We start from the raw sequence: 115,343 nt of genomic DNA, 5'->3' as shown, positions 1-115,343 counted from the left end.
AATTTCGCAATCAATCGTACGATGGGGTTCTTTGAGTTGGCCAACCTTAACCAAAAGGTGTACTTAAAGGAACGATTATTATTTAGCAAATTTTTAATTATTAGCACTAGGCTTACTTTTCCTGTGTGTCGAAATAGATCTGCTTTGATTAAACTTAAGGGTTTCACTTTAAATACACCTAAAAAAAATAACTTAAATAACACCGCGCGTATCAATCACGACTTTAGTTGCAAACTGTATTTTGTCTGCCGCTTTAAACTGTTTATGATCAACCAGTACAACAATGATATTGGCTCTTTCCAAAGCGGCATCGAGTGTCATTTGCTCTACGCCTGCATGCACTAACGCCTCTGGTAAAGAGTGAACGTTTGGCTCTACCGCTAAAACCTGACCAATGTTTTTTCTAGCCAATTCTTCGACGATTTGCAGCGCAGGGCTTTCACGTAGGTCATCAATATCGGCTTTAAATGCTAAACCTAAGCAAGCAATGACAGGACGTTTAAACTCGTCTGCTGCTTTTTCTATTTGATCAATGACATAATGAGGTTTAGCGTCATTGGTTAAACGTGCTTGGCGAATGATTTTGGCCTCTTCTGGACAACTGTCTACAATAAACCAAGGGTCAACTGCAATGCAGTGGCCGCCTACGCCTGGGCCTGGGTTAAGAATATTTACCCTTGGATGGCGGTTCGCCAGTTTAATTAGTTCCCATACGTTGATTTTTAGCTTGTCACTGATAACGGATAGCTCATTGGCAAACGCGATGTTGACATCGCGGAATGAGTTTTCTGTTAGTTTTGCCATTTCTGCTGTGCGAGCATTGGTGATAATGCATTCACCACGAACAAATGTGCTGTATAGCTCAACCGCTCTTTCACTACAGGCTTTTGACAGACCACCAATTACTCGATCATTTGCTACCAGTTCTTGCAATACATAGCCAGGCAGTACGCGTTCCGGGCAATGTGCCACTTTGATATCTGCGCTGTCGCCCGCATCTTGCGGGAAGCTCAAATCGGGACGAGCTTGTTTCAACCATGCAGAGAGCTTTTCGGTGGCACCAACAGGAGACGTTGACTCCAGAATGATCAGGTTTCCTTTTTCTAATACTGGCGCAATCGCGTTTGCTGCTGCTTCAATGTATGTGAGGTCTGGAGCATTGCCTTCTTTGAAAGGAGTAGGGACGGCAATCATAAAGGCTTCTGCCGGTTCAGGAATGGTCGTCGCTCGTAAGTTACCAGTGCTGACTACACCACGAACGACAATATCTAGATCCGGTTCTACGATGTGAATGTTCCCTTGGTTGATCGTATCAACCGCTTGCTGGTTTACATCGACACCAACGACTTCAATACCACGAGAGGCGACGACGGCTGCAGTAGGTAGGCCGATGTAACCAAGGCCAATGACGGATACTTTTTTAAACGACATGGTTGTTCCTTAACAATGTTGATGCTTGTTAGACACCGTTAATTTAGTAATTTGAAGTGATTGCTTAACGGGCTAGCGGTATTGCATTCCTGCTATTTATGCATGCCCCACAAGCAAGGTAATCTTAAGAGAAATGCTGTTTGATTTTCTCAATGATGCGTTTACACGCTTTGCCGTCTCCATACGGATTGTGTGCACGGCTCATGCTTTCATAGTCAGCTTGATTAGTGAGCAAGTTTTCCACGGCATCGATTATGGCTTGCTTATCTGTCCCGACGAGTTTGACGGTACTAGCTTCAACCGCTTCTGGCCGTTCTGTCGTATCACGCATGACCAATACGGGTTTACCTAGTGAAGGCGCCTCTTCTTGAATCCCACCTGAATCGGTCAGGATAATGTGCGCTCGGTTCATTAAGTAAACAAAAGGCAAGTAATCTTGAGGCTCAATCAGGTGAACATTATTCACGCCTTTAAGGATGCGATTCACTGGCTCACGTACATTAGGGTTGAGGTGTACCGGGTAAAGCACTTGTGTGTCAGGGTGTTTATTCGCTATCTCAACTAATGCTTCACATATACGTTCAAAACCACCACCAAAGCTTTCACGGCGATGCCCAGTGACAAGAATCAGTTTTTTGTTCGCGTCAATCTCAGGAAAGACAGCCGACAATGTTGCATTTAAGTCTTCATCTGTCTCTAGCTTTTCTTTAACTAAAAACAACGCATCAATGACAGTATTACCGGTAGTGGCAATATGTTTTACTTCAATACCTTCTTTGATTAAGTTTTGCTCTGATGTGCTTGTTGGTGCAAAGTGAAGCGCAGCTATTGAACTAGTGAGTTTTCGGTTGCCTTCTTCCGGCCACGGAGAGTAGATATTTCCAGTTCGTAGCCCCGCTTCTACGTGACCAACGGCAATTTGTTGGTAGTAAGCCGCTAAACTGGTCGATAGCGTCGTTGATGTATCCCCGTGAACAAGGACAACATTGGGTTGGAACTCTTCTAGAACGGGTTTTAAGCCAGTGAGTATATTGGAAGTGACATCATATAGAGACTGTCCTGGCTTCATGATGTTCAAATCATAATCGGGCTTTATTTCGAATAGGCTTAATACTTGATCTAGCATTTCACGGTGTTGAGCCGTCACGCAAACCTTAGCATCGATACCTTCTGCTTCATTTAATTCGTGTACTAATGGGGCCATTTTTATGGCTTCTGGACGCGTGCCAAAAACAGAAAGTACTTTAATTGGGTTGTTCATTGGTCTTCCTTAACCTTGATTATTGCCATAGGCGTATTGTGAATACTCTGAATACGTATGCGCCCCTTTTTTCGGCGGCAACACTTGGTTTAGCACCACACCATCGATGGTGATCTGGTGCTTTGTGAACAGTGTCATAGTGTGTTTGTAAACCGATTTGCTCGTACTGTTTGCTTTAACGACTAATAAAATCCCTTGAGTAAACTTGCCGATAATGAAGGCGTCCTTCACCGGTAGGATAGGGGGGGTATCCAAAATGATGCGGTCGTATTTACTGGCAAAATAGGTTAAGAGCTTTTCAAACGCATTACTGCTCAACAGTTCTTGAGGGTTCGGTGCTAGCATGCCCGCGCTTAAGACATCTAAGTTGGTATTATCCATCGTCGTGATGCACTCTTGCAGCGGCGTATTCATTAATAAAATATTGGTTAGCCCTGGCTGACTTTTTGATAATCCGAAACGATTGCCCACCGATGGCTTTCTTAAATCACAGTCTATGACCAGCACTTTTTCTAGGCGTGCAAAAGATTGGGCAAGGGTTATTACGGTGGTGGTCTTGCCTTCTCCTGGTACGGATGACGAAATGGCCAATAATTTTCTCTCTGTATTCGGCAAACTCAAGTACAACGAAGTACGAATGGAATCCACTGATTCTTGAAAGACGGAAAATTTTCGGTTGCTGAACACTTGGGCGTCTATTGGCGTCTTTTTGTACAGCTTGTCTTTTACCATTGGAATGGATCCTGTTGGTAACAAGCCAAGTTTGCTCTCAAAATCACGTGCAGTGGCAATGGTGTTGTTGAATGCATCCAGGCAAATGACAAGTACTACGGCAAAACCAAGACTTGCAACCAAAGTTAATACCACGATAAGTTTGCGATTAGGCTTACTTGGGTATTCAGGGACTAACGCGTAATCACTAAAACGGGCATTAGCAGCACTAAAGTCGCTAGTTGCAGAGGTTTCTTTTTGACGAGTTAAGAACAAGTCATATAATTTTGCATTGCTGTCGACTTCTCGTTTTAGCGCGTCGTATTCACTTTTTACAACGCTTAAGGCTTGGAACTCGTCCTTTTTGCTTAATAACTCGTTTTTCAGCACACGCTCTTGTTCTTTCGCACTAGCAAGTTCTTTCTCGATGCCATTAACCAGTTTACGAACGAGTTTGTCTGCACGGTTTTGAATCGATCTTAATTGTGCATTCGCCTGAATCATTTTGTCGTGTTTAGGTCCGTAGCGCTTAGAAAGCTCGCTGACTTCTTTTTCTGCTTTGGATTCGGCCAAGCGAATGTCACGAATTTGAGGATGGTTGGAGATCATCGAGTTAGCGCCAAGAGAGGCTAGATCTGCTTTGTTGTTTTTTAGTGCGTTGTATAGCGCTTGGGCTTCAATACGCTCATCCGTCGCTTTTGCTATTCGGTTGGTGAGATTGGTCAATTCTGTGCTAGTTAGTGCTGCAATACCACTGTTATCAATCAACTCTTGTTGCTGTAAAAATTGAAGTAATGCCTGCTCGGAGGTGTCCAGTTTATCTTTTAGCTCGTTAAGCCTTTGGTTGATCCAACCCGTTGCTTGCTCGGTTGCAAGTAGCTTGGAATCTAAATTGTTTTCAATAAACGCAAGTCCAACGGCATTAGCAATCTCTGCCGCGAGTTTTGGGTCTTGTGACTCGAAGGAAATATTAACCAGTTGTGTTTTACGGATCGGTGAAATCGTCAAACGGGATTTAAATGCTTTTAGAACGCTACGTTTAAGGGCCTCTTGTTTGACGATTGAGTCTTGGTTGTCGTCACTGTCTTTCGCAAAATAGGGATCCAATAGAGGGTGTGATTGTAACTCCGATTTTATCGCGTCGAGAAAGCCTGCCTTTTTAACGATAAGGTTTGGATTAAACTCTGCCACTTGGTTTAATTGCAATTTGTCAATCACGCGTTGGGCAACTTGGTTTGATTTCAGTATCTCAAACTGAGTTAGGTAATACTCTTTAGCGCGCGTGTCGATGCCTACCACTTCTTCGATGGAAATGGCTTTCTGGGGGGAGGCTTCAATTAAAAGAGTGGCCGTCGCACGGTAGGTTGGGGTAATAGAAAGTGCAACCAATACCGCAATTGCAGTACACAATAGAGTAAAAAGAGAAATGGAAAACCAACGCTTTTTAATTAGATGGAAATAGTATCCCAAATCAAGCAGTTGCTCTTGTTGTGAGGAATCGTTTTTAGGGGTAGCCAACATCGTTCAATCCGTTGTTTATTTGAAGAGTTCGGTATTAAAAAAAGCTCTGCTCGATAACAATGATGTCACCAGGAGACACGGTTGCAGATAGCTTAACTTTATCTTTAAGTTCGTCTTTACCCGCTTGTGCGATGTAAACTTTGCTTCGAGAGGCTCTGTCAGTAAAGCCTCCGGCGAGTGCAATGGCCTTGTCTACTGTCAGCCCAGGTTGGTACTCATAACCGCCAGGTTTTTTTACCTCGCCATTTACGTAGATGCTTCTGAAACCAATAATACTGACACGAACTTTTGGCGAGATAAGGAAATCGCCTTTTAGTCCGATAATGATTTCGTCTTTCAATTGTTCGGTCGTTTTATTTAGCGCGCTTAATTGACCAAGGTATGGGTAGTCAAATTTGCCACTGTTGTCGATATAGAGTTCATCAATAGAAAGGTCCTGTTCTCCATAGACGGAAATTTGGATTTTATCGCCAGCACCAATGGTGTAGTCGCTATTAAAAGCGAAGGAATGAAATGAAACTGTGAACAGTAACATCAGTAAAGTCGTAAATGTAGAAATTCGCGCCATGTCATATCCGGGTATTGATAGGGTTAAAAAATTAAATTGGTAGCGATATACCAGACGTTTTGCTTATAACTATTCGTTGCGATAGAGGAGTCATTATTCTCGTTGCGCAAACCTGTGGTAATTTCAGCGTAGTCTCTTAACTGATAAACAAAGGCGAATGATGATTCTAATAATTCGTCTTTACGGCTACTTTCTGAGTAATCATCCTTGATAAAACTAAAGCTGACGTTACTGTAAAAGTTTGTCAGCCAGTAATGCTGCCATGCCGTATCAAAACTGGTTTCTTTGATGTAATTGGTGCCTTGTTGTGGATCCTCTGCGCGTTGTGCGGTCGATACATCAACGGTCGAGTAATCCAATGGTTGCCAAGTCAGGTCTAAATCCCAGCTAAACCCGTTAAAGTCCGTTCTTGCGCTACTTTCATATTGTTTGTTTTGTAAACCTAACCGTAGTTTACCGGATGTTTTTCCGGTGATATCCCATTCGCTGCCAACCAAATAGTAAGTATTTAAGTTATCTTGTGATTCACCAGTCGAAGGAGAAGCAAGCTTGTAACGACGATCCGCTAGGTCTACCTCAATGATCAAATCGGTTGCTGGTAGCACATCGTAATAAAATGCTACGCCGCCGGCGATTTCGTCGAAATCTTTATACTTCGTACTTAGTGCTGCATACCCTGGTGCGGTTAGGTCCCTGTAATTTTTATAGGTTTTGTGCTCGTATCGCAGGTTAGACTCGATACGACCTTTGGCCTTTTCAGCGCCATAAACATGCGTGGCATTCACGTTATGAAGGGCGTATTTAACCGGCTCCTTTGCAATGGTCGATAACTCATCACCCGCTAAAAGGCCGGTACCGCGATCTTCGTGAGATTGGAGATATGTGTAGTTAAGCCCTAAACCACTGCGTCGACTGATTTGCACAAAGTTGTTGGTGGTGAAAGTGTGATCTAAGTAGTCATCGTCGTCGCTATCAAAATAATGGCCCGAGGAGAGTTGGTACGCGGCTTGATACTGGTTTCCGTTTCTATCTGACTCCAGAACAACACCAGGCGTTACGATTAATGCGTTTGATGTTTCTGGTTGCTCCGATGAAGAATAGCGCCCAACGTTGTCATTGTTCTCAAATTTGGCTTCGAAAAGTGGGGTAACTTTAATGCCTGATTCAGTGATGTAGCCTTTACTTTCTGCTGCCATTACCCAGCTGCTGGTGCCCAATACTGCTGTGGCAATAAGCGTTTTCTTAAAAGTGTTCATTACTGTTCCTTTCAGTAGGCAGTTTTACCGGTAAAGCCTTTGAAAATGGTCATAAAAATAATTTTGATGTCCAACCATGTTGACCATGACTGAATGTATTTAAGATCAAACTCAACGCGTTTTTGCATTTTGTCTAGCGTATCGGTCTCACCTCGGTAGCCTTTTACTTGAGCAAGCCCTGTGATTCCGGGTTTAACCTTGTGGCGTAGCATGTAGCGTTCGACGATAGTTCGGTATTCTTCATTGTGAGCGACGGCGTGGGGACGAGGCCCGACAATGGACATACGACCTTGCAGCACATTGAAAAATTGTGGAAGTTCATCAAGTGAGGTTTTGCGTATGAATGCGCCAAAAGGCGTGATTCTTGGATCGTTCTTTGTCGCTTGTTTGACGATTGCGCCGTTATCCATCGCGCTCATGGAGCGAAACTTCCAGACTTTGATTTGGCGGCCATCAAGCCCATATCGATATTGCTTAAAAATGACCGGGCCAGGGGACGAGAGCTTCACGCCAATGGCTACGCCAATTAATACCGGGCTGATGAGTAAAAGAATACAAGTTGAGACGACGATATCCTGGGCTCTTTTTAACCAGCCATTGGTTCCATAAAAAGGCGTATCATGAATGCTGATCGTGGGTATATTGCCAATCGCGCTCAAGCGTGACTGCATTAGGTTATAAACAAAAAAATCTGGGATGAGATAAGTATTTGCTGTTGTATCTGTAAAGGCATTCAAATATTGCTTGATGCGTTCATTCGCTTTCATTGGCATTGAAATATAAATGTGTTGAATCGCCCCTTTCTTAGTAAGTTTTAAGGCAGAAGGTACGTTACCTTTAAAAGGAGCTGGAAGATTATTTACATTTAATCGTTCTTTTTTTCGATCATCATAAAAGCCAATGACATTAATACCGAGTTCAGGGTGGTTTTTAAGCTGGTTTGCAAGTTTAATTCCGTTTTCGGTTACACCAACTATGATGGCTTCTTTTCGGCTGTATCCATGATCACGTAACGTTTTTAATATTTGCTTTGCAACATATCGCCAAATAACTAATAGTATTGGAGTCAATATTAACCATGAAGTTGCGACAACTCTCGAATAATTCGCACTTGATTTTGTAAAAAATGCGAGTAATACAAGCACGATAAAAGTGAATAACCAAGCGCGACATATACTGAGCGCTTCATCTTTGAATCTGTAAACGCGCCATGAACGATACAGTTCGTTTCTTTCGCCTATTAACAAATAGATTAATATGGAGTAGCTAACAGAAAGTAAGCTTTGCTGTTCGAATGAGTTTGTGTAAATCATTGAAATAAAATAGAGGGTTGAGAATATGATTATGGAGTCAATGGTTCTGTAGAGAACATGCAATGCGCCATAGTTGCTATGTAATTTTAGAGTACTTTCCATGTATTCCTAGCTCGAGATAATATGTCCATGACAAGTGGTGCATATTTTTTACGCTACCGCCCTTGAGTTTTCGGCCCCCAAACTGCCATCGTTTCTATCTCTTAATATCTGCTGCTGAGATTTTTAGTTTTATATAACTTCGCATTGTTGTTTAATTATAATTTTAACAATTGGTATAAACTAAAGTTTTATTGCGAATTTTGATTTGTAGTCTAATGGCTAAATATTACAATTCAATAGGTTTGCTATTGGTGGTTTTTGATTTTCAGAGATAAACTCGACGTACGTCACCTATTCTTATTATTAAGAATAACTTATATCTTATATTTAAGATTTTTTAAATTCTCAATTTTAATAAATCATGCAATTACGGTTTGGTTGTTATTTGATTGGCTTGAATTTAAGAAATAAATTTAGGTCGGTTTTCAGGTTTTATAGCTTATTACATAAGTTATAAAACTCTTATACCCAAGTGACAACGCTCTGAATCCTGCATCTTGAAGTCACTTGGGTATAGAGTTAGTCGTAAAGAGGCATTGACGATGAGAAGTGCTATAGAGCTTTTTGCTGCTTCGGTGATTGAGATGGAGGTAATGCATTTTTAGGTATATTGTCAATTCTCACATTAATGCCTATTTCTCAAATAATACTTCTCCAATTCGACTAAGAACAGTACCGAAGATGCGACGAGGCATATTCGTAGCCATACCTCTAATTCGAGTCCACTGGTACCAAATAGTCTCTGCATCGTTGGCAAATAGGTGAAACATGCCTGAAAAACCGTGAGAAAGCCTATCGCGACGAGTACGTAAACATTGCCCAATAAACCTTGGCGGCAGAAAACGGAACTGAGGATAAATCGTGCGTTGAATAGGTAAAATACCTCGAACATTACCAACGTGTTGACAGCAATCGTCCTTGCTCTGGCAATGTTGTCTTGTTGACCCATTTCCCAAACAAACATCCCTAGTGTTCCTAACATAAGAATGAGAGAAACAAAGATAACTCGCCAAATAAGGTGGGAGGTTAAAAGTGGGGATCCGGGTGGTCGTGGTGGACGTTGCATCAGCTTGGGTTCTTTGGGCTCGAAAGCTAGCGATAACGCAAGCGTGACGGCGGTGACCATATTGACCCAGAGAATTTGAATCGGTGTGAGGGGGAGTTCTTGAAAACCAAACATCACAGCTGCCAAGATGATCAGTGCTTCACCGCCATTGGTTGGCAGAATAAATAAAATGGCTTTCTTTAGATTGTCATATACCGCTCGTCCTTCTTCAATTGCTGCCGTAATGGACGCAAAATTATCATCAGTCAGTACCATTTCTGCGGCTTCTTTGGCTGAGTCGGTGCCATTGACTCCCATTGCGGTGCCGATATCTGATCGCTTTAATGCGGGGGCGTCATTGACGCCATCTCCGGTCATCGCCACGATTTGGTTATGTTTTTGTAGCGTGTTGACCAGTCGCATTTTGTGCTCGGGGCTAACTCGAGCATAGATATCGACTTGTGCAGCAAGGGCGAATAGTTCGTCATCAGTAAACGAATCGATTTGCTGGCCAGTGAGGGTATCTTGGCTATTGATAAGCCCAATCTGTTGGCCGATCGCTTGTGCAGTCAGCACATGGTCGCCGGTCATGATTTTTACACGGATTCCGGCATTGTTGCACTCACTCACCGCTTGAATGGCTTCCTTTCTCGGTGGGTCGATAAGGCCAAAGAGCCCTAGCATGATGAGATTGTCTTTGACATCATCAAACGTCAGTTCGAGATGGTTGAGTTCGGTAGGTCGATAGGCAAGCGCTAAAACCCGCATACCTCGTTGAGCCATTGTATTGATTTGTTGCTGCCAATAAGCGCGGTCTATGGCGGCCGTTACGGTACGGTCATTACTATCATTATTACTATTGTCATAGATTAGTTGCTGGTTACACATGTCCAGAACCCGCTCTGGTGCGCCTTTAAGAAAAATAAAAGCCTCTCCTTCGTGGCTGTGGTGTAGTGTGGCCATGAAACGGTGCTCTGATTCAAATGGAATCAGGTCGGTTCTTGGACAAAGCTTGTTTTCAATCTCAGCATCAACCCCGGTTTTGATTCCAGCAATAAGCAGTGCTCCTTCCATTGGATCGCCTTGAACTTGCCACTGTTGTCCATGCTGAATGAGTGTCGCATCGTTACACAATACTGCGGCACGAATGGTCTGGTTAAGTAGAGGTTGTTGTTCGGGGTAGGTCGCTTGCTGATTAATACTCACCACGCCATGAGGATCGTAGCCGGTACCGCTGAGCTCAAATTGATGATCACTGGTGATGATATTTCGCACGGTCATTTCATTTCGCGTCAGAGTCCCAGTTTTATCGGTGCATATAACCGTTACTGCCCCTAGTGTCTCTACTGCGGGAAGCTTGCGAATGATGGTGTTCCGCTTGGCCATTCGCTCGACCCCTATCGCGAGCGTGATGGTCATAATGGCAGGTAAACCTTCTGGAATCGCAGCAACGGCCAAGCTGATGGCCGCTAGCAGCATATCAGTGATTGGGTAACCGCGAACCAGTAAACCAAAGGCAAAAGTGGCGATGGCAATGATCAAGATGAATGCGGTCAGCCATCGACTAAATTGAGCGATTTGTTTTAGTAATGGTGTCGTAGCAGGTTCAACCTGAGAAACCAATGCGCTTATTTTTCCTAGCTCAGTATTTATCCCTGTGGCCACAACCACTCCTGACCCTTGACCGTGGGTAACGATGGTCCCTGAATACGCCATGCAGCGCCGCTCTGCCAGTTCACTGTCAGCGCTGACGGGAGTCGTGGCCTTTTCAATCGTCACGGATTCGCCCGTTAATACCGCTTCGGCAATCTGGAAGCCTTTGGTACGAAACAAACGAAGATCGGCGGGTACGCGATCCCCTGATTGTAGGATAACCACATCACCTATCACTAATTGTTCGGCTTTGATAGTTTGTTGATGACCGCCTCGTAATACTAATGCTGTTGGCGCGAGCATTGCTTGAATCGCATTTAGTGCGCTTTCGGCTCGACCTTCTTGTACAAAACCAATGATGGCATTGATAAAGACAACGCCAGCAATCACGCCGGCATCGATCCAATGACCAATAAGTACCGTGATCAGGATGACGATCAGCAGTACATGAATGAGCACATTGTGAAACTGGGCAAGCAAACGCTTGATTACGGAACGACGTTGAGAGGTTGGTAGTTTATTGGCACCGAATTTAGCAAGACGTAGTCCAGCTTCGCGTGAACTCAGCCCTTGTGGCTGGGTAGAGAGCTCAGAAAAGGTATCTTCGGTTGACTTGTGGTGCCAGCCGTTAGTGATTTCTTCCATGCGAAAGCCTCCTGCTTTTTGCACGCTGGAGAACATCTTTATTGATTGATAATTATACGATATGAACTAGGTTATGGGTATGGCGTGGGCGAAACTGGAGGTTCGCATGGCTGACATTTATGGTTTTGATGCGTTTTCACCCAAGCAAATTGCCGAGAAAGTCGATTCGATTGGTGTGACGAAAGCTCGCTTACCATTGTTGTCGATGGTGATGCTCGGGATTTTGGCGGGTGCCTTTATTGGTCTTGGGGGATTGTATTTCACCATCGTTAAGTCGGATGCCTCATTGGGTTTTGCCACGCAGCAAGTGTTGGGAGGGTTCACATTCTCCTTGGGATTGATTCTGGTGATTGTTGCGGGCGCAGAATTATTTACTGGCAATAACTTATTGGCTATGGCATGGGCCGACAGAAAAATCACCACCGCTGAACTTTTGCGAAACTGGTTGGTCGTCTGTTTGGCGAACTTTGTCGGCGCGGTTGGGGTGGCGCTCTTGGTCTTTCTTTCTGGGCACCCAGAGATGAATCAGGGGGCGATTGCGCTAACCTACGCCAAGATAGCCGCAGCGAAATGTGAGATGCCGTTCTGGACGGCTTTCTTTCGTGGTGTGTTGTGTAATGTACTGGTGTGTATGGCGGTATGGATGGCGCTTGCGGGACGCAGTGTGGTAGATAAAGTGGCCGCGATCGTTTTTCCTATCTCCGCTTTTGTGGCGGCAGGCTTTGAACACAGTATTGCCAATATGTACTTTATTCCACTGGCGATGATGCTGCAAAGCTCAGGTACCGTTGAAGTCGCTGATTCGGTCAGCACTTTGGGGTTTCTTGGTAATCTGTTACCTGTGATTCTAGGTAACTTAGTTGGTGGCAGCGTGTTCGTCGGGTTGGTTTATCACGTTATCTACTTACGCGGGCCAACACATCATCGCGAATAGTTTATTCATCGGCCATCACGCCCAAAAGAAAGGCTAATAGGCCTTCGGGCGAAGGGGGTAGGCGACTGCTATAATCTAGCTAGTTTCAAGTGGCAAGGTTATAGCGATGCGAAAAAACAAACATAGGCCGTCTAAAACCCCACGACCCACTCAGACCGTCTGCCCATTTTGTGGTGTTGGGTGCGGAATGCTTCTTTCTTGTGACGACGGTGGGCAAGTACGTAGTGCAAGCCCCTTGCGTCACCATCCTATTAGCCAAGGCCAGTTGTGTGATAAGGGTTGGAGTAGTGTTTATGCTATTTCTCCTGACAATCGAATTACTCAGCCTTTAAAACGCATCCGTGATCAGTTTATCCCAGTGAGTTGGGAGGAAGCGCTCGATGGTATCAGCACCACGCTGAACGATATCATTAACGAGTTTGGGCCTAACGCGACAGGGGTGATCAGTAGCGCCCGTGCAACCAATGAAGACAATTACGCGGCGCAGAAATTTGCCCGAGCCGTATTAGGCACGAATAATATTGATCATTGCGCGCGTATTTGCCACAGCCCGACGGTAGCCGGGCTGAAACAGGTACTCGGATCTGGCGCGATGACCAACAGCACCAAAGATTTGTTTGAAGCGGAGGTCATTGTGGTTATCGGCGCTGACCCAACCGAGAACCATAGCGTGCTTGGTGGGCAGGTGATACGCGCCCAACAGTCAGGGGCGAAGTTGATTGTCATTGATCCAAGGACAACGCGTTTAGCTAAGTTGGCCGATCTACATTTACAGTTAAATCCGGGCACGAACATCGCGTTAATTAACGCCATGATTCAGGTAATTTTAAGTAACCAATGGCATGATAAGACGTTTATTAACGATCGCTGTGAAGGGTTTGATGCGTTGGCGAAACAGGTCGAAGAGGTCACGCCGGAGTCGGTAGAGCAAATCACAGGCCTTAATGCCCATTCGATCCGTGAAGCGGCGGAGTATTATAGCCAAGCTGATCGTGCGATGATTTTATACGGAATGGGAATCACACAATTTGTTAGTGGTACTTCAAATGTGATTGCTTTAGCGGATCTGGCATTGGTTTGCGGGCACATTGGTAGGCCCGGAACGGGAATCAATCCGTTACGTGGGCAAAATAATGTCCAGGGTGCCTGCGACATGGGTTGTCTGCCGAATGTCTATCCCGGCTATCAATCCGTTGATGATGCAGATACCCAACAGCGATTTACTGAGCATTGGGGCTGTGAAGTGGCAGCGACGCCAGGGCTGACTTCATTAGGGATGACAAAAGCGGCGTTGGAAGGAGAGTTTCGCGCGCAAATCTTATTTGGTGAAGATCCTGTTGTTACGGACCCAGATCAAAACCACGTTCGTGAAGCGTATAAGTCGTTAGAGCTGCTGGTGGTGGCGGAATTGACCATGACAGAAACGGCTAAATTGGCTGACTATATTCTTCCTGCGGCTTCTTTTGCCGAAAAAGCGGGCACATTTACCAATTGTGAGCGCCGCGTTCAACGTATTAACCCTGCGATGTCACCGATTGGAGAATCGATGGGGGACTGGCAGTGGTTACAAGCCCTCGCACAAAGGATGGGCAGTCAGGCACTCAATTGGCGTGATAGTGAAGAGGTCTTTGATGAAATGGCCTCTGTGACACCATCTTATCAAGGCATGAGTTACGCAAAGCTAGCGGAGAACCATGGCTTACAATGGCCTTGCAATGATGACGCGCCTGAGGGAACGACGGTGCTTCATCAAAATACATTTCCTATTGGGCGAGCACGCTTAACGCCGGTGCACTATGTACCTATTGCAGAACCCGCAGATGAACAGTATCCACTGTTATTGACCACCAATCGTCTTCATTTCCATTATGGTTGTGGCTCCATGACCCGTAAATCCCCGCTGCTTGAACGAGAAATTCCGCCCGGAATATTATTTATTAATCCCCAGGACGCCAGTGGGTTAGGCATTTCACTATATAGTCCTGTTGGTGTTCGTTCTCGTCGCGGATACATAGAAACTCGTGCAATGATTACGGACGATGTACCACCTGGTTTGGTGAGTATGCCTTATCATTTTAAAGAAGCACCTTCAAATCAGTTAACCAATACCGCGCAAGATCCAATTACTAAAATGCCGGAGCTGAAAGCGTGTGCAGTGGCGGTCGAACCTCTAGCTGTAGATCATCAGCCTAGTGCGGTTTGGCAACGACAGGAGGGGACAAAATGAATAAGACGTATCTGTTAGATTCATTAGACGCGATGAGAACACACCTATTGCGTCAGCGAGCATTGTATCAGGTTGTCGAGCACAGTGAAAAAAAGCAAGGGGATAGCTACTGGCAACAAGTAGACAGCAGTGATTTACCCCCGCTGGTGGACAGTAAACCGACGCATTCTGCCAAAGCATTTTTCTTCGCAGAGCAAGAACCTCTGTATGTGTTTGATGGGCAGTTTTTTAAGGAAACGCTACCCGACGTAGAGCCCTTTGTTTTGTTTGGTGTGCAAAGTTGTGATTTGATGGCGATTCACTACCAAGATCTGTTTTTTGAAAACGATCCTTATTACCAGGCTCGCCGTCAACAAGCATTATTGATTGGTGTTGATTGTATTCAGCCGTGTGAACATGGTTTTTGCCCAACGGTAAATGCTGGCCCAAGCGTGCGAGATGAGACCGCAGACTTAGTACTGCATCCACTTGATGGTGAGCGTTGGTTATTAGTGGTGCTGTCTGAGCGAGGGGAACTGTCATTGCAGGGACTAGAGCTGGAGCTCGCTACGTCCCACGATATGAGTCTGCGCTGGGAAAATATAGCACACTGCGAGCAGGCTTTTCCTGATGATCAGTACTTACTGGATGGCATCAGCAAAGTGACGGAGGGCAGAATATCACCGGAGTTTTGGCAGCAGATTGGCATACAGTGCCTTGGCTGCTCTGGGTGTACAACGCTTTGCCCGACCTGTTCTTGCTTTGGTACTCGCTCAATAACGACCTCGGATACTGCGGCTCAGGTTGACACTTCTCAAGTGAGGTTCTGGGATTCCTGTTTGTATGAAGGCTTTCAACGTGAAGCAAGTTTCCACAATCCGTCTAAAGAAGCAGGGACAAGGGTTGAGCGATTTTGGTATCACAAGTTTAGTCTGGACTTTGTGCCTGAATTTGGTCGTTATGGCTGCGTGGGTTGCGGTCGGTGTGAACAGACGTGCCCAGGCGTCATTGGAGTACATTCATTAATGAAAAGGATGGCTGATGATGTATAGCCTAACACCAGTTCGTATTGAAATTATTGATTTTTATGACGATGGGGAAAATACCCGCCATTATCATTTTCGATTACTTGAGGTGACATCTACGTGGCTGAAAGCGCAAAGCGGGCAGTTTTTTATGCTGTGTGTGCCCGGCGTTGGTGAAGCGCCATTTACCTTCACGGCGTTACCCGATGAAAAGGGAAACTTTCGCGCACTTGTCCGTATGATGGGGGGCGTGACACAAGCACTGTTTGAGCAAAAAATCGGTGATGTGTTAGGCGCACGAGGCCCGTTTGGTCAGGGGTGGCCTGTTAATGAACTGGCAGATAAAAAGGTTCTTATCATTGGAGGAGGGTGCGGAATGGCTCCTTTGGTGAGCATCACAGAGCAGCTTATTGAGCAGGGTAATTTTGATCAGTTAGCGGTGGTGTATGCGACTCGCAGTAAAAACACCTTGATGCTAACGCCTGAACGGGATCGCTGGCAGCACCTTATACCTATCTTTAATGTGGTTGAAGATGCTTCTGATTTAGAACCGCTTGACTATTACCCAGGGACTGCGGTGAGCATTTTGCCCAAGGTATTAGAGACCTTTGCTGAATTGCCAGAACGCGTGTTGATTTCTGGGCCAGAATTGATGATGTGTGCGGTCATCGAGTATTTAGTCGCTTGTGGCATTGATACCCACTCGATTTATTTGTCATTGGAGCGTCGGATGCATTGTGCGGTGGGTTTGTGCGGGCATTGTTATGTGAAAAACCAATATGTGTGCACTCGCGGCCCAACGTTCAGCTGGACCGATGCAAGAGCGCTCCTATCCCCGTTAGAATAAAGAAACAGAGTTAACTCAAGAACCACTCAGTGGGAGGTTATGGCTTGGTATCATTTGTTAGCGATCCTTCTGCTTTCGCAATCACCTCACACCCTTTGGCAAATGAGTCCGGATTGAGTGAGATTGAGTCGATACCACATGAAACGAGAAACTCAGCAAATTCAGGATGATCCGATGGTGCTTGGCCACAAATTCCGACCTTTCTGCCTTTGCGGTGAGCGACCTGAATGACCTGTTCAATGAGACTTTTAACTGCATCGTCTCGGGCATCAAACATCGGTTTTAGCTCCGCAGAGTCACGGTCAATGCCTAACACTAACTGAGTTAAATCGTTACTCCCAATTGAAAAACCGTCAAACCTTTCGGAAAAACGGTCGGCGAGAATGACATTGGAAGGGATCTCACACATGACGTAGACTTCAAGCCCGTTTTCTCCTCGTTTGAGTCCGGCTTGCGCCATAACATCCAGGACTTTATCCGCTTCACTGACGGTTCGACAAAATGGGATCATGACGATGATATTATCAAAGCCCATTTCTTCTCTGGCTTTCTTGATTGCCTTACATTCAAGTTGGAATGCTTCACGATAGCGAGGGTGGTAATAGCGTGATGCCCCTCTTAGCCCGAGCATTGGGTTTTCTTCATTAAGCTCAAAATATTGGCCACCTAACAGACCTCGATATTCGTTTGATTTGAAATCGGACATGCGGACGATGACAGGTTTTGGATATTGGCTGGCGGCAATTTTACTGACTCCGAGCGCGAGGTTGTCAGTGAAATAATCCGCCAGAGTGGTAAACCCTTGGCATCGTTGTTTAATGTCGTTATTCACTTCTGGGTCGGTAACCTGCTCTGGATAAAGCAGCGCCATAGGGTGCAATCCAATTTGGCTTGAGATTATGAACTCAATGCGAGTTAACCCGATCCCAGCCGTGGGCAGTTGCCACCAATGAAAAATGCCATCCGGCATTGCTGCGTTAATCATGATTTGAGTTTGGGTCGACGGTAAAGAAGTCAGGTCAATTTGTTGAGTATGGTAGTTGACGACACCGTCATAAACTTGACCAGTGGCCCCCTTGGCACAGCTTAATGTTACGGTCTGCCCTGTGGTGAGCTTTTGTGTCGCGTGTTCCGTCCCCACGATCGCCGGAACTTTAAGCTCACGGCTGACAATGGCGGCATGGCTTGTTGGTCCCCCAGAGTCGGTAATGATCCCCGCCGCTTTTCGCATAAGAGGAACCCAATCAGGGTCGGTTCGCTCGGTCACAAGAATCGCGCCCTCAGGGAAGGCGTCAATATCGTCTGGTGACATGATGGTATACGTTTCTCCTACGGCAACAGCGCCGCCCACACTGGCTCCTTCAAGAAGAATAGGTGCGGTGGTTTTCTCCAGTTGATAATTGACGATCACGGCTCGGTTTTTATGGGTTTCCACGGTTTCTGGCCGAGCTTGAAGCATAAACAATTGTTGGCTATGGCTGTCTTTGGCCCACTCCATATCCATGGCGCAGCCATAATGTTGTTCGATAATCATCGCCCAATGACTAAGCTTTAAAACCTCATCATCATTGAGCACTAACTGGTTACGTTCCACTTCATCGGTCGGTAGAGTCATCGTGGGTTGTTCGGTGTTTCCTGGTTCACTGAACACCATTTTTTCTCGTTTATTACCGAGCTGTTTTTCAATAATCGGTCGTTTGTTTTCCTGTTTGAGTAGAGGTTTGAAGACCATGAATCGATCTGGCGTGACGGAGCCTTTGACTATCGTTTCGCCCAACCCCCAACTGCCATTAATCAATACCACATCTGGGAAGCCGCTTTCCGTATCAAGGCTGAACATAACACCGGCGCATTGCGATTCGACCATTTGCTGTATACCCACGGACAACGCGACTTGCTGATGTTCAAACCCTTGCTCCTGGCGATAAACAATTGCACGATCAGTATACAGTGAAGCAAAACACTGTTTGCAGGCGGTGAGTACGGCCTCATCACCACAAATGTTGAGGTAGCTTTCTTGTTGGCCTGCGAAACTGGCCTCAGGTAAGTCCTCGGCGGTGGCCGAACTGCGTACCGCTACGGAAGCCAAGGGTACACCGATGTGCTCACTTAACAGATGGTAAGCCTCGAGAATGTGTTGTTCTTGTGCTTGGGTAAAGCTACCTTGGAAAATTAGGGTGCGGATTTCTTGTCCTGCATCAGCAAGGCTTAACTCTCCGTTATCCATTGCATTTAAGAGGGTCGCTATTGGTAAATCGAGTTCATTTTGATGAAGAAAGTCACGGTAGAGTTGTGCGCTAGTGGCAAACCCGTCTGGCACACGGATACCTGACTGACCGAGCTGATTGAACATTTCACCTAGGCTCGCATTCTTGCCACCAACAAGAGCAACATCACTAGCACGGAGCTGGCAATAGTGATAAATCAACGGTTGTGTGGTGTCTGCTTGCATGGCGAATCTCCTTATCTTGGCTGACTAAATTAGGATGGGTATTTAAGAGTGAGTTCTGTTTTACTGAATATGCATCTGCAAATATTGTTGTAATTGGTTGTAACTGCGTACCTTGGCGTAATCGCTTTCCGGGATGCTCACCCCCGTGCTTTGCTTAATTGAAGTAAGCAGGTTTAGGAAGTCCATGGAGTCGAGATCACACTCCTCACGCAGATCTTCATTAATGTCGATGTCATCAATTTCTATTTCTGGCGCGATGCGGGAAAGCGCTTGTGCAATGCTGGCTGTGATAGTGTCGTTATTCATAATGCCTCTGGATGTTGGAGTTGTTTGGCGAGTGCGTGCAGAAAACGAGCTCCACTGATCCCATCACTTACACGATGATCCGCTGCAAGAGTAACGGTCATCACTTCACCAATTTCAAGTTTATCGTTGTTTATAATTGGGGCTTTTCTTAGCCGGCCTAAACCGATGATTGCGACTTGAGGTGGGTAAATCACACCAGTTAGCATATCGGCACCGCGCTCACCAATACTGGTGACGGTAATGCTGCCTTGGCTGATTTCGGAACTGCGTAATCGGCCATGCCTACCGCGCTCAGTGATATCCCGTAGTGAATCCATGACTTGCTGGATGCTGAGTTGATCGGCTTTAAGAATGGCTGGAGTGACAAGACCACCTTCACGAAGGCTGATGGTGTTTGCGATGTTGATATTGGTGGAGGGAGTAAAGCACCCGTTATGATAAAAACCGTTGAGTTGAGGAAAACGGACCAGTTGACGCGCTATCGCGGTGAGCAATAAGGCAGGGAGCAATAAACGTTGTTCAGGTTCGCGTTGTTGATTCTGTTGCGTGAGCCATTTCTGTGCGTGAGTGAGGTTGATTTCCTGCGCAAGGTAATAGTGAGGGATCTCTTGTTTCGAACGTGTCATTGCGTCGCTGATCGCTTGGCGCATGGTTGAAGCGGCTGACGCTGCGTTTTTCGTTTCGGATTTACGCAGAGGTTTTACTTCACTTGAGTCTAAATGAGAGAGTAGGTCTCGAAGCACAATAGCGCCTTTTGGTCCACTTCCCGTTAAGGAAGAGAGAGCGATCCCTAAGCGAAAAGCCGTTTTTCGAACAATGGGGGAAGCGAACACTCTTTGCTTTTGCTTTTGGTGAGGTTGAGGTTCAGGTCTACTTCGCTCTTGTTCGTTCGTTGTGGGAACTAGACTATCTAAATTGCTGTGAGTCGCGCGAAGTTTTCTCGGGGGAATGTAAGGAGGGAATGGTGTCTCATTGGGTTCTATTTCTGGAGAATTTAGAGTGTTGTTGGTAGTGTTCGATACGCGCTCTTGTATTGGCAGCGCCTCATGTGCTGGCTCTTCATAGGTAAATGGGGAATCAGATACCTTGTCTTCTTGAGTGGGTGCTCTCAGTGCGTGTTCGTTTAATGCTTCACTTGTGGGACTGTCGCTTTCCATACGTGCCATGACACTACCGACGGGCAGCTTGATTTCTGGCTCTACCAATAATTCAGAGATCGTACCATTGTGGTAGGTCTCCATATCAATCGCGCCTTTGCTGGTTTCGATGACCGCAATAATATCGCCCTTTTCTACATTGTCACCGGGCTTGATGAGCCATTCAAGCAGAGTGCCGTCCCGCATATCGGCACCTAATGCAGGCATGGTGATGTCAATCAAAGAAGGGCTAGGGGCATGGTTATCCATTGTCGGATTTCCCTCCATCGGTTTGCCAGTCCGGCGCTATCAACGTAGCCTTGGCCGCGGCGATGATGTTGTCGCTTTGCGGAATTGCGGCTTGTTCTAGATGGTGAGGATAAGGAATCGGCACTTCTTCGGTACACACTCGCTCGACGGGAGCATCAAGTTGCCAAAACGCTTTTTCCATAATGATTGCGCTGATTTCTCCGGCATGGCTCCCGGTAAACCAACCTTCATCAATGATGACCGCTCGGTGAGTTTTATTTACGCTGGCAATTATGGTGTCGGTATCGAGAGGTCTCAGTGTGCGAAGATCCACCACTTCGGCATCAATGCCTTCTGCCTCAAGCTGTTTCGCGGCCTGTAACGTTTTACCTAAGCTACCCCCATAGGTAATAAGAGTGACATCGTTACCGGCTCGGCGAACAAGCGCTTGGTTCATCGGTGCATCGGGTTTGTCACTGACCATCCCTTCTTCATTTAGCAGCATGACATGCTCGAAAATTAACACCGGATCCGGGTCAATCATGGCCTGACTGAGCATGTAGCGAGCATCATTCAGTGTGGCTGGGCTGAGTACCTTTAGCCCCGGAACATGAGCGTAGAAGTTTTCCCAACTGTGTGAGTGCTGGGCCGCCAGTTGCTTGCCCGCGCCACAAGCCATACGAATCACAATAGGAACATTGAACTGACCACCGGACATATGTAATAAGGTGGCGGCGGTATTAATAATTTGATCCATCGCGAGTAGACTAAAATTGACCGTCATAACTTCGACGATAGGGCGCATTCCTCCAAGAGCCGCGCCAATCCCTACACCAACGAAGCCCGATTCGCAAAGGGGCGTATCAATGATCCGTTCAGAGCCAAATTGCTCAAGTAAGCCTTTGCTGACCGCGTAGCAACCGCCATAACGCCCGACATCTTCCCCCATTAGGAAGGTGCGTGAATCATGCATTAGCGCATCTTTCATGCCTTCGCGTAAGGCCTCTCGATAGGTGAGCGTAGTCGGTGTTTGGCTCGACGGTATGGGTGTCGGTGGCGGTTGGCTTAGCGGGCTATGTACAAAACGAGTAAGCTGCGCTATTGGTTCCAACTCTCCGTCTTCGGCGAAGGCGATAGCATCGCTGATCTCTTGAGCAATTTTCGCTTCAATATCTGAGAGCTCTTGGTTCTGGAAGTGACTGTTTTCTTGTAACCATTGGATCAATTGTTTGACTGGGCCTTTTTCTTCCCAAAGTAAAATTTCACTTTTATCTCGATACAACTGGTTATCAAAACTGGAATGGCCACGAAAGCGGTAGGTCTGGCATTCGATGAAATATGGGCGCTGTTGCTGACGGATAAAATCAACGGCGGTAGAGGCGGCCGCTTCTACATCAACCACATTCATGCCATCGACCTGACAAGCCTCTATACCATAACCACTGGCTTTCTGAGCGATGTTGGTTTCCGACTCTGATAAGGCGAGTGCAGTGCCCATCGCATAGCGGTTATTTTCACAGATAAATAGTACAGGAAGTTGCCACAGCGCAGCTAAATTAAGGCTTTCATGGAATTCACCTTCGGCAACGGCACCCTCACCAAAAAAGCAAACCGCGATAGCATCCCGTTGCATTTTTTTATTGGCCATTGCGAGCCCTGTCGCCAACGGTAGTCCGCCTCCCACAATGGCATTCCCACCGTAGAAGTGCAGATTCTTATCAAATAAATGCATTGAGCCACCACGACCACGACTGCAACCGTTACTTCGGCCATACATCTCTGCCAATATGCTCCCCATATCCATGCCTCGTGCGAGCGCATGACCATGCTCGCGATAGGTTGCGACAATTTGATCGTTTTGAGTCAGAGCAGACATAACGCCGACGGCGATGGCTTCTTCACCGATGTAAAGATGAAGAAAGCCGCGAATTTTCTCTTGCGCGTAGAGCTCGGCACATTTTTCTTCAAAGCGGCGAATACGAAGCATTTTCTCAAGCTGTTCGAGCAAATGCTGACGATTGATATGCAGTCTCTTATTCATTGTTCATCGCTCTCCAAGGTCGAAATATCTCCTTCGGGAAGACCAAGCTCGCGGGCTTTTAATAACCGGCGCATGATTTTTCCACTGCGGGTTTTGGGTAAGTTGCGACGAAATTCGATTTCTTTTGGTGCGACGGCTGCGCCAAGTCGTTTTCTTGCCAAACCAAGCAATGACTGTTGTAGTGCTTCATCTGCAGTGATATCGGGTTTGAGAGCAACAAACGCTTTGACGATTTGTCCGGCTACTGGGTCAGGTACTCCGATGACGCCAGCCTCAGCCACACAAGGGTGCTCCATTAACACGCTTTCTACTTCGAAAGGACCGATCAAATGACCGGAGGATTTGATCAGGTCATCTTTGCGGCCGACGAACCACACATAACCATCTTCATCTTGCATGGCTAAATCACCGCTGAGATACCATTGTCCGGTAAAGCAAGATTGATATTTTTCTTCTTGATTGAGGTAGCCTCGAAACATTGAAGGCCATCCCGTTTTTAGTGCCAGTTCACCCACCTGCATCGGCTGTGTTTCGATTTGGAACTCTCCACTGCTGCTTGAGTTAATGATTGCCGCCTCAATGCCGGGGAGCGGTTTGCCCATTGAACCGGGTTTGATTGGTTGACTTGGAAGGTTCGCGATCATGATGCCGCCAGTTTCGGTTTGCCACCAATTGTCATGAAACGGCATGCCAAAAACGTTTTCTCCCCATTCGACCGCTTCAGGATTCAATGGCTCACCGACACTTGCCATAAAGCGTAAGCGAGAAAGATCGAATTGCTTGGGCAATTTATCACCAACCTTCATTAGCATGCGGATAGCGGTTGGGGCGGTGTACCATACCGTTACGTGCTGGTCTTGTAAGATCTGATACCAGCGCTGTGCATCAAATTCGGCTTCATCAACGATCATTGTCACACCAAGGCACAATGGGGCGATAATGCCGTAAGTTGTGCCAGTTACCCATCCCGGATCGGCGGTACACCAATAGATGTCATTAGGTTTAAGATCTAATGCGTAATACGCTGAGGAAATGTGATGTTTTACCGCTTCATGAACATGAATGACGCCTTTAGGTTTGCCTGTTGTGCCGCTGGTGAAATGCAGCAGTGCCATCTCTTCCGCTTGGGTGGATTCACAGTGTTTCTCAACGCTAGCACTTGCCATCAATGTTTGGTAATCGTAGCAACCGGGCTCATCGTCAGGATTTCCATCAATGAGTAATACTGCTTTGAGATGGGGTAGGTCACGCCACCAACTTTTGAGTTTTTTTCGGTATAAACTGCGGGTGGTGACGATCAGATTTGCGCTACCAATTTCCATACGAGAACGGATAGGCTCAGGGCCAAAAGCAGAAAAGAGCGGCGTAAAAATACAACCGGCTTTGAGCGTACCGAGTGCGGCAATGTAAAGCTCTGGCCGGCGACCCGCGAGAGTGAACACTCGGCTTCCGCGAGGTAAACCCAATTGCGCAAGCACGTCTGAAAAGCAATTGGTTTGTTGGCACAGTTCGAGGTAACTGAAATCAATGATACGATCATCTTTGCTGATCCAGCGAAGCGCCAATTTGTTTTGTATTGAGTGCCCAAGGTGGCTATCTAATGATTCATAACCCATGTTCAACCCCCCTTCTATCAACCCTTTTGGCGAAGGGGGAGGGAGCACTGGCGAATCAATGTGGAAGTTCGCATTGTCGGCGAGCTCTTGATGAAAGATTGTCTTGACCATATGTGGCGTCCTGCCCAAAGTAATGAATACCCAGAAAGGGGCATACCCTTGGTCAAAGTATGGTTTATAGGCGTGACTTTTCCATAGTGAAATTAAGTTAGTGAGCATATTTAGCCCTTGGTATCGGCGAGTTACTCACGCTTTGCTTGTTCTAAGGTGGGAATTTCTTGCAGGGAGGTGGCCAATAAGTGAAGATCACCTTTTTTATTGTATTAGGCCTATCATGAGTTTTTCTTCTTTTGAGTCCATTGTGCATACTCGTCGTTCAGTAAGAAAGTACGATGCGAATGCTGAGTTTAATCACGACGACGTTGCCGCTGCGCTTGAGCTTGCAACGTTGAGCCCAAACAGCAGTAACATGCAGATGTGGGAATTTCATCGTGTTATTTCACCTGAAAAGCGAACCAAACTTGCGAAGTACTGTATGGGACAGAATGCCGCAACAACAGCAAATGAACTGGTTGTATTTGTTGTGACGACTCATAACTGGGAAGAGCGAGCCCAGCGCAACGCAGAGATTGTACGTCAGGCTTTCACTGGCCGTAACGACGCTGCGGCTAAGCGCGCTCTTAAATACTACGAAAAATTGATCCCAATGGTTTATAACAACGACAGGTTGGGTTTACGTGGTGTGGTGCGTAAGATCTACAGCTGGTGGTTGGGCCGGGCCAAACCCATGGTGAGAGAAGTCAGTAAAACGGATGTTCGAGTCTGTTTACATAAAAGCGTCTCTTTGGCAGCCATGACTTTCATGTATGCCATGCGTGATAAAGGTTATGACACGTGTCCAATGGAAGGTTTTGACTCAAAACGCGTTAAAACGTTATTAGGATTGCGTGATAGTGACCAGATTACCATGGTGATCAGTTGTGGTATAAGAGGTGAAGAAGGGGTCTATGGTAAGCGTAACCGTGTCGATAATGAAACCATAATAAAAAAACACTAATTGCGGCTAAACTATTTGCCTTTGTTGCCGTTAAAAGTACTGAGCTAGCTTACACGCTGAGTGTTCGAGCATATTTTGTTCAAATGTTAGACTGAGTTTCAGCATTTGATATAGAAATGTGTGGTTAGTATCCTTTTGATTATTTACAAATTATGTCTCAGTGACTACAAAAGGACTCTTGGATTTTTTGCCTGTGAAGTGATTCTCTGTGGCATTGCATTAAGTTAAATCTTGATGCGTATTTTGGATAATTGGGTTTATGAGTAACGTAACCAGCAGTATTTTGACTGAAAGTGGCACCAATGAGCTTGAAATCATTGAGTTTCACCTAGAAAAACACTTGCCAGATGGCAGCACTAAAACATGTTATTACGGGATTAACGTCGCGAAAGTGCGCGAAGTGATTCGTGTACCAGAAACCACTGATTATCCGAATGCACAGCCTCATATGGTTGGTGTTTTTTCTTCTCGTGAAGTACTGACGCCGTTAGTGGATCTTGCGGGTTGGTTAGGTGTGCCGACACGCCGCGATTTAGAGCGGAAATTTGTTATCGTTACTGACTTTAATAAGATGACTAATGGTTTCTTAATTGACAGTATTTCGCGTATTCACCGTATCTCGTGGAATGATGTTGAATCACCAAGCCAATTCCTAGAGGCAGGTGAGCAAGACTGTGTGGTTGCCGTGGTTCGTAAAGATGGCAATTTGATCATGATTCTCGACTTTGAAAAAATCATTGCTGACATTAACCCTGAACTGAGTATGGAAAAATACGACGTCACAGGCGATAAGTCGGTTGATTTGAACCAACGTATGGTTGGAAAGCGTAATGCGAAGACGATAATGGTCGTGGATGACTCTGCTTTCATTCGCTCTTTGATTCAGGATACTCTGGCTTCGGCAGGTTATAACGTGATCACCTGTAAAGATGGTGGTGAAGCTTACGAGAAACTGATGAATCTGATTGAAGTGGCGAAAGACGAAAACTTACCTGTTCATGAGTTGCTTGATGCGGTCGTAACGGATGTGGAAATGCCGCGTATGGATGGTATGCACCTAGTGAAAAGACTCCGCGATACAGAAGCATACAAACAAACACCGATTGTGATGTTCTCCTCACTGATGAGTGAAGACAACCGAGAAAAAGCACTGTCGCTTGGCGCGAATGATACCATCACCAAGCCGGAGATTGGCCGTATGGTGAACATGATGGATAAGTACGTGTTTAAATTTGCGTAATAGATTTCATAGCATTGAAGAAGGCTGCCGATCGGCAGCCTTCTTGTTTATTCTGGGCAAGGAAGGATTTCTAACGTGTAACTCTCATTCGCGTTTTGAGGTGGTCCATAAAGGATACCGCATTGCGTTAGACTTGCTCTTGTTTCGTCCGCAGCGGCGATGACCATTTCTCGGGTTGTAGAACCCTCAGGGTGGTAGATTGTTTTCCAATCTGAACCATTTTCATTCAGTCCTTGCACAACAAGTTTCATTGATTCGCTATCTGAATCTGGGTAGCCATACAGAAAAACACACTTTTTTGGGCCGTCGATCTGACAACCATCAAATGGTAGGTCAGCTTCAGGGTAATCCGTCTTAAAATTTGCTACATAACTTCTATCTTCTAACCTAGCAATTGCCATTTTCCCATACCCCATTGCTAAGCCAGACTCAATTGCTCCCTTCATTCCTTCCAAACGCGCTTCACGAACATCATCTTGAATATTTAGAAAACGTGGTGCAGCCACGATAGCCAAAATGCCGAGTATGACAATAACCACAACAAGCTCTATTAAGGTGAAACCTGATTTTCTGTTCATATATTTCCTACACGGTGGTTGCAATATTAGTCTGTCATCGTTGCGATTTTTGGTTCGACAGATTGATCTAGCTTACAAAAGGGCGAGGAATGATACCTTGCGATACATACATGGATTTATACTGCAGCATATCTCATTGAGATAGCGTAAAGATTGTTAATGCATGGTTTCAGTTTTGTATAAATTTAAAAGTAGCAGAGAATGAACCCGAGAAGCTTAATTCTTGGCATATTTTGATTGTGTTTTTCACCGCATTGGTCAATCCTACGCGGGGCCATAAATGATGCGTCCTACCTATATAATTTTCTTACTTCTACACTAACGATAAGAATCATATTGATGGAATTCGATTCGACACAATTGCTCGCGATGGGGCTGATATTTCTTGGGTCTTATGTACAAACGGCAATTGGCTTTGGGCTAGCGATCGTTGCTGCTCCTTTACTGATACTTTGGGCGCCTGAGTACGTCCCAGCTCCGATCTGTTTGGTGGCGCTGTTTATCTCTTTAATGAATGCGATGAAACATCGAAGCAGTGTCGAGATTGGCGGTTTGAAAATGGCATTGATAGGCCGGGTTCCAGGCTCAATTGCGGGTGGGGTACTGCTGTTTTTTGTTTCTACAGAAGCGTTGACGTTATGGATCGGTTTTCTTGTATTGTTCGCAGTTACGGTAAGTGTGCTGCCGTTTCGTATTGAGCCGACACCCGGACGGATGACGGTTGCGGGCTTTTTTTCAGGATTGTTCGGTACGAGCTCTGCGATAGGCGGGCCTCCGATGGCGCTGCTTCTTCAGCATCAAGAAGCCAATCAGTTACGTGGTAACCTTTCGGCGTTTTTTGTATTCAGCTCTATCATCTCCTTGGTGATTCAAATACCGGCAGGTTTTTTCAATCTGCACCATTTGCTTATCACTCTTCCGTTGTTGCCAAGTGCAGCGTTCGGGTATTGGCTGGCGATAAAAACGACACAGTCTTTACCGAAGGAGAAAATTCGTTTTGGCGCGCTTACTCTGTGTTTTGTTAGTGGCTTGACGGCGGTCATTCAAGGGTTTGCTGTGTAGTTATAAGGTTGCGTTGTAAAAGCACTTTACAAAACAAATGCGCCCTATAGAATCGCGTCACTTTTTATGTGCTGAGTTAGTTATGAACAACAGTCGTTACGGCAATTTTATGGCGGCGCTATCTTTCGTTATTTGGGGATTACTGCCGATTTATTATCGTTATTTACCGAATGCGGCAATGGATGAGCTGTTAGCGTTAAGAATTATTGGCTCTGTGCCAGTAGGCCTTCTTCTAGTGTTGATGATGACTCGACATTGGCCAAACTGGGCTGAAATTTGGCAAGACAAAAAGTCACTTGGGTATGCTTTCGTGGCAAGTAGCTTGATGTGTATCTCTTGGGTCGCATTTACATGGGCGCTGACAAATCACAGAGTGATCGATGCAAGCTTAGGTTTTTTCATTGGCCCTTTGATTTCTGTTGCGTTAGGTGTTTTCGTTCTTGGTGATAAGCTATCGAAAGGCAAGTTTCTTGGGATTCTATTGGCAGCCATCGGCGTCTTGTACCAAGTGATCCACTATGGTGAGCTACCAATGGTTGCGTTGACCATGGGTTTGTTTTTTTCTCTATATGGGCTTTTTAAAAAGAAGATTAACTATAGCTGGAGCACGACGCTGTTTATTGAGGCGTTCGTATTAATGCCATTCGCTTGTGGTTATCTATTTGTTAAGCAATGGACGGTTGGAGAGCTCGCTTCAACGGTCGATGCTGCTACCTTTATGTTGTATTTGGGTAGTGCTCCGGTGACCATTTTGCCGCTGATTTTTTACTCCATTGCAATTCGTATCACCAGCTTATCGACGGTAGGTTTAATGCAATACATTGAACCAAGCCTGCAGTTTGTATTGGCGGTTGTTTTCTTTGGTGAGCTGTTTGATGGTGTGAAAGCTGTGACCTTTGCTTTCATCTGGGTTGGTCTGCTATTCACCGTTGTCGAAGGTGTTGCGATACGAGCCAAGCGTAAAAAACTCACTTCTCAGCCAATTTGATTTAGAACCACTAGATCTTCAAATTGTTGCCTCGCCTTCAAACCAAGTCATTCTCGCTGAACCTAGCGCGTGATTTAGCGAACAAACCATAGTAAATCGTTGTGCTTAACCAGTCATCTCAACTCTTCATCACTCACTGCTGTTTATATGTATTTCTGCATTAACTCACGTCTATTCACAGTCGCTTCACACTTAAATTGTTACAGTTCTCATTCGAACAAACGCGATAGCTGTGATAGCTTTCATGCGCATTTGTCATCTAGTTGGTTGTATTAATGAAGAAAATTGTACGTTTGGTTGGTGTGATATCTTTGTTTGGTTCTCATTCCGTGCATGCGATGAGTGAAAAAGATTGGGACGTACTTACCGATATCGGAGCTTATGGCTTGGTTGCAACGGCGGCCGCGGTACCTGCATATAAAAGTGATTGGGAAGGCTTTTGGCAAGCGGGATTTAGTATCGGTACTGCATCGGGAATAGGCTTAATCGGTAAGGTGTCAATTGATGCGGAGCGACCTGACAAAAGTGGTAACGACAGTTTTCCTTCTAACCATACAGCCAATGCTTTCGCTTCGGCAACAAATTTATACTTACGCTATGGTTGGGAGGCGGGCTTGCCAGCTTATGGCGTTGCAGCACTGGTGGGTGTAGGGCGTGTGGAAGCGAAAAAACACTATTGGCGTGACGTTCTTGCTGGTGCAGCTTTAGGTACGCTGAGCGCCTATGTCCTCACCGATGCTTATGATGAAAATGTTCAGCTTTTACCGTGGGTAAGCAGTGAAGATGTGGGTGTATCATTGACCTATCGCTGGTAATCGTAGCTTATATGAAATAAAGCCTCGGTAGTTATCGAGGCTTTGTTGTTTGAGATGTTTATTCCGTCATGATAGGTGATTACACATCGAGGCTGCACCAATTTATCCTTTCTTAAGGATCATCTTGAGGTGTTGGCCAAATACATTTGTGAGTGCGCCAAGTACAATGAGTAACCCACCTAAATACGTCCACAGAGATGGCTGCTCACCAAAGAACGCAATACCCAGAACGACTGAAAATATGATCTGTACATACGAGTAAGCAGATGCTTTGCCGGCTTCTTGAGTCTGCATTGCTTTGGTTAACCCAAGTTGACCAATTTGAGTGAACACGCCAACGAGCACAAGCATCATAGTAAGATACAGATTCGGAATGACAAATTGACCACCCATTAAAACAATGGACGCAGGCAATGCTACCAGCGGGAAATAGAAAATAATCACCGAACTGTCTTCAGTTTGACTCAACTTTCGGACAATAACGTACGCGATTGAGCTACCAAACGCACCTAATAGCGCGATCATTACGCTAAACATAGGGAGCACATGTTCAGTGCTGGCACTTGTTTCAGGTTTCACGATCACATATACCCCTAACACACAAAGGACGATGCATACTAGTGTAGAAAACTGGATGCGCTCTTTAAGAAAGAACATCGCAAGCACAGCGGTAAAAACAGGGTGGATATATTGAAAAATGGTTGCTTCTGCCAAAGGTAAGGTCGTTACAGAGTAATAGACACACATCAGGGCCATAGTGCCAACCGCACCACGAGCAAACAATAGTGCTTTGTTGTTCCCCCACACTGAAATGCGTTTTCTCTTTACATCTAGGTAGCTGATGACTAATGAAACCAGCGCCCTAGCTGCAACAATTTCAAAAACGGGGATACCGTGTAAACTAACGTGTTTGACAGTCGCAGACATAAGCGCAAAGCCAAAGGCTGATAGCACCATAAAGCGTACGCCAATGGGAATCATAGAGTTCAGTGAATTAGGCATCGTACAGTTCGTTTATGGCGGAAGATCGGACTTTAGCATACAAAATGGTCAAATAGATCAGCATGTTGTAAATATGGTTATTTCTCTAATTTATACAAGATACACTGACAACGTCCTAGGGATAAAGAATTGCATAAGGAGAAGTGTATGATACCTATACAAGCCACGCACGTGTCTGGCGTCGTAATTTCCGAATTTGATGGTGTAAAAAAGATGCTGTTACTTAAGCGTGTCAAAGGAGGGTATTGGTGTCATGTTGCTGGTGGTATTGAAGAAGGGGAAACGGGTTGGCAAACACTCATTCGAGAATTGAAAGAGGAAACGAAAATCGAAGGGGTAGAGCTTCATAGTGCTGATTTTTTGGAGCAGTTTTATGAGGCGCACAAAAATCGAATCATGGTTATTCCTTGCTTTGTCATTTTTTGTAAACCAGAACAACATGTTACGCTTAATCACGAACACACTGATTACCGATGGTGTACGCTAGCAGAAGCCAAACAGCTTACGCCTTTTGCAAACCAACATCATCTCTATGAACATGTATGGAAATATTATGTTGAAAGCGTTCCGACACAATTTACGCTTATCAGTCAGATATAATTTTACTCGGTTGCTGTTAGGTTCATGCATTAATGGAATAAGATCCGAGCTGCAACTCTAACTTCATCGATACGATAATAGTAAGCGTGTTGCATTTATGTTAACGTTAAGGCGAAAGCACGGCATTAACGGTATTCAGGTGCATGAGGAGAATGATCATGAATGCGATAGTAGACGTCGAAGTTGGCTACTCATTACGTAAGACACTGGATAAGCTTAAGGCAGCCTACAATGTTGAGCCTTACCCAAGTATTGACGTGAGAAAGCAAAAGCTTGCTCTCCTCAAGCAAACTATTCTGGATAATCAGCAAGCGCTCGTCGATGCATTGAGCGCTGATTTTGGTTATCGCTCAGAATTTGATACGGCAATGACCGATGTTCTACCAACGATTTCTCAAATCAACTACACCTTAAAACGCCTAAACAGATGGTGTAAGCCAAGCCGTCGCCATGCCGGTTTACTCATGGCGCCGTCCAAAGTCTCGGTTGAGTATCAGCCAGTGGGGGTAGTTGGTATTATTTCACCGTGGAACTTCCCGGTTATTTTGAGCTTATCGCCATTAGTCACGGCACTTGCTGCGGGTAACCGTGTGATGATGAAGTTAAGTGAGTTCACGCCAGAGACCAATAAGGTTATCGCAGAGATTTGCCGTTCATTGCCTGAAGATGTCGAGGTGGTGGAAGGTGAAGCCGACGTGGCTCAAGCGTTCAGTAAATTGCCGTTTGATCATTTATTGTTTACTGGTTCGACGAACGTGGGTCGAGCGGTCGCCAAAGCCGCCGCTGAAAACTTAACCCCTGTGACGTTAGAACTTGGCGGCAAGTCCCCAGTTATTGTGGCGGATGATGCAAACTTGAATAAAGCCGTCGATGCAATTTTATTTGGTAAGTGCATTAACGCAGGGCAAATATGTGTCGCGCCAGATTACGCCTTTGTGCCACAACACAAAGTGGATGAGTTTGTGTCGTTGTTTCTTAAGCGTTTTGAAGCGTTGTACATCAATGGTGAGCAAGAGCAGGGCTTCTCTCATATCATTAATCAGCGTCAATACGATCGCCTGAAAGCGGTATTAGAAGATGCGAAAGCAAAAGGGGCCGATGTTCATTCCGTGGCGGAGCCAACGGTGCAAGGCCGTTGTCTGTATCCTCATTTGTTAACCAATGTGTCGTCAGACATGGTCGTGATGCAAGAGGAGATTTTTGGTCCACTGATGCCAATTAAGCCTTATAACGACATGGCTGAGGTGCTTGAATACATCAATCGGAATCAACGCCCTCTGGCGCTCTACATTATGACAGAGGACAAAGGTACGATTGAGCATATCGTACATAACACCCACAGTGGGGGCGTTGGTATTAATGACACGATTTTGCATGTTGGTGCCGAAGATGCACCATTTGGTGGTATTGGTGAATCGGGACTGGGGCATTATCATGGTGAAGAGGGCTTTAGAACCTTTAGTCATGCAAAGACGGTGTTTCATACGCCAACTTGGCTACCACGTGTTAGCTTGCTTATGGAACGTCGCGGTATAGCGATTAAAGCGTTACAAAAGTTTTTCATTCGTTAGATAACGCACTATTTCAAAAAAGGAAACCGCCTAATCAGGCGGTTTTTTTAGTCGAGCGAACGGTCACCATCTACGCGAGTGACCGTCGATTGACTTATTCTACACAGCTCCAGCCAGTGGTATCGATGGAGTTAATCCAGTCAGCGATGAGCTGAACCCCTTCATCATGCACCACGTGGCGTCCAAGCTCTGCCACCACCTACGCTGAAGTTGTCATTGATACGGTAGGCAATGGCAGGATTAAAAATGACGCTCTCTAAACTGGTTTCCCCACCAATCGGCCCTGCAAGGTAATCATCCGGGTATTCGGTCGCTAATCCAAAATCGGTAAATATGCCTAAGCCCCATGACCAAGAATCATTAATTGGTGCAGCAATATAAAACGAAGGGACGATGACGTTATCGACTACGTCGTTGTTAGTGAGTAGGTTATTAAACGAATCTGACTCACCATTACCCGTCACTCGTACTTCCGGCATGATATAGGATGCGCCAACAGATAACTCATAAGATTGAAACATCGTGATGGCAGCAGCGTTATGAGCAACCACTGACGCTCCATCGGCAATAGCGGCTTCACCTGCGTTGGCTCGACCTAAACCAGCTGCGGAGTGTTCAGATAACTGAAATCCTGCGGCATATAAGTTAGGTGAGCTTAGTACTATAGATATCGCAAGAACGATTTTTGCATTCCTTGTCTTCATATCACTCTAAACTCCATGTGTTTTTTTAGGATGCGTTCTTTATTAAAGTGCTCACAAAACTAGATCGAACTTAAATGATTTAGGAAAGGGCACCACCTAAAACATAAATCCATTTAACAATTGTGTAATGTTGATTTTTTGAAATTGTCACACCAGTCTCATATACAGCATGACTAATATTAATGCTGATAAGTATATGTAATGATTATGAATATGATGTTTTCTTATGTTCGGAATAGGTCGAGGAACCTTAGTGGCTGTTTGAGGGAGAAGGTTGGGTTGGTGGCTACATGTTAATAGAACGTGACTTTGAGGAAGCTAGAAGTTAGTACGTATGTTTAAAACGGATGTTTAATAATTGTTCGCGTTGATCGTTCGCTAGTGTGTTGAAATGTGCTTACCCTAGGTGAAACCGCGCTAAAATAATTTTTCAATTAGAGTTTTTACTTAAGATTAATTGCATCTACGGCGATATATTGAATGGTTGTTCAACAATGATGTTACAACTGCGCAATATGCGGTGTGGGCTGAATGACGAGGCTTGAACTTGAGGAAGGATAAAGGCTCTTGTTCTGTTGTCATACCCAAGCATCTCAAGGTGACTTGAGTGGATAAACAAGAGCCTAAGCTTGATTAATGGAACACTTCACTACTAAAGCGTAAATAACGGCTTTCCCCCATCAACTCTTTAAAGGCCTCTTTATCGAGTTTGATTAAGGTTTCGTGGTCACCCGCTTCGAGGTAAACATAATCTAAGTTGCCTAATACCTCATCACAAACCGTTAATATATGATAAGCGCTACCCACAGGCGGAATGGCTCCGTTTTCGCAATCAGTGAACATACGGTAAACCTCGCGCTCCTTCACGAGATGAAATGTCGCATTAAATTCATCATTGAGTCGAGATAAACTGATTTTATTGTTGGCAGGCAATACTGCCATTACATGACGACCTTGATGATCTTCTAAAATCACCCCTTTGGCCAAATTGTTAAGTGGGACACCTGCAGCAACGCCACTTTGCAGTGAACTGTGACTGTGGCTGTGATTAACGGTCTGAAAATGAATATGGTGTTCAGTCAAATAGTGGTCGAGTCGGTTAGAAATAGGCATAGTCGCCTCCATCGGTTTGAGCCCCATAACATAGTATAGGTGACTCTAAGGAATACTGGCGTAACAAAGATACTGTTCTACGATTACTGAAAGCTCGTGAAGAACAGGATGTGATATGAGGAAACCAATATGCGTAAGCCAGTGATTGCGGATAACAAACCGATAAAAGTTGAGTTAAAACAAGGTGAGGAGTATTCCTACTGCCGATGTGGAAAATCAAAAACACAGCCTTTCTGTGACGGGTCTCATGTTGGAACCGGATTTAAACCCATGGACTTTATTGCCGAAAAAGACGAAGAAGCGTGGCTGTGTCAGTGTAAATATACGGCCGACGCTCCATTTTGTGATGGTAGCCACAAGCAATTTTCGACGGATCAAGTTGGTCAGGAAGGGCCTGAAATAAAATCAGGTGACCATTCGAGCCCAATTGCAATCGCGACTCAAGAAGAACCCACTGTTGAGTTTATCCACCAATTAGCAAGAGAAGGGTTGTCTAAATTGGGGCATCATGGCCCAATGACGTCAATGGGCGTTCCAAGACATTTATTACCACATTGGGATGACTTACAAGTCATGGTCGCTCAAATGGCGACAAAACCCTTGATGGAAGAGGTACCTGTAGCGACGGAGCTTGTTATTGGCCCAAAAGCGAAAAAGCCATTGGTACTGAACATTCCTTTATTTGTGTCTGACATGAGCTTTGGCTCACTCTCCGAAGAAGCGAAAGTGTCACTCGCAAAAGGCGCGGAATTAGCCGGAACGGGTATTTGTTCCGGTGAAGGAGGGATGTTACCTGAAGAGCAACAAGCCAATTCGCGTTATTTCTATGAACTTGCGAGTGCTCAGTTTGGCTACGATGAATCCAAGCTCGTCAATGTGCAAGCGTTCCACTTCAAAGGTGGGCAAGGGGCGAAAACAGGGACAGGTGGCCATCTTCCAGGCAACAAAAACGTAGGGAGAATTTCTCAGGTACGGGGTATACCTGAAGGGCAGTCCGCCATCTCTCCCCCGACATTTAAAGATCTCCACACCGCGCAAGATTTCAAAAAGTTTGCTGACCGAGTACGTGAAATCACGGGCGGTATTCCCATCGGTTTTAAATTGAGTGCGAACCATATTGAAGAAGACATTCAGTTTGCGCTTGACGCGAGTGCGGATTACATCATTCTTGATGGCAGAGGCGGTGGTACGGGAGCGGCTCCTGCAATGTTCCGTGATCATATTAGTGTTCCAACGATACCGGCACTTGCAAGAGCGAGACGGTATCTCGATGCACAAGGTGTAGGTGACCGTGTCACGTTAATTGTCACTGGGGGCTTACGTGTGCCGATGGATTTTGTCAAAGCCATGGCATTAGGAGCTGACGGTGTGGCGATTTCTAACAGCGCGATGCAATCCATAGGGTGTGTCGCTGCTAGGATTTGTAATACCAACAATTGTCCTGCCGGTATTGCCACGCAGAAAGCCGATTTAAGGCAGCGTTTAAACGTCGATAAAGCTTCTCATCAGCTAAACAACTTCTTTGCTGCATCCGTTGAGATGATGCAAGTGATGGCAAGAGCGTGTGGTCATCACTCATTGAGTCAATTTAACCTGAATGATTTATCTACCTGGAATCGGGATATGGCGAAGCTATCGGGCGTTAAATATTCGGGGGTAAACGAGTGATGCGCGCGCAGACCCTTTACGAGATCGATATGACATTTGTGTTCGAATTGCTCACCCAGTAACTGGTATACAAGTAACTCGCTTTGATAGGTGCGATGTCAAAGAAGGTAGGGCGCATTGATATTAAAATGACTGAAAATTTGTCGCTGTTGTTTTTATATGACCACCAATGATATCCAAGCCAAAATTGCGAGTTTTTCTTGCATAGAGGAAGCTTTAGATTATTTCGACATGAGTTTTGATAGCCGCTTTATTAACACGCATCGTGTTGAACTTGTTAAGCGCTTTAATGGCTATTTGATTTTGACTAAGCCGGATGATTGGTTTTCAGCGCGGCGTGCGTTGAAAAATGCCTACTGTAAAGTGCAGCGAAATCAATTAGATAAAATTACTCGCTCTGCCTGCCGGGGCTGTACCTCGTGTCAGAGACGCTAACCTAAGATGCAGAACACCGTTTAACGTAGTGAAGCTTCTTAGTATACCCATGGGACTAACCGATAGCGCACACGTTGTACATAGTCACGATACCCCGGCAACTCTTCTTGTAGAGTTTGATCTTCAAGTGTGGTTCTGATCACAGTGATGATGGATGCCACTATTGCTGGAATCAGAGTCCATACAGAACTTAGGGCAAGAACAATACCGAACAGTGCAACGAGATTCCCTGCATAACCCGGATGCCGCACAAAGCGGTATGGGCCGCTGTCACACACCGTATGCCCTCGATCAGTCTGGATACGTACCACGCTGGAGAAAAAGCGATTCTCTGCCAATGCCCATGCGGCGAAAGCATAACCGAGCGAGATCAGAGTGAAGCCAGTCGCGATGAGCCATAGTGGAAATTCAGAAGACCAGTTATAACGGTGGTCTAGCCCTGCCACAATGGTCATAGGAAATGTGATACTCACCGCCATCAGCGGTGCAAGTACTTTGTCCCAAGCTTTTGCATTTTGGATGTTTTCAATATTCTGTCTTTCAGCTGTTAATCCGGGATGTCGTTGCTCTGCCCACATACGACTAGCAACTCCCTCAGCTAAGAACAGCATTAAAAATAACCATGCCTGCAACCAGCCGATGTCGCCACCACAGATAAATAGGATCAGTGGGATCAAGAGATACACCGTAATTAACCTGAGCCACTGGCGCAGGGAAACGGTTTGGGTTGCTTGTTCATTAACCGTCTTTGATGACATTCCACATTCCCTTCCTTAAAATAAAATCGATTTGCGTGCGCGCTTAACTATCAGTTCAGGGGGGCTGAAAGAAGTGGTGCTTATCTGATCCTAGCCTCCTCCTTCTAACAGGTTAGATCGTTCATTACCGAAACACACAGTGAAGCATTAGATGACTTAAGGCACTTCATAGACAGTGTCAGTGTAAGGGGGGACTAGACATTTGCGGAAGGCAGGACGGTGTTGATACAACGTATAAGATGATGTCGTCAGTGAGGAGTGGAGATAGCCGATTTGAATGATCGGCCTATCATGTTCTGCCTAGTCAGATGAGGTAGCAATGGACAACTTATTTTGTATGGATCTCAGGGGGAGGTTGTAGCAATGCATCTAACTCTTCTCTGGTCAGTATCTCATTAGGACTCATGTTGTTAGGTTCATCCTCAAGCGCCAATTTCGTTTGGTTAATTAGGTATCTCTTTTGTGTTGGCGTTAAATCTTGCAGAGTGCTGAGCAAGTTTTTAAATCTACTGGGCTTCATCGTAAAATCCCTATACAAGCGAAAGCAAAGGTGTTGGTTGCTAATTTATTTTATTGATTAATAAGGCTAAGTTTTGGATTGTTTGTGATATTAGCCTTAACTGAAATAGTATCCAAACTACGCAGGGTCGGACAATTTAGATTAAAAATAGTAATCAAATTGCATAATTGCAAGTCTGTCGTTGCATATATTGAGTATAGGGGCGAGATGCCCCTTATTTGTTAACCGTCTTTGTTAACCGTCGCAAAATTTGTTTAGACACCTGTTCTGCTCGCTTAAACAGTTCATTGACCTTTTTCATTGCTCGTCCTTACTTGTGCGATTAGTAACATAAACCACATGAAAAGCTTACGAACTCACGATATCCTAGGGGAATAATAAGACAGCGCCATGTAGATGGCAGAAAGTGAATTCGAATGAAGTTTATCCATACCTCAGATTGGCACCTTGGCCGACAGTTTCATAACGTCTCTTTGCTTGACGATCAGCAAGCGGCTCTTGAACAGTTAATCCAATATATCGAAAGCAATCCTGTAGATGCGGTGGTGGTTGCCGGCGATATCTACGATCGCTCAGTTCCACCGACTATTGCCATTGAGCTACTAAACCGCGTGGTGAAGCGAATCTGCGGTGAGTTAAACACGCCCATGATTTTGATCTCCGGTAACCATGATGGTGCTGAGCGATTGGGCTTTGGTTCAGAGCAAATGAAAACAGCGGGGTTGCATATCATTAGTAACTTTGAAGATATGCTGACGCCAGTCGTTATCGAAACGAAATCGGCTGGAAAGGTGGCTTTTTACGGCATGCCTTATAACGATCCTGAGCAAGTTCGTTTTGCTTACCAAGAACCAATTTCGACGCACGACCAAGCACATAAACTTCTCGCCGAGAAAATCACAGAACAATTCAACCCAGAGCAACACAACGTGTTAGTGAGCCACTGTTTTGTGGATGGCGCAATGGAGTCAGACTCTGAGCGTCCACTGTCGATTGGTGGTTCCGACCGCGTCAGTCACGAGCACTTCCTTAACTTCGATTATGTGGCGTTGGGGCACTTGCATCAGCCACAGAAAAAAGGCGAAGAGTACATTCGTTATTCTGGTTCATTGATGAAATACAGCTTTGGTGAGCAGAACCAAAAGAAAGGTTTCACGCTGGTGGAAATCGACCAAAACGGTTTTGTCTCGGCAGAACATGTCGAACTCACTGCGCCTCATGAAATGCGAATCATTGAAGGTGAACTTGAACAAGTGATAGAGCAAGGTAAAACGGATCCGAAAAACGAAGACTACTTGCTGGTGCGCTTAATGGATAAGCATGCGATTTTAAATCCCATGGAAAAGCTACGTGCTGTTTACCCAAATGTTTTGCACCTAGAAAAGCCTGGGATGTTGATTGGTGTTGAACAAGAGATGGCGCAAGCGAAATTGGCGAGAAGTGAGATAGATATGTTCCGAGACTTTTTTACGGAAGCGCAAGACAGCCAATTATCGCAAGAACAAGATCAAGCGATCAGCGACATCATCAAACAACTTTCTCAGCAAGCTCAGTAAGGACCAAACATGAAACCGATTAAACTGACAATGCAGGCTTTTGGTCCGTTTGCTCAAGCAGAGACCATCGAGTTCGACAAGCTTGGTACTAACCCTCTGTTTCTGATCAATGGTCCTACTGGTTCCGGTAAAACCTCGATTCTCGATGCCATTTGTTTTGCTCTTTATGGTGAAACGACGGGTAATGAGCGGCAAGGCATTCAAATGCGTTGTGATATGGCTGCGCCTACGTTACTGACCGAAGTGACACTAGAATTCTCTTTGCACGGTAAATCTTATCGAGTGATTCGCTCACCAGAACAAGAAGCACCAAAGGCACGCGGTGAGGGCATGACAGTACGTAAGCATACCGCAGCTTTGTATGAGATTACGGACGAAGAAAAGCTCATCACTAGCAAAACAACGCAAGTAAAGACGGAAGTGACCAATATTATTGGCTTAAACGAAACTCAGTTCCGCCAAGTGATGGTGCTGCCACAAGGTAAGTTTCGAGAGTTGTTACTTGCGACGTCCAAAGAACGTGAAGAGATCTTTGGACAGCTATTCCAAACGGACATTTACAAGAAGATTGAATATGCGCTGAAAGACAAAGCGAGTGCCATTAGTAAAGCCAAAGACGAGTTTGATAACCAAATTCGAGGCGCACTGCAGGTAGCTGGTGTTTCTTCTGAAGCGGAGTTAACAGAGCAGCGTGAAGCGTTATCTGTTCAATTTGAAACCGTGCAAAAGCAAGAGCAAGAATCTCTGGCGCAATTAAACACGGTAAAAACTGACCTGCAAAAAGCAGAAGCATTGAGCAATGAGTTTAAAAAGCGCGAGCAAGCCGAAATTGCATTGAAGCAACATTTGCAGCAGAGTGATGCTATTTCCTTTCGTCAATTGCAGTTAGACAATGCGAAGAAGGCAAGCAAGATTGAGTTGCCTTATGTCACGTTACAAAACGCCTCAAAACAAACGCATGAGCTTGAGCAAAAGGTGGCTAAGCTTTCTCAAGATCTCACTGTCGCAGATGAAGCGGTAAAAGCCAAAGAAGGCGCATTGCAAACCGCGAAAGAACAAGCGGCGCAATTGCCAAAACTGACTGAGCATCAATACCAACTTGAAAGCATGAAAGGGAAGTTGGTTGAAAAATCAGAGCTAGAAAAAGCCATAAATGCGGGTTTGACGCAAAAGTCTGAGTTTGAAGCAACGCTGAAGAAATATATCGCTTTGAAAGAGCAGTTAACGCTAGAGGCGCAACAAGGTCAGAAGTCACTGGATCAAGCTCGAGTCGATGTTGCAAGTATTGGCAGCGTAGAGGCGGAGATAAAACAGCAACAACGTTTGATGCAAGACCTACAGAAGCTTAATGGCTTAAACCAAGACCTGGCGAAACTGGATGCGCTGACGCCGAGCAAACAAGCTTCGGTTGACCAAGCAAAAGCAAGATACATAGAACTTCAACGCTCAGCAGATACCCTTGAGCTAAGCTGGCACAATGCTCAAGCTGCGGTTTTGGCTCAGCGCTTACAAGCCGGTGAAATGTGTCCGGTGTGCGGTAGTGTAGAACATCCTCACCCCGCTCAATTTGTTGGCGAAGAGGTAACAAAAGAGCAAGTTCAAAACGCTCGGAACACAGAGCGAGAAGGGCAAGTTGCTCTGAACCAATTGAACAATCAGTTGGAGCAGCACAATATCGCAATCGGACAATACAAGCAGCAAATTGAGCAACTATCTGATGAACTCGGTCAAAACGCAGCATTGGATTTAGGCATGTTACAAGCGTCCATGCAGCAGTTCAACGAACGTTTACAGCAACTGTCTTCGATTAACTTGGTTCATTTGGAACAAAGCGTCAATGAGTTAAACCAGCGTTGCATCACTGGTGAAAGTAAGATCAATGATCTGCAAAACCAGATGGCAGCGAATGAATCGACGATAAAAGTGAATCAAGAGCAATTGGTTAAACTGTCTGCTTCGTTAGATGCCAAGTACTCGTCACTTGAAGTGCTTGAACAAGATATTGCTGCGATTCAAAAACAGATTGCGGCGTTAAATTCAGCCTTAGAGACTGCACAAAATCATTTGCAACAAGCGGTGCTGACAAAGACCAATATTGAAAGCCAACTGACAACCCATCAACAGTGGTTGAATGAGGCACTAGAGCGTTTGAACACAGCCAAAGCTGATTGGGAGCAAGCGTTGCAGGCGAGCGCATTCGAGGATGAAGCGCAATTCCTAGTAAGTAAAGTTGATGAAGCCGAGATGCAGGTTTGGCAGCAAGAAATTGATGCGTTCAAACAGACTCAAATCAAGCTAGAACAAACTTTGGCAGACTTGAGTTCAGAGTTGAAAGAGTTGGCGTTGCCTGATTTAGAAGGGCTTAACGTTAAGTTAAACAGTGTTCAGCAAGGTTACGTTGAAGCGCGCAATCAGCTTGATAGCACGCGCTCTTTGTTTGAACGTCTAGAGAAAGTCCGCAATGACATCGTGATGTTACATGACAAGAACACTAAGTTAGAAGACGAATACAAAGTGTTTGGTACCCTGTATGACGTTGCTAGCGGTAAAACGGGCAGTCGTATCAGTCTGCACCGATTTGTCCTTGGTGTGTTATTAGACGATGTGTTGATACAAGCGTCACAGCGTTTAAACCTGATGAGTAAAGGCCGTTATATCTTGGCTCGTAAAACGGAAGGTTTTAAAGGTGCCGCTGGACGAGGATTGGATTTGGTGGTTGAAGATAGCTACACAGGTAAAACACGTGATGTCGCGACGTTATCAGGTGGCGAATCTTTCATGGCAGCGTTAGCGTTAGCACTCGGTCTGTCTGACGTTGTTCAGTCATACAGTGGCGGTATTCGTTTAGATACGCTATTTATTGATGAAGGTTTTGGCAGCTTAGATCCGGAGTCTTTGGATCTTGCGATTCAAACGTTGGTTGACTTGCAACAAACGGGTCGTATGATTGGTGTGATTTCTCACGTATCTGAACTGAAAGAGCAAATGGCGCAGCGCATTGACGTTGAACCATCACGACTAGGATCCAAGGTTTCTGTAAAGTCTCAGATGGAGTTTGATTCTTAATCGGTGTCGCAGATACCAAAAATCCCGCTAAATTATCGTATAAAATGGCGGGGATTTTGGGTGCTCAGTTTCGGAAGCTCTTACTGTTCGCAGAAGCGACCTTCATTCGGTGATTGCGTAATTGCATATTCACCATCTAGGTTTCGGTAGATAACCGTGTTCCAAACTGAGCCGTCATTCAATTCAAACTCTATCGCGTAGTTCACACCACTGACAATTTGTGCATGAACGGACAAGATCTGTTTAAACGAAGCGAGAGTTTTTATTTTTTTTAGGACAAAGGCCATAGCCTTTTGAGCGTCTGGGGTAGCATCGAACTCGTTCCACCCACCTGGCATATTTCCTTGTCTATCACATACATCTGCCGAGGTTGTTGGCTGTGTAGTTTCATCCTGAGTGTTTTGTTGGCATCCGACGAGCAAAACCAAGATTGCGAAAGCTGACACTGTTTTTAATTTCATTCAAGAACCTCTATTCTGCAAGCGCCCATTATATAGGGTGGCATTCCTGCTTAATGTCTACGTTGTGCCAACTTTTTATATGAATCAAGTTAAATTCTGAGGTTTAGTCGAAAATCTGTACTTAAAGCAGTACGAGTGTCGTGAATTCGGTTCTTATGCGACAGGAGGGCAAGTACTTTGAATAAAGAGATGGTAGCGTAATACTTGTACTTACGTTTTAGTTTACAGTGTAAAGGATACGGATCGTGGTTAAATCAAGTAAAGTTGAAATGTTGAATTCTACGGTCTGGCCTCTCAATTTTTGGGTACAAAAAATGAAAGATAATACGCAGGCCTATAGATTCGAGATCGCGACTGACGATAAGGGAGTTCGTGGACTTTTACTATAATATCTATGTGCGCGGATTCATATACTACGTCATTGCATCCCCTAATATGGCAAATGAGTTTTTCGCTTCAATGGATTTTATAAAAAGACAAAAGTGGATTTTGGAGAATAGTTGGTAGTCACGTGAATATGTACGGTCAAACTAACGAAAATCGGCTTTCAGTTTTCAATCGCCTGCTGTTGGGTGTAGATAATATGGTAAAAATAATAAGGTAATACCATGCAATCAACTCATTGGATTCAACTTTGCTTACGCGAGCTTGATGGCGGTGAACTCAATATCACGATATACAAGGGCGAAAATGCGTATGGGCTTTCAGTCGTTGGTAATCGGGAGCCCTCTATCCATTCTGCGATCGAATACAAAAACGGTGAAGTGCACTCTTATCTAAAACTTACCCCAATTTATCAATAGCAATTTAACAAGGACGGGCACCACAATATGGACATTGTATTTGTAAGACATGGTGTGCCAGATTTTTCGTTAGCGGATGAGAGGCAAATGACCCAACTGGAGAAGGACTATGCGCCGCTCTCTCGAGATCATTTGCCGGTGCTGCAAGAGAAACTCAATCATCCAATCTTCGATGAAGCTGAAATCATCATAAGCTCACCTTATACGCGTACTCTTCAAACTGCAGAAATTCTCAATCGTCATCGCGGTTTGTCATTGTTTGTTGAGCATGACTTGAGAGAGTGGCGCGCTGACAAAGAGGGCGGCTACATTACGTTGAATGAAAGAGACCGACGCTGGTACGAATACCGAGAGCTGTTAAAAGCTTGTATTCCAATGACTGATACCCGCTACGAACATGTTGACGAGCTAAAAGCACGAGCGGAGTCGGTGCTGGAGCGTTACCGCCAATATCGAAAGGTTGTTGTCGTGAGCCACTTTAATGTGTTTGAAGCACTACAAGGTTTCCAAGAGGTGGGACTGTCTTGCGGAGAATTTAGACTCATTAGTGTTTGATCGATTTCTTCTCTTCTATAGTAAAATCAGTCACTAATTCACTTTCAGGTTGCTAAATGAAATCTCTCAAACTACTTCTGCTTTTATCTCTTGCGACGCTGTTTGGCTGTACTTCAAAGCCGGATGGCGTTGAGCCTGTTAATAACTTCGAACTTCAACCATATCTAGGTAAGTGGTATGAAATTGCGCGTCTTGATCATTCCTTTGAACGTGGTTTATCCAAGGTGACGGCTGAATATGAGCTTCGTGAGGACGGAGGCGTAACGGTCATCAACCGCGGTTATTCAGAAGAAGAACAAGCGTGGACGCAAGCTGACGGCAAAGCGTATTTCGTTGAAGATAAAAATACAGGTCACTTAAAAGTGTCATTCTTTGGCCCATTCTATTCGTCTTACATCGTGTTTGAGCTAGGGGAGAATTACGACTATGCTTTTATCTCTGGCTTTAATCATGACTACTTGTGGCTACTTTCACGCACGCCAACAGTAGATGCCGCCACTATCGAACGCTTCAAACAAGTTGCCAAAGCAAAAGGCTTTAAACTAGACGAGCTAATTCTTGTTGATCAAATTCAATCAACACTTGGTCAATAAGGTACACAGAAGAAAAAATAATCGATAAAAATCGTTTAAAGACGCGAGACATGGTGCCATCAAAACGAGGATCCAAACCTGTTGCGGTCAATCAACTTGGGGAGAGTTCTGCTTTCAAACTGAAATATGCAACAACGTATATACTAGTAAAGGTTATGCTTGTGTCTGCATGATTGTTCATGGCGTTATGTCTCATAAAACGAAGCGACCAAATTTAACGTATCACTATTTTTAATCTAACAAGTAAGGATAAGGAAACCAATGTCATTCATAGAACGAATTGGAAAAGCACTCGAACCCCTTATGCTTGTCATGGGGTTAATCAGCCCAATTGCCACAATGCCTCAGTTGTATAAACTGTACTTCTCTCACAGTGAGCATGCTTTAGGCTTATCACTCACCACTTGGTTGCTTTATTCGTTTATCGCACTTCTGTGGACTATCTATGGCATTTATCACAAGAATCCGACCATTTGGGTAGGAAACTGTTTAGGGTTTCTGATGTATGTCGCTATGGTGGTAGGCATCATTCTTCACACCGGCGGTACTTTCTAGAAGACATATGCGCGCAGATTTTTGTCTTTGATACTTGGCTTGTAAACGGGTAAAAGTAAGCTATCGAAATTTTAGACAACGGCTGCTATTGCAAAGCACTCGGTTTACCGACAAAGTAGTGGCCAGCTTCGCTCATCGACTATAACTTGAACTTTCTCTCTTTGTTATACCAGGACCCTTAAATGTCAAAATCTGACGCTTCTTCTACTAGTGAAATCATTGATAATTTTGTGGCGCCGGAGTGTCAGGCTAGGGTAGAGATCCTTTATCAAGATGCGGATATTTTATTGATTGATAAGCCGAGTGGTTTGTTAAGTTTATCGGGGAAGAATCTGCTTAATTGGGATTCAGTGCATTATCGTTTAGTGAACGGGCAAGGTGCTAACCAGGCAAACAAAGCGACGCCTACTTTTGTTGATGCTAAATTGCCACATCGGCTAGATTTCGGAACTTCTGGCGTCATGGTGGTAGGGCTTAACAGTGCCGCCTCTAAGAGTCTGAACAAACAGTTTCAGGCAAGGTCAGTACAAAAACGTTATCTTGCTATGCTAGCGGGGTGGGTTGAAGCTGACCGTGGCCAAATATCTGCCCCGATTGCTAAAGATAAGGCTCTGTTTCCAAGAGTAAAGATTTGTCACTGTACGGGAAAAAGTGCCATAAGTGACTATCAGGTAATAAGCCGCTTGGATAATCCGCCTAGAACTTTAATGCAATACACTCCCATTACAGGTCGCACTCACCAACTGCGGATCCATAGCCTTGAATTTGGTCACCCCATTTTAGGTTGTGATCTTTATAACCACCCAGAGCGAAGTGATATCTCACGGCGCTTAATGCTCCATGCCAGCGATATTTACTTTACTCACCCAACCACTGGCGAGCCTATCCATGGTCATAGCCCAAATCCATTTTAAGCAATAAGAGCTTAGCTTCGAGAATCATGACGGCGAGATTTCTACATCGGCGCTGACACTCCGTTACGTTTGATTACGCTCCAAATGTAAACAAGCACTTTCGGAGTTATTGTCGTTGCTTGCTTTCAAGCTTACTGTTGTCGAGTAGACGACACTTGTTACCAAGTGCCGCCCCTCTAAGAACCGTACGTGCAACTTTCACTGCATACGGCTCAAGCCTCCACTAAGGTATCATTGATACCCAGCAACTTACAACGCAGTCGGGACAGGCTCTTTCCAAGAGTTGCGAGCTAACCTTTTGGGTTTTCTCTTCGCCAAGTATTCTTGGTATTGAGGGTCAAAAGGGGTCGATGCACTCCTGATTTTCACGTGTCGTTCGATGGGCACTTTGGCTATTTGGAACAGATTGAAGTGACAGTCCATGTTCATGATTTTCTGCCAACCGTGAAATTGCCATTGGCCTTTACGATTGAGAAAGTACTTATGAACAACCCAGTCTTTGGACTTGGTTGGATGACGCCTAACTGCCCAGTGCCATAACATTTGGAATAATTTGTGGCCGACATACCCGAATACTTGTTTAGCAACACAGTGGCGATAGTAATTCGCCCATCCTCGGAGTTTCGGATTTATCAGCTTGATAAGATCGTTAACAGGGATGGTTGCGTGCTTTTTAATAAGTTCACGTAGATTTCTCAGGAATAACAGCGTGTTGGATTTGCTCGGTTTAATGAGTAATTTCCCTTTGTACTTCCTGTGATTGAAACCCAGAAAGTCAAAGCCATCATCAATATGAGTGACCTTCGTTTTCTCTTCGGAGAGGGTTAACCCTCTTTCTGCCAGAAAGTCAGCAATCAACGGTTTGATATCGTTCACTAGCACTTCCTTTGAAGAGCAGGTGACCACGAAATCGTCCGCATAACCAATGAAGTTAGCTCTGGCTCCCTTTTTGAGAGCAGTGGATTTTACACGTTGTTCTAGTCCTGCAAGGGTCATTAACATCAAGGTTGGAGAAATGATCCCGCCTTGTGGCGTACCCTCATCGGTATCGTAGAACAGCCCCTTATCCACATAGCCAGATTCCAGCCATTGCTCTAACATACGTTTATCTATAGTGATATTGTCCATAAGCCATTGATGCCCGATTTTGTCGAAGCAAGCCTTAATATCACCCTCAAGAACCCATTTCGCTGACCGCTTTAGAGCCAAACATTTAAAACACTGACTGACCGCGTCAGCCGTGCTGCGATTTGGCCTAAATCCATAGCTATTGAGGTCGGCAAGCGTTTCAGACACAGGCTCTAATGCGAGAAGGTGGAGGGCTTGTTGCGCTCTATCAATCATGCATGGAATGCCTAATGGCCTGAGTTTACCGTCCTTTTTGGGAATGTAGATACGTTTGAGTGGTTTTGCAGAGTAAGCCTTACGACTCAGTTGAGTAACTGCTTTCATACGGCGTGCATCTGTGTTCCAGATAACACCGTCTATTCCAGGCGTTTTACTGCCTTTATTCTGAGAAACTCGCTTAACCGCAAGAAGCTTGGCTGAGCGAGAATGAGTCAGGAGCCACTGTAAAGACTTCACCTTACCGTATTTCTTTTCTCTAGTTGCTTTTGCGATACGCATTTGAAGCTTTAATACGTGTGCTTCAACGGATTTCCAGTCGATGGACTGCCATTGAGTGCAGTCAGAAGATGCACTAATCTCTTTCGAGATCATCATTTGCTTTTCTCCTTGAATAAAGTTCTTCAAATTCTCTCGCAATGGGAGACCAGTCGGAAGTGGGCTCACTTTCGTGATCAGACATAGGTCTGTATCTGCATCATTACAATGCAGCTTTCGCTTTTTCCGACCTCCTATACCTGCATCACTATCGGCCACAAAGGCTTTCCCAAAGGGAGTGATACAGGCTTACCCTGTTCCGTATGTTACGTAAAATGTCAGGTTAGATGCCCACTATAGTGCGGAGAGTTCGGCGACCACGAAAAAGTACTGTCCAACCTTTTTCCAACTCTCATTGCCTTTTGGCCACAGCGTATTAACCACTTCCGCTGCTTCATCATATAACGCACCTTGAATGGATTCACATACGTTCATCATACTGACTACCTAGCACTTACCCGAATTATGGTTTTCAGGAGGAACGTCCTCTCACGATTCTTTTCCCACTTAACCAAACGGCTAAGTTTCGTTACATTGTCCGAGCCGCTGCTTTATTCAGGCTCGTAGGTTCATCTGGTGATACAGACGGTTCACTCATAAAGCGGTGAACAACGCTTCATACGACTTCAGGTCGCACGGACAAAAATGAGTTATTGCTTTCTCTAAATTAGCAGTCAGCGGATTAGTCGCTGTTTAACAAAATCACTAATGTCGAGGCCAAGTTCATCAGCCACTACATTAGTGATTTAATCTTGTCTGTAAACTTATCATTCGGGCATACGCAAAACCCAAAATGCCACGGGTACAAGAACAAGCTCTAGACCGATGTATAAGATGAGAATTGGAGCGGGTTGCCCATCTGCATACAAGCTTATTAGCCGTCCAATAACAAGGCTACCTGTAAACACTATGATGGTAACTAATGCTGGATTTCTATAGCTCTCATTAAAGGCTGAATATAGCCAAAATAAGCCTAAGCCTAGGTAAAGACACATAACTGCCCTTAGAATATGGGCGATATTGTTATCGAGTGTTTCTATACCTAAAAGTGTAAATGCAAACCAATCGGGATAAATGCCGTAAGCTAAAGCGATAGGAACAACCGCAAAAAAAGCGAATATCAAAAACTTCTTCTTTATGTGTTTCATTTTTGATTCCATCCCAATTACTCAATGAAGCCTAACACTAACATTATTCAGGCTATGCTTATAACGCTCAAATAGCTCATAAACTATCTATCTGAGTCGTCACCAAGTCGATAAACACTTTGTACCATAAGAAAAAATAGGCCAAATCACCGCACATTAAAAGGAGACACGGCACAACTCTAGCTTAGAATGGGGCTGAAACGAGTTAGGCAGCCTGAAATGCTTGATTGCTGTATGATAGAGATGCAGATGAACCATCCAGCTGGGCAGTAAATGCTTTGCATTGAAACCTTAGTCACTCACGTTCAGGCCAAATTTATAGTAAGGTTCGATGTTTCATAAAACTTAGTGGTGTCTGTCCGGTTTGCTTTTTTAAAGAACGCAATAAATGCGCTGTCTGGTGAGAACTCCAAACAATGGGCAACATCACTGACTTGTCTTTCTTCACATAAGAGTTCGATGGCTTTAAGCAGTCGCCATTGTTGACGCCAATCTTGATAAGACATGCCGGTTGCTGCTTTTGTCGATCTATTTTTCGGCGTTCGCCATTGGTGTCGTGGAGTGGGGAATATTGGCGGACAAATTGGGCAGAAGGCCAACCATACTGTTAGGGTTATTGGTTTACGGTGTATCAACATTGATTGCTATCTGGTTCTTAGTTCCAATGTTGTTTGTTGTGATGGCATTGCTAGTGTGTTTAGTGACAATGTCACACAAAGTGAAATAAACCAGAGATAAAAAGCCCTACAAAATTGGTAGGGCTAAAAAATATTCAACGCAAAATAGCTATTTAATTAGTCGAACCACTAAAGAACCTGGTGCTCGAATCGATTCGATGTTGTGGCTCAGCACAGTGCCTTCTGTTGGCGCAGTGTAACGTTGGATCTCATCACCAAAGCTGTCGTATTGAATCGCGACTAATTGACCTTGTTCAACGGTATCCATCATTTTAACTTGAGGAAGAACAAAGCCACCCAGTTCCGCTCGGATGCTAACAACGTCATTGCCCTCGATACAAGGCGTTAGTGTTTCTGGCTCACCAGAAATCACACCGTTGCATTTTAGAATGTTTAAGATGCCTGTTACTGTGCGGTCGATCAGTTCTTGCTCAGTGTAACGCCCCATACCGACTTCAATCGTGATGCTAGGGATGCCGTTGTTGTTCCACACCGTTTCTAACACACCGGCATCGCCTGGATCGTTAAGGATGGCGTCTGGATTTATTAGGCGAGCCATTTCAAGCGATTGTTCAATACGAAAATCAGCAAATACATAAAGCGGGTAAACGGTGCCGCTGGTTTGTGTGTGTAAATCAATCGCCAGTTCTGCATTATATTTCAGCAGGTTATTCCACAATGCAAATAAGTAGCGACTTGCTTCGTTGCCGTTAACGTCACCTGGGAAAAAGCGGTTTAGGTTAGCTGGAGAGCAATCAGGATCCGCTGAGTAGAAATCACGGCTGTGGTTTAACATACCAGTCAGGTTGATAGTCGGGACGATAGTCACCGTACCTGCGAATTCTTTACCAATCAGTTCACGTGCGGTCTTTTGCGCCGCTAAAACGCCGTTGTATTCGTCACCATGAACACCTGCGGTGATCATGATTTTCTTACCCGGTTTCTCACCTTTAAATACCAATACAGGCAAATGTTGCCATTGAGAAAGGGCATTGGTTGCGATGCGGAACCAAAACTTATGCTCACCCGCAGGTAAGTCTGTTACATCAAGAGATTGAATGACGTGATGACCTTGAATGACGTCATCCAAAAATTGTGTTGCCATTAAAGCGGATACTCCAAAAAAACATCGATGTTGATGTCTATACCCAAGTAACGTCAAACGACAAAATACGGTGCATTCTTGCAGAACGGCACATTTTGTGGCTACTTCGGTATATACCAATTGGCTTGAAATATAAAAGGCGAGAACCCGTCTCGCCTTTTCACTAAAAAGTATTTAGTTTACGCAAAACCCATCATGTGAGCTACGATAACGACGATGCTCGATAGGGTAAAGAGTAAAAGCATAAAGCGCCAGCAGAATTTCGCCCAGTCACCCCAGTCAATACGACACACACCTAGCGTTGCCATTAGAGATGCTGAAGTCGGTACGATGATGTTTGTTAAACCATCACCAAGTTGGAAAGCAAGTACCGCAACTTGACGAGTGATACCTGCAATGTCTGCAAGAGGAGACAGTAGAGGCATTGTTAGCGCTGCTTGACCAGAACCTGAAGTCACGAAGAAGTTGAATACTGACTGGAAAACATACATTAACCACGCCGCCGCAACGTCTGGAAGACCACTGATTGCATTACCTGCACTGTTTAGGATGGAGTTAAGTACACTTGCTTCATCTGTGGTGCCACCACCTAGGATAAGCAAAACCCCTTTTGCACAACCAACCAAAAGAGCAGGAGCTAGCATGATTGCCGCACCTTCTTTGAATGCGTCAGCCGCGCAGTTTAGTGTCATGCCGTTCAGACGGAAAAGAGTACCGATAATTGCAACCACAAAGCCCATAGTGAAGAATTGAGAAGCGATTTCTGGAATGTACCATGCATTAGCCACTACGCCCCAAACCACCCATACTGTTGTTGCGACAACCGTAAGGATCACTAGCGTATCACCTAGGTTCCAACGTGAGTCGTGGTTGCTTAGCTCTTGTTGACGGAAGTATTTATCGGTACGACGACTGTAAGAAAGCTCTGGGTTCGCTTTAATGCGAGATGCATAAAGTATGGTGAAAGCAATACCAATTAATGTAAAGCCAGCCCATAGACCCATGCGTACCGTCATGCCAGAAAGGACAGGAATCCCCGCGATGCCTTGTGCAATTGCCACTGAGAATGGGTTCATCCAAGATGTTGCGAAACCAATCTGAGTCGCAACATAGGTCACCATGACGGTTGTGATACCATCGTAACCGAGGCGAACCATCAGTGGTGCAATGATAATGGCAAACGCGACAGCCTCTTCACCCATACCAAATACTGCGCCGCCTAAAGAGAACAGCAAGAACAGAACAGGAATGAATAACGCTTCGTTGCCTTTCGTTTTGTCGATAAGGCGTAAGATACCGTTATCGATTGTGCCAGTGCGCATTACAACGCCAAATGCGCCACCGATAACCAGCATGAACATAATTACGCCGATTGCGCTGCCCCATTTAGAGCCCGAAACTAAGCCTTCAAATGGGAAGTTCATTAGACCAATGCCACCGCCAGAGGCGAAAAGGCCAACGGTGTTGTACACCAGTTCACCGTTCTCGTTGGTAGCATACGCGAAAGATGCAGGGTCGATAACGGTGCGTGTTTTTTCTGCACCATCGACCATGTAAGTTACTTGTTGGCTATCGAATTGACCAGCAGGGATTAAGTAGGTAAGAATCGCAGCAAAGATACCAACAATGAAGATTAAAATGAGAGTATCAGGCATCTGCCATGATTTTGGTGTTGCCGCCGATTCCGATGGCTGAGCGTGTGTGTGAGACATAACCTATTTCACGTTGAATGTGGAAAGCATGAAATATCGATAAATTAGAATAAAAAGTCAATAATAACTGAGTTTGTGAACTATAAATTCATCAATAATTTGATCTGGAGAGCCTTAATTTATAAATCAGTGTTTTATAGGTTAAATGTATTGAAGATTTGTTGTGTTTTTGGGCAGGAAAAAGCTCGCATAAATATGCGAGCTCAGGTTATTTATTCAGTTTATGCGTGCTATTTGGCAAATTGAACGGGTTGGCTTGCATAGAATGCCGCGACGTCGCGTAGATCGTCGTCATTCAGCACTTTTAACTGTGCTGCCATCATTTCTGCTAATGGACCTGTGCGCAGTCCATTTTGATAAGCTTTCATTGAATCATAGAGGTATTTGGCATTTTGTCCGGCAAGATTAGGGTAAGTGTCGTTACTGGTCATGCCGTTAGCACCATGGCAATACACGCAGCTTGGTGATTTTACTTTGCCTTTATCGGCATCCCCGAAAGGTTTAGCCATAATAGAGGAAGAAAGAAGAAGAGACGTCAAAAATACGTATCTAAGCATGGAGTGTTCTCGAATTAAATTACGGGGATCGAGATATAATAAAGCTTCCCCTAAGGGGAAGCTCAATGATCAAAATCAAGTTAAAGTAGAGATTTAAGGCTAGATAGGAAGATATCGATGTCTTGTGCCGAAATATCTTTGTGTGTCACGAAGCGAATTGGATTTGCTGGTGTGATTGTAATGCCTTGCTCTTTCATTTTTTCAGCAATGCCAACGATGTCTACTTCAGGCTCAAGCTTTGCAAATACGATGTTGGTTTGAACAAATTCAGGGTTTACCGAAAAACCAGGCAATTCAGCTAAGCCTTCAGCCAGCATTTTTGCGTTGATGTGGTCTTGTTTTAACTGTTCAACCTGTTCAGTAAGCGCCAGTTTGCCCGCTGCAGCAAGAATCCCTGCTTGGCGCATGCCACCGCCGACCATCTTTCTTAGGCGACGTGCTTTAGCGATGTACTCTTTGCTGCCAAGCAATAATGAACCTACAGGGGCAGCAAGACCTTTCGACAGACAGATCGTCATCGAATCAAAATACTGACCGATCTCTTTTACAGGAACATCAAGTGCAACGGCTGCGTTGAATACGCGAGCGCCGTCTAGGTGCATCTGTAAGTTATGTTTGTTTACAAATTCGCGAGCTTGTGCAAGGTAAGAAAGAGGAATCACTTTACCGTTGATGGTGTTCTCTAAGCTTAGTAGGCGAGTACGCGCAAAGTGTGCATCATCTGGTTTAATCGCTGCTTCTAGTTTATCGAATGGCAGAGTGCCGTCTGGGTTGTTTTCAATCGGTTGAGGTTGAATAGAGCCGAGTACCGCAGCGCCACCAGCTTCGTACTTGTAGTTGTGTGCTTGCTGACCACATAGGTATTCGTCACCGCGTTCACAGTGCGCCATTAAGCCAAGTAAGTTAGCTTGTGTACCAGAAGTGGTGAACATCGCCGCTTCAAAACCCGCAAGCTCGGCTGCAAATTGTTCTAATTCATTTACGGTAGGGTCATCGCCGTATACGTCATCGCCGACAGGCGCGGTAAACATGGCTTCCCGCATGGCTTGGGTTGGTTGCGTAACGGTATCAGAACGAAAGTCCATAATTCTCTCCTCGGTCGAAAAGACCTAAATATAACCGCAAAGACGAGCTTTGCTTAGGCAAGCGATAGTTTTGGCATCAGTAACAATGCCTTGAATAATTTGTTGTTCGAGCTCTTCTCGTGACAATGTTACTACTTCAATCACTTCGTCATCATCACACTCGTATCGATTGGTCTTGTTCAGCTGTTCGGCAACAAACAAGTACTGGATTTCATCACAGAAACCAGCAAGCGGAGTCACTTGACCAAGCGATGTGAACTTGTCAGCGCTGTATCCTGTTTCTTCCTCTAATTCCCTTTGGGCACAATGCAACGGATCTTCATCACCTTCACGCGTACCAGCAGGCAATTCAAGCAGCCATTTGTTAAGAGAGGGGCGGAATTGATTAACAAGAACGATGTAGCCATCTGATGTAATAGGTAAGATAACGGCAGCACCGGGGTGTTGGATAGTGGTATGTGTGATCATCCGACCAGTAGGAAGTTCAACTTGTTCTTCAATTAAAGAAATCTGCTTCCATTTATGAATTGTATTACTCATGCAGCTGTGAATCCTAGATGTAACCGCGCATTGACATGTGTTGAACATTAACCACAAACCATCGGAAACAAAAGAAGAAAATGGTTTCGTACTCTTGCTAAATCAGATTATTTAGTGATCTACATCTCATAAATAAAAGCTATGGTTGCTCCCGCACGCCTGCAAAAACTTCTGGTATAAGAGGGGGGTCACAAAAAATACACTAGTAACAAAGTGATAGTAAATGTATAAAATTATATACAGCCTCAGTTCGACAGCTAGAGCTTCTATGATTCAACCATCTTTTGCATCCAAAGCAGAATAGGCACTTCTTTCAGAGCGTATCAACAAGCTAGCGAAAGCGTCTTCCTTCTTGGTCTTATCATCGCAACGTGGTCGGGCGTATTCTTAACCGTGTAGGGAGTCATTAGTCATTAATGTAGCCCTATTTTTGCTCAAATAGATCAAATCTCCAGCCATTTGATTCAAAACAAAGCGAACGCACGTAAAAGCACAGATTTTTGTTTGACTATTATGCTTTAATCCGTAAAGTAGCAACGCACGCAGCGAGTACCGTATCGCAAGCGTTGACAATTTGGCGCCTTGGCAGAGTGGCTATGCAGCGGATTGCAAATCCGTGGACCTCGGTTCGACTCCGGGAGGCGCCTCCAAATTCTTAAAAGAGACGTCTTTATGGCGTCTTTTTTTATACCTCAAATTCCTCTCGGTAAGCTAAATCATCAAATCTTATTTCTCTGGATTTGTACTCAATGTCGAACTTAAAACGCGGTGAAAAATAATCGACTTCATTTGTGTGAATATACTTCAAAGTTATGCAACTTCACTCAATTTTAATTTGTTGAATATGGAATGCGTATCACTAGTGCACTTTGTTAAGACTTTAAATAAATCACATTTCTATGAATCTGTAAAATAACGTTCATATCATTCAAAAGTACCAGTCGCTTTCTGTCATATGGGGTATCGCACCTTAGCAAAATTCGGCAATTTGTTTATTTGTTTCATGAACTAACATTTCTAACTAAACGAGCCATTTCTGTGACTAAAACAGCATTATTTGTTTTTTATTTCAGTAGTCTAAATAAAACCCCTGTAGTGAAAAATAAGCCGTGACTTGCACGTTTTTAACGTGTGGTTTCGTTGGATAACAAAATATTTCAGGAGCTATAACGTGCTACGAACAAAGAAAACAATCGTCAGTATTCTTGTCTCAATGGCGATGATCTCAGGCTGCAATGACTCAGATAGTGACACGATTTCAACCAGTCCAATTCCTTATTTTGCAGAATGGACGGATGTCGACAGTGCCATCCAAAAAGATGATGCAATGGAGGCTGAAATTCAGAGGATTCTTGCGTTAATGACGCTGGAAGAAAAGGTGGGGCAAATGATTCAGCCGGATCTTCGCGAAGTAACACCGGAGGAGGCGAAAACCTATAAGCTGGGCTCTATCCTAAATGGTGGCGGCGGCTTCCCAAATGATGATAAATACTCAACCGCACAAGATTGGGCGGATGAAGCGGATAAGTTTTGGCTGGCATTAGAAGAAGCTTACGCAGAGAGAGGGTTTCGAATTCCTTTTATGTGGGCAACCGATGCAGTTCATGGCCACAACAACGTTTTTATGGCGACGGTATTCCCTCATAACATCGGTTTGGGGGCAGCTCGCAACCCAGATTTGATTGAAGAAATCGGAAAAGCGACCGCAAGAGAGGTTGTTGCGACAGGTCTTGATTGGACATTTGCACCGACCGTTGCGACGCCACGCGATTATCGTTGGGGGCGTGTATACGAAGGTTACTCTGAAGATCCAGAAATCGTATATGAATATGCGAAGCGCATGGTGGAAGGTATTCAGGGTGGCGAAGAGGGCTTGAAAGGGGACACCAACGTAATCTCTAACGTGAAGCACTGGGTAGGTGACGGTGGTACGTTGGGCGGCGTTGACCATGGTGAGAACCGTTACACAGAAGAGTACCTACGTAACATCCATGCAATGGGCTACATAGGAGGTTTGAATGCGGGCGCGCAAGTGGTGATGTCTTCGTTTAACTCATGGTGGAACGATGTCAACTATGATCCTATGGTCGGTATCGACGGTGCTGAGGATGGTGGCGATTACATGCAAAACCAGAAAATCCACGGCTCACAATACCTGATCACTGATGTCCTGAAGGGTAAATTAGGTTTTGACGGTTTAGTCGTTACAGATTGGAACGGACAAGGGGAAATCAATGGCTGTACCGCCGCAAACTGTCCGCAAGCAGTGATCGCCGGTAATGACGTGTTTATGGTGACCTCGCGTAACGATTGGCAAGCGTTCTATCAGAATGTAATTGACCAAGTTAACGCAGGTATGATCCCAATGTCTCGTATTGATGATGCCGTAACCCGTATTCTGCGCGTCAAAATGCGTGCAAACCTTTGGGAGAAACCTAAGCCATCTGAGCGTTCGTTAGCGGGTGACCAATCCGTGCTCAGCGCGCCAGAACACGTTGCTATTGCGCGCCAAGCGGTTTCAGAAACCTTAGTGTTGCTTAAGAACCAGGATCAAATTCTGCCTTTGAAATCAGATGCGAAATTCTTGGTAACAGGTTCAGCTGCCAACGACATCACCAAACAAACGGGTGGTTGGTCGCTCTCTTGGCAAGGTGATGGCAACACGATAGAGAAAGACTTCCCGAACGCACAAACGGTGCTTATGGCAATGCAACAAGAAGTTGGTGAAGAAAATGTCTTTACGGATGCTTCAGCTACAACACCTGAAGATGCTATTGCGCTTGTGGTTATTGGTGAAGATCCTTATGCAGAAATGTTTGGCGACATTAGCAAAGCTCAAACACTTGAATTCTCAAAGTTAAAAGCCTCTTATCAAGAGGATCTTGATACGATCAAAACGCTAAAAGAAGAAGGGTACAAAGTCGTCACGGTATTCTTCTCTGGGCGTCCGCTTTACGTTAATGAAGAGATCAACAACTCTGATGCGTTCGTTGCGGCTTGGCTACCGGGAACGGAAGGTTTAGGTATTACTGATGTGCTGTTCGCAAAAGATGGCGCGGATTTCAAAGGTAAGCTCTCTTACTCGTGGGGCGCTAAGAAGTGTTCGACCACCATCAACCGCAAAGCTCTTAATATCCCTAACTATACAACACCCATTGATGGCATAAACGGTGAGTTGATTGAGCAGGATATTGAAGGCGAACACAAGCCGTTATTCCCGTACGGTTATGGTTTGAACTACGCTAATCAGACTGATGTCCCGGCGCTTTATGAAGACTTAAACGACATTCCACTCGATTCGCGTGATTATGGTTGTGGGATGGGCGAGCCAGACAATGGTATTGCTGAGTTCCCGTTAGAGATCTTTGGTAAAGACGCAAAAGGTGAGTTTGTTGCAAGAATGTCCGGTAGTGCAAATGGTTGGGCTGGCGTTGAAATCAGCAAAGACACCACCACAATCGGCTCAGTAACGACGAAAGGCATCAACTACGATGGCATGCAGCAGTCGGCAATTAATGTGAAATTCTCGGGCGAAACTGGCGATTTCGTTGGCAATTCAGCTGCGCAAATTTACATGCAAACACCAGATGAACAGGGGGCAGACTACAACAGTTACATGAATGCCGATTCGACCGTGGAGTTTGATATTCGCATGGTAACCACAGCACCGAAGAGCTTAGTGTTGTCGACTCACTGTGAATACCCTTGCCGTGGCGAAGTCAAGATCAACAAAGTATTGCCTGAGCCATCCGATAGCGTCTGGACGACGATCAAAGTACCGCTCCAATGTTTGAAAGACACAGGCATGAGCTTCCAAATATTGAACACACCTTTCATGATGTATTCAACTGAAGCTGTGGAGTTTGATCTAGGCAAGATTCGTTACGTTCCGAATCCAGATGGCTTACCTTCGGATGCAGTAAGTTGTGAAGATATGCTAGATGAAGCGCTCCCTCCATTGACGGGAGACATGTACAACATCTTTACTGACTTTAACGCGCAAATAAATACTTCAGACCAATATACTACGGATGGATGGGAGCCTATTCCTGATGGTGAAACCCATATGACGGCAACGCAAGCTGCTGATGGCGCGTTGGTCGTCTATAACAGTGCGAGTCCAGAGGCTTACAAGGGATTGCTGCATTTTAACTTTGATGTCCAAAACTTAGAAAATTTCACCGAAGCGGGTTCGCTGGTGTTTACGGTTAACGTATCGACATTGGGGGCACAAAAGTCTGACAACGATCAAACCGGATTGGTGTTTAAGCTAGGGAATGCTGATGGTGATACCGGTGACATTTTTGCACCTGAATTGGATGGGGAGAACATTACGTTGAATACGGATATAAAAGTGACCGTGCCAATGACCACCATCGCAGAGAAGTTTGATAACAAGTACTGGGCTCAAACCGTTAAGACGTTCACTATCTTCCCTGCGTGGGCCAACACCCAAGCTGGCGTAGAGTTTGAAATCAGTGATATTCACTTTACGAAGTAAACAGACCGTTCAGAAAAATTACTTAATCGAGTAATAACAAGGCGAGCGTCATTAGCTCGCCTTTCTTGTTGGAGAAATCTTTAAAAGCCAAGTGTGAACTTTCTTGTTCTTCGATATGGTGCACATTTGTTAACAATGTACTTTGCTATTGTTTCTTTTTGGGAACGATAAGTTTCTTTGTTGATTATAAAGTTCTGCAAATTGTAAGTTCATGAATCTATGAGTAATTAATGTGGCCGATTGCATCTGAGCGTCGTTGCCGGACGTTTGAGGCATGAACGTTCAGGTTCGGACTACTTATATTGGCTAGGCATAATAACTAGAGATACGGATATGAAACAGAAGCAGCTCATCGACGCATTTGTCACCATTGTCGGAGACGAAAACGTCCTTACCGATGAAATCAAAACCAAGTATTACCGCAGCGGTTTTCGCTCAGGAAGCGGCACGGCGTTGGCGGTGGTTTTTCCCAATACTCTGCTAGAGCAGTGGAAGGTGATTAAACAGTGTGTGGACAACAATTGCATCATCATTATGCAGGCGGCTAAGACGGGGCTGACAGAAGGTTCTACGCCAAGTGGTAGTGATTACGACCGTGATGTGGTGGTGATTAATATCACCAAGATGAAGCAAATCTATCTGTTAGACGGTGGCAAGCAAGCGATTTGTCTTCCGGGGGCGAGTCTGCATTCGTTAGAAAAAGAGTTGCGAGCAGTTAACCGTGCACCGCATTCGGTGATTGGCTCTTCTTCTCTTGGCGCAACCGTTGTAGGCGGTATTGCAAATAACTCTGGTGGCGCTCTGGTTAAACGTGGTCCTGCCTATACAGAATTAGCCATATTCGCTCAAGTCGACAAAGAGGGTAAGCTCAATCTTGTTAACCATCTTGGTATTGAAGGCTTAGGCTCGACGCCTGAAGAGATCTTACAAAACATCCAAGATGGTAACTTTGATCCAGATAAAGTGATTCATGATGAGCGCATGGCATCAGACAAAGAGTACGACGAACGTGTCCGCGATGTGACTTCTGATATTCCATCGCGCTTTAATGCCGACGAGCGACGTCTGTACGAGGCGAGCGGCTGTGCGGGTAAACTGGGTGTGTTTGCGGTTCGAGTCGACAGCTATCCAATCCCAGAGAAAGAGCAGGTGTTCTATTTAGGTACTAACGATCCAGATAAACTTACCAAGCTGAGAAAAGACTTCCTTACACAGTTTGACAACTTGCCAGAAATGGGTGAGTACCTTCACCGTGACATCTTCAACATGGCGGAGAAATATGGTAAAGACGTGTTCCTTTCTATCGATTTGTTAGGCACGGACAATCTGCCTAAGATGTTCTCGCTAAAAGCCAAGGTTGAAAACTTCTTAGAGCGTGTACCTTTAGTCAGTAAATACCTGCCAGATACTCTTCTCTACTACGCGAGCAAGTTATTTCCGCAGCATCTTCCTAAGCGCATGTTGGAATACCGTGATAAGTACGAACACCATCTTGTACTTAAAATGAGCGATGGCGGTATTGCAGAAGCGCAGAAATACCTCAAAGAAGTTTGGGCGGCTGAGCACGACAGTGACTTCTTCGAATGTACGCCAGAAGAGGGTAAGAAAGCGTATCTACACCGTTTTGCAGCGGCAGGTGCTGCGATTCGATACGAAACCATTCACCGCAAGGAAGTGGAAGACATTGTTGCTCTCGATATTGCGTTACGACGTAACGATGAGGAATGGTTAGAAACATTACCTGAGGAAGTAAGTAAGAACCTCGTTAAGTCTCTCTATTATGGGCATTTCATGTGTTATGTGTTCCATCAAGATTATATTTTTAAAAAAGGAACAGATACCAAACGTATGAAGAAGCTGATGTTAGAGCACCTAAATACACGTGGAGCGAAATATCCCGCGGAACATAATGTTGGTCATCTGTATGAAGCAGAAAACAGTTTGCAGGCGTTTTACTATGAATTGGATCCAACCAATATGTTCAACCCAGGAATAGGGATGATGGATCGCTACAAGCGCAATTGCAATTGTTGTGCATAAGCTTACGATGTTTACTCATGTGCGACGATATTCAAATCCTCCCCCTGCGTGATGGAATTTAGATTTGATATTTGCCTTTTAAATGCTTTACTTATAATGACTTGGATGCAGATAACACAAAAGGAATAAGACGTTATGGAAGACGTACTGATAGTATTTATTGTATTTGGGGCAATATTTGGTGGTGGTATCGTTAAACTGATCCTGAACCATCGTAAGGAAGTGAAGGCATTAGAAATATCAGACCGCAATCAGATGGCCAAAGAAGAGCGAGATAGCCTCAAAAAGCAGGTTGAAGACTTAAAGCAGCGCGTAGAAGTACTAGAGCGCATCGTTACTGACAGCAAATACCAACTTGATAAAGAAATTGCTTCCCTATAGTTCAATCCAAAATCCGTTTTTTTGTTTAGGAGATATGCTCTTATCTGTTACCTTTCATCAAAAAATCTTTTTTCGAATGTACTTACTCATTAGCATCAATAAATACTGAGTGACGCATTTTGATGGATTGCGCGCTGAAAATCTTTAAGGTGATTTAAAACGGATAACCTAGCATCAAAGTGGTGCATTTTAAGTTTTTTTAGCAACGTTTTAACAGTTTTCAGTTCCTCTTTTCCAAATACGTTCGATTCACGTTGCTGCCTAAAGAAAGCCAGTTGGGATGATGTGTCATTGAAATCCCCCAAGCTGTCTTGGAGAGACTTGAGATGTTTTACGTTGGACTTGTGCCGCTCATCGGGATAGAAAACTGAAAAATACTCAAGAAGATAGCGTAGTTTTTTACACTCAATTCTTAGGCGATGAATGGCATCGTCAGGGCTGGTGGGGGAGAGCTTTTTACTGGCTTTGATGACCTTTGTAAAGTGACTAAGTACTTTGCTATTTGAAAACGCCAGTGTGGAGTTTTGGAGCGTATCATCGTCATTACTTATTGCACGATGGAAGCTATTACTCAGTAAGACACATGTTTTCTGGTAACCATCACTCTGTAGCCATAAACTAACTCTTGATTGTTCTATACGTTGGCGTGCTTCTATATGAGCAAAGACTTTATGTAGTGATTCTTTGCGCTCTGGCAACATCGCGTAATAAGCGGCTTTACCCAAGATGAACACATCGAGATCCCTTAATTTATTGGTTTGCTTCATTAATAGTTTAAGACTCGGCTTTAGAATGCTTAATTCAAAAGGAGGCAGGGTCTCTTTTAGTAAAAGGCAGAGCGATCTGGTTCGCCTCAGAGCGACGCGATATTGATGGTTAAATTCGGGGTCGAGACTCAATGCCAGTCCTTCTTCTAAAGAACGTGCATAGTTGAATTCATGAAGAAGGAAGGCCGGGACGCAAAAATGTAGATCTGCATCTGGGTCCAAACTTAGTGTTAGTTTGTGTCTGGCTGGTAGTGTCATGATGCTCCTTAATTGCACAGCATATATTAAGTTTAGAAGGCGAGTGGTGTTTTTTCTGCCACCGCAGAGCTGGCGGTTCATTAGGCGATTTGAGTATGAAACGCTCTTTTGAGATTGCTTTTTAATCATTTGAATAAAAAGAATAAAATAACTGTTGATCTATAATCTCAATCCGTTAAAGTTCACCTCGTTCTCATGGCGCTAGTCGTTAGAGAAGATGGTGTCATCCATCGCATGATTGCGTTGCCCTGGTGGTGGAATTGGTAGACACAAGGGATTTAAAATCCCTCGACGTTCGCGTTGTGCCGGTTCAAGTCCGGCCCGGGGCACCATCTCAGTGTTTGATTCGAGAACAACAATTCAGTAAGGCGCCTTGGCAGAGTGGCTATGCAGCGGATTGCAAATCCGTGGACCTCGGTTCGACTCCGGGAGGCGCCTCCATTATTTCGAAAAAACCAGCTTAGTGCTGGTTTTTTTGTATTCAACATTTTCCTCAAAAAATGCCTTAGTTAATGGTTTACCTACCTGAAGAAATAGGTGGCTAGCAGATTTCGATGAAAAATTGTTTAGAACAAAATATCAATTGCATCTAGCAAGTCGCTCTATAGAAAAATGATCTAGTTCATTAACGAGTTCGGGAACGTTTTGCAATGCTTCCTCGTACAGTTAAAGACGAACACACTAAGTTAAATCGTAAGAGGTAAAGAATTCGGTGTTTTTTATGATCTTAGCTTGGCCCGATAAATGGAGACTGCTGTAGATTGGTATAATGCAAAACCACAGATCAAGTGTTTAATTGAAGGTTGATTGAGCAATGTGAGTAGAGAATGTACATGTAAGTTGGCTTTTTAATCACTTGAATAAAAAGAATAAAATAACTGTTGACCTATAATCTCAATCCGTTAAAGTACGTCTCGTTCTCACGGCAACAGCCGAAGAGAAGATGGTGTCGTCCATCGCATGATTGCGTTGCCCTGGTGGTGAAATTGGTAGACACAAGGGATTTAAAATCCCTCGACGTTCGCGTCGTGCCGGTTCAAGTCCGGCCCGGGGCACCATCTAAATTATACGAGAACAACAATTCGGTAAGGCGCCTTGGCAGAGTGGCTATGCAGCGGATTGCAAATCCGTGGACCTCGGTTCGACTCCGGGAGGCGCCTCCATTCTTTTAGAAAGCCAGTCTAATGACTGGCTTTTGTCGTTTTATCCAAACAACCTCCTCAAGTATGCTTTAAAAAATGGGACGCATTTGGACAAATGTGAACCCAAACCATCTGCAATTTTCATTAAATAAACCCTGTTCTGAGTGTACGCTGAGGTGCATTTTTAGTTCCGACATTGATATGCATCAAGTGAAAGTAAAATAAACTTATAAGCAACGATGTGAGCATTCATTCTGTCCTATACCTATCGATAAGAAGTGTATTTATTCGAGTTATAAGGAGGGCAGCATGAAATTTTCCTCGTATTATGGCCGACGGCATGTTGCTACGAGCAAATTGACAGCGCTTGTGCTTTTTTTAATTTCCGTCGTAAGCCTACCTACAATTCTAATGGGTTGCCAAGACGAAGACACTCAAGCCATAAACTATTCGGTTACTCATACATTCAGTGTTGATGACATTATCGGTCAATTTGACGGCAGTACGTATGCCCAAAATCCTGCAATTCTTTGTGGGATCACGACTGAAAGTCCTGATTGCAACAATACGCAGCCACTGATTGAAAAAAAATCAGGCCAAATTCTGTACCCGATCGATAGCGAATTTGGATACGTTATCGAAGATTTTGTGGGGGCAGCATCTAAAGTGCTAGATGGTGATTATGCAGAGGGTTGGGCTAACAATATCAATCTATTGCCTAACGGAGCGGGGTTGATGGTGGCGAATGCCCCAACAGGTGTATTTAAGGCACCTAAGTTACTCGGGACTTGGTGTTCAGGATTAGGGGGAAGCTTAGTGAAATGCTCCACAGAACACTACACGACGATGGAGCATATTCTGACCTGCTATGAATCGATTCCATATGCCACTACTGATTTTTTAAATTTGAGACTCCTAGATCCACTTAGTGGAGAGCAGCGTAGCCTTGTTGATCCGAATCCTGAATTGGTTGGCCCAAATAAAATTATTGGCAGTTGTAGTGACGAGCGTTTGGATGATGAATTATTTATTGTTCGCGATGGTGTTGTGACCACAGAGCAGCTCACCAGCAATGACCCTACTGAAGGGCAAATGGCGGCGAATGAATCGAGCGTTCGTCAAGACTTAGCGCTTGGTAAAGACTACAGTGTCAGCTTAAAGGACGACGGGAAAGTGTTATATCGATGGGGGAATGCAGTCAAACGTCCAAACGATATCCGACTTTATGCTCGTATGGCGTTGCCGAATGCATGGAAAGTCCCAGGGGCGAATTATGAGGTAATTAAAGCAGAGTTAGTCGTCATCCACGAAATTACCAATAACCCAAACGATCAGTTGCGACCAGAAGATATGGAAAACGAAGCGGCGACAGGCAGACTTCCATCTTATTCGGTGGTTGGCGAAAACTGGGTTTCTACTCGCGATTGCTACGAGGGCGACGGTGATTTTATTCCAGCAGGAACGCTCTTTAAAAATAGCGCGTTTGCCAATTCAAACGGTTTTTCTGCCGATCTTACTAAAGGTCTAACCAATGCATGGTATACCACGATCGATAGAGATCCATTTGATAGCGGAACTAATGTTGGGCCTCGCTGGCGACTAAAATCGAACAAGTTTGGTCAAGATGTGCCTTCGTTAGAGATCCCATTTGCATCCTGCACACCGCCACCCTATAACCACGATAGCTATAAATACGTTGTGGGAACTGAAACTAGGACAACCATTAACTTATTGGACTACCGTGATGGTGAAGAATCGCCGTTAAGTACCAGTGAAGGCTGGGTGGATGCGAGCAAAAACTCGGTCAATATCGGCGCCTCAAATAGAACCGATGAAGGAAATGGTACGTCAATCAATGGATTGCCTTTGACAGAGGACTTTGATCTTGCGGTTTATATCAAAGGGGATGCGAAAGGGACTCGAATCTACAATGCGACACTAAATATAGATTATTCCCCAGTAAATTTGGGAGGTGACAGCGATGAGGGCTTATAAATTTAGCATTAATACCATTACCTGCCTTTTGTGCCTTACCGTCACACCTGGGCTACTGGCGGCGCAAAATACGTTTGTTCAACGACACACATTCAGTGTCATGGATGTGCAGGGGGGTAAGGACAATGCCACTTACGCAGAGGATCAATCCGTTATATGTGGTATGACTGACAGTACGTACAGCGTATGCCCAGATGGTGCCGCACAACAGGTAACGGATAACGAGGGGATTACACTTTATCCTATTGAGAGTAATTTTGGATACGTTGTATCAGATTTTGTTGGTGCAGCACCACGTACATTTGATGAAGACTACGCCGAAGGCTTTGCAGGGAATATTAACGATGACACCTATGGTGATGGCGTTGCTATTGCTAATGTCGAAACGAACTTATTTAAGACTCGAGATGGTTACGGAACTTGGTGTTCTGGGGTTGGTGGGTCAAGTGTGAAGTGTTCATCTGAACATTATGTGGTGATGGAACATGTGCTTAGCTGTAATGTATCGGTGCCTTACTCCACAACAGAAATCCAGCGAGATCTACTTGATCCTGCTACCGGTCAGATTGTCGATAATTGCGTGAATAATAAATTGAGTGATGTGCTGAAGATCGTACGTAATTTTGAGGTGACGGAAGAAGTATTAACATCGATGGTGCCAGGGGAGCAAATGGACGCTAATGAGTCAACGGTTCAGCACGATATTGCCGTAGGTAAGGATTATTCCATTACGCTAAAAGATGATGGAAAACCGTTATATCGCTGGGGGAACTTAATAAAGCGGCCTAACGACGTTCGCCTTTATGCCAGAATGGCATTGCCACAATTATGGAAGGATAACCCTGAAACCGCTTACCCAGTAAGCAGTGCAACGTTGACGATTACCCATTCAATCACAAATAATCCGAACGACCAGATTCGTCCAGAAGATATGGAGAATGAAGCAGCAACTGGACGGCTACCTAGCTACCTAGCCATCGGTTCAAACTGGCAGTCGGTACGTGATTGTTATGAAGGTGATGGTGACTTTATTCCTGCGGGTACGCTGTACAAAAATGCATCTTTTGGACAGTCGGATGCGTTTTCTAGCGATTTAATTTCCGGTATGACCAATGCTTGGTATACCAGTATCGACCGTGACCCATTTGAAGCGGTTGAGTCTGTAGTTGGACCGCGATGGCGTCTAAAAGCCAATAAATATGGGCAGGATGTGCCAAGCCTCGAGATTGCAAATACCAGCAGCGAATGTACTACGCCACCATTTGATAAGGAGGATCAAAAATACTCAACGGGAGATTACACAACAACCACGATTGATCTTCTGGATTTTAAAGGTGTGTCACCACTATCAACGAGTCGAGGATGGGTCGATGCGAGTCAAAATAGCATTAATCTTGGAGCCGATGGTTCACCAGTCGCGACGAATGGGGTCTCAATAAACGGATTGCCATTAACTCCAGACTTTGATCTTGCTGTTTACGTGAAAGGGGACAAGAAAGCGGTGAAGATCTTTAACGCTGAATTGGTTATCAACTGGGATGACTTACAATAATAAAAGGTCATACTATGAGCAGCTATGTAAATGAATCATGCAGTATGGGCTACTGTCGGGCGATAGGGAACAACTTAGTGATAAGACTAGTCGTAACGACTGTTTTGCTCTTGTTCTCTATCGGTTTCGCGGGAGCTACCACCACAGTTCAGCCAAAAGGTGGCAGTGACCACACTTATAAGCAACAAGCGGGAAAACCGGTTAGTGGTGAATACGAAAAGACAAAGCATGCTTTATATAGCGAAGACTTCGCGACCTTAGAAAAGTTAGTTTCCAATCAGCCAGAATGGATTAACCAGATTGACCCTGTAACAGGACAAACTCTACTGGGGAGTGCAATTTTACAAGCTCACGAATCCGCTGTTCGGAGCTTGATAAAATATGGGGCAGACATCAACGCTGTAAATCGCCGAGGGCAGACGCCGTTGATGCTTGCAGCCGAGGTGGGGAATGAGATTCTTGCTAAGCAGTTGATTGATCTAGGTGCAGCGTTAAATAAACGCGACCAACGCTCTAGAACGGCACTTTATACCGCAATCCAATTAAAACATAATAAAGTGGCCAAGGTTCTTATTCATATGCGTGCTAACGTGCACCTAGCAGCAGACCAAGGGCAGTCACCATTGTTTATTGCGGTCAAGCATGGCGATAAAGCTTTGGTTGCAGATTTATTAATGGCGGGCGCGCAGCCTAACAGCCAGAATGATAAAGGACAAACTGTGTTAGCGGCCTCTATTGCTAGACAAAGTCCCGAAATCACCAGTTTGTTGATTGAGGCCGGAGCCGAAATTGACGGACCTGACGCACAAGGACGGACGGCGCTTCATTATGCCGCCGAAGAAGGTGATGGCAAGCTGGTCGTCATGTTGTTGAGAGAAGGTGTTAATATTCAGCCTCGTGACAATTACAGCTACAATCCTTTGCACTTAGCGGCGATGAATGGAAACCTTGCGGCTACACGATTATTAGTCGAAGAGGGGGCAGAGGTTAACAGTATGCAACGTCATAATTTTACGCCACTGATGTTGGCCGCTCAAAATGGTCATGTCGCTGTCGTCAGTTATCTATTGGGTCTAGAAAATACCCTAGTAAACGCACAGAATGTAGGTGGAGTCACTGCCTTGATGATGGCGGCTGGTGGGGGATTCAGTGGGGTCACTGAATTACTGCTTGAGAACAAAGTCGATTTGAACAAGGTGAATACTCCAGGATGGAATGCGTTGTTCTATGCTATCGCAGGACGGCATTCGAGTACCTCTGCTCAATTGATCTCTGCTGGAGTTAACCTGGATTGGCAAGACCAAAATGGTGCAACCGCGCTTCTCTTAGCGTCAGGAAATCATCAAAACGATACGGTAGATTTGCTGTTGGACAGCGGCGCCAAAATTGAGCTTTCGGATCGACAGGGACTCACTCCATTAATGGCCGCTTCGCTGACAGGATCTTCTGAGTTGGTGCGCTTACTTATACAAAAAGGAAGTAAAATAGCAACGAAGGATACGCTAGGACGTACCGCATTACATTGGGCTGCTCAAGGAGGTAACGTTAACGTACTTGCCGAGCTGATTCAGGCGGGGGCAGAGGTTAATACTCTTGATCATGACCAACGAACACCACTGATGAATGCGGCGGTAAAAAATCACATTGAAGCTGTAGACTTATTGATGAAACTCGGGGCTGATAAAACGATAAAAGATCGGCAAGGGAAGACAGCTGCTGACTGGGCGTTGTTTAAAGGTAACAAGCAAATTGCTAAGCAAGTTGGAATATCACACTGAAGTGCTACTAGGCCATGGCTTATTAGGTATAATTTGCGAGAAATACGCTTAGCTAGATAATTTTGTCCCATTTGGTTCGATAAAGCAGCAATTTGTTGTTTTTTATACCAAACGGATTAAAAGGGCGTTATTTTCTTTGACTATCCCACATAAATCGTTAAAGTACGCGGCATCAGAAAGGCGGTAGCCTCGAAGATACCTTTCAAATGTTTCTGTTTAGAAACGACAAAATGGCGCCTTGGCAGAGTGGCTATGCAGCGGATTGCAAATCCGTGGACCTCGGTTCGACTCCGGGAGGCGCCTCCATTTCTATTCATCCTGATTTCAATCTACCTAATATCGCAGTTAAAGCACTAATCTGTAACATATGTGAACTAGACTGTATCAAATTGTAACATCATACTCTTCACTCGTTAGTCTCTCTATTTATTACTGATTTTCTACCCTAATCGATTTTCGTTGCGATTGTGACTGAACAATGTGTCCACTTAGCTCTTCTATTACATATTCAAGTTTTAATAAATCAATAACTTAACCGATGGCATGCTCTATGCCTTAGTGATGGTGAAACGAAAGTCGTATCACGCTTTCACTCTTTTAAAGGCAATGAATGACATATGGACCTTCGTCAAGTTTTAGAAGTGTTCTAAGGAGTAGATTATGAAACCTGATAAGCCAGATCTCTGGCATACGATGACGAGCTTTATTTTTGCAGCTTTTACGAGTGTTTTGATTGGTAGTTCTGCATTTGCGACACCAACTGATGGGGTGTTTGAGCTAGAGCCAAACGCAAACGCTGTTGATGATTCAGGAGTTGGTGCACCCGACGATTGGGGAACTCCGCCACTCGCTGGCTCTGCACAAGTCTTTAGCTTTGAAGATGATACCGCCACCCCAGACACGATATTTACCGGGGGTAAAAAAGACATACAAGACATCCCACAGTTAGGTTGGAAGACCGGGTCTGTCCTCGATAAAGGGGACATTCATCATGCGTATGCAGCGGCTTATATTATCAACAATGAACTTATCTTAACCTTTGGTGCAAACCGCTTCGGCAATAGCGGCGACGCCTTTTTAGGATTTTGGTTTTATCAAGATTCTGTTGGAACGAATCCTGACGGTACGTTTTCCGGTGAACACGTCGCGGGTGACTTACTTATCCAAGTAAATTACTTACAATCGGCGAATGCTGGACCTGAGATTTTGGTTCTAGAATGGGATACAACTTGTAACAAAGCTGCGAGTAATAATCCACAAGATGGACAGTGTGCAGCTGCAAACCTTCGTTTAAAAATTAGAACCAATGCACTATGTGCTCCGGGAAATCAATTGGTTTGTGCTTCTACAAATACGTCTGATGCAACTTCGCCATGGCCGTATACTCCTAAAGATGGTGTAGACGATGTTTTCCCTCCGGAAACCTTCTTCGAAGGGGGCGTAAATATTACACAGCTTCTTCAAGCGGACACCTGTTTTAGTGCTTTTGCCGCAGAGACGCGTGCATCAAGTAGTGTTACAGCGCAGTTGAAAGACTTTGTCGTTGGAGACTTTGAGTTATGTAGTGTAGATATTACCAAAACGTGTAATCAAGCGATTGTGAACGCGACTGAAGACGGCTATATCTATAACTATAGCGGTAACGTTATTAATGATGGTGTAGGCACACTATATGACGTAGTCGTTGAAGATCTGGAAGCGGGTACCACTCACAGTCTTGGTAGTATTGCCTCAGGTCAGAGTGCAAGCTACTCAGGAAGCTTTGAGAGTACAAGTAATGGTCTAACCAACACTGTAAAAGTCACCGCTGCCGCAACACCTGGTGGACAAGCAACGATTACGGATACTGCCAGCGATCCTTGTGAGAAAATACCGTTATCAGCAATGATCAGTGTGAATAAATCATGTACCAGCGGATTCAAACAAACCTCGAGTGGCATTGTTGCCGAAGTAAGCTTCTCTGGCATGGTTTGCAATACAACGCCAGATTTGACGTTGGTTAACGTTTCTGTTGTGGATGACTCAGGCACGCCGAGTGATACCTCAGATGACGTTGTAGTACTGAGCAATGTCGTGCTCGGGCCTCCAAATAGTGGTAACGAGTGTAGCTCATACAGTGGTAGCTATATTCCTAAAGCGTTTAGCAATTCACAAACGCAATCATTCCGAGACACGGTCACAGCGGTTGGCTTCTTGAAGATTGATGGCACTAAGGGCACAGATACAGCCTCTGCTGATTGTAATATCTGTCCTGTACCAAGTAACTAAATGATGGCGTTAAAAAGCCTGGATGTTTCCAGGCTTTTTGTTCTTTGCCCGGTTTTTCTTTCCCTCCATAACTTCCGTGTTTGCCAGAATAGGGCTTTTAGCAGATCCTGCCTGTCTCAGCACAAGTCGTTTAACAGTAACCTATTGAGTATGAAAAACACGGAAGTGACTCTGCGGGGGAGAATTTAAACTAATTCGCTTTTTCAGATATTCAAAATAGCCAACTGACGCACCCAAATCTTTAGAGGTTACCGGATGTAGAAGTCTGACTGCACAATAATCCACTCTTTATCAATTATTGTCTGGGCCGAATAGAGAGTTATCAAAACGGGTTCTTTTTTTATTGTTGTGAAACAATATGAAAAATACGTTGCTTTTGTTTGTTTGTTTAAATTACACGATTCTTGCCAAAGTTACGAAAGTTAAGGCTTGTCTTATGGTTAAATATTGCTCCTACCCCTTTAGGGTAGTTTGATTCTGTAATTGATTTACATCATGTATTAATTTTCTTTCATAATTAACAATGCGCTCAGTGATAAGAACCTAACCCTTAGGAATTAGAATGAGCAAGTTGAAGCTAGTTGTCATCGGTAACGGCATGGTAGGCCACCGTTACATCGAAGACTTAGTCGACAAAACCGATGTTTCTAATATGGACATTACGGTTTTCTGTGAAGAACCTCGTGTCGCATATGACCGTGTACACCTTTCCTCTTACTTTTCTCACCATACTGCAGACGAGCTTTCCTTAGTAAAAGAAGGTTTCTACGAGAAGCACGGTATTAACATGTTGATCGGCGAACGCGCGATTAACATCAACCGTGAAAACCGCATCGTTTACTCAAGCACTGGCCGTGAAGTTCAATACGACAAGCTGATTCTTGCTACTGGCTCATTCCCATTTGTTCCACCTATCAAAGGTCACGAAAGCAAAGACTGTTTTGTTTACCGTACTATCGAAGATCTTAAAGCGATCGAAGCGTGTGCGAAGAAGAGCAAATCAGGCGTAGTTATCGGCGGTGGCCTGCTAGGCCTTGAAGCGGCAGGCGCACTGAAAGCGTTGGGTGTAGAAACACACGTTGTTGAGTTCGCACCAAAGCTGATGGCAGAGCAACTTGACCTTGCTGGTGGTAACCAACTTCGCCAAAAGATCGAGCGTATGGGCGTGAACGTTCACACCAGCAAGAACACGCTTGAGATTGCTGCAGAAGGTACAAGCGCTCGTAACGTTATGCGCTTTGCAGACGGTACTGAGCTAGAGACAGACTTCATCGTATTCTCTGCGGGTATTCGTCCTCAAGACAAACTTGCTCGTCAAATGGGATTAGATGTTGCTCCTCGTGGTGGTGTAGCGATCAATGACCACTGTCAAACATCGGATGATAACATTTACGCTATCGGTGAGTGTGCGTCTTGGAACGAAATGTTCTACGGTCTTGTGGCGCCTGGTTACAAAATGGCGACAGTTGCGGTTGATCACCTACTGGGTAATACAGAAAGCAAATTCCAAGGCGCAGACATGTCTGCGAAACTTAAATTGCTTGGCGTGAAAGTTGGCTCTATTGGTGATGCGAACGGTCGCACAGAAGGTTGTAAGAGCTACGTTTACCAAAACGAAGAGCAAGAAGTTTACAAACGACTTATCGTATCAGAAGACAATAAGAAATTGCTTGGTGCAGTGATGGTTGGCGATACGTCTGACTACGGTGATCTTCTACAGCTTATGCTGAATGAAATCGACCTACCTGAGCACCCTGACGCGTTGATCTTACCAGCACACGCAGGCGCAGAAAAACCGTCTCTGGGCGCAGACGCACTACCAGAGAGCGCAGTTATCTGTTCATGTTTCGATGTGACCAAAGGTAAGATCGCGCAAGCGGTGGCTGATGGTCATCACACATTGGGTGACATCAAAGCGATAACAGGTGCAGGTACAGGTTGTGGTGGGTGTATTCCTCTCGTGACTTCAGTACTGAACGCAGAGCTTGCGAAATCGGGTATCGAAGTGAAGAGCGACGTATGTGAGCACTTTGCTTACTCTCGTCAAGAGCTATTCCACTTGATCCGCATCGAAGAGATCAAAACGTTTGAAGAGCTTCTAGAGAAGTACGGTAAAGGTTACGGCTGTGAAGTGTGTAAACCACTGGCTGGTTCAATCTTGGCTTCTTGTTGGGGTGAGCACATTCTTAAGCCTCAATTGGTTAAGCTGCACGACACCAATGATAACTTCCTGGGTAACATCCAAAAAGACGGTACTTACTCTGTTATCCCTCGTATGGCAGGTGGTGAAGTAACGCCTCAAGCGCTGGGTGTTCTAGCGGCGGTTGCTGAGGAATACAACCTATACACTAAAGTGACAGGCGCACAGCGTATCGGTCTGTTTGGTGCTCAAAAAGACGATCTTCCACAGATCTGGCGCAAGCTTATCGATGCTGGTTTCGAAACCGGTCAAGCTTACGCAAAAGCGCTTCGTATGGCGAAGACATGCGTTGGCTCGACGTGGTGTCGTTACGGCGTTCAAGACTCTGTCGGTCTAGGCTCGTACATCGAGAACCGCTACAAAGGCATTCGTACCCCTCATAAGATGAAGTTCGGTGTTTCTGGCTGTACTCGTGAGTGTGCGGAAGCACAAGGTAAAGACCTTGGCATCATCGCGACTGACGCAGGTTGGAACATGTACGTATGTGGTAACGGCGGCATGAAACCTCGTCACGCAGACCTACTAGCAAGTGACCTAGATAAAGAAACGTTAATTAAGTACATCGACCGCTTCATGATGTTCTACATCCGCACTGCCGCGCCACTACAACGCACATCGGTTTGGATGGAAAACATGGAAGGTGGCGTTGACTACCTACGCGAAGTGATTGTTGAAGACAAACTTGGCATCAACGCTCAACTAGAAGAAGACGTAGCGAAGCTTGTAGACGAGTACGAGTGTGAGTGGACTGCGACCATCAATGATGAATCACAATTGAAACGTTTTGCACACTTCATCAACTCTGACAAACGCGATGACAACGTTGTGTTTGTACAAGAGCGTGAACAGCACCGCCCTGCAACTTTCACGGAGAAATACCCTGAAGTGAAAGGCGACATCCTACACGTAGCGATCACTGAAGCATAAGGAAGAGTTGATATGTCATTTGAAAAGATTTGCCAAATCAGCGATATCGTACCGGGCACTGGCATTTGTGCACTGCTTGGTGGAAAGCAAGTTGCCGTATTTCGTCCGACTGAAGCCGAAGAAGTTCTGGCTATCAGCAACACAGACCCGTTTTTTCAATCAAACGTGCTTTCTCGTGGTTTGATCTGTGAGCACCAAGGTGAGCTTTGGGTTGCAAGCCCACTTAAAAAGCAACGATTTAATTTAGCAACCGGTGTTTGCATGGAAGACGAGTATTTCAACGTGAAAGCGTACAAAGCGCGCGTGACTAACGGCGAAGTGGAAATTTCTGCATAAGCTCGATTTGAGTTCCCTCCTCTTTGGGGGAGGGAACTAACCGAAATCTAGATTTAATAGGCAAAGACTTTCCGTGGTTCATCTACGGGGACAGGGAAGCTAGGTGTTACTCATCGGTAAGTCTTTCTCTATTCAATCTTTAATTTTTAACTTTCACATTTTTGAATAAGGACACATTCATGTCTACTGACTTTAAGCCTGCAGAATTCGTGCAAACCATGATCAACGTGGGTGAAGCGAAAACCAACACTAGTACTCGCGATCTTCTTCTTCGCGGTACGATGGCTGGTATTATTCTTTCTCTGGCGGTTGTGGTCGCAATTACAGCGATGGTACAAACGGGTATAGGCCTTGTGGGAGCGTTGGTCTTCCCTGTCGGTTTTGTGATTCTCAGCGTCATGGGTTACGATCTAGTGACAGGTGTTTTCGGCCTTGCACCATTAGCGAAGTTCGAAAATCGTCCTGGCATAACGTGGAGTCGCATCTTCCGTTGTTGGGGGCTTGTTGGTTTGGGTAACCTAATCGGTTCTCTGATCGTTGCTTACCTAGTGGCTATCTCTTTGACAGGCAACTTTTCTCTAGAACTGAATGCAGTAGCGAAGAAATTTGTCGCTGTTTCTACTGCACGTAGCCTTGGTTTCGAGAATATGGGTATGGACGGATGGATCACGTGTTTCGTGCGCGGTATCTTCTGTAACCTGATGGTGTGTCTAGGTGTTATCGGCAACATGACAGCGCGTTCAGTTTCTGGTCGCGTAGCGATGATGTGGTTCCCGATCTTCATCTTCTTCGCACTAGTATTTGAACACACAGTAGTAAACATGTTCCTATTCCCACTGGGTATGATTCTAGGTGCGGATTTTGGCATTGCGACATGGTTGAACTTCAACCTAATTCCAACAATCCTAGGTAACATTGTTGGTGGTTTAGTTATGACATGTATTCCACTGTACCTAACTCATGCTAAAACTGCGCCATCTATCAATGCGCAAGACGAAGTAAAAGCAGAACCTTCAATGGCGAAATAATTCGCTTGTGCTAGCCCCACCTTTAGATAGATGGGGCCATGCTTTAATCTTAACTTTCATCTGTTATTTAATTGTTTTGGCGATAAAAAGTAATCACTCTTTAGAGTAGTTTGAATCCTAATTGGATCATGTGAGTGTTACTTTTTATATCTAAATTTACCGATAGGCATTGATATGACTACAGTTCATTCATCTTTAAACCACGGCTTTGTTTCACTAGTGGGCGCAGGGCCTGGCGATCCTGATTTGCTCACAGTCAAAGGCTTAAAAGCGATTCAAGCGGCTGAAGTTGTTGTGTATGACCGATTAGTGTCGAAAGACATTCTTGAGCTAGCGCACGCATCAGCAGAGATGATCTATGTAGGTAAAAAACTAGACTTTCATTGCGTACCACAAGATCAAATCAACCAAATCTTGGTACAAAAAGCGCAAGAGGGTAAGCGGGTGGTGCGCCTAAAAGGTGGCGATTCGTTTATTTTTGGCCGTGGTGGTGAAGAGCTAGAAGAGTTAGCCGAGTTTGGCATCAAATACGAAGTGATCCCGGGTATTACGGCAGCTGCAGGTGCGACAGCTTATGCGGGTATTCCTTTGACGCATCGCGATCACGCACAGAGTGTTCAATTTATTACAGGACACGTGCAAAAAGATGGTCGTGAGATTGAATGGCACTCATTGGCACAGTCAAATAACACACTTGTGTTCTACATGGGACTAAAACAAAGTGGTCAAATCATGGATAAGCTGATCACGCATGGTTTAGATCCAGAAATGTCGTGCGCTATCATCGAAAATGGTACGCGACCAGAGCAACGTGTGTTCCAAGGGAAGTTGAGTGAATTAGCAAATATGGCTGAGAAAGCCGTAAGCCCAGCGTTGATAGTGGTTGGTAGTGTTACTCAGTTACACAATAAATTGGATTGGTTCTGCAAACATTAAGTTTCATAATACCAAGCCTCGTAATCACTAATCTTCACAATACTGAAATTTATAATAACTAATCTTAATAGCAGCCAAGTCTAATAATAACTTGGCTTCGACATTGTTAAGTATTAAATGGCACAGGGGCTGCGTTTCTGCTGCATTTCTCTTTTTCGCATTGGCATCTCATCAATGAGGTTATTGATGAATTGCCAATCGGTTTTTGCGCCCCAGCGGTGTTTTTCTTCACCGTCTTTTCCTAATAGAATTGCGGTGTGCTGTCCTTGTTTTACTTGGTAGAGTTTGGCAAGCATCTTCAAATCGAATTCTTCTTTTAACCATGCCGGTTGAGTAAACCCATCTTCAGCAATAACCAGTGTGACAATGTCACGGTCTTCGAGTTCGCATTCGTTCATTAAGGCTTCGAGTAAAAACTGCTTCACGTGGTCATCATTGCTCGGCGCAAAATACAGCACACTTCGATGCGGCCAGTGTTGATCATGTGACGGATAGCCAAAAGCAGCAGTGGACACTAGGCACGTAACCAATAGAGCGAGTACTTTGTGTATCATGGCATTACTCCTATAAACGTGAACAACAGGTCTGGTCACGTCTGTAAACCAAGTTACTCTAGCTGAACTGAATCTATGAGCAGAGCACCTTGAGATTACTTGTATACATACGTAAGTTTAGTGGAAATCGCTCATTGTGCTTTTGGGCAAAGTCGCTTAGGGTATGCAGCAAAAGATAAGGTGTACGAAATAGATGAGTTCGGAAAATAAACAAACAGTCGCGATTCTTGCTGATGTGCAGAATGTGTATTACACCTGCCGAGAAGCGTATCGAGCAAATTTTGACTACAACCAGTTCTGGTATGTGGCGACACAAGACAAACATGTGGTCAGTGCTCGCGCTTATGCTATTGCTAGTAATGATCCTAAACAGCGTCAATTCCACCATATTTTACGTGGTGTGGGTTTTGAAGTGATGTTAAAACCGTTTATTCAGCGTAGAGATGGTAGCGCTAAAGGGGATTGGGATGTTGGCATCACGCTCGATGCGATAGAGATTGCTCCAGAGGTAGACGAAGTGATACTGGTTTCTGGTGATGGTGATTTTACGATGTTAGTTGAACGTATCCAGCAACGTTTTAATAAGAAAGTCACCGTTTATGGCGTACCTAAGCTCACTTCTCAGACTCTCATAGATGCGGCGGACAGCTTTATTGCAATAGAAAATGATTTTTTGCTGTAATTGCTTTTTCTGTAATAGCTTATTTGCGGTGATGCATTTTAAGAACAGAGGTGAATTGTTCGCACAAGCAATTCACCTCTGTGATGTCGTAGAACTAAGGAAAGTCGACACTCGGTCAGCTCTACGGATTCACGAAAGTCATTAACTTTGCTCACTAACCTCACTTTCTACCGCACTATCAGCACCTTGCTCAGTCGCTTGGTTTTGCTCTTCTGCTTCCATTTTTGCACGTTCAGCTTTAGAGATGTAACGGGGCTTGTTGCTTTTGTGCAGTTTTGAATTCTGCTTTTTTAGCTTTGATTTTAAAATTTGGTTGATTTTCTTCTTGCGGTTCATGGTGTTGGTCCTTTAATTTAGCGGGGCAGAATAGTGATTTTTCCGCTAAGTTACAAGCCTAATGGATACCCTATGAGAACACTTAATACAGAGCGCCTAATACTACGTCTTGTTAGTGTAGAAGATGCGCCGTTTATTTTAGAGCTCTATAACCATCCAGATTTTTATCGCTTTGTCGGTGACAAGCAAATTCGTACCTTAGATGAAGCACAACGTTACATCGAATTGAACATGCTACATATGCAAAAACTTAAAGGCGTGAGCTTGCTGGTGGTTGAAACTAAAGATGACAACCAACCAATAGGTATATGCGGGTTAGTGAAGCGTGATACATTGACTGCTCTTGATATTGGCTACGGATATTTGCCAACGGCTTATGGCAAAGGTTATGCAATCGAAGCGGCGAAAGCTGTCGTTAAATTTGCCCGCGATGGAATGAATATAGAAAACCTTGTTGCTATCACCAAAAATGACAATATTCGTAGTATCAGTTTGCTTAAAAAGCTCGGCTTTCAGTATCAGCGTGTGGAACAGCAGTACGATAATGGACGGACGTTACAACTTTACTCGATGAAACTGTGAATCTAGGTTAGTTAATGAGCGAGATTTTATTAGGCAAACTTGCCACAGAATTGAAAACGGTAAAAGCCATGATTGAGGTGTATTGCCACGATCATCATGGCACAAAAGGCGAGTTGTGCTCAGCGTGTCGTAAATTGTTGGATTATGCAGAGGTTCGCTTAGATCGCTGTCCTTATGGTGAAGATAAGCCTGCGTGCAATAAATGTCCGATTCATTGTTACAAGCCGGAGCCGAAAGAGCTGATGCGTTTGGTGATGCGTTACTCCGGACCGCGGATGCTAATACACCATCCCATTTTAGCGATTAGGCATTTGGTGCATGAAAAGCGGAGCGTTCCTGAAAAACCTATTGCCAATGCATCGAATCGCCACAGAAGAGCAGCACAAAAAAAACGAGAGCATTGAGCCCTCGTTTTCGTTTGAATTAAGATTATAGGCCTGCAGCCATTTGATGTTTTGATTTCGTCGCTGCCAATAACATGTAGATACAGGTCGCAAGCAGAGCAGCGAATAGGTAACCCAATAAGCCGTGCATTTGCCCCATAAATTTATCTGCAACCACAGGGCCAGCGACAGAACCAACGCTGTAGCTAAATAACATCACCTGAGCGGCTGATACGATAAAGCGCTCATCCAAACCCTCACAACCTAAGTTAATCGCAATCGGGTAAAGTGCAAATGTTGCCATACCCAATAAGAATAGTGATGCCGCAAGCACTACCGCTGACGATGAGATGAATGTCAGGCCGATAGAGAAAATACCAAGAATACAGAAAAACGCCATTAGCACGGTACGGCTCATGTATTTGTTTAACGCTGTCACCATAGGTTGAACTAACATGCCGCCTAGGATCACGAGCGCCATCAAAGTGCCAATGTCTTGGTGGCTAATTTTACGGTTTGCAAGCTCTACAGGCATTAGGCCATAAATAGCACCAAGTGTTAGGCCGGAAACCACACAACCAATGATCGCCGCATGGTTTAGTTTAGAGATTTGCTTAAGTGATAGCGCTGTTGATTCTTGGCTATTTGGTTGTTCACAATCGATGAACATCAATACCAAGATTGCCATTAGGATCAGTGTGATGATCGCAATAAAAGGCACACCGCCGCTAACGCCAAGAATCCCAATGCCAAACTGACCTAGTGCTGAGCCTCCGTACAGTGACAGCATGTATAGGCTTAATCGTTTTGCACGTGATGATTCATCACCGGCCATCAACCAAGATTCAACAATAACAAATACACCAGCGACGGCAATACCAGCAACAAAACGTGCAAAAAGCCAAACTACACCGTTAGGTACAATAGGCAATACAACGATAGTTAGTGAGAATGCCGCTAAGCAACCTACAAACGCTTTGCGGTGACCAACACTGTGCACGATGCGTTCAAAGAACATTGCACCGATCAGTAGACCGCCATAAAACACACTCGCCAACCAACTCGCATAATCAGCAGAGATGTTGTATTCACCAAGCATAAGAGGGATCAAGCTCATCAAATAGCCTGACGCCACTGCATAAAGAGACAGTGCTACGACAGGAACTGTGACTCGTGGCGATGCAGCAGGAATGGCTGTGTTTTCCAATGTTTTGCGCCTATAAGTTAAGTAAAATTTAGGGGTTAATTGGCGCGAATATGAGTCTAATTAATAGGCAAGTAAAACGATAATTTTCTTTCGTGTCGACAAAAGAAATTTATCGATATTCTATAAAGAATTACTGTATAAAAACGCCAGCCCGTAAACAGACTGGCGAATGGGGTTATTTACTAAGTGCTTGATTTAACCACTGTTCAAATTGAGATTTTGGCAATGCGCCATTGATCATATCGACGCGTTGACCATTTTTATAAACCATAATTGTTGGGATACTACGAATGCCAAATTGTGCAGCGAGTTGTTACTCTGATTCTGTATCAATCTTGACAAAACGGACGTTTCCGGCTCGATCTTGAGCGACATCAGAGAAAACAGGGGCAAAGCCGACGCATGGATTACACCAAGGGGCCCAAAAATCGACCACGACTGGTGTGCGACTTTGTAACAGCGCAGAAAAGTTTTCGAGCGTTCCCTCAATTGGCGCGCCATCGAACAGCGCAGCCTTACACTTACCGCAGTTTGCTGACTCTGCGACTCGCTCATTGGGAACACGATTTAAACCGCCACAAGACGGACAACGAGTTTTAAACGATGACATGACTTCTTCCTTTATGACAACTTGATGAAAACATGACTTATCAGCCAGCCTCATTATTTGTATACTTATTATGTTATATCCGAATTACTGAGAAATTGTGCTCAGAAAAGCGACTTAGTTCGACGCCCTTGGGTATAGTTTGCCGAAAAATGGAACGGCAAGTTTGTATTGGGACCTGATTAGGTTCTAAGAAATTTCATTTAAATACAACAATAAATAGGTCTGTGATGACAAATTACTATGCTGAAATCACTGGTTGGGGAAAGTGTCTCCCACCAGCCACGCTCTCTAACGATGACCTCAGTACTTTTCTCGATACATCAGATGAATGGATTCGTACCCGCACTGGCATTGAAAATCGTCGCATTAGCCATGTAAATACGTCGGATATGGCCACCGTGGCAGCACAGCATGCAATGGCCTGTGCAGGTGTAGAGGCGAGCGATATTGACTTGATCATTGTTGCGACATGCTCACCCGATTCTCTTATTCCAAATATTGCTTCTAAAGTGCAGCAAAACCTAGGCATTCGTTCAGCTGCCGCATTTGATTTAAACGCAGCGTGCACTGGGTTTGTATACGGTCTTGAAACGGGCACGCGTCTGATTCAATCAGGTAACTACCGTAATGCCATTATCATTGGTGCAGAGCGTCTTTCTTTCTATATCGACTGGGCAATGCGTGATACCGCCGTATTGTTCGGGGATGGTGCTGGCGCTGTGGTTCTAACGCGCACTGAGCAAGAAGTAGGTCTACTGCAATCGCAAATTGGCTGTGATGCAAAAGGTCGTGACATTCTCTCTGTACCTAAGTTTGGTACTTGTATGGATCGTTTCGCAGAAGATAATGGTTACTGGGATTTTAACTTTGTTGGACAAGAGATATTTAAGCGCGCAGTGAAAGGTATGGGCTTAGCGGCGAAAACTGTATTGAAAGCATCGCAGCTAACCACTGATCAAATTGATGTGGTTATTCCTCATCAAGCGAATATTCGTATTATTCAAACATTGTGTGATTTATCTGGCATTCCGCAAGACAAAGCGTTTGTGAATATTCAAAACTATGGCAACACTTCTGCTGCGACCGTGCCAATTGCGTTGTGTGAGGCTGTAGAGCAAGGCCGGGTGAAACCGGGCGACAACATGTTACTCGCGGCGTTCGGCGCTGGTTTAACATGGGGTGCTACGGTACTGAAGTGGGGAGACAGCGTAACGCCTGTCGCGGAAAGTGATGCCGCTCTGCCAGAATGCGATAAATCTGCACTGGAGCTTTTAGAGCGTGCAATCAAGTTATGTAATGAGCGTCCTCGTGGCGATGAAGCATAATCAATACTGTAGGTAATCAAAAGGGAGCATAACGCTCCCTTTTTTGTTCGTTGATTCACGGATTATTTTCTTGCTAGTTTATGGTGAGCTCGTGAGAAGTGATCCGCACAGAATGCACCAACGATAGAGAGTTCTCCCGCTAAACAAAGCGCAGCAGCCACTTCCGCTAAGGCTTTGGCTTTACCGTTTCCATGTAACCCCAAAATATCAAGACATGCTTTTTGTGTAGGTAGTCCCGTCCCGCCACCTACGGTGCCGACCATGATGTTGGGCAATGTTACCGATGCATACAGGTCACCTTGTTGGTCTATGTCCATGCGAGTAATTCCGATGGCAGACTCAGCCACGCACGCGGCATCTTGGCCACAAGCGATATAAAGGGCAGTTAGGGCATTTGCATAGTGCGCATTGATTCCGATGGTACCACTAAGCAATCCTCCAACCATGCTCATTTTTCCAAACTTAACCATGTTTTCTGGCGTGGTGTGGAGATACTTTTTCACTAATTCCGCAGGGATAGTCACTTCTGCAGAGACTTTTTTCCCCCGAACCGAGCGCAGCGTATGCGCATTCGCTTTTTTATCACCAGATAAGTTACCGTCTAAGAATGCATCGACGGGGGCGATAGGGCAGTGTTGCAAAATATAGTGAAATACTTTGTGCGTTGCGATGGTCACCATATTTTGGCCAGAGGCATCACCTGTTACATATTCAAACACGAGGTAAACATGATTACCTTCTATGTTGACATTAATGTCTTTGAGTTTGCCGTGCGTCGTCGTAGATTCCGCTTCTTTGCGCAATATGTCATATTGTGTCACGACCCAACTGACAAATTGAGCCGCTTCCGCTATTGACACAAAGGCGAAGACCGGAGTTCGAGTCACTCCCTCGCTGATCAACAGTGTACTCGCGCCGCCAGCAGCGGTAATGAGATTGGCACCACGGTTGTAAGATGCCACCAACGCCGCTTCTGTTGTCGCTAACGGAACCAAGTAGTCGTCATTGGCAAACAATCCGTTAATACGAAGAGGACCTGCAACTCCGACAGGAACGTTCACGGTACCGATAAAGTGCTCAATATTATTTGCATAGTCGTCGTAATGAGATTGTGTGAAAGGATCGAGCAGGAGATCTTTGTCCGTTATGGACGCCAGAACGTTCCAGCGACGGTTAACCAGTTTGTCAGACAGTCCAGCACTCAAGCACAGTTTTCTTACTACTTTATGGTATTTCGGTTCTAATGCCGATTGTACTTTTTCGCAGGTTTCAATATTAGAGAGTGTGGAATGACTCCTTTTACTGTCTAAATTCAATTTCGGCATATCAGTATTCCATTCTTTGTTTGGCTTGGAATAATAGTGATACAACACTATGTATTCGTCATGCAACCGCAGGGCTTTAGGGACTTGAGGCGTTGTGCTTAAACTTGACTAAAATATTACAATTGTTGCTGAAATTGGAAAGCAATAATCGGTCAGAAATCTGGTCATAACTTATTGACCCGGTGTGAAAGTCGCACGATTTTCTATTTGGTTTCAATTCTTACAAGGTCAGTTATGAAAGCAAGCTTCAGATAATGTAAAAGTTGTGCAAATTACTTTCGTTGCATTCATTCAGCCCACAAATTTATGAGTTGAACCCTGATAAGGACGGTATATTCTTAAGTTGTTCTATCTACTTTATGACAAGGGGATGATATGTCCGAGAACGAACAAGAAAAACAGCCAATGGAAATCGCTGCGAACCAGAATAAAAATAAGAAAGATAAAGTGAAAATGGTGACTAATTGTTTCCTCTTGTTTATCGTTGCGATGCTCATGTTTAGCATTGTTTCTGACCGTATTATCCCTATCACCGATAACGCGCGTGTGAAAGGGTATATCGTGCCTATCAAACCTCAAGTCTCTGGAAATGTATTAGATATTAGAGTGAGACCAAATCAATTGGTAGAAGAGGGGGATGAGCTTGCAATACTTGATAAATCAGATTACGAGATTGCGGTCAAACAAGCGGAAGAGAATTTAGAAATCGCAGGTCAAAATGTAGGAGCCCAAACCGCTTCTATTGCTTCGGCTCAAGCGCGACTCACCTCTGCAATCGTCGAGCGCCAAAATACGGAAGCGCAGGCAAATCGTATTTTGGCGATGGCCGAGAAAGGGGTCGTTTCAAAATCTGATGCAGACAAAGCGAGAGCAGCATTGGCAACAGCACGTGCAAATGTTGTGAATGCAGAAGCGGATCTTGAAAAATCGAAACAGCAATTGGGCGCGGAAGGAGAAGAGAATAGTCAAGTGAAAGCGGCATTGCTCGCCCTTGAACAAGCACAACTGAATTTAGAACGTACAGTCATTCGTGCACCAACACAAGGCGGGGTATCGAATTTTAGTTTAACCGAAGGCTTCTACGCATCGGCAGGTCAACCGATAATGACGTTTGTTTCTACAGAGGATATTTGGATCGAAGCCTATTTTCGTGAGAATAGCTTAGGCAACGTAAGTATCGGTGATGAGGTTGAGATCGCCTTAGATTTCGCTCCGGGTAAGGTCTTCAAGGGAAAAGTGAGTAGCATCGATTGGGGGGTTGATTGGGGGCAAAACCAGCAAGCCGGCAAACTTGCTCAAGCGAACCAACAAACTGGTTGGCTCCGTCAAACACAAATGTTACCCATTGCGATAGAGTTCGATAGAGAAGAAGTACAAGGTATGCTTCGGGTTGGTGGTCAAGCCGATGTCATCGTCTATAGTGGAGATAATGTCGTATTCAATACGATAGGCAAGTTATGGATTCGACTGCTAAGTGTGCTTTCTTATGTCCGATAATTTGCGCTTAGATACCGCGATACAACGCCGGATTTTACGCTTTACCGTTGGTGTTGGTTTAGCGGTGTTTCTCGCCGCTTGGCTTAACTGGGCTCTGGCGTTTGTCGCGCCGGTGTTTACCGCAAAGTTTCTGATAGATAAGCCAAATCTTCATAAAGAAACCGTGTATGAGCTATTGTTGGCTTTAATTGCCACGATGGGATTAGGTTTGCTCTTATCAGGGGGGATCACACACTACCCCATCGTGTTGCTAATGGCGGTCGGATGGATGATGCTGTGGGGATATTACTTGTTTACAAACCCCAAATGGAATTTGTTTGCGACCATACTCATGATAGCGGTATTAATGTTGCCATTTATGGCGATAAATAATCCTGCGGTTTCAGTTTTTCTTGCTGGGGGCTTGGCAACATCAGGTGCAGTATCGGTGCTTATTTTTGCTCTGGTGCATATTTATTTACCGGAGCCGAGCAGTGAATTCGCGGGCTATGCAGAGCCACCAATGTCTAAACAACAACGCTGGTATGCGGCATTTCGAGCGATGCTGATTTCATTTCCTTTGGTGTGCTTTTTCTTTATCTTTCAAATATCAGAAGCGTTGCTAACAATGATGTTTGTTGCGCTGCTGTCACTGATGATTACATCAGAAAAATCCGTAAAATTAAGTGTATTCTTGGTTATCAGCAATGGGATTGGTGGTCTATTGGCGATACTGGCATTTACGATACTCGCCATCGTTCCAAACCTATTTTTTTACACCGCTTTTATTGCTTTATTGGCGGTGTTAATTGGAACCAAAATTTACACTGTCCCGGAAAAGGCACCAATCTTTGCCACCGCATTCAGCACGTTATTGGTATTGATCGGTAGCACGTTGATGAGCTCTGGTGATATCGACAGCAATACATTTGTCCGAATCTTTCAACTTGTGGTGGTCAGCTGCTATATGATCTTTGCCTCTCTGTTGTTAGAAACTCGGCAGTGGAAATTTTTGCAAACATAGTACTTACCCAAATTGGTATAACGCTTAATTTCCTAGTAAAGCGATAAATGCTCTAACTACAGCCGCGATAAATGACACTTACACTTGTAAATTTTCTACGTGATGAGGATGTTCGCACGCATGCCTAATACTGATATCCCATTAGTTCATTCGGAAGAAGTAAAACTGTTTGCTATCATGCTTAAAGAAATTGATGGCGACATTCACGCTTTGCTTGAGTCCGCGCGAATGCCGCAAGATATTCTTATCAATAAGGCACTAAATGCATTTGTTCCTGAAAGCGCATTGAAATCTGTTTTTCAAACATTAGGGGAAAACGCGCCTCCCGAGAAGTTCGCTTTGCTGATGTGGACGTTGTGTCATGATATCTATGTGCCTCGATTTGCAAATCGAGTGACTCAAGTACATTCGCTAAAAGCGGCATTACAAGAGATTGCTGAATTATTGGCTCAGGTTTCAGACAGTGTAAAGCTGACTACCCAAGAAAGAGCAGGCCGGTGGTGGTTAGTGAGAGAAAAAGAGCAGGCTGATCGAGAATGGTTTCGTTATGCAGAAATGTTCTCAGTAATGTTCATGAATGAGCTTTTGAAAAAATTGACAGGGCCGAATTGGCGGCTGACAGATGTCGGCATTCAAGATGCAGATGCAACACCGTTTCATCAATTACCGGGTATGAAGTGCGCTCAGTTCTATACGGAAAGACCAGTTACCGCAATCCACATTTCAGCTTCTATAATCGATCAGCCTATTGCTTTTACCCCTTTCAAAACGGGCGTTAGCACTGATTCCATAGAGCAAGCTGATAAGTTTAGCCTCGCGCTTGCTCGTGCACTTACGCCTTATTTATCGATGGGCAAAATTTCTATTCAGTTTGCTGGAGAACTTATAGACATGAATGTAAGAACGATTCAAAGGCGGTTAGCAAATGAGAACACGACTTACAGAGAAGTTATCGAAAGCTTAGTGTTAAAGCAAACGCTGGAGTTACTCGCAGATAGAGAACTGAGCATCACACATATTGCGCTTAAAACGGGGTATTCGGACTCGGCACACTTTACTCGTGCTTTTAAACGAATGATGAATACCACCCCGAAAGCTTATCGCCAATCCTTGTCATAATTCAAAGTCTCTGTTTTCGTAGAGGCTTTCACTGTCTACATTTAAAAGCTGATTCAACACGTTGTCGCCTAAAGGCAATTTGGCTGCTTGAAGTTTTTATTATTACTTCTACGCTTTGATTATAAGCCCGCTATTTCATATGCGTTTGGTATTTTGTGTTGAATGGGTTGGCTTCATAACACCTCATTTCTTTTCAAGGAAGTTATGGGAAATGGACTTCACAAATCATAAGTACGTAGGTGTAATAATGAAAGTCTCTATGACGAAGATCTGTTTAGTTGCGTTATCGTGTTCGGTTGCGTTAAACGTGAATGCAGCATCAACACTGTTTACAAATGTTAATGTTTTCAATGGTACGGATGACAAGATTCATAAGAATCAGAATGTGCTTGTTGTTGACAACCTTATCAAAGAAATATCAGCAAAACCGATTAAAACGGACAAACAAACCATAACGATCAATGGAGAGGGAATGACAATGATTCCCGGCCTGATCGATATGCACTCTCATATGTGTATTCAAGAGGGGATGTTAGTTGGCCGCGATAGCTATGATCAAATGGCAATGGGTGCGCGTGCGCACGTATCAATGATGCAGTATCTCGATCAAGGTTTTACTACTGCACGAGATGCAGGGTGTAACATCCTGGGGATGGCAAAAGCGATCAACAATGGTTTGATTGATGGGCCACGATTATTCCCTGCTGGTGGTTTTTTAAGTCAAACTGGTGGTCATGCTGATACCGGTAGCTTTAACGATGTACCAGGGCGTGTTGATGATCTAGAGCGTCATGGATTTGGTTACATCGTTGATGGCGTTACAGAGGCACGTCGTGCGGCTCGCCAAAATCTTCGATCTGGTGCTACACAAATTAAAATCATGGCTGGTGGTGGTGTCGCAAGTGAATTTGATCCGATCCACATGACTCAGTTCTCGAAAGAAGAGATGGAAGCCATCGTGGGTGTTGCAGAAGATTATGGCACTTACGTAATGGCCCATGCCTATCATGATCGTTCCGTAAACCGAGCGATTGATGCAGGCGTTAAAGTGATTGAGCATAATTTCTTGGTTTCTGAAGATACGATCAAACGAATGAAAGAAGAGGGCGTTGCGCTTTCTGCTCAAGCGGTAATGTCTTTAGAAGCGTTTGCTGAACCAGAAAAAATTACGTTCTTTAGCCCTGATCAAAAATCCAAAGCAGCTAAGGTTAATGCGGGCGCTAAACAGATGTTTGAATGGGCTCGTAAGCATGATGTACTTATTGTAACGGGCGGAGATATGTTTGGTCCGGCGTACAATACGCGCCAAGCAGACAACATGGTTTGGATGGAAAAAGTGGGCTTTACCCCATATCAAATTATGAAAATGGGTACGTCAAATGCGGCGGAGGTATTAAGTTGGTCTGGCGATATGAATCCATACAAATACGGTAAACTCGGCGTTGTAGAACCAGGGGCTTATGCCGATGTAGTGCTCGTGGATGGCAATCCTCTGGAAGATATCACTATTCTTAATGATTACGAAGATAAGTTCAAAGTCATCATGAAAGACGGCAAGATTCATAAAAATACCCTGTAATAAATAATGGGGGGCCAAAAAGCTCTCCCAACTTTTAAATTTTCATTGTTTAGTATTTGGGTAAAGTATGAAGAAGTATGTATTAGCAGGTCTGTTATTCGCAGCCTCATCGACTGCAGTGGCAGAGCAAATCAGCTGGGAACAATTACGCCCAGCGATCCCACCAATTGAAGACCCGTTTCTTGCGTTAAGTGATGAGCAATTATTTGAGTTAGGTACACTCGCCAAGTATCGTCAATCCAAAGCGTTGAATGAATCGCAGCTTCAAACGAAAAAAGAGATTGAAGCAAAACTTCGTGAAGAAGGGGTTGATGTTGATTGGCTGTTTTCGAAAAGGCAAGAGATCACCGATTATCGCCGCAAGATTGCGACACAACCTAATACCGATCTCACTGCCGAAAGTTATGAAATTCCTGGCTTTATTACGCCCGTAGAATTTAATGGTGACATTGTCACAAAATTCTTTCTTGTCCCTACCTCCGGGGCTTGTGTCCATACGCCACCGCCACCTGCCAATCAAATAGTGTTAGTCAGCTACCCGAAAGGCTTGAAGCTCACGTCTCTATATGAGCCTGTTTGGGTGAAAGGCGAATTTGAAATTGAAAAAGTGAAAGCCGACGTTACCTACGTCGACGGGGCTATGGATGTTGAGACGGTATACCAAATGGATGCCGATTCTATTCGAGCTTATCAGTAATCCGCTTAATCAATTCATGACAGTTAAAATGATAGAAATGTGCAATTGTTGCTTAATGGCAATTATCAGCTTCGTGAATCGTTAAGATTGTTACCTATCAACTTAATGAGGCCATTTAATGAACGCATCAATCCCTAGGCTTAGTTTACTTGCGCTGTCCGTTGTCGCATCGTCTTCTTTGTATGCAGCCAATTTTGGTAGTCCCAATACGGTTGGTAATACTTTGGCAGAGACAAAACATAAAAAACAAAACTGGCGAGAGGCATTGGAACAAAATCATAACCTTACTTTTGGCTTAGATTATCAAGCATTAGGTTTATCTGCCACAGATCCTGTGACAGGAGGAGACGACTCGGCCAGTTCTGGAGTTGCTCGATTTTACGGTACTTGGAACTTGGTTGGTTTGCAGTCGGGTAATATAGGGGGATTAGTATGGAAAGTTGAACATCGTCATTCATACAGTGAGTTAGCGCCAAAAGAGTTTGCTTTTATTGGTGATGGCTTAGGTTACGCCGGTATGATTGGTTCGGCGTACAGTGATCAAGGCATGCGTTTAACTAACTTGTATTGGAAGCAGAGCCTCAACGGTGGTGAGACAACGTTTATTGCTGGTTTTTTAGATACATCAGATTATGTTGATGCTTATGCACTAGCAAGCCCTTGGACGGGGTTTACAAATTTGGTATTCAGTACGGGTGGTGGAGCCATTGGTTTGCCGGATGATGGTATTTTAGGATTGGCTGTTGGCCATATGCTAACGGACAACATCTACATGATTGCGGGTGTCGCCGATGGTAAGGGACGCTCTGATAAGCCATTTGATGGTTTTGATACTTTGTTTAATGATCATAATCTATTTACTTCTTTTGAGCTTGGTTGGGCGGCATCACAGGAACAGATTTATACCGACAATGTGCATATTACCGCATGGCACCTTGACGGTGGAACTCAACACAACTTAACCAACCAAGAAAGCGGACAAGGGATTAATTTCTCAGCAAGTTATTTTGCGACAGAGCAATTGATGCCATTCGTTCGTGGTGGTTTCTCAGAAGGTGATGTGGCACTTTATGATCGTTCTCTAACGGTTGGCGTTGGTTACTTTGGATTGGGGAAACCGACCAATAACCTAGGTTTTGCGGTGAACTGGAGTCATGTAAACGACAACCTAGAACAAGCCTATGGCGTTGGGGACTCTGAACAGTTTACAGCTGAACTTTATTACATCATGCAGTTGAATGACTATATTCAGATCACTCCGGATATTCAGTACATTAAAGACCCGGCATTCTCCAATAAAGGCAGTACTTGGGTATTAGGGCTTCGCGCACGAATATTCATCTAGATGATTATGTTTATTTGCCTTACCAATAATGCCTGTATATTAATACAGTGCTTGTGTTTTTGGTTAATTTTACAACAAGTAAGATAATGAACATTGAGTTGAAAAACAAAATCATCAAGGAGTGTAGGAAGAAGATTGAACAGAAAGGCGAGAATATAGGCGTATCATTTTACTTTTTCTTCGCCAACAAGAATGATAACCCGGCGCTATTGATGGACGCGGCGACTTGGTGGATTAAAACTCATCAACTCGACTACTTTGAAAAAGCAAACAAGATTATTGCTTTGGTTGAATCTGAGGAATAAAAGAAAAGGGGCATTGAATCCCCCTTTGTTATTCTTAACTTTAGCAATTACGCTTTTGCAAACTTGTAAGTTCGATAACCTCCAAGCAAATTACGTGCTTTAAAGCCAGAGTTAACCAGTTGGCGATATGCCACGTTACCGCGTAACCCAACCTGGCAGTAAATGACAATCTCTTTGTCTTTAGGCAATTCATCCATACGTTGACGGAGTTGATCGACAGGAATGTTGAGCGCGCCTTCAATAAAGCCTACCGATTCCAGCTCACCCGGATTACGCACATCAAGTAGCACCTGATCGCTTGTTAGGCTATCAATTTCATCAAAATGAATCGCGGTAGCGTCGCCTTTGATGATGTTGTTTGCGACAAAGGCTGCTTGGTTAATTACGTCTTTAGCACTGCCATACGGTGGCGCATAAGTCAGTTCAAGGTGCTGAAGTTGTTCTACTGTCATTCCTGCACGTTGAGCCACCGCCATTATGTCAATACGTTTGTCGACACCATCTTTACCAACGGCTTGTGCACCAAGGATTTTGCCCGTTGTTGGGTCAAACAGCATTTTGAATGAAACAATTTCTGCACCAGGGTAGTAGCTCGCGTGGCTTGCAGTGTGTACATAGACTTTTTCATAAATGATGTTGTCACGTTTTAATTGTTTCTCATTTTTACCTGTCGATGCTACGGCTAAATCAAAGATCTTACAGATAGCTGTACCTTGCGTACCTTGGTAAGTTTCTTGACGACCTAGCATGTTGTCTGCCGCCATGCGACCTTGACGGTTAGCAGGACCTGCTAATGGAACAAGTGTTTGTTCGCCTGTAACAAAGTCTTTTTCCTCAACAGCATCACCAACAGCGTAAATATATGGATCGCTGGTTTGCATGTATTCGTTGGTGAAAATCCCGCCGAGAGCACCAATTTTAAGACCTGCCGCTTGCGCTAATTTGGTTTCAGGGCGGACACCAATCGCCATGATCAAGATATCCGTTGTTAGCTCTTTGCCATTATTAAGCTTGAGTTTTAATTTCCCATCAATATGCTGGTGGGCTTCACTTTCACCTGCTTCAACGTTTGCCACGTGTTTGTTCGGGATAAATTCAACCGCTTCGAGAGCGACACCAAGTTGCAGGTCAATGCCCTTTTGACGAATTTCGGCATGCGCGAAACCTGCCATTTCACGGTCGACAGGTGTCATCACCTGATCGGCCATTTCGACAAGTGTGGTTTTGATGCCAAGCTGGTGGAACGCTTCCATCATCTCTAGGCCGATAAAACCACCACCAACGACAGTCGCACGCTCCACTTTGTTCATCTGAACAGTTTGGATGATGCGATCCATATCAGGAATATTGCGCAAAGAGTGGGTTAATGGGTTATCAATGCCAGGAATCGGAGGAACAATGGGGCCCGCACCTGGACTCAGTAGAAGAAAATCGTAAGCTTCTTCGTACTCAGAACCGTCGAGTAGGTTTTTAACCGTTACAGTTTTGTCATGACGGTTAATGGATACAACTTCATTCATGACTCGAACATCAACATTAAAACGAGCTAAAAAGCTTTCTGGTGTTTGAAGAAGTAGCTTGCTTCGCTCTTTAATATCGCCACCAATATGGTAAGGCAAACCACAGTTAGCAAATGAAACAAATGGACCGCGCTCAAACATAATGATTTCAGCGTCTTCGCTTAAGCGGCGAGCACGTGCAGCAGCGGATGCACCACCAGCGACACCACCAATGATTAAGATCTTAGTCATTTTATTCTCCACATTCGAGATGTTGACCCTATTGGCGCCGTTAGCTAGCCGAATAGGTCAATTTCCTTGTTTATTTAAAACCAAATTTCTTTAAAAAATAAGCGGCAGGGCAAATACCAGTGTACGCACTTTGAATGAGATTGATGCCAATGAAGACCGTAAACCAAATGAAGTTGCTATGGACGAACACGGTTAATAAGACCGAAAGCAAAATCATGATACCTGCAAATACTCTTACTGCATTGTCTAATGTCATAACTGTTCTCCTTGGTACGCTTTGAGTGAGCACCTTACTCTCGTATGTTCACCACTATAACTACTAATATTAGATGTGTCTAATGTTTATTTGTCTAAATTCACCATCCCTAAATTAGGGTTGACTAAATATGTTGATTTAGTAATATCTAATGTAGCTTTTAATGTTGAGGTGAATCATGAGCTATACAGAAACAGACGTAGCGAAAATGAAAGGCAGCGCGATAGAAGCAGCGGATCTTCTTAAAGTGATGGCACACCCAGAGCGATTGATGGTGCTGTGTCAGCTTACTCAAGGTGAAGTCGGCGTAGGCGAGCTACAAAAAAGTTCTTGCTTGAGTCAGTCAGCCTTTTCACAGCATCTGAGCGTACTGAGAAAGCACAACTTAATCAGTGCGCGTAAATCATCACAACAGGTCTTTTACTCATTGTCTGAACCGAGAGTTGAGTCATTAATCAAAGCGCTACACAGTGTATTTTGTAACTAGGAAGTATTGAGGTTAATAATGTTAGACGTTATTCCATGGGAATCTTTTTTTGGTGGCATTTTATTGGGTATCTCCGCCACTATATTGTTGTTGATGAACGGAAAAATTGCCGGCATTAGTGGAATCATGAGTGGCATTATGACACCGAAGAAAGGGGATTACTCGTGGCGATTACTGTTTGTCGCGGGCATGATCGGTGGTGGTTTGGTGAGCGTGTTACTTCTTGGTGTCGTTGTCCCAAGTACCACCACAATATCGACAGGCCTCATTATCGCAGCTGGACTGTTAGTGGGATTCGGCACTAAGTTGGGTAATGGGTGCACCAGTGGCCATGGTATTTGTGGTATTGGTCGTTTATCTAAACGTTCAATTGTTGCGACATGTGTTTTTATGTTGGTGGCTGGACTCACCGTCTTTGTACGACTACACCTGGTTTAAGAGAGAACCCATGAACAAGATTATTTTTCGTTTATCCGCGCTCTTCAGTGGTGTGCTATTTGGTATTGGCATGGCGATTTCTGGCATGATCGATCCCAATAAAGTCATTGGATTTCTAGATATTGCAGGCACATGGGATCCGAGTTTAGCTTTTGTGATGGGCGGCGCACTTGCTGTGTTTATGCCAAGCTATTTTTTGATCATCAAACCGAGAAAACAGGCGGTTACTGGTGAAGCGTTTTGTACGCCTACCAATATTAGTATTGATGCAAGGTTGATTTCCGGTGCCGCGATATTTGGTATCGGTTGGGGATTGGTCGGCATATGTCCGGGCCCAGCGGTGGCGAGCCTCGCTATGGGCAATATCGGTATTGTGATTTTTGTCGCCGCCATGTTAATCGGTTCAATGTGTGCAACATTTGCTCTCGATAAGTTAAACAGTAATAAGCTGAAAGACGTGCAAATATAAACGAAGAGAGCACAAATTGGAGGGAAAAGGATGCCCAAAACAGTAAAGCGAAGTTTTGTTCGCTCAGTGATGAACAGCTATTTCCCTCCGATTATGATTTTGTTAGCGCTCTCCATTGGTGTTGCCTCATTGTGGTTAACACCAAAAGAAGAAGACCCTCAGATTGTCGTCCCTATGGCCGATGTTCTGATTTCGGCTCCTGGGCTTAGTGCTTCTCAAATTGAGAACCAAATTACCGAACCTTTAGAAAAGCTAGTTAGCCAAATAGACGGCGTGGAATATGTTTATTCTTCTTCAATGGAGGGATTTGCTCAGGTTATCGTGCGCTTTTATGTTGGAGAGAACCGAGAAGACGCACTCGTAAAACTCTACAACAAACTCTATTCCAACCAAGATAAAGTTCCTCCAACAGTGGCAAGTTGGGTAGTCAAACCCGTTGAAATTGATGATGTACCTATCGTCGTTGCCGCGATTTATTCAACCGATCCTTCTATTCTCAATCGGCATCAACTCAGACGAATTGCGGACCAAGCAACCTTAGGGATTAAATCTCTTGATGCCACCAACAAAGTCGAGGTTATTGGCGGAGAACCGAGAAAGGTTCAAATCGAGCTAGACTCCGTCGCAATGGCGAACTTCAATGTCACTATAGATGATCTTGAACAAGCCATCCGGTTGAGTAACAGCAAAGTTCAAGGCAAAAACCTTCAAATCGATGGAAGTAACTACACGCTGGAATCGGGGCAGTTTTTAAAAAATGCTCAAGAGGTCGGTGATTTGGTGATTGCTGTGTTGAATGGCAAACCAGTGTATCTGAAGGATGTGGCAAATATCTATGATGGTGCGAGTGAAGCCACTTCGGACACTTGGTATCGAAGCAAGAGTGATAACAAGGCTTATCCTGCCGTATTCCTATCGGTCGCCAAGCAGAAAGGGTCTAATGCGGTCAATGTGGCTCAATCGGTACGAGACAGCCTGAAGCAACTTAAAGCGGACCAATTTCCTCCTCAAGTACAAGTTGAAATTATCCGTGATTATGGTGAAACAGCAAACGAAAAAGTGACCAATTTAGTATCAAGCCTCGGCATCGCAATTTTAACCGTTGTGGTTTTTGTTGGTTTGTTCTTGAACTGGAGAAGTGCGCTGGTCGTTGGTATTGCAATTCCTATCAGTTACGGTGCGGCGCTGGGGATGGATTTGCTGTTTGGTTATTCAATCAACCGCGTAACGCTGTTTGCACTGATTTTGGCATTAGGCTTAATCGTCGATGATCCGATCGCCAGTATCGACAATATTGAGCGATTCTTACGGCGAAAAAATATCACTCGAAATGACGCAATTGTTCAGGCGATGACAGAGATTCGCAGTGCGTTACTGATGTCGACCGTCGCAATTGTTATTGTGTTCACACCGATGTTTTTCATTACTGGGATGATGGGGCCATACATGGCACCGCTTGCCTTTAACGTGCCAATCAGTGTTGTGTTCAGTACGGTCGTCGCGTTTATGATCACGCCTTGGTTGGCTAAAAAGATCTTGTCGAGGCAGCAAGAAAGCGAAAGTAACCAGCTTTACTCTTCACCTATATATCGACTTTATCGTTCACTAGTGACCCCGCTGTTGCAAAGCCGTAGAAAAGCGTGGGTATTTCTTGCTGTAGTCGCATTTTTGTTTGTCGTCGCCGCGATGCTGCCAATGTTGCGTTTGGTTCCCCTTAAACTCTTACCCTATGACAACAAGAATGAGTTTCAACTGGTGTTAAACATGCCCGAAACATCAAGTTTTGTTGATACGTCAAATGCATTGACCACCTTCACCGATTACTTGATGACAGTACCAGAAGTCACCAGTGTTTCCGGGTTTGCTGGTATCGCGTCACCAATGGATTTTAATGGCATGGTACGTCATTACTTTATGCGCAGTGAACCTTATCAAGGCGAGCTACGAATCGTATTGGCGGATAAAAATCGTCGTTCGATGCAATCACATGAAATCGTGACCCGATTAAGAACAGGCTTAGAGGAAATGGCTGAACGCTATCAGGCGGATATCCAATTGGTCGAAGTTCCGCCGGGTCCCCCAGTGATCGCGACGATTACCGCTGAGGTTTATGGTGATGATGCAACGACCTACGAGCAATTGATGCGACAAGCCGAAAAGGTAGCAGAGCGCTTAAGCAAAGAACCGTTTGTGACCGAAGTGGACACGAGTATTCAAGGGAGCCTAGAAACCTGGCAGTTTATTGTAGACCAAGAAAAGGCGGCGCTGTCTGGCATTTCAGTTGCAGACATCAACAAGACACTGATCTCTGCGGCGAATGCAAAAGTGCTTGGCTACATTGCGGCTCCGCGTGAAGTCGACCCGCTTCCTATTGAAGTTCAGCTACTCAGGGAGGATAGGGACAATCTCAATAAATTAGAGCAGCTTTACGTACGGGGTAGACCCGGCATTGCAAAAACTGAGCACAATGGCGCGGTGGTTGATGCGCCTCAGCCAACGGTTCAATTATCAGAGCTGGGCCAATTTGTTAAACGACCCGCAGACAAACCGATTCTCCATAAAAACCTCAACCCTGTCGTTTATGTCTATGCAGAAGTCGTGGGCCGCGTTCCCGGTGAGATTATTGCCGATGTGATCGCAGACAAAAATGGCCACCAGTCAAATGAAGCACAACAACCTTGGGAGGAGCGTACATACTTAAATAATGGCGCAGGTTTGGCTTGGCATGTTCCAGACAATATAGACGTGGTGTGGAGCGGCGAAGGTGAATGGAAAATTACCGTCGATGTGTTTCGAGATTTAGGCATCGCCTATGGAGCGGCACTTTTAGGGGTATTTGTCGTGATGCTAATTCAGACCGGTTTACCGGTGGTATCAGGTATTATCATGCTGGCTATTCCACTTACCGTGATCGGTATTATGCCTGGCTTCTGGCTATTGAACACGTTAAGCAGCGACATTGGCACTTACCCAAATCCGGTTCTTTTTACCGCGACCGCGATGATTGGCATGATTGCGCTAGCAGGTATTGTGGTACGTAATTCCTTGGTTTTGATCGAGTTCATTCAACAATCTTTGGCAGCAGGCATGGGATTGCAAGATGCGTTGATTGAATCTGGCGTGGTTCGTATGCGACCGATCCTTCTGACGGCGGGAACAACATTACTAGGGAACATTGTCATCACTCTTGATCCTATTTTTAATGGTCTGGCCTGGGCGATTATTTTTGGTATATCGGCATCAACAGTATTCACGCTGCTTGTTGTGCCGGTGGTGTATAACCTCGCATACCAAAATACCAAAGGGCATGGACTGCCAGAGTTGGAGGTTGAACAATGAAATTAGATAACAAATGGATAGGCACGCTTTTATTTCTGCTGCTGATCCTTCTTTTTCTCTACATGGCGGGATTTTTTAGCGAGAAACTACCAACAGAGCGTGCGGCGACTGAGAGAAAATGGAATGCAGACATGGTAGAAACACACCAGTTGATGCTTACGAGTGAGCCTGTGATTCGAGAGTTTCCTGGCGTTGTTGTAGCAGAGCAAAGAGCAGATATTGCTGCGCGCTTAACGGCCTCTGTCGTTGAAGTCCTCGTCAATGTTGGCGATCAGGTAAAGCAAGGCGATGTACTTGCACGGTTGGAAAGCGATGATCTTGATGCGCGAGTCCGACAAAGTGAACAGGCGCTGTCTTCTGCTCAAGCACAACTCAATGCGGCAAGAAAAGAATTTGCACGGGTTAAAACACTATTGAATAAAAAGCTGATACCTCAGTCCCAGTTTGATCAGGCAGAGAGCACATTACGAACGGCTCAAGCGAATTTTAATCAAGCGCAGGCGGCGGTAGCAGAAGCGGAAACCACGTTTGGTTACAGTATCATTACCGCGCCTTTTGATGGGCTGATTACACAAAAGCCGATGAACAAAGGTGATACTGCCACGCCAGGGGCATTATTATTGTCGATGTATAATCCAGAGTTACTTGAAATTGAAGTTAATTTCTCTGAATCCGTCATGCCCTACGTCAGTTACGACAAGCAAGTCGAGGTTAGCTTTCCCTCTTACAATATTGCGACGTTAGCAAGCGTCAAACAAGTTACGCCTTCTGCCGATGCCAATTCGCGCAGTTACTTGGTTAAACTGCAGTTCACACCACAAAAGTTGGTGTTTCCTGGTTCATTCGCCAAAGTTTTCTTAACGTTGACTGAAGATGTGGTTCTGCGTGTTCCACAGGATGCTGTGTATCAAGTAGGTCAATTGGATTACGTCAAAGTGATGAAACAAGACGGGGAGGTGGAAACTCGGCTGATACAGCTAGGTGAATCCGGCCGAGTTCGCACTGGGTTAATGCAGGGAGAGGTGGTGATATTGAACCCAGGCCTCTTGTAAGTCCCTAAGTCTTAGTAGGATACCGTCGTACTTACGGGACAATGGTCACTTAATTTGAAATCCAACACGTCTTGCGTGTTGAAGACGGTTTGAACGCCAGCAGTGGCCTCTAGTTGGCCACTTACAATAATATGATCAATTACCGAGCGGAATTGGTGTGTTTTATTCGAATTGCGATTAGAACGCACTTTACATTCCGCTTTGGTGTTTTTGGTTACAAGCTCTGCATCGTTATTCTTCGATATTACTTCCCACAACCAGTCACCTCGATAAGCGAGGTTATGATTAAAGTCACCTAGCACGACATAGCGTTGATTCTTAGTTTCGCGTTCCTTCATCCATTTCGCTAATGCTTGGCCTTGTTGTTTAACGATCTTGCAATCGCGGTTGTTGCGATAGGCGCCACTGCACCCGGCTTTTAAATGCACAGAGAGTAGGTGGGTTTCATTCGTTTGGTTTGGGTTTAATACGATGTAACTGGCAAAACGCAGCTTACTGTTGCCACGTGTTATGGAAAAGTCTGGCTTATCGGAGATGTTCAAACCTTTGCGAACCGCAAATCCAGTGTATTGGTTCGTATCGTTGAATTGAAGATCACGGTTGGAGCGATGGGCGCGGTCGGATAGATAAATGGTGTAGTCATTTCCAACCGCTTTTTGAATCGCCGCTTTGCTATCGACTTCCTGAAACGCGAGAATGTCGGCATCCGCTTTATCCACATACTTGCCGAGCTTTTTAAAATCTTGTGAGGTTCGTGATACCTTTCCGTCATCTATAGATAGCCATTCCACATTCCAGCTAGTTAAATTGACGGAATCCTGAGCAAACGAAAAAGAACTAAATAGTAATATTACCGTAACAAAAAGTGATCGCATAGCGGTCCATTGCACTCCTTTATTTAGGTGAATTCCTTTGCAACCTTTATCCTATAAGACCTCTCTAAAAAGCAAGAGAATTAAGCTCCATTTTTGCAATTTTCACAGTTTTATTTTCAACTGAGATCAGCAGCAATAAGATCGATTTGTTCTTATCCTCTAGCTATGTTTTGTTGATCAAGATCAATGTTTTCAAATGGTGCTTCTCGTTAAATACGCCACAATATATTGTGTCAGCAGAATAATAAATCGCCCTATATAGTGTATTTGTGGATAACTCTGTGAGTATTCTTGGGTAAGGAGAAAAAGTGAAACCAATCGTAATCAAACGTGACGGCTCAAGGGCTCCGTTTAATAGGGATCGAATCCAAGCAGCAGTGGAAGCCGCAGCGGAAAACAATGATAAAGATGTCGCCATTTATGCATTAAATGTCGCGCTTGCTGTTGAGTTGCAACTACAAGATCACGATGAAGTTCACATCCACGAAATTCAGGACTTGGTTGAGAACGAACTCATGCAAGGTCCTTTCAAGTCGTTGGCACGTTCTTACATTGAATACCGTCATGACCGTGATATTGCACGTGAAAAGCAGAGCGCATTAACACGTGAAATCGAAGGCCTGATTGAAGAAAGCAACCTAGATCTAATTAACGAGAACGCGAACAAAGACGGTAAAGTTATTCCGACACAACGTGACTTGTTAGCGGGTATTGTGGCTAAACACTATGCGAAAACACACATCCTTCCACGTGATGTGGTTCAAGCACACGAAGTGGGTGACATTCACTACCACGATCTAGACTACGCACCATTCTTCCCGATGTTTAACTGTATGCTGATCGATTTAAAAGGCATGCTGACACACGGCTTTAAAATGGGTAATGCGGAAATTGACACGCCAAAGTCAATTTCAACTGCGACTGCAGTAACGGCACAAATTATTGCTCAGGTTGCGAGTCACATCTACGGCGGCACAACCATCAACCGTATTGATGAAGTACTAGAGCCATATGTAATCACAAGTTATGAGAAGCATTTAGAAATTGCGAAAGAGTGGGACATTGCAGAGCCTGAAGCGTTTGCAAAAGCACGCACCGAGAAAGAGTGTTATGACGCATTTCAATCGCTAGAATACGAAGTAAACACGCTGCACACTGCGAACGGCCAAACGCCATTCGTTACTTTCGGTTTTGGCCTTGGTACAAGTTGGGCATCTCGTCTGATCCAACAGTCGATTCTGAAGAACCGTATTGCAGGTCTAGGTAAGAACCGTAAAACAGCGGTATTCCCTAAATTGGTATTTGGTATTAAAGATGGTTTGAACCATAAAACGGAAGACCCAAACTACGACATTAAGAAGCTCGCATTAGAGTGTGCTTCTAAACGTATGTACCCAGATATTCTTAATTACGATAAAGTCGTAGAAATTACCGGCTCATTCAAAACACCGATGGGCTGTCGTAGCTTCCTTGGTACGTACGAAGAAAATGGCGAGCTGATTCACGAAGGTCGTAACAACCTTGGCGTAGTAAGTTTGAACTTACCTCGTATTGCCATTCGTGCGAAGGGCAGTGAATCGAAGTTCTATGAACTGCTGGATGACCGCCTACGTCTTGCTCGTAAGGCACTAGAAACGCGTATTTCACGCCTAGAAAATGTGAAAGCACGCGTAGCCCCAATTTTATACATGGAAGGGGCGTGTGGCGTCCGTCTGAAAGCTGACGACTCAATTGCAGATATTTTTAAGAACGGCCGTGCTTCGATCTCGCTTGGTTACATCGGTGTACACGAGACAATCAACGCGCTATTCGGCACAGAAGCGCACGTATACGATGACGCAGTACTACGTGAAAAAGCGATTGCCATCATCAAGTACATGAAAGATGCAGTGAACAAATGGACGGACGAAACGGGTTATGGTTTCAGCCTATACGGCACACCAAGTGAAAACCTGTGTAGCCGTTTCTGCCGCATTGATGCGAAAGAATTTGGTGTGATTAAAGGCGTAACAGACAAAGGTTACTATACCAACAGTTTCCATCTAGACGTGGAAAAAACGGTAAACCCATACGATAAAATCGACTTTGAGATGCCATATCCAGAAATCTCAAGTGGTGGTTTCATCTGTTACGGTGAGTTCCCGAATATGCAACGCAACATTGAAGCACTAGAAAACGTGTGGGATTACAGTTACACCCGTGTTCCTTACTACGGTACGAATACGCCAATCGATGAGTGTTATGAGTGTGGTTACAACGGTGAATTTGACTGTACAAGTAAAGGCTTTACTTGCCCAAGTTGCGGCAACCATGACTCGACAAAAGTATCCGTAACACGTCGAGTGTGTGGCTACTTAGGCAGTCCAGATGCACGTCCGTTTAACTTCGGTAAGCAAGAAGAAGTTAAACGTCGAGTGAAGCACCTATAAGGTTAAAGCCTGCTCGAATCAATATCTTGAAAATCAACCTGTAACGGGTTGATTTTCATTTTTGGCGAAGAATAAAGAGATGCGACTATGAATTACCACCAATACTATCCAATCGACGTTGTAAACGGCCCAGGTACGCGCTGCACACTGTTTGTTGCTGGCTGTGTTCATCAGTGTCGCGGTTGTTACAATCAGTCTACGCAACGATTGGATTCTGGTGTGTTGTTCACGCAAGAAGCGGAAGACAAAATCATTGCCGATCTAAACGACAACCGCATTAAGCGCCGTGGTTTGTCTCTGTCTGGCGGTGATCCGCTTCATCCAGCGAATGTGCCAGATATTCTGAAGCTAGTGAAACGTGTAAAAGCGGAGTGTCCAGGAAAGGACATTTGGGTTTGGACTGGTTACACCCTTGATGAGTTGGATGATGCACAGCGTGAGGTCATCGAATACATCGATGTACTGATTGATGGTAAATTCGAGCAAGACAAGAAAGATCTTAATTTAGAATGGCGTGGCAGCTCTAACCAAATTATCCATCGCTTCACGGATATTTAATCGTTCAGCAGAACGCGTTGTTATAAAACATGAAAAGGGCACATCCGATAATACGGCTGTGCCCTTTTGGTGTGAACTCCTAAATCATCGTAGAATTATATTTTTACGCCGTCACCCTGAAGTCGTCTTCTACCATGTTGTTGACCCATTTTTTTGATTGAATTCGTCGCGTGGTTAATACTCCTTTAACCAGCTCCTCGGCCAATAGGGACATCAAGACCCAATGTAGTGGCAGTCCTAATACGATGCCAGTGTAATAAGTTAAAGGGATCCCAACCGCCCATTGACCAAATGTATCGATAAAGATGCTATAGCGAATATCCGCTCCGCTTTTCAACACACCCCCAATTCCGACCATATTGAACACGCGCAGTATCATTCCTAGCGCCATGACCAAACACACATTGAGTGCCATTTGTTTATCACTTAGAGGCGTGAACTCCATTAAGCTCAAAATCAGCGGTGAGCAAATCCAAACAAGAACAAATAATCCAATCGCCAATAGGGTGCTGGTTAATACATACCACCAGGCGGTTTTTTCGACGCGGTCATAGTGTTGCCTACCAATATCATTACCTAACATCACTGATGCGGCGACCGCAAAGCCCATAAAGGTTGAAATCAAGACGCCTTCAATGGGAGAGAGAAAAGAGATTGTTGCCAACGCCGTGACACCAAGTTGACCGTAGATGACGTTATAGATCAGTAAGCCACCAGTCCATAATGCATCATGAATCAACATGGGGAACGAGACGTTGAAATACCGCTTGCGATAGGCTGATTTTGCACCGTCTAACCAGTCAGATTTGGTTGGTAACATATGCCGATAGCGACGCACAAAGAAATGACCAAGCAGCCAAGTTTGAACAATACGTGATAATAGGGTGCCCATGGCAGCACCGAACACTCCCCATTGTGGGAAACCAAACAGACCAAAGATAAAAACAGCATTTAAAAACACGTTAACGATGATCGCCACGATGCTGACATGTGTTGCGAGCCTTGTTTCGCCAACTGCGCGTAAGACAGATTCAATGGGTACGACCAACGCAGTACAAATTAAACTGATGCCAGTGACAACCAAATAATCCCTAGCGTATTCGACATACTGTGGCCCAGTTGAAATATAAGAGACGATCTCACGATCAAACGCCGAATACAGCACAATGAAAGGAAGCGTTACCGCAACAGACAAAAACCATGATTGGGCAAGGATTCTTCGAATACCGGATGTGTTTTCCGCACCGTAATATTGCGAGGCTAAGACCGTAACCGCCCCACACAGGCCAAAAACAATCGCCAAGTTAAAGAAAAAGATACGGTTACCCACCCCGACCGCGGCCGTTGCAGATTCCCCCAACTGGCTGACCATAAAAATATCAACGACACCCAGTAATGAAAACAACATTGCTTGCAATGATACTGGCAGTCCTATGGTGACCATCTTGTGCCAGAATGCTTTATCAACATATTGACGTGTTAACAGCATCGCATTTCTCCTTCGTGAATAACGAGGCTAGTTTATCCAAGTAGCTTGACGCTGTATTTTTCTAAGGAATCCAAAACCTTTGTCAAACTCTCGACATTTCTCAAAGACAATCGATCAATGTTAGGCGGTAGCCATTAGATGGAAGAAAAACAAGAACGGTATGTGATATCAGAACAGACTCGCCAAGAGTTTATCGATCAAACGCACGTGTTACCGTTAGAAGAGCGGGGTATTGTTCAATGTGGCATTGCAACGTGCAGTGAGTTTTTTTCTGTGTACAGAAAGAATCAGAAACAACATATGTTGCTCTATACCGTCAGAGGAAAAGGTTGGCTCGAAAGTGGTGTTTGTCGATATGAATTAGAACCAGGCTCTGTCGTCATTGTGCCTGCGGGTGTTGAGAATGGCTTTGGTATGCAGGATGAAACATGGCAAATTGCGTGGGTGTTTTTATCTCATCAAAAAAAATGGAATGTGATCCCGGATGAAATTAGCTATCAACTTTCTCCCGCCACTGAAGTCATGTATTCCTGCATTCAAACCTTGCTCAGGAGTCGGAATCTACCTCTTGATGATGGTGCCGTAATTGCAGAGCATAGTGTTATGCAGCTCGAACATTTATTGAACATGCCCGAATCAGAGTTACTCTCACGTAATCAAGTAAAGTTAAAGCGTGTCTTTGATGTGGTACAACGTCAACTCCACAAGGATTGGACTGTTGAGCAGTTAGCAAAGCTATTTCCTTGTTCCGAACCGCATTTGCATCGGTTGAGCCAAGAATATTTTGGGCGCAGCCCGATTGCGCATCTCACTCGTTTAAGGATGGAATATGCGAGTCGGTTATTACGCTCGACAGAGTGGTCAATTCAACATGTGGGAGAAATCGTAGGCTATCCTATGAGCGCGAACTTTAGTACTCGGTTTAAGGCGTGGGCAGGGTGCTCGCCTCGTGAATTTAGAAAACAGTCTCGAGAGAGGGATAGTGGTGAACTTTAAATCGGAAGTTGAGCGGTTTTTCACCGCACCATCACTTAAGCGCGGCAAAAACTTGGCGGTTTCTACTAATATTTGCCGATCGTGTGAAAAATCGTTTCGCCATCGTTAACAAAAATGTTAACGTGAGGTTCGATACTTGAATTTCAAAGGGTTATGACTTTCATGTTTTCTAATCTACCAACACCAGTATTAGATCCTATTTTATCTCTTTCCGTTGCATGCCGTAACGATCCTCGCCCGAACAAGGTTGACCTTGGTATTGGGGTTTATAAAAACAGCAAAGGCGAAACGCCGATCATGACAGCGATAAAAATGGCGCAAGATGTCGTGATTGAAAATCAAAAAACCAAATCTTACGTAGGGCTCGCCGGCTGCGAAGAGTTCAACCAAAGTATGATTGAACTTGTACTAGCGGGCACATCAGTCATGGACCGCGTTACGGCAGTTCAAACACCAGGTGCCAGTGGCGCATTACGTATGTTGGGTGACTTGATGAAAGTGGCGCAACCAGATACCACGGTTTGGATCTCAAACCCTAGTTATGTAAACCATAAACCGGTAATGGAAGCCGCTGGTCTGAAAGTTAAGTTCTACCATTACTTTTCACCAGAGACTAAGCAAGTTGATATCGCAAGAATGCTTGAGGATTTATCAACAGCAGGTCCTTCAGATGTTGTTCTTCTGCATGGCTGCTGCCACAATCCAACAGGAGCGGATATCGACTTCGCAGCCTGGCAGTTGATTACAGAACTGTCACAGAAAAATGGTTTCACACCATTTGTTGATATCGCCTACCAAGGTTTTGGTGATGGTCTAGAAGAAGACGCCAAAGGCCTTCGCTATATGGCTGACAACGTTGATGAGATGTTAATTACCACATCATGTTCGAAGAACTTTGGCTTATATCGTGAACGCACGGGCGCAGCAATCGTTGTGGGTAAAAATGCACAAGAAGCGGCGAATGCGAAAGGTAAAATCCTGACTCTTGCTCGTGCAACTTACACTATGCCACCGGATCATGGTGCTGCTTTGGTTAAAACTATTCTTCAGGATGCGCATTTAACCAGTGTGTGGAAACGCGAGCTAAATGAAATGCAACAACGCCTCGTTTCTCTACGTCAGGTTTTATGTAACGAATTGAGAAACAACCATAATACGGATCAATTTGATTTCATTGAAAGTCACAAAGGCATGTTTACTGTGCTAGGCTTTAGTGAAAACCAAATGACTCAACTACGTGAAGATTATGCAATTTATGGTGTGGGAGATGGTCGAATCAACATTGCAGGCCTAACGGAAACGCACATTCCTTATGTAGCTGATGCGATTCAAAAAGTTTCTCAACGTTAAATCAGGAGAGTGGATGAAAAACTGGAAATTGCTTCTACCAGTTATTATGAGTGGTAGTTTGATTGCTTGTACATCTACGCCAACGACTGAACCTGTAGAGCCTGAAGTGCCTGAAGTGCCAAAGGTGGAAGAGCCGATTAAAGTCGAGCCAGAAGTAAAGCCAGAGGTTGAAACCAAACCTGAAATCGAGCCGGAGAAAAAGCCAACACCTAAACCAGAGAAGGAAACGAAGCCGAAACCCGTAAAGGTACAAAAGACACCTGACGGCATGCTTATCTTGGGGTCAGAAGAGTGGGTGTATGTACCGGCCATCGACCAGACATACAAAGCGCGTATAGATACCGGGGCGACAACATCTTCAATCAGTGCGACCAACATCGTTCCATTCGAACGTGATGGTAAAGATTGGGTTCAGTTCAACGTCGATATCGATGGCAAAGCAAGCAAAGAGTTCAAACTGCCGGTTGAGCGCTGGGCTAAAGTGCGCCAGTCATCATCTGAAGAAGTAGATAAGCGTCCAGTGGTGATGGCTTATATACAAGTAGGTGATTTAAAAGAGCAGACGGAATTTACTCTGACTGAACGTGATCATATGAAGTTTCCAATCTTATTAGGCCGTAGCTTCTTCCGTGATATCGCGGTGGTGGATGCTTCTAAGAAGTATATCCAGAATCAGCCAAGCAAAACGAAAAAGAAATAGAAAGTAGATATACAAAATAGAAATAACAAAAAGCCTCTCGAACGAGAGGCTTTATTCATGTTACGAAAGGCATTCTCGCTTTAAAATGCGAAGCGTGCTGACATCACAAATTGTTGACCGTAAACGCCATTGTTCTTAAGGTCTGCCCCCAAAGACAATTGTTGTGTTGAATGGAATCGTGCGCCTAAGTTGTAGACAGTTTTCGAATCATCGTTATCGATCAACTGACCAATACGCCCGTGTAGCTCAACGTTCTGCATGAACCACACTCTAGTGCCAATATTGACTTCAGTTTTCCACTCATCACCGACTTTGTCACTGCCATTCTTCTTAATATTGTGAATCAGCATCTGACCATAAATATCAGAAAGTTGTCCAGCTGGGCCGTTGAAACCGATGCCGCCGGCGATGTCCCAGTCGCCACTAAATTCGCTATCAGCACGACCGATAAAGTGGGAGTTCTCAGTAAAGTATGTAGTGACCTCACCACCAAACGTACCAGGGCTGGTACCCATGCGGAACTCCATCATGTTGTAGTTGAAATTATTTGCGTGTGCAGAAAGTGGCAAAACAGCGCACAAACCAAAGGCCGCGACCTTTAGAGCTTTACCTAGCATGGGTGTCTCCGGGTAAGAAAAATAATACGAACGAAAAAAGGTCTGCAAAATGCAGACCAAGATTCACAAAGTATCATTTTAGGTGATTCCCGTCACCTACAGCACTAGGACAAAGTGCGCATGATCATTGTTTTGGGAAGTAACATTTCCCCCAAACACTGTGATTACAAAACAACGAGATGTTCAACTTCAATTTCTGGCTTGCTACCGCCTTCGAACTCGCCAAAGAGACGAACTTTAGTCGTTTGGTCAATAGGCGTCGTTAGGTGGAGATCATCTTCGAGTTCAACCAACACTTCGGCTGAACCGTCACTGAAGATGAATTGGTCTGCGCGGACTTGACGAAGAAAGTTACCCTCTACTATGACGTCTTTCTCAGTGAACATAGTTGAACCAGCAATAAGGGCGTCGACTTTTTCTACTGTAACAGGACCGTTAAACTGAACGGTTGATTGTCCTTGGTTGTGAGCCTTAGCAAAAGTAACGGTAGGGGCAATAGTAAGTGCAGCAATAGTCGCGATAACGGTGTTTTTCATTCTGTATGTTTCCAATGTAGGTGTTTGTTTTTGATGACGCTATTAAAACAAACCTTATTTGAACCAATACTGATGTAAACGTTCATATTCGATTCATTTTCTTGAGTGAGATACCTACATAACGTTATGATTGCACTCTTTGTTTTCTCTCTAAAAAACAGTCATGAAAGTAGTCATCCCATCGTTAATGGTACAGGGCACCACTTCGGATGCCGGAAAAAGTGTTCTTGTGGCAGGTTTATGCCGTGTGTTAGCGCGAAAAGGGATAAAGGTTGCCCCATTTAAACCACAAAATATGGCACTCAATAGCGCAGTAACCAAAGATGGTGGTGAAATTGGGCGCGCTCAAGCGGTTCAAGCCCAAGCATGCAATATTGAGCCAACCGTTCATATGAACCCTGTACTAATCAAACCGAACAGTGACACTGGCGCGCAGATCATTTTACAAGGCAAAGCGATCTCCAATATGGATGCGGTGGGGTTTCACGACTATAAAAAGATAGCGATGACGACAGTGTTAGATTCTTTCGCTCATTTAACGCGAGAGTTTGAGTCGGTCATGATAGAAGGTGCGGGTAGTCCGGCTGAAATTAACTTGAGAGACAATGACATTGCGAATATGGGCTTTGCCGAGGAGGCCGATGTCCCGGTGATCATCGTGGCGGATATTGATCGAGGTGGTGTTTTTGCTCACTTGTACGGCACATTGGCGCTGCTTTCTAAATCAGAACAAGACCGAGTAAAAGGTTTCGTCATTAACCGATTTCGAGGTGACATCAGCTTGCTGCAATCGGGATTGGATTGGTTGGAAGAGAAAACCGGTAAGCCAGTGTTAGGCGTATTACCATACTTGCATGGCCTTAATTTAGAAGCAGAAGATGCCATAACCGACCGGCAAATATTGGCTAACGACGTAAAACTTAATGTAGTTGTGCCGGTGTTCCCGCGTATAAGCAACCATACTGATTTTGATGCGCTTCGCCTCAATCCTGATATTAATCTGCGCTACATTGGAAAAGGTGAAGCTTTGGGTAGATCTGATTTGATTGTCCTACCGGGTTCTAAATCTGTGAGAGATGATCTGGATTACCTAAGAAGCCAAGGTTGGGACAAAGATATCCAACGCCACATTCGGCTTGGCGGTAAAGTTATCGGCATTTGTGGCGGGTATCAGATGTTAGGCAAGTTTATTAAAGACCCTCTTGGTGTGGAAGGGGCTCCGGGTACAAGTCAAGGCCTGGGGTTACTCGATATTGAAACCGTGCTTACCGACAGTAAGCGATTAACTCATACCGAAGGTGAGTTACACCTAAATAATCATTGCGTTAAAGTGAAAGGTTACGAGATCCATGTGGGGCAAAGTGAAGTGAAAGGCACTCAACCGCTTAAGTTAGCATCCGGTGAACTCGAAGGGGCGATAAGTCACTGTGGACATATAATGGGTACATACCTACATGGGCTTTTCGATGAAATCGAGGCACTCACGGCAGTCACACAATGGGTGAATGGTGCTCAAATCAAACAACAAGACTTTGCTGCACTCAAAGAGCAGGGCCTTAATCGTATCGCGGACGCGATAGAGCAACATATAAATCTTGACTTTATGTTCAAATGAAATCAGTTTTTAACGGTTTAAAAGTAAGTAGAGATTCTGATCTACTGCCTAATTTTTCCCCGTCTCGTACCGGAGTGATTTTATGAAAGCATGGAAGCGTTATGCTTGCCTTGCAGCAATATTGAGCGTTTCATCAACAGTGAACGCCGCGATGGATCTTAAAGTGTATGCCGCCTCGTCGTTGACGAACGTGATTGACACAATTGCACAAGATTTTGAGAGCCAATACGATATATCGGTAACACCAGTCTATGGCGGTTCTTCATCGATTGCTCGGCAAGTTCTAAGTGGCGCTCCGGCTGATGTTGTAATTCTTGCGAATGCTAAGTGGATGAATTACTTAGTGAAGTCCGAAGTTGTTAAAGGTGACAATGTCACTGATTTGGTGCGTAATAGTTTAGTTGTGATTACGCCAAACACCTCAAAGGTAGAGACTTTCGATTTATCAGATGTCAGCGCCTGGGAAAATATACTGAATGGTCACCGTTTAGCAATTGGCAATCCCGCCACAGTGCCAGCAGGTATGTATGCAAAAGAATCTCTCAGTAATCTAGGTGTATGGAAAAGTGTGGAGCGACAAGTTGCACCAGCAAAAAATGTTCGTTTAGCGTTAACATTCGTAGAAAGAGATGAGACACCACTTGGCATTGTATATAAAACGGATGCACAACTGTCTGACAAAGTGAAAATCGTAGGTGAGATTGCCGATGATACTCACGCAGACATTGTTTACCCTGCTGCACTGGTAAAAAATTCGACTCAATCTGCGCGCTTTTTTCAATACCTAAAGTCTGATGACGCCAAACGCGTGTTTGCGCAGTATGGTTTTCAATAATAAGGGGACAGTGTGACAGAACTTGAATACCAAGCCCTAATGTTAAGCCTTAAAGTTGGCGGTTATGCCGTACTTTGGTTGATTCCTGTCGGCATTTTTCTCGCTTGGTTACTTTCTCGAAAAGAGTTCTTTGGAAAATCTCTTCTCGATAGTTTAATTCACCTTCCATTAGTATTACCGCCTGTCGTCATCGGTTACCTGCTGTTGATCTCAATAGGACGGCAGGGGTTACTTGGCCGTTGGTTATATGATCACTTTGGCTTAGTTTTCAGCTTTAATTGGAAGGGGGCGGTTGTTGCTTGTATCGTCGTAGCATTGCCTTTGATGGTGCGATCTGTCCGTTTGAGCTTAGACAACGTTGACCCCAAATTAGAACATGCGGCATCAACTCTGGGGGCTTCTCCTTTAAGAGTGTTTCTTACCATCACGCTACCGTTAACCATTCCGGGAATTATTACAGGGACGATGCTCTCTTTTGCGCGTAGCCTTGGGGAATTTGGCGCAACCATCAGTTTTGTGTCTAATATTCCCGGGGAAACACAAACCATCCCATTGGCAATGTACAACTTCATAGAGACGCCAGGTGCCGAGATGGAAGCGGCACGCCTCTGTATCATTTCTATTGCGTTGGCACTGTCTACTTTGATGATTTCTGATTGGTTGAATCGTAAGTCAGCTAAGCGTTTAGGAACCAAGCGATGAACATAGAAATACAATTTAAACAATCACTTGGTGAAACGAACTTTGATATAGACTTATTGTTACCGGGTAACGGAATAAGTGCGTTATTTGGTCGCTCTGGTGCAGGAAAAACCACACTTATCAATGTCATCAGCGGTCTTGTCACACCAACACATGGTAAAGTCGTCGTTGGCGAACATGTGTTGTTTGATAGCGACAAAGGCATCAACTTACCCACACATAAGCGCAAGATTGGTTATGTATTTCAGGACTCTCGGTTGTTTCCGCATTATTCAGTTAACGGAAATTTACTTTATGGCGTGACAAACAAAGATGACATCTACTTTGATAAAGTGACAGAGTTATTGGCGATCAAGCCTCTGTTAAAACGTTTTCCGGTCTCTTTGTCAGGCGGAGAGAAGCAACGTGTTGCTATCGCACGAGCATTGCTGTCGAAACCGAGCCTGCTTTTAATGGATGAACCGCTTGCATCCTTGGATATGCCCCGTAAACGGGAAGTGATGCCTTTTCTAGAAGAACTCTCTGAGCAGGTAAATATCCCTATCATCTACGTCACGCACAGCTTACAAGAGATTTTACGCCTTGCTCAACATTTGTCGATCCTAGATGAAGGGCGAATCATGACGTCCGGAAAGTTAGAAGAAGTGTGGGCATCTCACTCTATGCGTCCTTGGCAGTCTTTTTCAGACCACAGCAGCTTATTTGAAGGTAAGATTGAAGGACACCATAGCAAATACGCGCTTACGTGCGTCAAACTCGCTCCTAAGGCTTGTTTGTGGGTACAAAAGATCGATGGTGATCCGGGAACACCCATTCGCTTACAAGTACGTTCAAATGATGTGTCTATTACGCTAGAAAAACCCGTCGCCACCTCAATTCGTAATGTGCTATCCGCAACCGTCGCTTCGATAGAGGCGTTTAATCCCGGTGAAGACAAACAGAGTATCACCGTTTCATTGCGTCTTGATGATGACTGCTTATTATGGGCAACCATTACGCCTTGGGCATTAGATGATCTAAACCTAAAAATTGGCGATGAGGTATATGCGCAGGTAAAAGGGGTCAGTGTCACACAACGAGATATCGCGTTTTCTCCTCACTGATACCAATCGTAGATACACAAAAGGCCGCGTTTGCGGCCTTTATTATTAGCGTATTACAGAGAGTGTCGAAATTACTTCGCGAATACTTCTTTGAATTCACGTTTAAGAAGTGGGTCACGACGTGCTTTCTTCATTTGCTTAACCATGTCTTTCACACAATTGTGAAGAACATTATCAAGCAACTGAGCACGGTACTCTTCTTTGTCTTCATCTGTCATATTTTCAGGCAGATTTAGCGTTGGGAACTCTTCCATTACGTTTAGACCAGCAAAAGCTTGGCCTACTGATACTAGAGCGTGGAATTGCTCAAAGTTGTCCAAAATGTTTTGTGCGCTTGCAGGCATATCATCCCAAGATGCGCGTACAGCTTCTTCAGAAACTTCATGGATAGAGGTAACCATTTCGAACATTTGCTCTGGAACTTCGTCAAATTCGATAACTTTACGTAGTTCAGGCGAAATGGTTGCTAGATCAATTTTTTTGCTTTCGTTGTTAGTTGCTTCTGACATGCTGTGTCTCTCGTTACAAAAGGCGGGAATATTAATACCAAATGCATCAAATAGCTACTATAAGAACTATTTGAATACGTGACCATTCAACAAAAAAATATAGCACTTATCTGGATATTTGATGCATATACTGCCGAAAATAAGCGCGGGCATGTTACAGTGTCACCAATGTAAACAAGGTATTTGTGACGATAACCCTTTTTACAGTTCACCATCAACAACGCGGTTAAGCATGGTTGTACTTCACACAGTTTCGACCTGCTTTTTTCGCTTTATACAATGCTTCGTCAGCGAGTTTAATCACATCGGCAGGGTTACGCTCACTTCGACTGTCAGCCACACCAAAGCTTGCGGTCACCGACACCGTGTTTCTTTGTGCATTTGCGCTACCGCGCTTTTTTCGGCCTTGTTTGTTATCTTCCGGGCGAGAGTCTTGATCACGTAGAATCATTTCGTATTGCGCGACCTGTTTGCGAATTTCTTCTAAATGCAGTTTGCACTCGTCAGCATATTTACCTTTAAAAACAATGGTGAATTCTTCACCACCAAAACGGTAAACGTTTGCACCGCCTTGGGTCTTCAATAAGCGAGAGGCCACCATTTTTAGCACGTCATCGCCAGTGTCATGGCCGTAAGTGTCGTTAAACTTTTTAAAATGGTCGACATCAAGCATCGCAATCGTGAATTTTCTACCCATGTGTTTTAGATCTAAATCTAAAGCTCGTCGGCTAGGAATTAAAGTTAGGCTATCAGTAAAGGCGAGTTGATGGCTTGCAGAAGTTGAGTAGAGAATAATGACGAGGCCAGCAATGGTGAACATGGTGCTAGAGATATACTGAATATCAAAAAAGATGAATGTCGCAGACGCTAACACCATTGCTGAATATGCCATCGCATGAATGATTTTGTTCTTTCTCAATACAAGAATACCAAGAAAACAAACAATACCAGTGCAATACAACACCAAAACTAATGGTAAGTGAGAGACGTTAAGCACGATAAATAGTATGCCACTCGTCCACTCTTCAAATCCCCCCTCAATGTAGTACGTCAAGGTCACGTATGACCAAAACACAAACATGAGCAGTAATAAAATGTAAGTTAAAGTCGATTTAGAATCAAAGCCATCTTTATTAAAAAGAAAAACGGCAAGAAATGAGA

97 protein-coding genes, 6 tRNA genes and 3 pseudogenes (2 of these 106 running past the window's edge) are annotated in these 115,343 nt (G+C 44.5%); 63 read left to right on the top strand and 43 right to left on the bottom strand.

What is annotated here, in order from left to right; all coding sequences use genetic code 11:
- The 8 genes from AK965_RS20875 to AK965_RS01040 all read right to left on the bottom strand — a co-directional run.
- Positions 1-167: the beginning of a serine O-acetyltransferase gene (locus AK965_RS20875; RefSeq protein ID WP_099077928.1), read on the bottom strand. Its footprint begins 370 nt before the window's first position; 167 of the gene's 537 nt are visible here — the first part of the coding sequence; the start codon lies at positions 165-167; its stop codon lies off the left edge, out of view.
- Positions 168-192: 25 nt separating this feature from the next.
- A complete protein-coding gene (gene wecC, locus AK965_RS01070) occupies positions 193-1,431 on the bottom strand; it encodes a UDP-N-acetyl-D-mannosamine dehydrogenase (RefSeq protein ID WP_099077856.1) in 1,239 nt (412 codons plus the stop codon).
- Positions 1,432-1,555: 124 nt separating this feature from the next.
- A complete protein-coding gene (wecB, locus tag AK965_RS01065; protein ID WP_099077855.1) occupies positions 1,556-2,692 on the bottom strand; it encodes a non-hydrolyzing UDP-N-acetylglucosamine 2-epimerase in 1,137 nt (378 codons plus the stop codon).
- A gap of 9 nt (positions 2,693-2,701) precedes the next feature.
- Complete coding sequence (locus AK965_RS01060) at positions 2,702-4,924, bottom strand: polysaccharide biosynthesis tyrosine autokinase (protein ID WP_099077854.1); 2,223 nt, start codon at positions 4,922-4,924, stop codon at positions 2,702-2,704.
- A 34-nt stretch (positions 4,925-4,958) separates the two neighbouring features.
- Positions 4,959-5,492, bottom strand: a complete 534-nt coding sequence (locus tag AK965_RS01055) for a polysaccharide biosynthesis/export family protein (RefSeq protein ID WP_099077853.1) — start codon at positions 5,490-5,492, stop codon at positions 4,959-4,961.
- A 23-nt stretch (positions 5,493-5,515) separates the two neighbouring features.
- A complete protein-coding gene (locus AK965_RS01050) occupies positions 5,516-6,748 on the bottom strand; it encodes an outer membrane beta-barrel protein (RefSeq protein WP_099077852.1) in 1,233 nt (410 codons plus the stop codon).
- Between the two features lie 11 nt (positions 6,749-6,759).
- On the bottom strand, positions 6,760-8,163 hold the full coding sequence (locus AK965_RS01045) for an undecaprenyl-phosphate glucose phosphotransferase (RefSeq protein ID WP_099077851.1): 1,404 nt from the start codon (positions 8,161-8,163) through the stop codon (positions 6,760-6,762).
- Between the two features lie 625 nt (positions 8,164-8,788).
- The gene (locus AK965_RS01040; RefSeq protein ID WP_099077850.1) at positions 8,789-11,506 is read right to left on the bottom strand and encodes a cation-transporting P-type ATPase; all 2,718 of its coding nucleotides are present in this window, start codon (positions 11,504-11,506) and stop codon (positions 8,789-8,791) included.
- Between the two features lie 106 nt (positions 11,507-11,612).
- Here AK965_RS01040 and AK965_RS01035 point away from each other — a divergent pair, with 106 nt between their 5' ends.
- From AK965_RS01035 to AK965_RS01020, 4 genes are all read left to right on the top strand, one after another.
- Positions 11,613-12,440: a formate/nitrite transporter family protein gene (locus tag AK965_RS01035; protein WP_099077927.1), complete on the top strand. Its 828-nt coding sequence runs from the start codon at positions 11,613-11,615 to the stop codon at positions 12,438-12,440.
- A gap of 106 nt (positions 12,441-12,546) precedes the next feature.
- The gene (gene fdhF, locus AK965_RS01030; RefSeq protein WP_099077849.1) at positions 12,547-14,667 is read left to right on the top strand and encodes a formate dehydrogenase subunit alpha; all 2,121 of its coding nucleotides are present in this window, start codon (positions 12,547-12,549) and stop codon (positions 14,665-14,667) included.
- Positions 14,664-15,698, top strand: a complete 1,035-nt coding sequence (locus AK965_RS01025; protein ID WP_099077848.1) for a 4Fe-4S dicluster domain-containing protein — start codon at positions 14,664-14,666, stop codon at positions 15,696-15,698. The genes fdhF and AK965_RS01025 overlap by 4 nt, the downstream gene beginning before the upstream one ends.
- Positions 15,688-16,518 (top strand): FAD-binding oxidoreductase, encoded by an 831-nt coding sequence (locus AK965_RS01020; RefSeq protein WP_253252639.1) that lies wholly within the window; start codon positions 15,688-15,690, stop codon positions 16,516-16,518. The genes AK965_RS01025 and AK965_RS01020 overlap by 11 nt, the downstream gene beginning before the upstream one ends.
- Before the next feature lie 37 nt (positions 16,519-16,555).
- On the opposite strand, the gene ppsA is transcribed toward AK965_RS01020, so the two are convergent.
- From ppsA to acsA, 5 genes are read right to left on the bottom strand one after another with little or no spacing between them, the layout of a single operon-like run.
- Positions 16,556-18,970, bottom strand: a complete 2,415-nt coding sequence (gene ppsA / locus AK965_RS01015) for a phosphoenolpyruvate synthase (protein ID WP_099077847.1) — start codon at positions 18,968-18,970, stop codon at positions 16,556-16,558.
- 60 nt (positions 18,971-19,030) lie between these two features.
- Positions 19,031-19,276, bottom strand: coding sequence for an acyl carrier protein (locus AK965_RS01010; protein WP_099077846.1), 246 nt, complete (start codon positions 19,274-19,276; stop codon positions 19,031-19,033).
- Positions 19,273-20,682 (bottom strand): dihydrolipoamide acetyltransferase family protein, encoded by a 1,410-nt coding sequence (locus AK965_RS01005; RefSeq protein WP_099077845.1) that lies wholly within the window; start codon positions 20,680-20,682, stop codon positions 19,273-19,275. The genes AK965_RS01010 and AK965_RS01005 overlap by 4 nt, the downstream gene beginning before the upstream one ends.
- A complete protein-coding gene (pdhA, locus tag AK965_RS01000) occupies positions 20,675-22,702 on the bottom strand; it encodes a pyruvate dehydrogenase (acetyl-transferring) E1 component subunit alpha (RefSeq protein ID WP_099077844.1) in 2,028 nt (675 codons plus the stop codon). The genes AK965_RS01005 and pdhA overlap by 8 nt, the downstream gene beginning before the upstream one ends.
- On the bottom strand, positions 22,699-24,429 hold the full coding sequence (acsA, locus tag AK965_RS00995) for an acetate--CoA ligase (protein ID WP_099077843.1): 1,731 nt from the start codon (positions 24,427-24,429) through the stop codon (positions 22,699-22,701). The genes pdhA and acsA overlap by 4 nt, the downstream gene beginning before the upstream one ends.
- Positions 24,430-24,652: 223 nt before the next feature.
- Here acsA and AK965_RS00990 point away from each other — a divergent pair, with 223 nt between their 5' ends.
- Positions 24,653-25,375, top strand: coding sequence for a nitroreductase family protein (locus AK965_RS00990; RefSeq protein WP_099077842.1), 723 nt, complete (start codon positions 24,653-24,655; stop codon positions 25,373-25,375).
- Positions 25,376-25,634: 259 nt separating this feature from the next.
- Positions 25,635-26,615 (top strand): chemotaxis protein, encoded by a 981-nt coding sequence (locus AK965_RS00980; RefSeq protein ID WP_099077841.1) that lies wholly within the window; start codon positions 25,635-25,637, stop codon positions 26,613-26,615.
- Positions 26,616-26,662: 47 nt separating this feature from the next.
- Here the strand turns inward: AK965_RS00980 and AK965_RS00975 are convergent, their stop codons facing one another.
- Positions 26,663-27,193: a type II secretion system protein gene (locus tag AK965_RS00975; RefSeq protein ID WP_099077840.1), complete on the bottom strand. Its 531-nt coding sequence runs from the start codon at positions 27,191-27,193 to the stop codon at positions 26,663-26,665.
- A gap of 339 nt (positions 27,194-27,532) precedes the next feature.
- Here AK965_RS00975 and AK965_RS00970 point away from each other — a divergent pair, with 339 nt between their 5' ends.
- From AK965_RS00970 to AK965_RS00960, 3 genes are all read left to right on the top strand, one after another.
- Complete coding sequence (locus tag AK965_RS00970; protein WP_099077839.1) at positions 27,533-28,255, top strand: sulfite exporter TauE/SafE family protein; 723 nt, start codon at positions 27,533-27,535, stop codon at positions 28,253-28,255.
- Between the two features lie 82 nt (positions 28,256-28,337).
- Positions 28,338-29,243 (top strand): EamA family transporter RarD, encoded by a 906-nt coding sequence (gene rarD / locus AK965_RS00965; protein ID WP_099077838.1) that lies wholly within the window; start codon positions 28,338-28,340, stop codon positions 29,241-29,243.
- A 275-nt stretch (positions 29,244-29,518) separates the two neighbouring features.
- Entirely contained in the window at positions 29,519-30,058 is a 540-nt protein-coding gene (locus tag AK965_RS00960) for a phosphatase PAP2 family protein (protein ID WP_172438030.1), read from the top strand.
- Positions 30,059-30,160: 102 nt separating this feature from the next.
- On the opposite strand, the gene AK965_RS00955 is transcribed toward AK965_RS00960, so the two are convergent.
- Positions 30,161-31,060 carry a DMT family transporter gene (locus AK965_RS00955; RefSeq protein ID WP_172438029.1) on the bottom strand — a complete coding sequence of 300 codons (900 nt, stop codon included), beginning with the start codon at positions 31,058-31,060 and terminating at the stop codon, positions 30,161-30,163.
- Between the two features lie 147 nt (positions 31,061-31,207).
- Between AK965_RS00955 and AK965_RS00945 the strand changes: the two genes are divergently transcribed.
- Entirely contained in the window at positions 31,208-31,660 is a 453-nt protein-coding gene (locus AK965_RS00945) for an NUDIX pyrophosphatase (protein ID WP_099077834.1), read from the top strand.
- Positions 31,661-31,818: 158 nt separating this feature from the next.
- The gene (locus AK965_RS00940; protein ID WP_099077833.1) at positions 31,819-33,231 is read left to right on the top strand and encodes a coniferyl aldehyde dehydrogenase; all 1,413 of its coding nucleotides are present in this window, start codon (positions 31,819-31,821) and stop codon (positions 33,229-33,231) included.
- Between the two features lie 164 nt (positions 33,232-33,395).
- Here AK965_RS00940 and AK965_RS00935 read toward each other — a convergent pair whose 3' ends face one another.
- On the bottom strand, positions 33,396-33,935 hold the full coding sequence (locus tag AK965_RS00935) for an outer membrane protein transport protein (protein WP_253252638.1): 540 nt from the start codon (positions 33,933-33,935) through the stop codon (positions 33,396-33,398).
- A 633-nt stretch (positions 33,936-34,568) separates the two neighbouring features.
- Positions 34,569-35,048 carry an aminoacyl-tRNA deacylase gene (locus AK965_RS00930; protein WP_099077832.1) on the bottom strand — a complete coding sequence of 160 codons (480 nt, stop codon included), beginning with the start codon at positions 35,046-35,048 and terminating at the stop codon, positions 34,569-34,571.
- Positions 35,049-35,177: 129 nt separating this feature from the next.
- On the opposite strand from AK965_RS00930, the gene AK965_RS00925 reads away from it, so the two are divergent.
- On the top strand, positions 35,178-36,716 hold the full coding sequence (locus AK965_RS00925; RefSeq protein WP_099077831.1) for a glutamate synthase-related protein: 1,539 nt from the start codon (positions 35,178-35,180) through the stop codon (positions 36,714-36,716).
- Positions 36,717-36,875: 159 nt separating this feature from the next.
- Positions 36,876-37,151, top strand: coding sequence for a nitrogenase-stabilizing/protective protein NifW (locus tag AK965_RS00920; protein ID WP_099077830.1), 276 nt, complete (start codon positions 36,876-36,878; stop codon positions 37,149-37,151).
- Between the two features lie 38 nt (positions 37,152-37,189).
- Here AK965_RS00920 and AK965_RS00915 read toward each other — a convergent pair whose 3' ends face one another.
- Together AK965_RS00915 and AK965_RS20575 are read right to left on the bottom strand one after the other, a co-directional pair.
- A complete protein-coding gene (locus AK965_RS00915; RefSeq protein ID WP_099077829.1) occupies positions 37,190-37,909 on the bottom strand; it encodes an isoprenylcysteine carboxylmethyltransferase family protein in 720 nt (239 codons plus the stop codon).
- Positions 37,910-38,237: 328 nt separating this feature from the next.
- Positions 38,238-38,429, bottom strand: a complete 192-nt coding sequence (locus AK965_RS20575; RefSeq protein ID WP_099077828.1) for a hypothetical protein — start codon at positions 38,427-38,429, stop codon at positions 38,238-38,240.
- Between the two features lie 416 nt (positions 38,430-38,845).
- Between AK965_RS20575 and AK965_RS00905 the strand changes: the two genes are divergently transcribed.
- Entirely contained in the window at positions 38,846-39,985 is a 1,140-nt protein-coding gene (locus AK965_RS00905) for an exonuclease SbcCD subunit D (protein ID WP_099077827.1), read from the top strand.
- A gap of 9 nt (positions 39,986-39,994) precedes the next feature.
- Positions 39,995-43,051 (top strand): AAA family ATPase, encoded by a 3,057-nt coding sequence (locus AK965_RS00900; protein WP_099077826.1) that lies wholly within the window; start codon positions 39,995-39,997, stop codon positions 43,049-43,051.
- Between the two features lie 80 nt (positions 43,052-43,131).
- On the opposite strand, the gene AK965_RS00895 is transcribed toward AK965_RS00900, so the two are convergent.
- Entirely contained in the window at positions 43,132-43,512 is a 381-nt protein-coding gene (locus tag AK965_RS00895) for a cystatin domain-containing protein (RefSeq protein ID WP_099077825.1), read from the bottom strand.
- A 608-nt stretch (positions 43,513-44,120) separates the two neighbouring features.
- Here AK965_RS00895 and AK965_RS00890 point away from each other — a divergent pair.
- The 5 genes from AK965_RS00890 to AK965_RS00870 all read left to right on the top strand — a co-directional run bounded on the left by AK965_RS00890 (position 44,121) and on the right by AK965_RS00870 (position 46,932).
- The gene (locus AK965_RS00890) at positions 44,121-44,315 is read left to right on the top strand and encodes a hypothetical protein (RefSeq protein ID WP_143699923.1); all 195 of its coding nucleotides are present in this window, start codon (positions 44,121-44,123) and stop codon (positions 44,313-44,315) included.
- A 27-nt stretch (positions 44,316-44,342) separates the two neighbouring features.
- On the top strand, positions 44,343-44,870 hold the full coding sequence (locus AK965_RS00885) for a histidine phosphatase family protein (RefSeq protein WP_099077824.1): 528 nt from the start codon (positions 44,343-44,345) through the stop codon (positions 44,868-44,870).
- Between the two features lie 56 nt (positions 44,871-44,926).
- On the top strand, positions 44,927-45,463 hold the full coding sequence (locus AK965_RS00880; protein ID WP_099077823.1) for a lipocalin family protein: 537 nt from the start codon (positions 44,927-44,929) through the stop codon (positions 45,461-45,463).
- A 261-nt stretch (positions 45,464-45,724) separates the two neighbouring features.
- Positions 45,725-46,018 carry a SemiSWEET transporter gene (locus AK965_RS00875; protein WP_099077822.1) on the top strand — a complete coding sequence of 98 codons (294 nt, stop codon included), beginning with the start codon at positions 45,725-45,727 and terminating at the stop codon, positions 46,016-46,018.
- Positions 46,019-46,200: 182 nt separating this feature from the next.
- Positions 46,201-46,932: an RluA family pseudouridine synthase gene (locus AK965_RS00870; RefSeq protein WP_099077821.1), complete on the top strand. Its 732-nt coding sequence runs from the start codon at positions 46,201-46,203 to the stop codon at positions 46,930-46,932.
- Between the two features lie 249 nt (positions 46,933-47,181).
- Here the strand turns inward: AK965_RS00870 and ltrA are convergent, their stop codons facing one another.
- The 4 genes and pseudogenes from ltrA to AK965_RS00850 all read right to left on the bottom strand — a co-directional run.
- Entirely contained in the window at positions 47,182-48,654 is a 1,473-nt protein-coding gene (gene ltrA, locus AK965_RS00860) for a group II intron reverse transcriptase/maturase (RefSeq protein ID WP_099077820.1), read from the bottom strand.
- A 234-nt stretch (positions 48,655-48,888) separates the two neighbouring features.
- Positions 48,889-49,032, bottom strand: coding sequence for a hypothetical protein (locus AK965_RS20345; RefSeq protein ID WP_165919339.1), 144 nt, complete (start codon positions 49,030-49,032; stop codon positions 48,889-48,891).
- Positions 49,033-49,361: 329 nt separating this feature from the next.
- Positions 49,362-49,742: a DUF4345 domain-containing protein gene (locus AK965_RS00855; RefSeq protein WP_253252637.1), complete on the bottom strand. Its 381-nt coding sequence runs from the start codon at positions 49,740-49,742 to the stop codon at positions 49,362-49,364.
- Between the two features lie 316 nt (positions 49,743-50,058).
- A pseudogene (locus AK965_RS00850) lies at positions 50,059-50,263 on the bottom strand (helix-turn-helix domain-containing protein); the annotation flags it as partial.
- On the opposite strand from AK965_RS00850, the pseudogene AK965_RS00845 reads away from it, so the two are divergent.
- A pseudogene (locus AK965_RS00845) lies at positions 50,263-50,391 on the top strand (MFS transporter); the annotation flags it as partial. The pseudogenes AK965_RS00850 and AK965_RS00845 overlap by 1 nt on opposite strands.
- A 137-nt stretch (positions 50,392-50,528) precedes the next feature.
- On the opposite strand, the gene AK965_RS00840 reads toward AK965_RS00845, so the two are convergent.
- The 5 genes from AK965_RS00840 to AK965_RS00820 all read right to left on the bottom strand — a co-directional run bounded on the left by AK965_RS00840 (position 50,529) and on the right by AK965_RS00820 (position 55,418).
- The gene (locus AK965_RS00840; protein WP_099077818.1) at positions 50,529-51,524 is read right to left on the bottom strand and encodes a succinylglutamate desuccinylase/aspartoacylase family protein; all 996 of its coding nucleotides are present in this window, start codon (positions 51,522-51,524) and stop codon (positions 50,529-50,531) included.
- A gap of 179 nt (positions 51,525-51,703) precedes the next feature.
- Positions 51,704-53,236: a putative basic amino acid antiporter YfcC gene (yfcC, locus tag AK965_RS00835; RefSeq protein WP_099077817.1), complete on the bottom strand. Its 1,533-nt coding sequence runs from the start codon at positions 53,234-53,236 to the stop codon at positions 51,704-51,706.
- Between the two features lie 230 nt (positions 53,237-53,466).
- Positions 53,467-53,793, bottom strand: coding sequence for a cytochrome c (locus AK965_RS00830; protein ID WP_099077816.1), 327 nt, complete (start codon positions 53,791-53,793; stop codon positions 53,467-53,469).
- Positions 53,794-53,873: 80 nt separating this feature from the next.
- Complete coding sequence (ltaE, locus tag AK965_RS00825; RefSeq protein WP_099077815.1) at positions 53,874-54,878, bottom strand: low-specificity L-threonine aldolase; 1,005 nt, start codon at positions 54,876-54,878, stop codon at positions 53,874-53,876.
- Positions 54,879-54,902: 24 nt separating this feature from the next.
- On the bottom strand, positions 54,903-55,418 hold the full coding sequence (locus tag AK965_RS00820; RefSeq protein WP_172438028.1) for an NUDIX hydrolase: 516 nt from the start codon (positions 55,416-55,418) through the stop codon (positions 54,903-54,905).
- 576 nt (positions 55,419-55,994) lie between these two features.
- On the opposite strand from AK965_RS00820, the gene AK965_RS00815 reads away from it, so the two are divergent.
- The 4 genes from AK965_RS00815 to AK965_RS00800 all read left to right on the top strand — a co-directional run bounded on the left by AK965_RS00815 (position 55,995) and on the right by AK965_RS00800 (position 62,340).
- Positions 55,995-56,068: transfer RNA gene (locus tag AK965_RS00815), tRNA-Cys, on the top strand.
- A gap of 563 nt (positions 56,069-56,631) precedes the next feature.
- A complete protein-coding gene (locus AK965_RS00810; protein WP_099077925.1) occupies positions 56,632-59,919 on the top strand; it encodes a glycoside hydrolase family 3 protein in 3,288 nt (1,095 codons plus the stop codon).
- Positions 59,920-60,252: 333 nt separating this feature from the next.
- Positions 60,253-61,959, top strand: coding sequence for a D-lactate dehydrogenase (dld, locus tag AK965_RS00805; protein WP_099077813.1), 1,707 nt, complete (start codon positions 60,253-60,255; stop codon positions 61,957-61,959).
- A gap of 135 nt (positions 61,960-62,094) precedes the next feature.
- Complete coding sequence (locus tag AK965_RS00800) at positions 62,095-62,340, top strand: nitrite reductase (RefSeq protein ID WP_099077812.1); 246 nt, start codon at positions 62,095-62,097, stop codon at positions 62,338-62,340.
- 95 nt (positions 62,341-62,435) lie between these two features.
- Here AK965_RS00800 and AK965_RS00795 read toward each other — a convergent pair whose 3' ends face one another.
- The gene (locus tag AK965_RS00795; protein ID WP_099077811.1) at positions 62,436-63,365 is read right to left on the bottom strand and encodes a CHAD domain-containing protein; all 930 of its coding nucleotides are present in this window, start codon (positions 63,363-63,365) and stop codon (positions 62,436-62,438) included.
- 245 nt (positions 63,366-63,610) lie between these two features.
- Here AK965_RS00795 and AK965_RS00790 point away from each other — a divergent pair.
- From AK965_RS00790 to cobA, 13 genes are all read left to right on the top strand, one after another.
- Positions 63,611-63,697: transfer RNA gene (locus AK965_RS00790), tRNA-Leu, on the top strand.
- Between the two features lie 35 nt (positions 63,698-63,732).
- Positions 63,733-63,806, top strand: a tRNA-Cys gene (locus AK965_RS00785).
- A gap of 530 nt (positions 63,807-64,336) precedes the next feature.
- A tRNA-Leu gene (locus AK965_RS00780) sits at positions 64,337-64,423 on the top strand.
- A 31-nt stretch (positions 64,424-64,454) separates the two neighbouring features.
- Positions 64,455-64,528 (top strand) — tRNA-Cys (locus AK965_RS00775).
- A 288-nt stretch (positions 64,529-64,816) separates the two neighbouring features.
- A complete protein-coding gene (locus AK965_RS00770) occupies positions 64,817-66,502 on the top strand; it encodes a hypothetical protein (RefSeq protein WP_099077810.1) in 1,686 nt (561 codons plus the stop codon).
- A complete protein-coding gene (locus tag AK965_RS00765) occupies positions 66,489-68,054 on the top strand; it encodes a hypothetical protein (RefSeq protein WP_143699922.1) in 1,566 nt (521 codons plus the stop codon). Before AK965_RS00770 ends, AK965_RS00765 begins: the two co-directional genes overlap by 14 nt.
- Positions 68,055-68,131: 77 nt before the next feature.
- Entirely contained in the window at positions 68,132-69,832 is a 1,701-nt protein-coding gene (locus AK965_RS00760) for an ankyrin repeat domain-containing protein (RefSeq protein ID WP_172438027.1), read from the top strand.
- A 232-nt stretch (positions 69,833-70,064) separates the two neighbouring features.
- Positions 70,065-70,138, top strand: a tRNA-Cys gene (locus tag AK965_RS00755).
- A 354-nt stretch (positions 70,139-70,492) separates the two neighbouring features.
- Positions 70,493-72,100, top strand: coding sequence for a hypothetical protein (locus AK965_RS00750; protein ID WP_099077807.1), 1,608 nt, complete (start codon positions 70,493-70,495; stop codon positions 72,098-72,100).
- Between the two features lie 562 nt (positions 72,101-72,662).
- Positions 72,663-75,227, top strand: coding sequence for a nitrite reductase large subunit NirB (nirB, locus tag AK965_RS00745; protein WP_099077806.1), 2,565 nt, complete (start codon positions 72,663-72,665; stop codon positions 75,225-75,227).
- A gap of 12 nt (positions 75,228-75,239) precedes the next feature.
- Positions 75,240-75,563, top strand: coding sequence for a nitrite reductase small subunit NirD (nirD, locus tag AK965_RS00740; RefSeq protein WP_099077805.1), 324 nt, complete (start codon positions 75,240-75,242; stop codon positions 75,561-75,563).
- Positions 75,564-75,742: 179 nt separating this feature from the next.
- The gene (locus AK965_RS00735; RefSeq protein WP_099077804.1) at positions 75,743-76,591 is read left to right on the top strand and encodes a formate/nitrite transporter family protein; all 849 of its coding nucleotides are present in this window, start codon (positions 75,743-75,745) and stop codon (positions 76,589-76,591) included.
- Between the two features lie 174 nt (positions 76,592-76,765).
- On the top strand, positions 76,766-77,527 hold the full coding sequence (gene cobA / locus AK965_RS00730) for a uroporphyrinogen-III C-methyltransferase (RefSeq protein WP_099077803.1): 762 nt from the start codon (positions 76,766-76,768) through the stop codon (positions 77,525-77,527).
- A 113-nt stretch (positions 77,528-77,640) separates the two neighbouring features.
- Here cobA and AK965_RS00725 read toward each other — a convergent pair whose 3' ends face one another.
- Complete coding sequence (locus tag AK965_RS00725; RefSeq protein ID WP_099077802.1) at positions 77,641-78,081, bottom strand: DUF4174 domain-containing protein; 441 nt, start codon at positions 78,079-78,081, stop codon at positions 77,641-77,643.
- A 193-nt stretch (positions 78,082-78,274) separates the two neighbouring features.
- Between AK965_RS00725 and AK965_RS00720 the strand changes: the two genes are divergently transcribed.
- Positions 78,275-78,763, top strand: coding sequence for an NYN domain-containing protein (locus AK965_RS00720; RefSeq protein WP_099077801.1), 489 nt, complete (start codon positions 78,275-78,277; stop codon positions 78,761-78,763).
- 141 nt (positions 78,764-78,904) lie between these two features.
- On the opposite strand, the gene AK965_RS00715 is transcribed toward AK965_RS00720, so the two are convergent.
- Complete coding sequence (locus AK965_RS00715) at positions 78,905-79,099, bottom strand: DUF2986 domain-containing protein (RefSeq protein ID WP_099077800.1); 195 nt, start codon at positions 79,097-79,099, stop codon at positions 78,905-78,907.
- Between the two features lie 72 nt (positions 79,100-79,171).
- On the opposite strand from AK965_RS00715, the gene AK965_RS00710 reads away from it, so the two are divergent.
- A complete protein-coding gene (locus AK965_RS00710) occupies positions 79,172-79,681 on the top strand; it encodes a GNAT family N-acetyltransferase (protein ID WP_099077799.1) in 510 nt (169 codons plus the stop codon).
- Positions 79,682-79,695: 14 nt separating this feature from the next.
- On the top strand, positions 79,696-80,085 hold the full coding sequence (locus AK965_RS00705) for a nitrous oxide-stimulated promoter family protein (protein ID WP_099077798.1): 390 nt from the start codon (positions 79,696-79,698) through the stop codon (positions 80,083-80,085).
- Between the two features lie 25 nt (positions 80,086-80,110).
- Here the strand turns inward: AK965_RS00705 and AK965_RS00700 are convergent, their stop codons facing one another.
- Positions 80,111-81,271 carry an MFS transporter gene (locus AK965_RS00700; RefSeq protein ID WP_099077797.1) on the bottom strand — a complete coding sequence of 387 codons (1,161 nt, stop codon included), beginning with the start codon at positions 81,269-81,271 and terminating at the stop codon, positions 80,111-80,113.
- Positions 81,272-81,446: 175 nt separating this feature from the next.
- A pseudogene (trxC, locus tag AK965_RS00695) lies at positions 81,447-81,881 on the bottom strand (thioredoxin TrxC).
- A gap of 227 nt (positions 81,882-82,108) precedes the next feature.
- Between trxC and AK965_RS00690 the strand changes: the two are divergent.
- A complete protein-coding gene (locus AK965_RS00690) occupies positions 82,109-83,206 on the top strand; it encodes a ketoacyl-ACP synthase III (RefSeq protein ID WP_099077796.1) in 1,098 nt (365 codons plus the stop codon).
- Positions 83,207-83,268: 62 nt separating this feature from the next.
- Here the strand turns inward: AK965_RS00690 and AK965_RS00685 are convergent, their stop codons facing one another.
- Positions 83,269-84,531: a hydroxymethylglutaryl-CoA reductase gene (locus tag AK965_RS00685; protein ID WP_099077795.1), complete on the bottom strand. Its 1,263-nt coding sequence runs from the start codon at positions 84,529-84,531 to the stop codon at positions 83,269-83,271.
- Between the two features lie 375 nt (positions 84,532-84,906).
- Here AK965_RS00685 and AK965_RS00680 point away from each other — a divergent pair, with 375 nt between their 5' ends.
- The 7 genes from AK965_RS00680 (at position 84,907) to AK965_RS00650 (ending at position 92,076) form a co-directional block, all read left to right on the top strand.
- Positions 84,907-86,028 carry an HlyD family secretion protein gene (locus AK965_RS00680; RefSeq protein ID WP_099077794.1) on the top strand — a complete coding sequence of 374 codons (1,122 nt, stop codon included), beginning with the start codon at positions 84,907-84,909 and terminating at the stop codon, positions 86,026-86,028.
- Positions 86,018-87,031, top strand: a complete 1,014-nt coding sequence (locus AK965_RS00675; protein WP_099077793.1) for a DUF2955 domain-containing protein — start codon at positions 86,018-86,020, stop codon at positions 87,029-87,031. The genes AK965_RS00680 and AK965_RS00675 overlap by 11 nt, the downstream gene beginning before the upstream one ends.
- Before the next feature lie 120 nt (positions 87,032-87,151).
- Positions 87,152-88,150 (top strand): helix-turn-helix transcriptional regulator, encoded by a 999-nt coding sequence (locus AK965_RS00670; protein ID WP_099077792.1) that lies wholly within the window; start codon positions 87,152-87,154, stop codon positions 88,148-88,150.
- A 247-nt stretch (positions 88,151-88,397) separates the two neighbouring features.
- On the top strand, positions 88,398-89,729 hold the full coding sequence (locus AK965_RS00665) for an amidohydrolase family protein (RefSeq protein ID WP_099077924.1): 1,332 nt from the start codon (positions 88,398-88,400) through the stop codon (positions 89,727-89,729).
- 67 nt (positions 89,730-89,796) lie between these two features.
- Entirely contained in the window at positions 89,797-90,426 is a 630-nt protein-coding gene (locus tag AK965_RS00660; RefSeq protein ID WP_099077791.1) for a DUF3299 domain-containing protein, read from the top strand.
- 118 nt (positions 90,427-90,544) lie between these two features.
- On the top strand, positions 90,545-91,771 hold the full coding sequence (locus tag AK965_RS00655; protein ID WP_099077790.1) for a carbohydrate porin: 1,227 nt from the start codon (positions 90,545-90,547) through the stop codon (positions 91,769-91,771).
- Positions 91,772-91,857: 86 nt separating this feature from the next.
- A complete protein-coding gene (locus AK965_RS00650; protein ID WP_099077789.1) occupies positions 91,858-92,076 on the top strand; it encodes a DUF6500 family protein in 219 nt (72 codons plus the stop codon).
- Positions 92,077-92,123: 47 nt separating this feature from the next.
- Here AK965_RS00650 and AK965_RS00645 read toward each other — a convergent pair whose 3' ends face one another.
- Positions 92,124-93,827: an FAD-dependent oxidoreductase gene (locus AK965_RS00645; protein ID WP_099077788.1), complete on the bottom strand. Its 1,704-nt coding sequence runs from the start codon at positions 93,825-93,827 to the stop codon at positions 92,124-92,126.
- A 70-nt stretch (positions 93,828-93,897) separates the two neighbouring features.
- Positions 93,898-94,083 (bottom strand): DUF2892 domain-containing protein, encoded by a 186-nt coding sequence (locus AK965_RS00640; RefSeq protein WP_099077787.1) that lies wholly within the window; start codon positions 94,081-94,083, stop codon positions 93,898-93,900.
- A gap of 178 nt (positions 94,084-94,261) precedes the next feature.
- Between AK965_RS00640 and AK965_RS00635 the strand changes: the two genes are divergently transcribed.
- From AK965_RS00635 to AK965_RS00615, 5 genes are read left to right on the top strand one after another with little or no spacing between them, the layout of a single operon-like run.
- Complete coding sequence (locus AK965_RS00635; RefSeq protein ID WP_099077786.1) at positions 94,262-94,570, top strand: metalloregulator ArsR/SmtB family transcription factor; 309 nt, start codon at positions 94,262-94,264, stop codon at positions 94,568-94,570.
- 18 nt (positions 94,571-94,588) lie between these two features.
- A complete protein-coding gene (locus AK965_RS00630; RefSeq protein WP_099077785.1) occupies positions 94,589-95,008 on the top strand; it encodes a YeeE/YedE family protein in 420 nt (139 codons plus the stop codon).
- A 10-nt stretch (positions 95,009-95,018) separates the two neighbouring features.
- Positions 95,019-95,477, top strand: coding sequence for a YeeE/YedE family protein (locus AK965_RS00625; RefSeq protein WP_099077784.1), 459 nt, complete (start codon positions 95,019-95,021; stop codon positions 95,475-95,477).
- A 30-nt stretch (positions 95,478-95,507) separates the two neighbouring features.
- A complete protein-coding gene (locus AK965_RS00620; protein ID WP_099077783.1) occupies positions 95,508-98,816 on the top strand; it encodes an efflux RND transporter permease subunit in 3,309 nt (1,102 codons plus the stop codon).
- Positions 98,813-99,868: an efflux RND transporter periplasmic adaptor subunit gene (locus AK965_RS00615; RefSeq protein ID WP_099077782.1), complete on the top strand. Its 1,056-nt coding sequence runs from the start codon at positions 98,813-98,815 to the stop codon at positions 99,866-99,868. The genes AK965_RS00620 and AK965_RS00615 overlap by 4 nt, the downstream gene beginning before the upstream one ends.
- 11 nt (positions 99,869-99,879) lie before the next feature.
- Here the strand turns inward: AK965_RS00615 and AK965_RS00610 are convergent, their stop codons facing one another.
- On the bottom strand, positions 99,880-100,743 hold the full coding sequence (locus tag AK965_RS00610) for an endonuclease/exonuclease/phosphatase family protein (protein WP_099077781.1): 864 nt from the start codon (positions 100,741-100,743) through the stop codon (positions 99,880-99,882).
- Positions 100,744-101,051: 308 nt separating this feature from the next.
- On the opposite strand from AK965_RS00610, the gene nrdD reads away from it, so the two are divergent.
- A complete protein-coding gene (gene nrdD, locus AK965_RS00605; protein ID WP_099077780.1) occupies positions 101,052-103,172 on the top strand; it encodes an anaerobic ribonucleoside-triphosphate reductase in 2,121 nt (706 codons plus the stop codon).
- An 87-nt stretch (positions 103,173-103,259) separates the two neighbouring features.
- On the top strand, positions 103,260-103,730 hold the full coding sequence (gene nrdG, locus AK965_RS00600; RefSeq protein ID WP_099077779.1) for an anaerobic ribonucleoside-triphosphate reductase-activating protein: 471 nt from the start codon (positions 103,260-103,262) through the stop codon (positions 103,728-103,730).
- Between the two features lie 103 nt (positions 103,731-103,833).
- Here nrdG and AK965_RS00595 read toward each other — a convergent pair whose 3' ends face one another.
- A complete protein-coding gene (locus tag AK965_RS00595; protein WP_099077778.1) occupies positions 103,834-105,219 on the bottom strand; it encodes an MATE family efflux transporter in 1,386 nt (461 codons plus the stop codon).
- 138 nt (positions 105,220-105,357) lie between these two features.
- On the opposite strand from AK965_RS00595, the gene AK965_RS00590 reads away from it, so the two are divergent.
- From AK965_RS00590 to AK965_RS00580, 3 genes are all read left to right on the top strand, one after another.
- Positions 105,358-106,215 (top strand): AraC family transcriptional regulator, encoded by an 858-nt coding sequence (locus AK965_RS00590; RefSeq protein ID WP_099077777.1) that lies wholly within the window; start codon positions 105,358-105,360, stop codon positions 106,213-106,215.
- Between the two features lie 162 nt (positions 106,216-106,377).
- On the top strand, positions 106,378-107,565 hold the full coding sequence (locus AK965_RS00585; protein ID WP_172438026.1) for an amino acid aminotransferase: 1,188 nt from the start codon (positions 106,378-106,380) through the stop codon (positions 107,563-107,565).
- Between the two features lie 13 nt (positions 107,566-107,578).
- Positions 107,579-108,265, top strand: coding sequence for a RimK/LysX family protein (locus AK965_RS00580; RefSeq protein ID WP_099077775.1), 687 nt, complete (start codon positions 107,579-107,581; stop codon positions 108,263-108,265).
- Positions 108,266-108,345: 80 nt separating this feature from the next.
- Here the strand turns inward: AK965_RS00580 and AK965_RS00575 are convergent, their stop codons facing one another.
- Positions 108,346-108,882 (bottom strand): hypothetical protein, encoded by a 537-nt coding sequence (locus AK965_RS00575; RefSeq protein ID WP_099077774.1) that lies wholly within the window; start codon positions 108,880-108,882, stop codon positions 108,346-108,348.
- 164 nt (positions 108,883-109,046) lie between these two features.
- The gene (locus tag AK965_RS00570) at positions 109,047-109,418 is read right to left on the bottom strand and encodes a YgiW/YdeI family stress tolerance OB fold protein (protein WP_099077773.1); all 372 of its coding nucleotides are present in this window, start codon (positions 109,416-109,418) and stop codon (positions 109,047-109,049) included.
- 163 nt (positions 109,419-109,581) lie between these two features.
- Between AK965_RS00570 and AK965_RS00565 the strand changes: the two genes are divergently transcribed.
- The 4 genes from AK965_RS00565 (at position 109,582) to modC (ending at position 113,673) form a co-directional block, all read left to right on the top strand.
- Positions 109,582-111,033, top strand: coding sequence for a cobyric acid synthase (locus AK965_RS00565; protein WP_099077772.1), 1,452 nt, complete (start codon positions 109,582-109,584; stop codon positions 111,031-111,033).
- Between the two features lie 82 nt (positions 111,034-111,115).
- Complete coding sequence (gene modA, locus AK965_RS00560) at positions 111,116-111,868, top strand: molybdate ABC transporter substrate-binding protein (protein WP_099077771.1); 753 nt, start codon at positions 111,116-111,118, stop codon at positions 111,866-111,868.
- Between the two features lie 12 nt (positions 111,869-111,880).
- The gene (gene modB / locus AK965_RS00555; protein ID WP_099077770.1) at positions 111,881-112,570 is read left to right on the top strand and encodes a molybdate ABC transporter permease subunit; all 690 of its coding nucleotides are present in this window, start codon (positions 111,881-111,883) and stop codon (positions 112,568-112,570) included.
- Positions 112,567-113,673, top strand: a complete 1,107-nt coding sequence (gene modC / locus AK965_RS00550) for a molybdenum ABC transporter ATP-binding protein ModC (RefSeq protein WP_099077769.1) — start codon at positions 112,567-112,569, stop codon at positions 113,671-113,673. The genes modB and modC overlap by 4 nt, the downstream gene beginning before the upstream one ends.
- Positions 113,674-113,744: 71 nt before the next feature.
- On the opposite strand, the gene AK965_RS00545 is transcribed toward modC, so the two are convergent.
- Both AK965_RS00545 and AK965_RS00540 read right to left on the bottom strand, forming a co-directional pair.
- The gene (locus tag AK965_RS00545; RefSeq protein ID WP_099077768.1) at positions 113,745-114,182 is read right to left on the bottom strand and encodes a DUF3069 domain-containing protein; all 438 of its coding nucleotides are present in this window, start codon (positions 114,180-114,182) and stop codon (positions 113,745-113,747) included.
- A gap of 226 nt (positions 114,183-114,408) precedes the next feature.
- Positions 114,409-115,343, bottom strand: the 3' portion of a protein-coding gene (locus AK965_RS00540; RefSeq protein ID WP_099077767.1) for a GGDEF domain-containing protein. The gene runs 310 nt beyond the window's last position; the window shows 935 of its 1,245 coding nt (coding positions 311-1,245); the start codon falls outside the window, past its right edge — the gene reads right to left on this strand; the stop codon is at positions 114,409-114,411.

Source organism: Vibrio sp. PID17_43 (assembly GCF_002608565.1).
Classification (GTDB): Bacteria; Pseudomonadota; Gammaproteobacteria; order Enterobacterales; family Vibrionaceae; genus Vibrio.
Note: the sequence above shows the minus strand (reverse complement) of the source record. Positions and strands in the feature narration are given on the sequence as shown.

What these genes read in the sequence shown, in the direction of transcription:
- wecC (WP_099077856.1), bottom strand. Translation starts at nt 1,431, where the DNA reads ATGTCGTTTAAAAAAGTATCCGTCATTGGCCTTGGTTACATCGGCCTA.
- wecB (WP_099077855.1), bottom strand. Translation starts at nt 2,692, where the DNA reads ATGAACAACCCAATTAAAGTACTTTCTGTTTTTGGCACGCGTCCAGAA.
- AK965_RS01060 (WP_099077854.1), bottom strand. Translation starts at nt 4,924, where the DNA reads ATGTTGGCTACCCCTAAAAACGATTCCTCACAACAAGAGCAACTGCTT.
- AK965_RS01055 (WP_099077853.1), bottom strand. Translation starts at nt 5,492, where the DNA reads ATGGCGCGAATTTCTACATTTACGACTTTACTGATGTTACTGTTCACA.
- AK965_RS01050 (WP_099077852.1), bottom strand. Translation starts at nt 6,748, where the DNA reads ATGAACACTTTTAAGAAAACGCTTATTGCCACAGCAGTATTGGGCACC.
- AK965_RS01045 (WP_099077851.1), bottom strand. Translation starts at nt 8,163, where the DNA reads ATGGAAAGTACTCTAAAATTACATAGCAACTATGGCGCATTGCATGTT.
- AK965_RS01040 (WP_099077850.1), bottom strand. Translation starts at nt 11,506, where the DNA reads ATGGAAGAAATCACTAACGGCTGGCACCACAAGTCAACCGAAGATACC.
- AK965_RS01035 (WP_099077927.1), top strand. Translation starts at nt 11,613, where the DNA reads ATGGCTGACATTTATGGTTTTGATGCGTTTTCACCCAAGCAAATTGCC.
- fdhF (WP_099077849.1), top strand. Translation starts at nt 12,547, where the DNA reads ATGCGAAAAAACAAACATAGGCCGTCTAAAACCCCACGACCCACTCAG.
- AK965_RS01025 (WP_099077848.1), top strand. Translation starts at nt 14,664, where the DNA reads ATGAATAAGACGTATCTGTTAGATTCATTAGACGCGATGAGAACACAC.
- AK965_RS01020 (WP_253252639.1), top strand. Translation starts at nt 15,688, where the DNA reads ATGATGTATAGCCTAACACCAGTTCGTATTGAAATTATTGATTTTTAT.
- ppsA (WP_099077847.1), bottom strand. Translation starts at nt 18,970, where the DNA reads ATGCAAGCAGACACCACACAACCGTTGATTTATCACTATTGCCAGCTC.
- AK965_RS01010 (WP_099077846.1), bottom strand. Translation starts at nt 19,276, where the DNA reads ATGAATAACGACACTATCACAGCCAGCATTGCACAAGCGCTTTCCCGC.
- AK965_RS01005 (WP_099077845.1), bottom strand. Translation starts at nt 20,682, where the DNA reads ATGGATAACCATGCCCCTAGCCCTTCTTTGATTGACATCACCATGCCT.
- pdhA (WP_099077844.1), bottom strand. Translation starts at nt 22,702, where the DNA reads ATGAATAAGAGACTGCATATCAATCGTCAGCATTTGCTCGAACAGCTT.
- acsA (WP_099077843.1), bottom strand. Translation starts at nt 24,429, where the DNA reads ATGGTCAAGACAATCTTTCATCAAGAGCTCGCCGACAATGCGAACTTC.
- AK965_RS00990 (WP_099077842.1), top strand. Translation starts at nt 24,653, where the DNA reads ATGAGTTTTTCTTCTTTTGAGTCCATTGTGCATACTCGTCGTTCAGTA.
- AK965_RS00980 (WP_099077841.1), top strand. Translation starts at nt 25,635, where the DNA reads ATGAGTAACGTAACCAGCAGTATTTTGACTGAAAGTGGCACCAATGAG.
- AK965_RS00975 (WP_099077840.1), bottom strand. Translation starts at nt 27,193, where the DNA reads ATGAACAGAAAATCAGGTTTCACCTTAATAGAGCTTGTTGTGGTTATT.
- AK965_RS00970 (WP_099077839.1), top strand. Translation starts at nt 27,533, where the DNA reads ATGGAATTCGATTCGACACAATTGCTCGCGATGGGGCTGATATTTCTT.
- rarD (WP_099077838.1), top strand. Translation starts at nt 28,338, where the DNA reads ATGAACAACAGTCGTTACGGCAATTTTATGGCGGCGCTATCTTTCGTT.
- AK965_RS00960 (WP_172438030.1), top strand. Translation starts at nt 29,519, where the DNA reads ATGAAGAAAATTGTACGTTTGGTTGGTGTGATATCTTTGTTTGGTTCT.
- AK965_RS00955 (WP_172438029.1), bottom strand. Translation starts at nt 31,060, where the DNA reads ATGCCTAATTCACTGAACTCTATGATTCCCATTGGCGTACGCTTTATG.
- AK965_RS00945 (WP_099077834.1), top strand. Translation starts at nt 31,208, where the DNA reads ATGATACCTATACAAGCCACGCACGTGTCTGGCGTCGTAATTTCCGAA.
- AK965_RS00940 (WP_099077833.1), top strand. Translation starts at nt 31,819, where the DNA reads ATGAATGCGATAGTAGACGTCGAAGTTGGCTACTCATTACGTAAGACA.
- AK965_RS00935 (WP_253252638.1), bottom strand. Translation starts at nt 33,935, where the DNA reads ATGAAGACAAGGAATGCAAAAATCGTTCTTGCGATATCTATAGTACTA.
- AK965_RS00930 (WP_099077832.1), bottom strand. Translation starts at nt 35,048, where the DNA reads ATGCCTATTTCTAACCGACTCGACCACTATTTGACTGAACACCATATT.
- AK965_RS00925 (WP_099077831.1), top strand. Translation starts at nt 35,178, where the DNA reads ATGCGTAAGCCAGTGATTGCGGATAACAAACCGATAAAAGTTGAGTTA.
- AK965_RS00920 (WP_099077830.1), top strand. Translation starts at nt 36,876, where the DNA reads ATGACCACCAATGATATCCAAGCCAAAATTGCGAGTTTTTCTTGCATA.
- AK965_RS00915 (WP_099077829.1), bottom strand. Translation starts at nt 37,909, where the DNA reads ATGTCATCAAAGACGGTTAATGAACAAGCAACCCAAACCGTTTCCCTG.
- AK965_RS20575 (WP_099077828.1), bottom strand. Translation starts at nt 38,429, where the DNA reads ATGAAGCCCAGTAGATTTAAAAACTTGCTCAGCACTCTGCAAGATTTA.
- AK965_RS00905 (WP_099077827.1), top strand. Translation starts at nt 38,846, where the DNA reads ATGAAGTTTATCCATACCTCAGATTGGCACCTTGGCCGACAGTTTCAT.
- AK965_RS00900 (WP_099077826.1), top strand. Translation starts at nt 39,995, where the DNA reads ATGAAACCGATTAAACTGACAATGCAGGCTTTTGGTCCGTTTGCTCAA.
- AK965_RS00895 (WP_099077825.1), bottom strand. Translation starts at nt 43,512, where the DNA reads ATGAAATTAAAAACAGTGTCAGCTTTCGCAATCTTGGTTTTGCTCGTC.
- AK965_RS00890 (WP_143699923.1), top strand. Translation starts at nt 44,121, where the DNA reads ATGCAATCAACTCATTGGATTCAACTTTGCTTACGCGAGCTTGATGGC.
- AK965_RS00885 (WP_099077824.1), top strand. Translation starts at nt 44,343, where the DNA reads ATGGACATTGTATTTGTAAGACATGGTGTGCCAGATTTTTCGTTAGCG.
- AK965_RS00880 (WP_099077823.1), top strand. Translation starts at nt 44,927, where the DNA reads ATGAAATCTCTCAAACTACTTCTGCTTTTATCTCTTGCGACGCTGTTT.
- AK965_RS00875 (WP_099077822.1), top strand. Translation starts at nt 45,725, where the DNA reads ATGTCATTCATAGAACGAATTGGAAAAGCACTCGAACCCCTTATGCTT.
- AK965_RS00870 (WP_099077821.1), top strand. Translation starts at nt 46,201, where the DNA reads ATGTCAAAATCTGACGCTTCTTCTACTAGTGAAATCATTGATAATTTT.
- ltrA (WP_099077820.1), bottom strand. Translation starts at nt 48,654, where the DNA reads ATGATGATCTCGAAAGAGATTAGTGCATCTTCTGACTGCACTCAATGG.
- AK965_RS20345 (WP_165919339.1), bottom strand. Translation starts at nt 49,032, where the DNA reads ATGATGAACGTATGTGAATCCATTCAAGGTGCGTTATATGATGAAGCA.
- AK965_RS00855 (WP_253252637.1), bottom strand. Translation starts at nt 49,742, where the DNA reads ATGAAACACATAAAGAAGAAGTTTTTGATATTCGCTTTTTTTGCGGTT.
- AK965_RS00840 (WP_099077818.1), bottom strand. Translation starts at nt 51,524, where the DNA reads ATGGCAACACAATTTTTGGATGACGTCATTCAAGGTCATCACGTCATT.
- yfcC (WP_099077817.1), bottom strand. Translation starts at nt 53,236, where the DNA reads ATGTCTCACACACACGCTCAGCCATCGGAATCGGCGGCAACACCAAAA.
- AK965_RS00830 (WP_099077816.1), bottom strand. Translation starts at nt 53,793, where the DNA reads ATGCTTAGATACGTATTTTTGACGTCTCTTCTTCTTTCTTCCTCTATT.
- ltaE (WP_099077815.1), bottom strand. Translation starts at nt 54,878, where the DNA reads ATGGACTTTCGTTCTGATACCGTTACGCAACCAACCCAAGCCATGCGG.
- AK965_RS00820 (WP_172438028.1), bottom strand. Translation starts at nt 55,418, where the DNA reads ATGAGTAATACAATTCATAAATGGAAGCAGATTTCTTTAATTGAAGAA.
- AK965_RS00810 (WP_099077925.1), top strand. Translation starts at nt 56,632, where the DNA reads ATGGCGATGATCTCAGGCTGCAATGACTCAGATAGTGACACGATTTCA.
- dld (WP_099077813.1), top strand. Translation starts at nt 60,253, where the DNA reads ATGAAACAGAAGCAGCTCATCGACGCATTTGTCACCATTGTCGGAGAC.
- AK965_RS00800 (WP_099077812.1), top strand. Translation starts at nt 62,095, where the DNA reads ATGGAAGACGTACTGATAGTATTTATTGTATTTGGGGCAATATTTGGT.
- AK965_RS00795 (WP_099077811.1), bottom strand. Translation starts at nt 63,365, where the DNA reads ATGACACTACCAGCCAGACACAAACTAACACTAAGTTTGGACCCAGAT.
- AK965_RS00770 (WP_099077810.1), top strand. Translation starts at nt 64,817, where the DNA reads ATGAAATTTTCCTCGTATTATGGCCGACGGCATGTTGCTACGAGCAAA.
- AK965_RS00765 (WP_143699922.1), top strand. Translation starts at nt 66,489, where the DNA reads ATGAGGGCTTATAAATTTAGCATTAATACCATTACCTGCCTTTTGTGC.
- AK965_RS00750 (WP_099077807.1), top strand. Translation starts at nt 70,493, where the DNA reads ATGAAACCTGATAAGCCAGATCTCTGGCATACGATGACGAGCTTTATT.
- nirB (WP_099077806.1), top strand. Translation starts at nt 72,663, where the DNA reads ATGAGCAAGTTGAAGCTAGTTGTCATCGGTAACGGCATGGTAGGCCAC.
- nirD (WP_099077805.1), top strand. Translation starts at nt 75,240, where the DNA reads ATGTCATTTGAAAAGATTTGCCAAATCAGCGATATCGTACCGGGCACT.
- AK965_RS00735 (WP_099077804.1), top strand. Translation starts at nt 75,743, where the DNA reads ATGTCTACTGACTTTAAGCCTGCAGAATTCGTGCAAACCATGATCAAC.
- cobA (WP_099077803.1), top strand. Translation starts at nt 76,766, where the DNA reads ATGACTACAGTTCATTCATCTTTAAACCACGGCTTTGTTTCACTAGTG.
- AK965_RS00725 (WP_099077802.1), bottom strand. Translation starts at nt 78,081, where the DNA reads ATGATACACAAAGTACTCGCTCTATTGGTTACGTGCCTAGTGTCCACT.
- AK965_RS00720 (WP_099077801.1), top strand. Translation starts at nt 78,275, where the DNA reads ATGAGTTCGGAAAATAAACAAACAGTCGCGATTCTTGCTGATGTGCAG.
- AK965_RS00715 (WP_099077800.1), bottom strand. Translation starts at nt 79,099, where the DNA reads ATGAACCGCAAGAAGAAAATCAACCAAATTTTAAAATCAAAGCTAAAA.
- AK965_RS00710 (WP_099077799.1), top strand. Translation starts at nt 79,172, where the DNA reads ATGAGAACACTTAATACAGAGCGCCTAATACTACGTCTTGTTAGTGTA.
- AK965_RS00705 (WP_099077798.1), top strand. Translation starts at nt 79,696, where the DNA reads ATGAGCGAGATTTTATTAGGCAAACTTGCCACAGAATTGAAAACGGTA.
- AK965_RS00690 (WP_099077796.1), top strand. Translation starts at nt 82,109, where the DNA reads ATGACAAATTACTATGCTGAAATCACTGGTTGGGGAAAGTGTCTCCCA.
- AK965_RS00685 (WP_099077795.1), bottom strand. Translation starts at nt 84,531, where the DNA reads ATGCCGAAATTGAATTTAGACAGTAAAAGGAGTCATTCCACACTCTCT.
- AK965_RS00680 (WP_099077794.1), top strand. Translation starts at nt 84,907, where the DNA reads ATGTCCGAGAACGAACAAGAAAAACAGCCAATGGAAATCGCTGCGAAC.
- AK965_RS00675 (WP_099077793.1), top strand. Translation starts at nt 86,018, where the DNA reads ATGTCCGATAATTTGCGCTTAGATACCGCGATACAACGCCGGATTTTA.
- AK965_RS00670 (WP_099077792.1), top strand. Translation starts at nt 87,152, where the DNA reads ATGCCTAATACTGATATCCCATTAGTTCATTCGGAAGAAGTAAAACTG.
- AK965_RS00665 (WP_099077924.1), top strand. Translation starts at nt 88,398, where the DNA reads ATGAAAGTCTCTATGACGAAGATCTGTTTAGTTGCGTTATCGTGTTCG.
- AK965_RS00660 (WP_099077791.1), top strand. Translation starts at nt 89,797, where the DNA reads ATGAAGAAGTATGTATTAGCAGGTCTGTTATTCGCAGCCTCATCGACT.
- AK965_RS00655 (WP_099077790.1), top strand. Translation starts at nt 90,545, where the DNA reads ATGAACGCATCAATCCCTAGGCTTAGTTTACTTGCGCTGTCCGTTGTC.
- AK965_RS00650 (WP_099077789.1), top strand. Translation starts at nt 91,858, where the DNA reads ATGAACATTGAGTTGAAAAACAAAATCATCAAGGAGTGTAGGAAGAAG.
- AK965_RS00645 (WP_099077788.1), bottom strand. Translation starts at nt 93,827, where the DNA reads ATGACTAAGATCTTAATCATTGGTGGTGTCGCTGGTGGTGCATCCGCT.
- AK965_RS00640 (WP_099077787.1), bottom strand. Translation starts at nt 94,083, where the DNA reads ATGACATTAGACAATGCAGTAAGAGTATTTGCAGGTATCATGATTTTG.
- AK965_RS00635 (WP_099077786.1), top strand. Translation starts at nt 94,262, where the DNA reads ATGAGCTATACAGAAACAGACGTAGCGAAAATGAAAGGCAGCGCGATA.
- AK965_RS00630 (WP_099077785.1), top strand. Translation starts at nt 94,589, where the DNA reads ATGTTAGACGTTATTCCATGGGAATCTTTTTTTGGTGGCATTTTATTG.
- AK965_RS00625 (WP_099077784.1), top strand. Translation starts at nt 95,019, where the DNA reads ATGAACAAGATTATTTTTCGTTTATCCGCGCTCTTCAGTGGTGTGCTA.
- AK965_RS00620 (WP_099077783.1), top strand. Translation starts at nt 95,508, where the DNA reads ATGCCCAAAACAGTAAAGCGAAGTTTTGTTCGCTCAGTGATGAACAGC.
- AK965_RS00615 (WP_099077782.1), top strand. Translation starts at nt 98,813, where the DNA reads ATGAAATTAGATAACAAATGGATAGGCACGCTTTTATTTCTGCTGCTG.
- AK965_RS00610 (WP_099077781.1), bottom strand. Translation starts at nt 100,743, where the DNA reads ATGCGATCACTTTTTGTTACGGTAATATTACTATTTAGTTCTTTTTCG.
- nrdG (WP_099077779.1), top strand. Translation starts at nt 103,260, where the DNA reads ATGAATTACCACCAATACTATCCAATCGACGTTGTAAACGGCCCAGGT.
- AK965_RS00595 (WP_099077778.1), bottom strand. Translation starts at nt 105,219, where the DNA reads ATGCTGTTAACACGTCAATATGTTGATAAAGCATTCTGGCACAAGATG.
- AK965_RS00590 (WP_099077777.1), top strand. Translation starts at nt 105,358, where the DNA reads ATGGAAGAAAAACAAGAACGGTATGTGATATCAGAACAGACTCGCCAA.
- AK965_RS00585 (WP_172438026.1), top strand. Translation starts at nt 106,378, where the DNA reads ATGTTTTCTAATCTACCAACACCAGTATTAGATCCTATTTTATCTCTT.
- AK965_RS00580 (WP_099077775.1), top strand. Translation starts at nt 107,579, where the DNA reads ATGAAAAACTGGAAATTGCTTCTACCAGTTATTATGAGTGGTAGTTTG.
- AK965_RS00575 (WP_099077774.1), bottom strand. Translation starts at nt 108,882, where the DNA reads ATGCTAGGTAAAGCTCTAAAGGTCGCGGCCTTTGGTTTGTGCGCTGTT.
- AK965_RS00570 (WP_099077773.1), bottom strand. Translation starts at nt 109,418, where the DNA reads ATGAAAAACACCGTTATCGCGACTATTGCTGCACTTACTATTGCCCCT.
- AK965_RS00565 (WP_099077772.1), top strand. Translation starts at nt 109,582, where the DNA reads ATGAAAGTAGTCATCCCATCGTTAATGGTACAGGGCACCACTTCGGAT.
- modA (WP_099077771.1), top strand. Translation starts at nt 111,116, where the DNA reads ATGAAAGCATGGAAGCGTTATGCTTGCCTTGCAGCAATATTGAGCGTT.
- modC (WP_099077769.1), top strand. Translation starts at nt 112,567, where the DNA reads ATGAACATAGAAATACAATTTAAACAATCACTTGGTGAAACGAACTTT.
- AK965_RS00545 (WP_099077768.1), bottom strand. Translation starts at nt 114,182, where the DNA reads ATGTCAGAAGCAACTAACAACGAAAGCAAAAAAATTGATCTAGCAACC.